Raw genomic sequence first — 111408 nt, forward strand, 5'->3', positions numbered from 1 at the left:
CCCGGCAACGCCAAAGATTGACGCAGGTCGCGATGCCGGCCTGATCTCCCCCCTCGTGGGGGAGATGTCCGGCAGGACAGAGGGGGCCAACGTAGAGCAAGAGACATCCGCTTCTGCTCGCAGCACGCAATCCTTCCCCTTCCGCGCCGCAACCTTCGGCAATGTCACCGTCGCCCTCGCCCCCGACCGTGGCCGCTCCGCCGATCGCCGAGCCGACTATCACGACCCGACGCTGCCGCCCCGCCACGCGCTGCTTGCCTTTGGGCTGTGGATGCAGAAGTCGCTTGGCATCCATGCCATCGTCCATGTCGGCGCCCATGGCACGCTCGAATGGCTGCCGGGCAAGACGGTCGCGCTGAGCCAAGCCTGTTTCCCCGAGATCGTCACCGGCTCGCTGCCGGTCATCTATCCCTTCATCGTCTCCAATCCCGGCGAGGCAGCCCAGGCCAAGCGCCGCATTTCGGCGGTCACGCTCGGCCATCTGCCGCCGCCGCTTGCTGCCGCAGGTCTCGACGAGAACCAGCACAAGCTCGAGCGTCTGGTCGACGAATACGCTCAGGCCGATGGTCTCGACCGCCGCCGACGCGACCGGCTGGCCAAGCTGATCGTCGAGACGGCGTCGCAGACTGGCCTTGCCGCCGAGGCCGGCGTCGCCAACACCGACGCGCCGGACGAAGCGTTGCGCCGCATCGACGCCTGGCTCTGCGACCTCAAGGATTTCGCTATCAAGGACGGCCTGCATATCTACGGCCGCGCGGCCGAAGACGAGCAGGATGCCGCCCGCAGGCAGAGCGCCGAGGCCGAGCGAAAAAACCTGATCGCCGCCCTCGATGGTTACCACGTCAAGGCTGGCCCTTCGGGCGCGCCGGCGCGTGGCCGTACCGATGTTCTGCCCACCGGCCGCAACCTGTTCACCTCCGACCCACGCACCATGCCGACGCCAACCGCCTTCGATCTCGGCAAGGCTGCGGCCGACGAGGTGATGCGCAGTTATCTCCAGAGCCATGGCGACTGGCCACGCGCGCTGGTCATCGACCTGTGGGGCAGCGCTTCATTGCGCACCGGCGGCGAGGAAATCGCGCAGGGCCTGGCGCTGATGGGCTGCCGACCGCAATGGGATGCGGCAACCGGCCGCGTCACCGGCATCGAGGTGTTGCCGCCAGCCGCCCTTGGCCGCCCGCGCGTCGACGTGACTTGGCGCATTTCGGGCCTGTTCCGCGACATGTTCCCGACCCAGATCGCGCTGATCGACGCCGCCGCCCGCGCGGTTGCCACCCGCGACGAGGACGATTCGGAAAACCCGCTTGCTGCCAGCACCCGCGCGGCGGGCAAGGTTGAGCCGCGCATCTTCGGTTCATCGCCGGGCACTTATGGCGCCGGCCTCGAAGACCTTCTGTCGACGGGTGACTGGGCCACGCGCGACGAACTCGGCCGCGCCTATCTCGATACCGCCTCGCACGCCTATGGCGGCAGCGACGGCGAAGGCTTCTCCGCACCCGGCGCCTTTGCCGGCCGCATCGCCGAGGCCGATCTTCTCGTCCACACCGGCGACGACCCCGGCCGCGACATTCTCGAAGGCTCCGCCGATGTCGCCTTCATCGGCGGTTTTTCGGCAGCATTAGCAATGCTCGGCAGGAACGCCGACGTCATCGTGCTCGACACATCCGACCCGCACAAGCCGCGCACGCGCTCGGTCACCGAAGCCGTCGGCCGCGTCGTCCGCGCGCGTGCCACCAACGCCCGCTTCATCGCCGGCCAGATGCGCCACGGCCCGCGCGGCGCATCGGAATTCGCCGAGACCGTCGACCGGTTGATCGGCTTTGCCGAGACCACCAACGCCATTCCGGGCGCACTGATCGAGGCCGTCCACGACGCCTATGTCGGCGACGACGCGGTTCGCGCCTTCATGCTGCGCGAGAATCCGGCGGCAGCAAAATTCATCGCCGAGCGTTTTGCCACCGCACGCCGGCGCGGCCTTTGGCATCCGTTGCGCAACTCGATCGACGACGATCTCGCCGCCCTGATCGCCGAGGCGCAGGCCCGGGAGGTCGCGGCATGACGAGTTTCTCCCGTCGCGGCGCCTGCCCCGCTTTGTCCGCGCCGATGCAGACCGGCGACGGCCTTTTGGTCCGGATCAATCCGCTCGCTGGAGAACTCGCGCCCAACACCTTGATCGGACTCTGCGAATCCGCCCAGCGCCACGGCAACGGCATCGTCGAAGTCACGGCGCGCGGCAGCATCCAGATCCGAGGGCTGACTGCGGAAAGCGCCTGCTTGCTGGCCGAGGAAGTCGATTCGCTCGGCATCGCGGTGCGTAGCGGCGTGCCGGTCGACACGAGCCCGCTCGCCGGGATTGATCCGATGGAAATTGCCAATCCCGCACCGTTGGCCGCAGCCATCCGTTTGGCCATAGCTGAGGCTGGCCTCGCCAGGCGCCTCGGCCCCAAGGTATCTGTCGTCGTTGACGGCCGTGGTCAGATCGAGCTTGGCGCCATCTTGGGCGACGTCAGGCTTGTCGCAGTGGATGGCGAACATTGGCGCCTGTCGGCGGCCGGCGATGAAACCTCAGCGCGTTTGATCGGCGAATTCGATGCAGATGCAGCCTGCGTTGCCACGCTCGGCATCCTACGCGCAATTGCGGCGCTCGGCCGGCAAGGCCGCGCGCGCGACCTCAGCCTTGAGACGGTGCGTGTCGCCACCAAAGGACCGGAAGCCTCTCATTCCTTCCCACCCCCCTCTGTCCTGCCGGACATCTCCCCCACAAGGGGGGAGATCAGGCCTGCATCGGCGCCTGCGCTCGCGGGGGAAGCGAAGCACGAAGCCTCGTCTGGGAACGTCGTACTTTCGACCACCGACACGGTTGCAGAACGAACGGAAGCGCCGAAGCTGCCAATCTCCCCCCTTGTGGGGGAGATGTCCGGCAGGGCAGAGGGGGGCGCGAAGAAACGCAACCTCTCGTCAGATGCTGTCAGCGCAAATGATTCAAATTCTGAACACTCCAGCGCAACCGATTCATCCCCAATCGGAATCCTGCCGCTCACCGATGGCCGAATCGCGCTCGGCATCGCCCTGCCCTTCGGCAGCATCGACGCCGCCACCCTGATCGACTTCTGCATTGCCGCGACCGAACACGGCGCCACCGGCATCCGCCCTGCCCCGAGCCGAACCCTCCTCATCATGGGCCTCGATCGCGCATCCGCCAAAACCCTGACCGACACTGCAAAAGCTCTATCCCTCGTCACCTCGCCCACCGATCCCCGCATCCGCATCGCCGCCTGCCCCGGCGCGCCGGCCTGCGCGTCGGGCATGATCGCCGCCCGCGACGTCGCCGCCGAGATTGCAGCAGACCTCGGCTCAGGCCTCGACACCACACTCTCGCTCCACGTCTCCGGTTGCGCCAAGGGCTGCGCCCATCCCGGCCCAGCGGCACTGACCATCGTCGGTGACGAAAAGGGCGCTGCATTTGTCGTCGGCGGAACGGCCAAGGGCCTTCCGGCCGCCTACACCGCAGGATATGAAGCCGCGCGCGGCATGGGCCGCCTCACGAAATTGCTCGCCCAAGAGCGCAAGCCGGACGAAAATGCCGCCGCTTGCCTCGCAAGGTTGGGTGCAAAGCGCCTCGCGCAAGCTCTGGCACAGGAATGAACATGGCCGCCTACGACTACATCCATGATGGCACGGCCATCTACGAGCGCTCCTTCGCCATCATCCGCTCGGAGGCCGACCTTTCGCGCTTCTCCGAGGCCGAGGCCGACGTCGCCGTGCGCATGATCCATGCCTGCGGCCTGGTCGAGGCCGCCGAGCACTTCGTCTTCTCGGAGGACTTCGTCTCCGCAGCACGCAGCGCTCTGAAGGCCGGCGCGCCGATCTTCTGCGACGCCGAGATGGTGGCGCGCGGCGTCACCCGCGCCCGCCTGCCCGCCGACAACGAAGTGATCTGCACCTTGCGCGACCCGCAGACGGCCGAGATCGCACAGAAGGTCGGCAACACCCGTTCGGCTGCGGCCATCGACCTGTGGGCCGACAAGCTTGCCGGTTCGGTCGTCGCCATCGGCAACGCGCCGACAGCACTCTTCTACCTGCTCGAAAAACTGCGCGACGGCGCGCCCAAGCCGGCCGCTATCATCGGCATGCCGGTCGGCTTCGTCGGTGCTGCCGAATCCAAGGACGCGCTGGCCGAGAATTCTTATGGCGTGCCTTATGCCATCGTGCGCGGCCGCCTCGGCGGCAGCGCCATGACGGCTGCTGCCCTCAACTCCCTGGCGAGGCCCGGCGTATGAGCGCTGCCACTGCAAAGGGCCGCCTGATCGGCGTCGGCACCGGACCCGGCGATCCCGAGCTTTTGACGCTCAAGGCTGCGCGCGCGCTGGCCGAGGCTGACGTGATCGCGCATTTCGCCAAGCGCGGCGCCAATGGCAACGCCCGCACCATCACCGATGCGCATTTCCGCGAAGGCGTGATCGAGCTGCCGCTGGTCTATCCGGTCACCACGGAGATCGACAAGGATCACGACGACTACCGCGCCGCCATATCAGGCTTCTACGAGGAGTCGGCACAGGCTGTGGCCACCCATCTCGACCAGGGCCGCACGGTTGCGATCCTGTCTGAGGGCGACCCGCTGTTCTACGGCTCGTACATGCACCTGCATGTGCGCCTGTCGCCTCTCTACCCGACCGAGGTCATCCCCGGCGTCACCGCCATGTCCGGCTGCTGGTCGCAGACGGGCGTGCCGATCGTCCAGGGCGACGACGTGCTGTCGGTGCTGCCGGGCACGATGAACGAATTCGAACTCACCCGCCGCCTCGCCGACACCGACGCCGCGGTGATCATGAAGGTCGGCCGCAACCTGCCGAAGATCCGCAAGGCGCTGGAGGCGACCGGCAAGCTTGGCCGCGCGCTTTATGTCGAGCGCGGCACCATGCCAAACACCCAGCACATGAGACTGGTCGACAAGACAGACGACAAGGCACCCTATTTCGCCATCGTGCTGGTGCCCGGCTGGGCCGGCAAGCCCGGAGCGGACGCATGAGCGGCCGCCTCGTCGTCATCGGCCTCGGCCCCGGCAATCCGGACCAGGTCACGCCGGAAGCCAGCCGCGCGGTATCACAGGCCAGCCATTTCTTCGGCTACAAGCCCTATCTCGACCGGCTCGACCTGCGCCCCGACCAGACGCGCGTCGCTTCCGACAACCGCGAGGAGATCTCCCGCTCCAACGCCGCCCTCGAAATGGCGGCAAGCGGCCACAAGGTTGCTGTTGTTTCCGGCGGCGATCCCGGCGTCTTCGCCATGGCGGCAGCGGTCTGCGAGGCGATCGAGGCCGGGCCCAGGGATTGGCGCGACATCGAGCTTTCGGTCGTTCCCGGCGTCACCGCCATGCTTGCCGTCGCAGCCCGCGTCGGCGCGCCGCTCGGCCATGATTTCTGCGCCGTCAACCTGTCGGACAATCTGAAGCCGTGGGATGTGATCGAGCGCCGCCTGGTGGCGGTCGCCCAGGCCGGCTTCGTCATTTCGCTCTATAACCCGATCAGCAAGGCTCGTCCCTGGCAGCTCGGTAGCGCGTTGGAGACGCTGCGCGCTCACCTGCCAGCCGCGACGCCCATCATCTTCGGCCGCGCCGCCGGCCGGCCCGACGAGCGCATCCAGATTTTCACGCTCGGCGAAGCCGCTGCGGAAAATGCCGACATGGCGACCTGCGTCATCATCGGCTCGCCCGAGACGCGCCTGATCGAGCGCGACGGCAAGCCACCGCTGGTCTACACACCGCGCTTTTCCGCCGGGGCTGCGAAATGATCGACCATCTCGGCCATCGCGGAGACGCTTGGAGCCGACGGCACGTCGGGCAGATGCGGCCGGCAAAACAGGATCACCTCGATGCCGAGCTGCCTGGCCGCCGCGATCTTGCCGTAGGTCGCCTGCCCGCCGCTGTTCTTGGCGACGATGACGTCGATCCCGTGCGCCTCGAGCAGCGCCCTTTCATCCGCTTCGCGAAACGGCCCGCGCGCCAGGATATAGGTCGCGTCAGGCACGCCGAGTGGCGGCTCGATCGGATCGACGCTGCGAATGACATAGGCATGCTGGGGGGCGGTCTCGAAGGCCGCGACTTCCTGCCGGCCGAGCGCCAGGAAAACCCGGCACGGCTTGTTGCCCAGCGCACCTACGGCCTCTTCGGCATCGTCCACCAGCGTCCAGCGATCGCCTTTGACGGGCTCCCAGCCCGCGCGGCGCAGGGCGAAAATCGGCACACTGGCAATCCGCGCCGCCTCCGCCGCATTGGCCGAGATGCGCGCCGCATAGGGATGCGTGGCATCGATCAGAAGGTCGGTCTTGTGCTCGGCCAGCCAGCCGGCCAGCCCCTGCGCGCCGCCAAAGCCGCCAACGCGCACGGGCACCGGCTGCTCGACCGGGTTTTCGGTCCGGCCGGCAAGCGACAGGTTGATGTCGAGATCGCCACGCATAGCCAGCTTCGCCGCCAGCTGTCGCGCTTCGGTGGTTCCGCCCAGGATCAGAATGCGGTGGGTCATCATGCCTGCTGAGTTCGACACACCGACGCAAAAATGGCTGACCGTCGTCGGCATCGGCGAGGACGGTGTAGCGGGTCTCGGCGACGAGGCCAAGCGCGCGATATCAGGCGCTGCCCACGTCTTCGGCGGCAAGCGCCACCTGGCGCTGACGGCCGAGCTGATGCGTGGCGCAGCAAGGCCTTGGCCGACGCCCTTCGACAGCGAAATGCGCGATGTCGTTGCCCTGCGCGGCCAAACAGTCTGCGTGCTGGCCTCGGGTGATCCGTTCCTCCATGGCGTCGGCGTCACGCTCTCGCGTGTCGTGCCATCAACCGAGATGCGTGTCTTGCCCGCCCCGTCGGCCTTCTCGCTGGCGGCGTCGCGGCTTGGCTGGGCGCTGCAGGACATCGAGACGGTGTCGCTGCACGGCCACGCCATCGACCTGATCCGACCACTGCTGCAACCGAGCGGGCGCGTCATCGCGCTGACCTCCGACGGCGAAGCGCCCGCACAGATCGCAGCACTCATCGCCGACAGCGGCTTCGGCGCATCGCGCCTGACAGTGCTCGAAGCGCTGGGCGGTGAAAATGAGCGCATCCGTGTCACGACCGCCGGTGGCTTCGATCTCGAAAACATCAACCCGCTCAACGTCCTGGCGCTGGAGCTTGAATCAAGTCCGCAGGCACGAACCCTGCCGTTGGCCTCGGGCCTTGCAGACGATCTGTTCGAGCATGACGGCCAGATCACCAAGCGCGATATCCGCGCCATGACGCTGTCGGCCCTCGCCCCGCGCCGTGGCGAGCTGTTGTGGGACATAGGCGCCGGCTCGGGCTCGATCTCCATCGAGTGGATGCTTTGCCATCCCTCGCTGCGCGCCATCGCCATCGAGCACAATGCCGAGCGCGCCGACCGCATCGAGCGCAACGCCAGTGCCTGCGGCGTGCCGGGCCTGAAGGTTGTCCGGGGTGCTGCACCGGACGCCTTGACCCGCCTGCCGACGCCTGACGTCATCTTCATCGGCGGCGGCGGTTCGAATGCAGGCGTCTTCGATACGGCCATCGCAGCCCTTCGTTCCGGCGGCCGCCTCGTCGCCAACGCCGTCACGCTCGAAATGGAAACGCTGCTGCTCGCCCGCCATGCCGCGCTCGGCGGTGAGCTTCTGCGCCTTCAAGTCTCCCGCGCCGCCCCTGTTGGCACGATGACCGGCTGGCGGCCGGCGATGCCGGTCACGCAGTGGAGCTGGGTCAAGCCATGATGGTCGCAGGCATCGGCTGCCGCAAAGGCACGGCGCACGAAGACATCCTTTCGGCAATCGAAACCGCGCTCGAAGCGCATGGCCTCGCGGTTACAGCACTGACTGCGCTCGCCACCGCAACACTGAAGCGCGACGAACTGGGCATTTTGGCCGCCGCCCGGCGGCTCGACCTTCCTCTGCTTGTCATCGACGACGCGGCGCTCGGCTCCGCGGCGCCACGTACGCTCAGCCATTCGCAGGCCTCGCAGCAGGCCGCAGGCACGCCGTCCGTTTCGGAAGCGTCAGCCCTCGCCGCCGCCGGTGAAGGCTCGAGCCTGCTCGGCCCGCGCATAATCGTCGGCCCCGCCACCTGCGCCATCGCTACCTCTGGAGCCCCTGCTTGACCGTCCATTTCATCGGCGCCGGCCCGGGCGCGGCAGACCTCATCACCGTGCGCGGCAGCCGCCTGCTCGGCTCCTGCCCGGTCTGCCTCTATGCCGGCTCCATCGTCTCGCCGGAGCTTTTGACTTATTGCCCCGCCGAAGCGCGGCTGGTCGACACCGCGCCGATGTCGCTCGACGAGATCGAGGCCGAATATGTCGCCGCCCACAAGGCGGGCCATGACGTGGCGCGCCTGCATTCGGGCGATCTTTCGGTATGGAGCGCAGTCGCCGAGCAGATCCGCCGGCTGGACAGAAACGGTATCCCCTACACGCTCACCCCCGGCGTTCCCTCCTTCGCCGCGGCCGCGGCAGCGCTGAAGCGCGAGCTGACCATCCCGGAAATCGCCCAGAGTCTGGTGCTGACCCGCACGTCCGGCCGCGCCTCGAAGATGCCGCCTGGCGAAACCCTCTCGGGCTTTGCTCGCACCGGCGCGACGCTGGCCGTCCATCTGTCCATCCACGCCATCGACCAGGTCGTGACGGAGCTGACACCACATTACGGTCCGGATTGCCCGGTCGCGGTCGTCTTCCGCGCCTCCTGGCCGGACGAGCGCATCGTCAGGGGCACACTGTCGACGATTGCGGCCGAACTGGCCAAGGACCCGATCGAGCGCACCGCCATCATCTTCGTCGGCCAGTCGCTGGCGGCGGAGGACTTTCGCGAAAGCTCGCTCTACGACGCCTATTATCAGCGCCGCTTCAGGGGCCGCGACGGGCTATGAGAGGCGGCGAAGGGCGCATGCCCCATCAGTTCACCCTCACGGTTGAAGACCAGGATCTCGACGGCGATATCGGGATTGTCGAATACCGCCGCTGCCGTGCGCCAGGCAGCGCTTGCCACCGCGTCACCGATGGCGATGCCCGCCTTGTTGGCCTCGATGAAGGCCTCGGCAACCGTGTTGGCCCCCTTGATGCGGGCCTCGAGCGCGGCGTCCGCCCCGGCCTCGACAGCGACCGCAGCCAACCCGTCGAGATCGGCCGAGCCACGGCTCGAATGCAGGTCGAGCAGACCTTGCGCCAGCTTGGTCATCTTGGCGACGCCCCCGGCAATGGTCACCTTCGGCACCGGATGGGCGCGGACGTATTTCAGCATGCCGCCGACGAAGTCACCCATGTCGATCAGTTGCACCTCGTGCAGGCCATGGAATTTCTGGACCGCAATCTCGGAGGCGTTGCCGGTGGAGCCCGCGACATGCTCGAAGCCCATGGCGCGCGCCACGTCGACGCCACGATGGATGGAATGGATCCAGGCCGAGCAGGAATAGGGAATGACGATCCCCGTCGTTCCCAGGATCGAGATGCCGCCGAGGATGCCGAGACGCGGATTGAGCGTCTTCAGCGCCATCTCCTCGCCGCCGGCGACGGAAATCTCGACCTCGACATCGGCGCCCTCGCCGAGAACTTCAGTCACGACGCCGGCGATCATCTTGCGCGGCACCGGGTTGATCGAGGCTTCTCCCGGCGGGATCGGCAGGCCCGGCCGCGTCACCGTGCCGACGCCCTTGCCCGCCTTGAAGACAATACCGCTGCCGACAGCGCTTGGCCGCACCGTGCTCATCACGAGCGCGCCGTGCGTGACGTCAGGGTCGTCGCCGGCGTCCTTGACGATGCCAGCCATGGCCCAGCCGTCGCCGCGCTCGCTTTTCGCGAGCGCAAAGGCCACGTTCAGGCCGCCCGGCAAGGTGATTTCCACCGGATCGGGAAACTGCCCCGTCTTCAACGCCAGGCACGCCGCCTTGGTGGCGGCGGTGGCGCAGGCGCCGGTGGTCCAGCCGCGCTTGAGCGGACGATCTTCTTCATTCATGACGCGATCTATAGGCTTGCCGAGCCTGTGCGTCATCGGCGAAAGCGACACGCATGACACTCGAAAACGCTATCGCGCGTTTGAACTACAAGCAGCACGTGCTGGAGCCCGGCCATGTCTGGCTCGCCGGCGCCGGTCCCGGCGATCCCGGCCTGCTGACGCTCGACGTATTGTCGGCGCTGGCCCAGGCCGATGCGCTGGTTCATGACGCGCTGGTGTCGCCCGAGATCGTCGCGGTTGCCGAGCAGGCCGAAAAGTTCTTCGTCGGCAAGCGCGGCGGCCGGCTGTCAATCCCGCAGGGTGATATCAACGCGTTGCTGGTGAAGCTGGCCCGGGAAGGCCGCAAGGTGGTGCGGCTCAAGGGCGGCCATCCCTTCGTCTTCGGCCGTGGTGCCGAGGAAGCGCTGGTTCTGACGCGCGAGAACATTCCCTGGCGGGTGCTGTCGGGCATCACCTCGGCCTTTGGCGGCCTGTCCTCGGCCGGCATTCCCGCGACCATGCGCGGCGTCAACGGCGCGATCATCCTCGCCACGGGCTTTGCCGCCGTCAGCGACGACCGTCCCGACTGGGCGGCTTTGGCCCGCACCGGCCAGCCCATCGTCATCTACATGGGCCTGACGCACATAACCGAGACGGTCGCCGAACTTCAGGCCGGCGGTCTGTCGGCGGAAACGCCCGCCGCCTTCGTCGAGAACGCTTCGACGCCGGAGGAGCGCACGGTCACCGCAACGCTCGGCACATTGGTTGCCGCAGCCGAGCGCGAGAATGTGGTCTCGCCGGCGCTCATCGTCGTCGGCGGCATTGTTTCGCTGCGCGCTGAACTTTTGGGGCAAAAATGACGGCGCGTGGGCTAATCATCGGCGCGCCGCGCTCCGGCTCGGGCAAGACCAGCGTCACCATCGGCCTGCTGCGCGCACTTGCCCGCCGCGGCCTGCGTGTTCGCGGCGCAAAATCCGGCCCTGATTATATCGATCCCGGCTTTCACAAGGCGGCCACCGGCCTGCCCGGCGTCAATCTCGACAGCTGGGCGATGGCCCCTTCCCTGCTCAATGCGCTTGCCGCCGATGCGGCATCCGATGCCGAGCTCATCATCCTCGAAAGCGCCATGGGCCTGTTCGACGGCATCCCTGCCGACAAGGGCCGCTCCGGATCGGCCGCCGACCTCGCCCGGCTCTATGGCCTGCCGGTGCTGCTGGTGCTCGACGTATCGGGCCAGTCGCAGACATCGGCAGCCATCGCCAAAGGCTTTGCCACCTACGACCCGGATGTCCGCATCGCGGGCGTGGTGCTGAACCGTCTCGGCAGCGACCGTCACCGGAAACTCGCCGGCGACGCCATCGAAGCGCTCGGCCTGCCCGTCGTCGGCGCTATCCTGCGCGACCCGACGCTTTCCATCCCCGAGCGCCATCTCGGCCTTGTCCAGGCCGAGGAGCACGCCGACCTGATCGCCCATATCGATAAACTTGCCGACATGGTCGAGCGCTCGCTCGATATCGAAGCCATCATCGATCTGGCGACGCCGTTGGCGCCCGGCGCGGGCGATCAATCCTTTGCCCTGCCACCGCCCGGCCAGCGCATCGCGCTCGCACAGGACGCCGCCTTCACCTTCCTCTATCCGCATGTCGCCGCCCATTGGCGCGCCATGGGGGCAGAGCTTGTGCCGTTCTCGCCGCTCGCCGACCAGGCGCCCGACACCACCTGCGATGTCTGCTGGCTGCCGGGCGGCTATCCCGAGCTGCATCCCGGCCGCCTCGCGGCTGCCGCAAACTTCCTTGCGGGCACCCGTCGTTTCGGCGAAACCAAGCCGGTCCATGGCGAGTGCGGCGGGTTCATGGTGCTCGGCCGCTCCATCGAGGACGCCGACGGCGTCACCCACGAAATGCTCGGCCTGCTCGGCCATGCCACCAGCTTCGCCAGGCGCAAGATGAACCTCGGTTACCGCCAGGCACGGCTTGCGGCTCCCTGCCCGCTTGGAGCCGAAGGCAGCGTCATCCGTGGCCACGAGTTCCACTACGCCCAGACCATCGAGCGTGGCGACGACACGCCGCTGGGCGAGATATCAGATGGCCAGGGCAATCCGCTCGGCAGCTTCGGCGGCCGACGCGGCCATGTCACCGGCACCTTCTTCCACGCCATTGCGAAGGGCTGAGCGATGAATGCGTCGAGCCGCATCTTCGACGACATACGCCTCGGCCTCGTCTTTTTCACGCGCCTGCCGCTGCCGCATTTCGAGGTCAAGGACCGGTCGCTCGCCGACGCCATCTGGACGGCGCCGCTGGTCGGGCTGGTCGTCGCCGTCATCGCTTGGCTGGCTTACGCCGTCGCCGCTTTGCTCGGCCTCGCGCCCAGCCTCGCTGCGGCCCTCGCCTTGGCGAGTGGCATGCTGGTGACCGGCGCACTGCACGAAGACGGCCTGTCCGACACATCTGATGGCTTCGGTGGCGGGCGGACCCGGGAACGCAAGCTGGAAATCATGCGCGACAGCCGCATCGGCACCTATGGCGCCTGCGCCCTGGCACTGTCGATACTCGCGCGCTGGAGCGCGATTGCCGATCTGGCTTCGCCCGGCCACGTGCTTGTCGGCCTGGTCGTCGCCCACATCGCTTCGCGAGCGCTGATCCCGGCTTTCATGCAGATGTTGCCGCAAGCGCGCATCGACGGCCTGTCGGCCGGTGTCGGCACCCTGTCCGACAACGTTGTCCTGACGGCGCTCGCCATCGGCGCTGTGGCGCTGCTGCTGCTCGGGCTCAAGGGTGCCGTCGTTGCGGCGCTCTGCCTCGTGTTGCTGTTTGTCGCATTTCGGAAACTCTGCCTCGCCCAGATCGGCGGCCAGAGCGGCGACACCATCGGCGCCCTGCAGCAACTTGCCGAGATCGCACTCCTCTTCGCCGCATCCGCCATCCTCGCATGATTCAGTTCTGGAGTATTCGCAGCCATGGCCTTCAAATCGCTTGATGAATTGCGCGCCGCCTGCCTCGATCTTCCGGTCGGCAGCGACGCCGCCGCCGACGCCGTCTCGCGTCGCCAGGACACGTTGACCAAGCCGCGCGGCAGCCTCGGCAAGCTCGAATCCATCGCCGCCTGGCTGGCGCGCTGGCAAGGCCGCGACATGCCCAGGCTCGATCGTGTCAAGGTCATCGTCTTCGCCGGCAATCACGGCGTTACCGCGCAAGGCGTGTCGGCCTACCCCTCGGAGGTTACGGTGCAGATGGTGGCAAATTTCGCCGGTGGCGGGGCTGCCATCAACCAACTCGCCCGCCTTGCCGGCGCAGAGCTTTCGGTGATCCCGCTCGACCTCAACCACCCCACCGGCGACTTCACTCGGACCGTGGCGATGAACGAAGCAGAGTTCCTCGCCGCCGTGTCCACTGGCTATGAATCAGTCGACGAGGACCTCGACCTGATCTGCTTCGGCGAGATGGGCATCGGCAACACCACCCCGGCCGCAGCCATCGCCGCGGGCTTGTTCGGCGGCACCGGGCGCGACTGGGCCGGCCGCGGCACCGGCGTCGACGATTCGGGCCTGTCGCGGAAATTTGCCGCCATCGATGCCGGCCTCGCCCGTCACGCAGCCACTCTTGCAGATCCGCTGGCCGTCGCCGCCAATCTCGGCGGCCGCGAACTCGCCGCCATCCTCGGCGCCACGCTCGCCGCAAGGCATCGCAACGTTCCGGTGCTGCTCGACGGTTTTGTCGTCACGGCCGCCGCTGCGCCATTGGTGAAACTTCACCCCGAAGGCCTCGCCCACACGCTCTCCGCCCATGTCTCTGCTGAGGCGGGCCACCGCCAGCTTCTCGAAGCGCTGAAGCTCGCACCGCTGCTCGATCTCGGCATGCGGTTGGGTGAAGGCTCCGGCGCTTGCCTTGCCGTCAACATTGTTCGCTCTGCCCTCGAATGCCATGCCCGTATGGCGAGCTTCGCCGAAGCTGGCGTCACCGACAAATAGTCGGCCATTCCCCTGGCAACGGTTCAAAAACTTGGCTTCGGAAAACGATTTCTTCGATTGAGGAAAAGATAGAAGAAATTTCCTGACACAAGAGCAAGAGCAACCAGCCTCTGCCTCCTCCTGGCACAGCCTCCCGACTATCTTGCGGCCTACTTCAGCAATTTGCCGCTTGTCTCAGGAGAATGCCCCATGAAACGTTTCCTTCTCGTCGGTGCAGCGCTGGCCGCGATCCTCGCCGGCCCGCTGCAGGCTTCCGCCGCCGACAAGCTGCTCAACGCCTCCTACGACGTCGCCCGTGAACTGTTCGCCGCCGAGAACGCTGCGTTCATCGCAAAGAATGCAGGCATCACCGTCGACCAGTCACATGCCGGCACCTCCAAGCAGGCGCGCGCCATCGTCGAGGGTCTTGAAGCCGACGTCGTCACCTTCAACCAGGTCACCGACATCGAGTTCCTGGTCAAGAACGGCTTCGTTTCCGACGACTGGAAGCAGGATTTCGCCAACCAGGCCTCACCCTTCTATTCGCTACCGTCCTTCCTCGTCCGCGCCGGCAACCCCAAGGGCATCAAGGACTGGTCCGATCTCGTCCGCGACGACGTCAAGGTGATCTTCCCCAACCCCAAGACCTCGGGCAATGCGCGCTACACCTATCTCGCGGCAACCGCCTACGCCAAGGAAGCCTTCAAGGGCGACGAGGCCAAGGTGAAGGAGTTCGTGACAAAACTGTTCGACAACGTGCCGGTGTTCGACACCGGCGGCCGCGCCGCCACCACCACCTTCGTCGAGCGCAACATCGGCGACGTACTGATCACTTTCGAGGCTGAAACCCGCTCGATCGCCAGGGAATACGGCGCAGACAAGGTCGAGAGCGTCATCCCCTCGGTCAGCCTGCTCGCCGAATTCCCGGTCGCCATCGTCGACAAGGTGGTCGACAAGCGCGGCTCGCGCGATCTCGCCAAGTCCTATCTCGATTTCCTCTACACACCGGAAGGCCAGCGCATTGCCGCCGAGCACGGCAACCGCGTCCACGAGCCGTCGGTCGCTGCCGAATTCAAGGAACAGTTCCCCGAGGTTCGCCTCGTCACCGTCGAGGACGTCTTCGGCGGCTGGGACAAGGTCCAGAAGGAACATTTCGGTTCGGGCGGCCTGCTCGAAGAGATCTACGGCGAGCGTTGACCGCAAGCCCCCATTGCTGTTGAGAATTGGAAAGCCGGTCGATGCCGGCTTTCCGCATTGACGTATCCAGGAAGGCATTTCAGTGGCGCGCCGCATTCTGCCAGGGTTCCCCCTGGCGCTGGGGATAACACTCGTCTACGTCTCGATCATCGTCGTGCTGCCGCTCGGCGCGCTGGTCTTCAAGGCGGCCAGCCTCGGTTTCGAGGACTATTGGCGCATCGTCTCCTCGCCGCGCGCCGTCGCCAGCTATCGCGTCACGGCACTTTCAGCACTTGCCGCAACCGTCTTCAACCTCGTCTTCGGCATGGCGCTGGCCTGGGTGCTGGTGCGCTACCGCTTTCCCGGCCGCCGCTTCATCGACGCACTCGTCGACCTGCCCTTTGCATTGCCGACAGCCGTCGCCGGTATCGCGCTGACCACTCTGTTTGCCGAAAACGGCTGGTTCGGCTCGGTGCTCGCCCAGGCCGGCATCAAGGTCGCCTATACGCCGCTTGGCATCATGGTCGCCATGGCCTTCACCAGCCTGCCCTTCATCGTGCGCACGGTGCAGCCGGTGCTGGAGGACCTGGACCCAGCCCTGGAGGAAGCCGCCCAGACGCTTGGCGGCAGCGACAGTTCGATCTTCCTGCGGGTCATCCTGCCGCTTCTCACGCCTGCACTGCTCGCCGGCCTGTCGTTGTCCTTCGCCCGCAGCCTTGGCGAGTTCGGCGCCATCATCTTCATTGCCGGCAACCAGCCGATGTCCACCGAGATCACCGCACTGCTCGCCTTCATCCGGCTCGAGGAATACGACTACCAGGCTGCGGCAGCCATAGCCTCGGTGCTGCTCATCGCCGCCTTCCTGATGCTGGCCGTCACCAACATCCTGCAGGCACGCGCCCTGCGCTACACGGCGAGGGGCTGAGATGAGCGTATCCGTCAAAGGCCGCCCGCCCCGCGTCGGCGACGCCCCCGCCTTCCGCCGCGCCCTGATCGGCATCGTGTTGTCGCTGGTGGCCATCGTCATCATCGCGCCATTGGCCATCATCGGCTACCAGGCCTTTTCGCAGGGACTGCAGGTCTACGCCGCAGCGATCGCCCATCCCGATACGCTGCACGCCATCGGGCTGACGGTGGTCACCGCGCTCATCGCCGTGCCGATCAACACAGCCTTCGGCGTCGCTGCCGCCTGGGCGATCACAAAATTCGACTTCTGGGGCCGCCGCTTCCTGCTCGTCGTCATCGAGATCCCGTTCTCGATCTCACCCATCGTCGCCGGCGTCGCCTATCTCTTCGTCTACGGACTGCAGGGCCTGTTCGGCCCGGCGCTGGAATCGGCCGACATCAAGATCCTGTTCGCCCTGCCCGGCATCGTGCTCGCCTCGATGTTTGTCACCGCGCCCTTCGTTGCCCGCGAACTGATCCCGCTGATGCAGGCACAGGGGCGTGACCTCGAGGAAGCCGCCACCTCGCTCGGCGCTTCGGGCTGGCGCACCTTCTTCTCGGTCACTCTGCCCAACATCCGCTGGGCGCTGCTCTACGGCGTGGTGCTGTGCAATGCCCGCGTCATGGGCGAATTCGGTGCTGTCTCGGTCGTCTCGGGCAACATCCGCGGTCAGACCAACACACTGCCACTGCACATCGAACTGCTCTACCACGATTACCAGACCGCCGGCGCCTTTGCCGCCGCCTCCATTCTGGCGCTGCTCGCCGTCGTCACGCTGGTGGCGAAGGTCCTGCTTGAGCGCCAGGGTGCCGGGCGCGCTCGCCGCAGCCCGGCCCTCGCCGCACCACGTGCCGCCCCCAAAACCGCTTCCGCTGAGGTTTCGTCATGAAAATCCGCCTCGACAATGTCATGAAGACCTTCGAGACCTTCCGTGCCGTCCACGGCGTGTCTCTGGAGATCGAAAGCGGTGAACTGGTAGCCCTGCTCGGGCCGTCCGGCTCGGGCAAGACCACCATCCTGCGCATGGTCGCCGGCCTCGAATATGCCGATGCCGGCCACATCTATTTCGGCGCGGAAGATGCCACCGACATTCCGGTGCGCGACCGTGGCGTCGGTTTCGTCTTCCAGCATTACGCGCTGTTCCCGCACATGACGGTGGCCGAAAACATCGCTTTCGGCATGAAGGTATCGAAGGTCCGCCGCGACAAGGCCGCCATCGACACGCGCGTCACCGAACTTTTGCGCCTTGTCCAGCTCGATGGCCTGGGCCAGCGCTTTCCCGGCCAGATCTCCGGCGGCCAGCGCCAGCGTGTCGCGCTTGCCCGCGCGCTTGCCGTCGACCCCAAGGTTCTGCTGCTCGACGAGCCGTTCGGCGCCCTCGATGCCAATGTCCGCCGCGACCTGCGCCGCTGGCTGCGCGAGATCCACCAGGAGCTCGGCATCACCACGCTGTTCGTCACCCACGACCAGGAAGAGGCGCTCGACCTCGCCGACCGCGTCGTCATTCTCGACAAGGGCCGTATCGTGCAACAAGGCACGCCCGAGGAGGTCTGCCGCAACCCGGCATCGGCCTTCGTCATGAACTTCCTGGGCGACACCAATCGCTTCTCCGCCGCGGTCTCCGGCGGCGTCGCCCGCCTTGGCGACGCTAGAATTCCTGCCCCGGGTTTTGCCGACGGGCCGGTTGAGATCTTCCTGCGCCCCAGCGATCTCGGCTGGAGCCAGTCGGGCGAAGGCATCGCGGCAACCGTCGCCCGTGTCATCGACAGGCCGGCCGGACGGCGCATCCTGGCACTGACGGCAACAGGCGAAGCGGTGGAGCTCGACGTCGCCCCGGAGACGGTGGTCAGTGCCCAGCAGAAGGGCGTGATCACCATCGAGCGGGCCAGGGTCTACGCTGCAGCCTGATTCTGGCCCGAAACACGCGAAACTTACGGAAAATCAACGCGTTTCGGCTTGTATATCAAGTCGCTGGAATTTATCTCTGAGGAGAGCCGGAATGCGATGGGGACGAATCGTTATCCTCGGCATGCAACCTCATGCTGCGACAGGCAGCGGAAGCCGATGACACGCGTTCGCCATGCTGACTAAAAAAGGCAAATACGGGCTCAAGGCCCTCGTCCATCTGTCCCAACTCCCCGCAGGCCAGCTCGCCTTCGTCGGCGACATCGCCACCGCCAACAAGATCCCGAAAAAGTTCCTCGACGCCATCCTGGGCGAGTTGCGCAATGCTGGCTTCGTCCAGAGCCGCAAGGGCAAGGACGGCGGCTACCGGCTCGCCAAACCGGCGTCGGAGATCAAGATCGGCCATGTCGTACGCGTGCTCGACGGGCCCCTGGCGCCTATCCCGTGCGCCAGCCGCACCCAGTACCAGCCTTGCGACGACTGCGACGAGGCGACCTGCCAGATCAGGCACATGATGCTCGAGGTACGCCAGGCCATTGCCGGCGTGCTCGACAACCGCAGCCTCGCGCAGGTCCGGGATGCCGCCAATGACGACATCCTGGCTGAGGCTATGCATCACGCCTGAGGCGTGATGCATACGACTTCACACGACCTGGCGAAGCACCACCTTCTGGTTCCGTCGCTGCGCGACCGTCGGCTCATGCCGCCTGAATGCCTTGCGCACCACGGCGATCACCTCGCGTCCGAACGCTGCGATCGCGTCGGCATCGTCCAAGCCGTGAACGATGAAGTCGGTGACGCCGAGTTCGACGAAGCCGGCCAGCGCAGCGACGGCCCTTTCCGATGCACCGCCGATTTGCCAGGCCTGTTCGCCTTCTCCAACAAGCACCGGCAGAGAAAAGCGGATGCGCTGCGTCCGGCCGAATGGCTCCGCTGCCGCCTTGACGCGTTCGATCAGCCGTCGCGTATCGTCGAAGCTGCCGACCGGCAGCTCGAACTGGTTGGCGTGCCGGCCGGCGATCTTGAGCGCAGTGCCCGACAATCCGCCGAGTTGCAGCGAAATATCGGCGCCGTCGGCGGCTTTCATCGGCACGAAACCGCCATGGATGCGATAGAACAGACCCTCATGCTCGAAGGGTTGTGCATTGCTCCAGAGCCGCTTGAGCAGCGTCAGGTACTCGTCCGTCCGCCCCAGCGTGGCGACCAGGCCGCTATCGTCGTTCGTCTCGCGCAGGTCGCGGCTCGGCGGCACGCGTAGCGCCAGTCGGCCAGCGCCAAGCTGATCGAGAGCCGCGAATTGCCGTGCTGCCACCACAGGCGCGACAATGCCCGGCCAGTGGGACACCAGGACGCCGATCGATTGCGTGCTGCGCAACGTCAGCGACGCCAGATCCATGTTGGCGAGCAGCCCGCCGGCATCGTCGATCAACACGCGGCTGAAGCTCGCCTTTTCAAGCTGCCGCAGCCGCTGTACGGCCAGTGCCGTGTCGGAAAAGAAGGAAGTGTGAAGTTCGTCCTTGTCGGCAACGCCGCCCGGGCAATGGGTGAAGTCGATCTGCATTGCAAACTCCTTCATCTTGTCAGGAACAGTCTTTGGCGCCGCCCGCGCCGGTTCACGCGCTACTCGGGAAAACCTTCATCATCTGGGTTGAAAGGAAATGGCACCGCCTGCGGGCGCCCATTTGGGAAAAGCCTAGTGGACCAGGCCGACCACAACGGCCGCGGTGAAGCCGAACGAAACCGCAAAGACGAGGTAGGAACCGAACCTGGCGAATGCTGCAGGTCGTACGGTCGAAGCCGCAGCCTGCGCAGTGCGGCCGTTCGAGAGATACTGGGTCTGTGCCATCGCAATCTCCATCATGCCCTTAGTCTATAAAACTAATAGACTTTGTCGATTGCTAATTTTGGCAAGATTGTGGAACGGCTTTGCCGACATCTCCGCCGGAGAGAGCATATTTTCCCCCTCGGAGTTCTCCGGACCGGCAATAGAAGGAGCCCGAGGACACCGATCCTTCGGGGAAAAACAAACAATTACAATTGGATAGAAGCGCCGCGCCGTTGCCCGCGCGCCCGAATGGGCCGCACGACTCCTGCAAAAAAGAATGTCCCGAGGGCGCATCAGCACCCTCAGGACATCGTATTCAAGATAGCCGGCTCAGTAATAACCGCGCGGGCACGCTGCGAGATAGGTGCGGCCATAACGGTCGCGATAGCGGCAACGATTCGGCTCATTCGCCCGGCCGATCAGGGCACCGGCGACGGCACCCACGGCACCGCCGACAAGCGCGCCTTCCGCGCGATTTCCGGGTGCGGCGACGGCACTGCCGATCGCCGCGCCGCCGAGACCGCCGATCGCGGCACCCTGTTCCGTCTGCGAGCATGCCGCCAGCGTCACCAGCAGTGCCAGACACGAGAGCAGTTTCTTCATCAACATCACTCCGAAAAAGGTTTAAACGCCCGTCCGAATCTAACAATGCGCAACGAGCAGAATCGATCCATCGCCTTCTGGACGGCGGATCGCTCGAATCCCTTCAACTCCTGAGATGCACACGCACTGCGGCAGCAATCGGGCGACGTAGCCAACCACCTGAGGCAAGACACCCAAGGCCTCGACGTCGGCCTGTTCCGGTTCATCGAACCTGCCGACCTAGGCAGCCTTGCTCTTCCGACCGGCCTGCGACGGACGGCGAACCTTTCTTTTGGCAGCCTTGAGGGGAACTGCGGGCGCATCGGTCAATGCGCCGATTGCGGCACCGGTCATGCCGAAGGCCGCGAAATCGGCATTCAGGTCGCCTGCGAGTTTCCCGGCATCCCCAGCGGCGGTGTCGGTCCACAAGACGACGCCCACCCTGAGCGATGGCCTGGCGCGCTTCAGGCGTCGCACCAGGAAACGGCCGTGGTTCAGGGAATCGGCATTCAGGAACCCCACCACGGCTGTCTGGACGCCCTCCAGTGGCAGGCTCCTGATGCTGGACGGCTCCACGTCGGCGTGGCTCGCCGTCGAGGCAGTTGCTCCCTGCACCGTCAGCACCTGCGCCAGCATCGCCGCGGCCGCATTGTCGAGGTCGCCACGACCGCCAATGCACAAAACCGTCTTGCCGGCTCCATCCGGCAGTTCCTCCTCCTGCGCGTCATCGTCCTGCGCAGCGTCTTCGGTCGCGTCGTCCTCTTCATCGGCCTCTTCGTCGGCGATCTCGTTCAAATTGGCCACCAGCGTCACGGCACTTGCCGCAACCCGTGTCCGCTGTTCGTCAGTCAGGGCACCTCGCGCCCGGTCCAGTTCGCCCAGCAGCAAAGCGGGGATTGCCACCTTGCCGTAGAAGTCGACCAGATATTCGGACTCCAGCATCTCTTCGGCATGATCGGTCGCCTCGTCCGGGTCGCCCGCCAGCAGGCGCTGGTACAGACGCTCCTTGGGATCGAGCACCGGTTCGTTGCCGAACAGCACCTCCAGGAACTCGAACTGCGGTACATGTTTGCCGAGTACCACAAGGCACACCGTCAGCGGCGTCGACAGCACCAGGCCCACCGGCCCCCACAGCCAGGTCCAGAAGATCGCGGCAACGATGATGGCGAGCGGCGAGAGTCCGGTCCGCGAGCCGTACAGCCAAGGCTCGATGACGTTGTTGATGACCAGTTCCATCGCGATGAACAGCGCTGCCGCCCACAGCACCAGCGACCAGCCGGGCGCCACGGCGAGCGCAAGGAACAACGGCAGGATCATCGCTATTGCCGGGCCGATATAGGGCACAAAGCGCAGCACGATGGCCAACAGCCCCCACAGGATCGCGTTCGGTATGCCCAGCAGCCACAGGCCCATGCCGATGGGGACGCCATAGGCGACATTCACCACCAGTTGCATCAACAGGTACTGCCCCACCCTTCGGCCGGCATCCTGCAGTGCTTCGGTCGTTCGGTGCAGGTCGCCATAGCCGACAAGGCGGATGAACCGGTCGCGCAGGTCCTCGCGCTCGAGAAGCATGAAGATGACGACCACGATCACCAGGCCAGCCGTGGCGAGTGGTCCGATCAGCGGTCCGATCAGGTTCTTCAGCGTCTCGATCGGCCTCTGCGGCGTGAAGATCTCGACCAGCAACGGGTCCGGTCGCGATGGCTGCGCCGCTGGCACTGTCACCGATTCCGGCTTGTCGAGTTCCTGGCCGACGCGCTCGATGACGCCGCTCAGCCTGTCGATGATCCCGCCCCCGCTGCCGCTTTCCTTGAGCGAGCGCACCTTTTCCAGGATGTTGGCCTGATAGGTCGGAACGTTCCGGGCAACCTCGCCGACCTGGGAAACCACCACGAAGCTGAACACGGCGACCAGCCCGAACGCGGCCAGGACGCAGGCGATCACCGAGACCAGCCTGGGAACGCCGATCCGCCTCAGCCAGGCGACGATCGGCGCCAGGGCGAATGTCAGCAGCACGGCGATCGCCAGCGGCAGGAACACGTCGCGGGCAAAGTAGAGGATTGCGACCACGGCTGCGGTGGCGGCAAAGGTCGGCAGGGCCGTCCGGGAATTGGGCTGCAGCGAAACCTGGTTTCGGGAACTCAGGCTTCGGCCCTTCGGAATTGCCTCGACCACCTGCGATCTCCTTGGCCTGAGTTGCCGCGTACCGACGACGCGCACCCCATAGTCGCGGAAGAGCGGCGGCTTTTGCAATGGGCAGCAAACCTACCCTTGGAGGTTCGCCCTTATCAGAGGCGCAGATACCCCTTAGTCGGAGGCCTCGCCGCAACAGCCAAACCGTGGGTCAGGCCGGTTTAGGCGAAAAGATCGACCAGTTCATCCTTTTGGTCAGCTGCTCCAGGGCGATCGAGCCAAGCATCGAATTGCCGCGTGCATTCAATCCCGGCGACCAGACGGCAATCGACGCCACGCCGGGTACGATCGCCAATATGCCGCCGCCGACGCCGCTCTTGCCCGGAATGCCGACGCGGAAGGCGAATTCGCCAGAACCGTCATAATGGCCGCAGGTCAGCATCAGGGCATTGATGCGCTTGGCGCGCTCGCTCGAAATGACCGTGTGCCCCGACGAGGGAATACGGCCGGCATTTGCCAGGAAACGGCCCGCATTCGCCAGTTGCTGGCAGCTCATCGCGATGGCGCAGTGGTGGAAATAGACGCCCAGGGTCAATTCCGGCGCGTGATTGAGGTTGCCAAAACCCTTGAGGTAGTTTGCCAGGGCAAAGTTGCGGTAGCCGGTGGCACGCTCGGAACTGGCGACATCGCCATCGACCACGATCGAATCGTCGTCGGCAAGCGAGCGTACGAAACTCACGATCTCGCCGATCGCCTCGCGCGGCTGATGCCCGGCCAGGAGCACGTCGGATACGACGATTGCCCCGGCATTTATGAACGGGTTGCGCGGAATGCCCTCCTCCCGCTCCAACTGGACGATGGAGTTGAAGGGCGTGCCGGAGGGCTCCCTTCCGACGCGCTTCCACAAGGTGTCGCCGACACGCCCCAGGGCCAGCGCCAGCGTGAATACCTTGGAAATGCTCTGGACAGAGAAAGGCTCGTCGGCGTCACCCGCCACCAACACTTCGCCGTCGGTCAAGGTGACGGCTATGCCGAACTTGTTCGGATCGACCTTGCCGAGTTGCGGAATGTAGGATGCGACCTCGCCGCGGTCCGGATGTCCGGCCATCTCCGCGACGATCTCGTCGAGGACCTCTCTCAAACTAGGCATCTTTTATCCCGAAATCTTCCCGGCCCGAATCGCGCTCGTGTTCGACAATCGGCGCTCCGCGAAAGCAAGACAAGCTTGCCGGCGCCAGCGGACAAGGCTGGAATTGCGTTTACGGCATTCGGGAAAGAAACAGCCTCTTGCCGGGAACCGGCATAAGGATTTCGCCTCGTCTTGCATGAAGAATTCAGCGGAAGTCTTTGAGAAGACTTGGTGGGTGCGACAGGGATCGAACCTGTGACCCGCTGATTAAGAGTCAGCTGCTCTACCAACTGAGCTACGCACCCACACGACCGGTGAACCGACCGTGGCCGGCATATAGCCAAGCCCTTTTGCGCTGTCCACCCCACCGGTCGCTTTTTCTTCAAGTCGGCAAAAATTCCTTCGCTTCAGACCAGAAGAACGCCTTCCGCGGTCCTTACGGCATGCCCGCCGATGCGCGCGGCGACAAGATTTCCACCCGATACGTCCAGTTCGAGCCTGATTCTCGACGGTCGGCCCATTTCGATTCCCTGTTCGATCCAGAATCGCTGCCCGCCGTCGGTCGGCTTGTCGAACAGCATGATCGCTCCGGCAAAGGCCGCCGCAGCCGAACCCGTAGCCGGATCCTCGTAGGACGGGCTGCCCGGCACGATCATTCGGGCATGGAAGGCGCTGGTATGGTCGATCGTCTCGCGGCAGTAGACATAGGCGCTGGCCACCGCGGATTCGCTTTTCTTCGGCGAAAACTCGAACCAGGCCTCGTTGTTGAACCGTACCCTTGATGCTGCCTTGATGTCTGCGACCGGCACGGTGATGTAGGGCACGCCAGCCGACCACAGCGAGACGCGGTGATTCTCGAAGCCGATTTCATGCGGCCCGAGCCCGAGTGCTGCACCGATCGCCTCGGCATCGGCCGACAGTGGCAGTTGTTGTGGCAGCTTGGGCAGGTCGAATTCGGCGAACAGCCCGCTGCCGACCTTGTCGACGGCGCAACGCACCAGGCCGATGTTCTCTTCAAGCACGAAAATGCCGGCCAGATCGCTGCTCTGCCCCATCTCCGACAAGGCGATGGCCGTACCGACCGTCGGATGCCCGGCAAAGGGCATCTCGTAGTCGGGCGTGAAGATGCGCACCCGCGCCTTGTGCTTGGGATTGTCGGGTGGCAGCACGAACGCCGTCTCTGACAGGTTGAATTGCCGGGCTATCGCCTGCATCGCGGCGGAATCGAGCCCCTTCGAATCGACAACGACCGCCAGCGGATTGCCTGCCAGTCTGTCCTGGGTGAAGACGTCGTAAATAAAATACTTGCGCCCGATCGTCATGTTTGCTCCTTCTGCGCCGGCAACATGAGCGAAATTTAATTTGAATTCCGGGACAACACGGCCGATCTGTGATCCTAGAGCATGACCCCGAATGGTGGGAACCGGTTTCGGAAAGGATCGTGCTCGAGCAACAGGCTCTAAGTGGGTTTTCTCGAGCCATCAAAGGGGTCTGGCTTGGACCAGTTGGTAAATCGTCAGGATCAGGCAACCGCGCCATCCATCGAGACGGCACTCGGCCTCGACGGCAAGGGCCGAACCACGCGCCGGCGCAAGGGCTGGCTTTGGCTGATTCTGGCTTTGATTGCCGCCGGCTGCGCCTATGCCGGCTACTCCTGGCTCGGCGCACCTTCCGAGCGCGTCATCTACACCAGCCAGCCGGCCGAGGTCGGCGACATCACCGTCGAGGTCTCGGCGACGGGCAATCTGCAGCCCCTGACCCAGGTCGATATCTCGAGCGAACTTTCAGGCGTCGTCCGTTCGGTCGCCGTCGTCGAGAATCAGCACGTCAAGAAAGGCGAAGTGCTGGCCGCGCTCGACACTACCCGGCTTTCCGCCCAGATCGAGCGTGCCCAGGCTTCGGCAAAGGCCGCTGCCGCCAAGGTCGAAGACACCCGCACGACACTGTCGCAGAACACGCAGGCGTTGACCCGGGCGCAGGAGCTGACACGGCGCGGCATGGCCACCACCCAGGCGCTCGAAGCCGCCACCGCCGAGCGCGACCGCGCCCAGAGCGCGCTCGATATGGCAGAGGCCAACCTTGCCATCGCCGAGGCCGACCTCAAGCTGCAGCAGGCCGACCTCGCCAAGAGCAGCATCTATGCCCCCATCGACGGCGTCGTGCTGACGCGCTCGGTCAACCCGGGCCAGACGGTCGCCTCCTCCATGCAGGCACCGGTGCTGTTCGTGCTCGCCGCCGACCTGTCCAAGATGGAGCTCAAGGCGGCCGTAGATGAGGCCGATATCGGCACGGTGGCCAAGGGCCAGCACGCGCGCTTCACAGTCGATGCCTTCCCCGACCGCAGTTTCGACGCTTCGATCCGCGACATCGCCTATGCCTCGGTCACCACCGATGGCGTGGTCACCTACAATGCGTGGCTCGATGTCGGCAACGACGAGTTGTTGCTGCGTCCAGGCATGACCGCCACCGTGTCGATCGTCACGCGCGAGGCCAAGGGTGTACTCACCGTTCCGGCGACCGCATTCCGCTACCGGCCGACCCCGACTGCGCGCAACGCCGGCTTCAGCCTGCAGAACGTGTTCCTGGGCCGGCCTTCGCGCGGGCCGACCGATCGCAGCCGCCCTGCTTCGACGCCTGCCGACGGCTCGCGCACGCTTTATGTGCTCAAGGACGGCGCCCCGGTTGCAGTCAGGGTCAAGACCGGAGCCACTGACGGCGACCGCACGGAGGTCATCTCCGGGCTCAGCGCCGGCGACAAGGTCATCACCGCCTCGACCTCATCCCGGGCGAACTGAGAACTGATATGAGCCCGGCTCCGCTCATCGTCTTCGACAAGGTCTGGAAGACCTACGGCCAGGGCGAGGCCGAGGTGCGCGCGCTTGCCGGCATCGATCTTGCCATCGGCCAGGGCGAGTTCGTCGCCATCATGGGCCCGTCCGGCTCAGGCAAGTCGACCGCGATGAACATCGTCGGCTGCCTCGATACGCCGACCTCCGGCCGCTACGGCTTCATGGGTGTCGACGCCGGCCGGCTTGACCGCAACCGCCGCGCGGAACTGCGCAATCTCTACATCGGCTTCGTTTTCCAGGGCTACAATCTGTTGCCGCGCACAACGGCGGTGGAAAATGTCGAGCTGCCGCTGATCTATCGTGGTGTGCCGGCCCAGGACCGGCGCGCTCTGGCCATGAAGGCGCTTGCCGAAGTCGGCCTCGAAGACCGCGAACACCACACCCCGGCCGAACTGTCAGGCGGCCAGCAGCAGCGCGTCGCGATCGCCCGCGCCATCGTCACGCGGCCGACGCTGCTTGTCGCCGACGAACCCACCGGCAATCTCGACACCGCCCGCAGCCACGAGATCATGCAATTGCTCACCCGCCTCAACGAGGAATACGGGCTGACCATCGTCATGGTCACCCACGAGGCCGACATCGCCGCCTATGCCGGCCGCACCATCTCCTTCCGCGACGGCCATGTCGCCTCCGACACCAAGAAGCTCGAGGCGGCATAGGCGATGATCTGGGAAACCGTCCGCCTCGCCCTTCGTTCGGTCCGCCGCAACGCGCTGCGTTCGTTCCTGACCCTGCTCGGCATCGTCATCGGCGTCGCCGCCGTCATCGCCATGCTGACCATCGGCAGCGGTACGACGCAAAAGGTCAAGGCGGACATCTCGCAACTCGGCAGCAACCTGCTCATCGTCCGCTCCGGCCGCCCCGCCGCCCCCGGCTCGGGACCGCAGCAGACAATCCGGCCGCTCGGCGAAAAAGAAGTCGCGGCCCTCGCAGCCCATCTCGAAGGCGTCCGCGCGGTCTCGCCGGCGTCGCAGAAGCAGGTGCGCGTCGTGTTCGGCACGGAGAGCCTGACCTCCTCGATCACCGGCACCGACAATGCCTATCTCGACGCACGCGACTGGAAGGTGACCTCGGGCCGATCGTTCAGCGAATCAGAGGTGCGTGGCGGCATCAATGCCTGCCTGATCGGTGAAACCGTGCGCCGCCAGTTCTTCGGTGCGGGCGATCCCGATGGCGCCAGCATCCGCATCGGCCGCATGAGTTGCAAGGTCGTCGGCCTGCTCGAACCCAAGGGTTATTCCGGGTTCGGCCAGGACCAGGACAATGTCGTATTGATGCCGCTTTCCGCCTTCCAGCGCCGCATCGCCGGCAATCGCGACATCGAAACGATCTATGTCGCCGCCGACGACGCCACGCCGACCCAGGTGGTGCAGACCCGCATCGAAGACATCATGCGCGACGTCAGGCGCGTCACCGCCGACCGGGAGGACGATTTCTCGGTCCGTGACATGACCCAGATCGCCGACGCCATGGCCAGCGCCACCGCCACCATGACCGGCATGCTGGGTGCCGTCGCCGGTGTCAGCCTGCTTGTCGGCGGCATCGGCATCATGAACATCATGCTGGTGTCGGTCACCGAGCGTACTCGCGAGATCGGCATCCGCCTCGCCATCGGCGCGCATGAAAAGCATATCCTGATCCAGTTCCTGGTCGAAGCCACGGTACTGTCGCTGCTCGGCGGGCTGATCGGCATCGCCATCGGCTTGGCTCTGGCGGGTGCTGCATCCCTGGCGCTGTCCATTCCGTTCGTGCCCAGCCTGGCTGTGGTGCTGCTCGCAGTCGGCTTCTCGGCACTGATCGGCATGGTGTTCGGCTTCTTCCCGGCACTGCGTGGCGCCCGCCTCGATCCGATCGAGGCACTGCGCCACGAATAGGGCTATTCCTTCAGCACGGTGTTTGAGGTGCCTTCCTCCACCTGGTCGATGACCAGAAGCTTGACCGGCTCCGCGCCGACATTTGCGCCCTGGTGCCACTCGCCGATCATTTCGACGATGAAGTCGCCGGCCTTGTAGCTGGTGCCTTTGCCGGTATCGACATTGGTCACCTGCAATTGCCCTTCGAGTACATAGGCGTAGCGCGCGGACGGGTGCTTGTGCACCGGCAGCGTGGCGCCCGGCGGTATCTCGAAGGAAGAGACCAGCACCTGCACGTTCTTCTGCGGCAGCACGATCGGTTGGCCGCTCGCCGTGGTGGTAACCGACGCCAAGGGCGTCACCACGACCTTTGCGGCGGCAGGACTGCTGTCGAGCGCCTCCGAACTGCTGCTTGAAAACAGCACGACCGTACAAACGGCCGCCAACAGGCCATTGCGGACAATAGATCTGATCATGAAATCTCCCCCTGAAATTGCGCCGACAGTGCGCCTGGGGCAAGCCGGCATCAAGGGGTTCTAGGCGAGACGGACTTGGCCATTGGAGAAATGCCATTCCGCCAGCGGGCGCATATGCGGCATCAGGCCTTCGGGCAGGTCGTCCATGCCACGAATGATCACCGGACCTTCGATCTCAGGATCGGGATCGTCCGCGACGAACCTCGTTATCTGAGCAGCCAGTTCGTCGGCTGTCTCGGCGGCACGGTAGCACCGCACGATCGCCGTGCCGCTTTCTACCGAAAGCGCATGGCAGCGCGCCTCGCGGCTGGCCGTGCCAAGGTCGAGTCCGGTTTCCTCGCGCACCTCGCGCGCCATGTTGTAGTCGAGGTCGACCAGACCGTCGCGAAAATCCTCCGGCTCGAAGGAACCAGCGGCGAAATAGACCTTGCCGGCATTGGCCGTGTGCGCGCCCATGCGGATCGCCACCAGCGCGTTGTCGCTCGAGATCAGCATGGCATGCGCGAAGGCGTGCTCGGCGCTCGTCACCGGCTTCAGCTTGCGCCACAGCATGAAGGTCGAGTAGCGGATGGCATGGCAGCGGCCGGTCAGCCGGTTGTCGCCATAGGCGAGTTCCGACAACAGCACCACCGTGCCGTCGAAAAGGGCTGGCCGCGCTGCCTTCTCCTCTGCCCAGTTTGCCACGATGGCTTCGGCATTGTCGCGCTCGAACGGATGAGGCTCCGGATCGAGGCGCACGTCGACCACGTCGACCGGCAGGATTTGGTTGCGCGGAATGTCGAATGCCAAGGCTTGGCCTCTCAGGTGATGTCGAGGGTCACGGCCACCGGGCAATGGTCCGAGGCCTTCGGCCTGTCCCAGCCGGCACGCGGATAGCGTTCCACCTCCTGCCCGGGCGGGAAGATGGTGCGCCAGGGCTGGCCGCGGCGGACGATGTCGGGCACGACTTGGGCGTTTGTCTTCGCCAGCGCCGGCGACAACAGGATGTAGTCGAGCTGGCACAGGTGCCGCTCCAGCGGTCCGCGCGTATGGTAGAGCGTCCAGCGCTCCATTTCGGGCCGCCTTTCGACGACGTTCTCGGCAAAACCGTCGGCCAGGAACACGTCGAGGCATGAGGCCGTCTCGTGGACCGGCGTGAAACTGTAGCCCTGATAGGCATCGCCGCCGATGACCAGCCGCTCACGATAGTCGTTCATGTCGCCGCAGATCGCCCAGCGTCGCTCGCCGACATGGTCCTTGCCGAAACGGTCCTCGATGATCCGCCGCACCGCCTTGGCCTCGGCAACGCGGATCGGCATCGTCGCATCGCGGCCGTTCAGCCCGTTCCGCGGCGAGCCCATCGACTTGAAATGCACCGAGTAGATGGTCAGCGGCTTGCCACCGATCTTGACGTCGATCTCCAGGCAGTCGCGCCGGAAGATGCGTTCGAATGGCTCCTGGCCGAGGCTTGCCAGTTCCGGCGTATGCAGCCCGAATTCCTCGAAGGTGACATGGGCATGGCTGGTCATGCGCACGAATTCGATCGGCTGGCCGTGCGCGGTCTCCGCCCGCATCATCACCGCCACGTCTATGCCGCGCGAATCATTGCCCGAGGTCGTGTATTTGTGCTGGTAGCCCTGCCCCACCATCTTGAAGAGATAGCCATACTCGAACGCCTTCAGCGCTTCGATGTTGTCGACCTCCTGCAGGCAGATGATGTCGGCGCGGGTCTCGGCGATCGCCAGCGCCGTCAGCTGGCGCATGTCGTCGGCATGCGCGATGGCCCTCGCCTGCTCCAGCAGCCGGTACTCGGCCTCGCTGCGGATTTCGAACAGCGCGAGCGTCCGATCCTCGTTGAGCTGGTTGCGGTAGCCGGAATAATCGAACCTGTTCATCAGGTTCTCGACATTGAAGGTGGCAAGGCGCAGCGACATGACCGCGAGCATTGCCTTCATGTCGGGTCAAACACAAGAGCCCAATCACAAGCCCACAGGGAAGCTGCATTGTTCATTTCCCGTTCAGGCTGAAAGGCAGAAAATGCCCTATCTCCATCGAAATTTGGGGGCATGGAGCCTTTGGGATTCGGATATCAGGAGACCACCATGAAACTCTCATCCTTCGCACGTTCAGGACTTGTGGCACTCGGGCTCGTCACCGGCCTGCCCTTGGCGGCTTCGGCCGGCCCCATCAACTTCGGCCAGGTGCGTTCGACCGCCCCGCAGGCCGTGCCGAATGTCATCCCCGCCCAGAGCCATTTCTGCCCGCCCGGCACTGGCTGTTACGCGCGCCGCGACGGCTGGCGCGGAGACAGGGGACGCCACGGCAACTGGCGCGGTGATCGTTGGCGCGACGACTGGCGCTGGCGGAATCGTCCGCACAGGCGCCATTGGCGCGGCGGCACCGGAATCTATCTGAATTTCGGCATTCCGGCCTACCGTTACTACGAGCCGCGCTACTACCAGCCACGTTATGTCCAGCCGCGCCGTGTTTATCGCGGCGGACTGTCTTCGGTGCATGTCCGGTGGTGCTACGACCGCTACCGCTCGTACCGCGCCTGGGACAACACGTTCCAGCCCTACAACGGGCCGCGCCAGCAGTGCTGGTCGCCCTATAGCTGACGCACTCGGCTGCGGCGCCAGCCTGATCGGCGCCGCGGCAAACCTCATATTTACATGTCCGTGCTACGGCATCCGCAGCGCGCGGTCGTTGACCGCACACGCATGGACCTGACGAATGAGCGACGACGCAGAAAACAACAACCGGCGCGAGCATCGCAATCGCGTGCTCAAGGGCGCCACCATCATCACAGGTGTCGCCAATTCCGAAATCAGCGTCACGGTGCGCAACATGCACCAGAACGGCGCCGAGTTGCGCGTCAGTGCCGACGCACGCGTCCCCGAGCGCTTCCTGCTCTATGTTCCGGTGGACGGCATCGGCTACCGCGCCGTCGTGCGCTGGCGCAAGAACGACCGCGTCGGCGTGCAGTTCGAGGGCACCGAGCCGAAACCGGCCTGGCACTACGGCTGAACAACCAATTCATGGGCACCAGCAATAAAAAAAGACCGGCGGATCGCTCCGCCGGCCTTTTCCTTGCAGCTGTCGCTGCAGGGCTTCTTAGTTCTTGGCCTTGTCGACCAGCTGGTTCTTGGCGATCCAGGGCATCATCGCGCGCAGCTTGGCGCCGACTTCCTCGATCTGGTGGCTGTCGTTGTTGCGGCGGATGCCCTTGAAGCGGGCAGCACCCGAACGGTATTCCTGCATCCACTCCGAGGTGAACTTGCCGGTCTGGATGTCCTTGAGGACGCGCTTCATCTCGGCCTTGGTCTCGTCGGTGATGATGCGCGGACCGGTCACGTACTCGCCCCACTCGGCGGTGTTCGAGATCGAGTAGTTCATGTTGGCGATGCCGCCTTCATAGATCAGGTCGACGATCAGCTTCACTTCGTGCAGGCACTCGAAATAGGCCATCTCGGGGGCATAGCCGCCCTCGACCAGCGTCTCGAAGCCGGCGCGGATCAGCTCGACCAGGCCGCCGCAGAGTACGACCTGCTCGCCGAACAGATCGGTCTCGCACTCTTCCTTGAAGTTGGTCTCGATGATGCCCGAGCGGCCGCCACCGACGCCGCAGGCGTAGCTCAGGCCGAGGTCGAGCGCATTGCCCGAAGCGTCCTGGTGAACGGCAACCAGGCACGGCACGCCGCCGCCCTTCTGGTATTCGCCGCGCACGGTGTGACCCGGGCCCTTCGGCGCGACCATCAGCACGTCGACGGTCTTCTTCGGCTCGATCAGGCCGAAATGCACGTTGAGCCCGTGGGCGAAAGCGATCGCAGCGCCGTCGCGGATGTTCGGAGCGATCTCGTCGCGATAGATGTCGGCCTGCAGTTCGTCAGGCGTCGCCATCATCATCAGGTCGGCCCACTTGGCGGCTTCCGCGACCGTCATCACCTTGAGGCCGTCGGCCTCGACCTTCTTGGCGGTCGCCGATCCAGCCTTGAGGCCGACGACGAGTTCCTTGGCGCCCGAATCCTTGAGGTTCAGCGCGTGCGCGCGGCCCTGGCTGCCGTAGCCGATGATGGCGACCTTCTTGCCCTTGATCAGATTGAGATCGGCATCACGATCGTAATAGACACGCATTGGTGGGTTCCTTCCCGGTTTAGATTAGAGGGCCTTGGGCCCGGTTTTCGCTCCGTGGAGAGCAAGAAACTGCTGCGTTGCGCGCGCGGCGTCGCCGTCGATCCCCGCATCAGTCAATTCCAGCCGGTCGCCGAGCAGCAGACGTATCTGCACGTCCCGCGCAACCAGCCCGAAAAAGGTCCGGAACGCCTCCTCGGCGTCGTCGAATTCGAGAAGCCCCGCCTCGCGGCCGGCTTCCAGCACTGGCTTGAGCCTGCGGCCAAGCGCAAAACGGCCGCGCTCGAGCACGATGGCGCCAAGGTCGCGCTTGTCCGAGCCCGCATGCACGACCGCAACGCGGTTGAGCGCGACCGACGTGTCGCTTGAGATCACCCTAAGCCAATCGGAGGCAAAGCGCTCCAGGCTTGCCGTCAGCGATCCCAGGTCGAGGCCCTTGCGGTCCACTGGCGGCACCCGCACCTTCGAGGCCTGCCATTGCACGGTGGCCGTCAGCAGTCCATCACGGTCGCCGAACCATTTGTAGAGCGTTTCCTTGGAGCAGCTGGCGCGCCGGGCAACCGCGGTCATGGTCAGCCGGTCGCCCTCTTCGACGAGCAGGCGCAGCACCGCATCGAGCACGTCCTGCTGACGCGCCGTCGGCCCCTCGCCTTCCATCATCTCGGTGACTGCCTGCAGCATCTTCGCCTGCCGTGGATCTCGGTCTGGCACCTCATAGAGCCGTACCGTACGTTACGGTTCGGCTTATGCCGCAAATTTCACGGCCTCGCAATGGGCAAGTTCGCCATGTCCGAATTTTGTCGTCGGCCACAAAATTTGGATACACCCGTCCGCCACCAGCAAGACGGGTGACGGCGCAATCGCACAACGCTGCGTTTACGCGCCAGCCTCTATCCGACGTTGCTCAGCAGGGCCGGAAGCTAGTTCAGCTTGACCAATGCCACGCGGCGGTTCTTGGCCCGCCCTTCGTCATTGTCGTTGCTGGCGACCGGCGCCATCATGCCGGCGCCTGCCGCCGTCAGACGTCCGCCGTCGATGCCGAATTGCGAAACAAGAGCCGCTTTCACCGCAGCGGCGCGGCGATTGGACAGGTCGATGTTGTAGTCGAACTTGCCCTGGTTGTCGGTGTGGCCGACCACGGCCACCGCAAGTGCCGGATCGTCGCCCAGCAGCTTGGCGATCTCCTTCAGCGTCGGCTCCGACTCGGGCTTGATGTCGGCCTTGTCGGTGTCGAAAAAGATGCCGTAGAGCGCAATTCCGCCGCTGGTCGACAATGAGTCCGCCATCTTGGCGGCTTCCACCAGCACCATCTTCTTGTCGCGCGCCTTGGGCTCCAGCACGTGGACAATGGCAACCGTTCGCGCATTCAGCTCCTTGCAGTAGAGGTCATCGAGCAGCTGGAAGGTCTGCACCGTGACATAAGCGTAGCCGCCGTCGCGCGGAACCTTGGCGGTGAAATAGCGCTGGTCGGCGACCCCTGACGACGCCACGCAGGCGGCGCTCGAGAACGCCTCGACGCCGAGGTCGCTGTCGTAGAAGAAGTTCATCATCAGGCTCATGTCGCCGCCGCCGCTGGAAGCCGAGCGCGAGGCGTCGCCACCGCATTCCTCCTTCTTGCATTCGAACACCACCTCGCCGCCGGCGGCCTGCACCACGTCCTGGTAGTTGCGCAGCACCTCGAGCGGCGAACGGCCGTCCGGCAGCACATAGAACAGGCGGGTGAGCGATCCCTCGACATCTTCCGCCTTCTCCGGCTTGAACACCCGGTTGTTGTTCTTGTCGCGCTTTTCCGGATCTGGATCCGCCTTCAGCGGCGCCAGCGGCACGCTGAAATCCGTATAGTCGAGCTTCTGGTGGTAGACGATGAACGAGCCTTCATAGCGTTTGGCGAGCGCATTGTCGGCGGCTCCCTCGATGTCGGCGCTGGGAACCGTCGCATCCGCCAGCACCGGCATGCAGCCCAGGGCGAGCAGAGCCATGGCCGCCACTGCCTTTCGAATTATACGCAGCATGCGTCCCGACATCACAGCCCCCTCGGTTGAGTGTGACGCAACGTAACCACAACCGCAGCGCGGCTCAAGCCGGGATCCGGACAGCTCTTTCTTCGCCGCTATTCATCCAATCCGTCTCCTTGAGGCCGGCGGGTCCAAACGGGTCGATCAGCGTGCCGGCAACGATCGAAGCCAGAAGCTGCGGCGCCGGCGGGATCCTGGCAACTGTCGCCACCAGCCGATCGCGCAGGAGTGGCAACAGCAGCAAGTCCGACTGGTAGAAAGGCGTGAAGGCCAAGGACAGCGCCTGGAACAGTCTGACGTGCCAGCGTCGCGCCCGGACATAGAACGCAAGCGCCGCATCCATGTCGCCTGCCTGCCTCAATGCATGGGCGAGTGCCGCCGCGTCGAGCAGAGCCATGTTCGCACCCTGCCCCAGTTGCGGGCTGGTCGAATGCGCGGCATCGCCAATGACGGCAAGGCCGCGTGCTGCCGGTTGTGCCAGCGTGTGGTGGCCATAGCGGGCCAGCGTCAGCTGCTCGAAATCCTCGATCTGGTCGAGATAGGCCCGGCACTCCGGCCACAGCCTTGCCACCTCGGCCTTCCAGGCAAGCAGTCCTTGGGCTTGCACGCGTTCGGCCTCGGCCGGCTTCAGGCTCCAGAAGAACGCCGCCATCTTGCGCCCGTCCGCTTCCGCGCGGCCGATGGGCAGGACACCGATCATAACGCTGGCGCGACGATAGCGCTGCGTCAGTGCATTTTTGTCGAATCCTTCGCCACACCAGTCGAGCGACGCCCAGAACGCGCCATAGGCGAGCGGTTTCGGCTCGCCCTCAATGCCCGCGCTGCGACGCAACTTGGAGCGCGAGCCGGTCGCGTCCACGACGAGGTCGAACGATCCGAGGCCACGCCCAGCCGCATCAAGCAGCCGCGGCTGTTCGCCAGGCTCCACCGCATCGAGATCGACGTCGGTAACGATCTCGATGCCGGCGCATCGAGCCGCGCGATAGAGTGTGCCGAACAGCGCCGCACGATGGACGGCGATGCCGAAACGCCCACCTGGCCGGGCGTCGTAGCGCACGTCGAGCACAGTACGCCCGCTCTTGGCATCGGTGCCGTGCAGCCGATCGATGCGGCTGCCAAGTATCGAGATTTCGTCCAGCAGGCCCAGATCATCGAGCACGGTCAGTCCTGTCGGCTGCAGGATAAGACCCGACCCAACCGGCCTCGGCTCGGCGAAGCGTTCGAAAACGGTGACGCGATGGCCGTCGCGCTGCAGGTAGAGGGCCGCAGCGAGCCCGGCGGGCCCGGCACCGGCAATTGCAATGTGAAGATTTCGACCGTTCATGCGCCACCCCATCCGCAGCAAAGGTTCACGGATGGGCCGTGCTTGGCAATGCTTCACTTCGCCGTAGCGGTGCTCAGTCCAGGCCTCAGATCGACACCTGGGTACCGACCTCGACCACACGCCCAGTCGGAATCTGGAAGTACTCGGTCGCGTCGGCTGCCGTACGAGCCAGCCCGATGAACAACCTGTCCTGCCACACCGGCATGCCGGAATTGGGCGACGCCTTGAGCGACCGCCGCGACAGGAAGAACGACGTCGTCATGATGTCGAACTTCCAGCCCTGCTTGCGGCAGATGGCCAGCGCCTTGGGGATGTTCGGCTGCTCCATGTAGCCGAATTTCAGCTTCACGCGCATGAACAGCTCGTTGACCTGCTCCATCTTCACCCGTTCGCTGTCGGGGACGATGGGCTGCTGCGCCGTCACCACCGACAGGATGACGTTCTGCTCGTGCAGCACCTTGTAGTGCTTGAGGCTGTGCATCAGCGCGGTCGGCGCGCTGTCGGGATCGCTGGTCAGGAACACCGCTGTGCCGGGCACCAGATGCGGCTTCTTCTTGATCAGGCTGCCAGCCAGGAAGTCGAGCGGGATTTCGTTCTTGCGCGTCTTGTCGAACAGATAGCGGCTGCCGCGCACCCAGGTCCACATGATCAGGATGATCGTGAAGGCGACCGCCAGCGATGCCCAGCCGCCCTCGAAGACCTTGACGATGTTGGAAGCGAAGAAGCCGATGTCGATCAGGCCGAATATCGAGATCGCCACGACGACGGCGGCGACCCGCCAGCGCCAGATGCGCAGCATCACCACCGAAAGCAACAGCGTCGTCACCAGCATGTTGCCGGTGACCGAAATGCCGTAGGCCGAGGCGAGCGCGCTCGATTCGCCGAAGCCGACGACCAGCAGCATCACCACCAAAGCCAAAAGAAGGTTGACGCGCGGCATGTAGATCTGGCCCTGCGTCGTCTCCGACGTGTGCTGGATGACCAGGCGGGGCAGCATGTTGAGTTGCACGGCCTGGCGTGTCAGCGAATAGGCGCCGGTGATTACCGCCTGGCTGGCGATGACGGTCGCGGCCGTTGCCAGCACCACCATCGGAACCAGCATCCAGCCCTCATTCATTTCGAAGAACGGATGGCCCACCGTGCCGTCATGCGAGAGCACGAAGGCGCCCTGGCCGACATAGTTGAGCAGCAGGCAGGGAAAGACGATGCACAGCCAGGCCAGCACGATCGGCCTGCGGCCGAAATGGCCGAGATCGGCATAAAGCGCTTCGGCGCCGGTCACCGCAAGGAAGATCGCGCCGATGGTGACGAACGACACCTCGGGCTGGTTGACCAGGAACTGCACGATGTAGATCGGGTTGACCGCCAGCAGGATTTCCGGATCGTCGGCTATGTGGACAATGCCGGAATAGCCGATGGCCAGGAACCAGACCAGGGTGATCGGCCCGAACACGATCGCCACGCCGCCACTGCCGAAGCGCTGGACTGAAAACAGCGCCGCCAGGATCACCAGCGTCAGCGGCACGACGTAAGGCTGGAACGCCGGCGTGACGACATTCATGCCCTCGACCGCCGACAGCACCGAAATCGCCGGCGTGATCACCGCATCGCCGTAGAACAGTGCGGCGCCGACCATGCCGAGCGCCAGGATGATGCCCGAGCGCTTGGGCAGGCTGCGCCGCGCCAGCGCCATCAGCGACAGCGTGCCGCCCTCGCCCCGGTTGTGCGCCCGAAGCACGAACATCACGTATTTGACGGTGACGATGATGGTCAGCGCCCAGATGATGAGCGACAGCACGCCGAGAATGTCTTCGCGGGAAGCGACCTCGCCGCCCGCCGACGCCACCAGGGCCTCGCGGAACGCGTAGATCGGGCTCGTGCCGATATCGCCGAAGACGACGCCGAGTGCGCCGAGCACGAGAATCCTGATGTCGTGGGAATGACCGTCCGTCTGGACCGGCTGCCCGCTCGCGTTCGCCTTGTCAGGGCCGGCATCGGTCATGGACAACTCTCCGTGAAGCCGCGGGGCTCTACGCTTGCTGCAGCGCAAAAGCAACAGCTGTTTTGCGACAGCTAATGTTCCGCCCTTGCAGTCGGCATATGCCTTCTACCACCCGCAGGCGTTCAGATATCGCTTGATCGTGCCGCTCATGCCGTATTCCAGCGCGTCTGCCGTCAGGCCATGGCCGATGGACACTTCGGCCAGCTTGGGGATGCTGCGCATCAGCTGCGGCAGGTTGTCGACGACGAGGTCGTGACCGGCATTGACCGCGAGGCCGGCAGCGATTGCCGCATCTGCGGTTTTAGCAAGCATTTCCAGTTGCTTCGCCGCCCCGACCGGGTCGTCGTGGCAAGCGCCATAGGGCCCGGTGAACAGCTCGATCCGGTCCGCGCCCGTGTCGCGGGCAGCGTTGACGCCGGAAGGGTCGGCATCGGCAAACAGGGAGACGCGGAAGCCGCCCTTCTTGAGTCGTGCCACCACCGGCTTGAGCAGACCCGCCTGGGTGGCAAAGTCCCAGCCATGGTCGGAGGTCGCCTGCGACGGATCGTCCGGCACCAGCGTCACCTGTTCCGGCTGGTGCTTCTCGACCAGTTGGAGGAAGTCTTCGCTCGGATAGCCCTCGATGTTGAACTCTGCCTTTGGAAATTCGTCGTCGATCAGCGCCCGGATCTCGGGCACGTCGGAAAAGCGGATGTGGCGCTGGTCCGGACGCGGATGCACCGTCAGCCCATGCGCACCGGCGGCAAGTGCCAGGCGGCCGAGGCCGGTGACGCTTGGCCATGGCAAGTCGCGCCGGTTGCGCAGCATGGCGATGGCATTGACGTTCACGGAGAGCTTGGCGGGCATCGGCAACTCACGGCAAATCTTGAGACGAACGCACCTAACACGCCTTGGCCGGGAACAGAGAGCGCTTTTATGTGTTCCAATGACGTTGCGGCCAAAAACCGCCAAACGGCCATCGAGGAGGACACCAATGAAATCCATGGATGCCCCACCGCCTTTCCGGCGCATCGACACCGACAACAACGAGGTCTTTGCCTTCGAGATCGTCGGCCATTTCACCCAGGCCGACATCGAAAACGCCTACGGCCTGCTGGACGCGGCCTATGAAGGCCACGACAAGATCGACGTTCTGCTGCGCGCGACAGGATATGACGGCTTCGACTGGTCGGCGCTTTTCGATCCCCTTACCTTCAAGGGCAAGATGAAGGCCCTGCATCATATCAGGCGCTATGCGCTGGTCGGCGGCCCTGCATGGATGGGACCGGTGGTCGGCCTGTTTGCGCCGCTCACCTCGATCGAAACCAGGCATTTCGCCGACGCCGACGAAACCAAGGCGTGGAAATGGCTTGGCGCAAGCCCGATCGAATAGCCTGCGGTCATACTCCAGTCACGGCCGCGCGCCAGACAGCCTCCATCATGCCCAACATCCGCATCATAGATTCGATCACTGCACCCGGCTCGATCAGCCGCCCGAACGAGGACAGCGCCGGCGGCAACGCCACATGCGCCTTCGTCATCGACGGCGCCACCGGCCTCGGCGGAGACAGCCTCGTCGGCCTGCACGGCTCGGACGCCGCCTGGCTGGCCCGGTTTGCCCAGAGCACGTTCGAAGAGCTGGCCCGCAACGGCCGCCCCATGACCGATGTCGTTCGCGAGCTCAATCAACGCGCTGCCAATGTCGTGCACGAGGCGGCCCCTGCGCTGCCGATCGAGCCATGGAACCTGCCGGTGGCAAGCTTCCAGATGGTCCGGATCGAAGGCGACGACATCGTCACCCACGGCCTGGGCGACTGCCGGCTGTTCCTGCTCGGCGCCGACGGCAGCACCCTCAGCACTAGCGCCATCAAGGGCGCCTCCGCCCAGGAGCGCGACGGCGCACGTGCGGCCATCGCTCATGCCGGCGGATTTGCCACCCATCAGGCGTTGGCCGATGCGCCGGGCGTGCGTGAGGAGCTGCGGCGCCACCGCGCCGCCTACAACCGCCCAGGCGGCTCCGTCTGGACGCTCGGTATCGAGCCGTCTGCCGCCGAGCACCTTGTCACCGAAAGGCTCGAGCCCTCGCTGCCGGCCAGGGGTCTGCTCTGCAGCGACGGCTTCGCTGCTCTCGTCGACCAATATGGCCGCTACGACATTGCAGAATTTGTCGGCGCAGCAAACACTGCAGGCCTTGCTCCGCTGCTTGCAGAATTACGCCACATCGAATTGACCGAAGACCCCGACGGCAAGCAGTTCCCCCGTTTCAAGGTCAGCGACGATGCGACTGCAGTTCTTTTCGAGATCGTTGCCTGACGGCGAGCACTACCGAACGATCGTCAGCTGTTCGGCCGCACGGGTAATCGCCGTGTAGAGCCAGCGCTGGCGCGTGTCCTTGAAGGCCCAGCTCTCGTCGAACAGCACGACATTGTTCCACTGCGAGCCCTGCGCCTTGTGCACCGTCAGCGCGTAGCCATAATCGAAGTCGTCGTAGCGCTTCTTGGTACCCCAGGGGATTTCGTCGTCCGGGCTCTCGAACACCTGCTTCAAAAGCTTGATCTTGGCCAAGCCGCGATCGGGATCGTCTTCCTCCGGCGACACTAGAAGATTGATGCCCGGCTTCACCGTTTCGCGCGACGAGGTCATGACCTTCCACAACGAGCCGTTGAGCAGGCCCTTGGCCGGGTCGTTGCGCAGGCAAACCAGCTTGTCGCCAGCTTGCGGGTAGCCGGCTGTAAACCCCTTGAGCTCGCGCAGCCGCTGATTGTAGCGCTTCCGCGTCCGGTTGGTGCCGACAAGCACCTGGTCGGCGCCCAGCACCAGATCCTGGTTCACGTCTTCCTTGCCGATCACCTGGGCAGTGCCGTAGTCGCCGCGCATGAACTCGCGGCCCTCGCGCACGTCGAGCGCCAGTCGGATGATCGGGTTGTCGCGCGCCTGGCGGTGGATTTCGGTCAACAGGAAGTCCGGCTCGTGCTCGGTGAAGAAGCCGCCGCCCGAGATCGGCGGCAGCTGCGCAGGGTCGCCCAGCACCAGCACCGGGGTGCCGAACGTCAAAAGATCGCGGCCGAGCTGCTCGTCGACCATCGAGCATTCGTCGATCACCACGAGCTTGGCCTTGGCGATCGGACTTTGGCGATTGAGCGAGAACGTCGGCGACATCGAGGTCTTGCCGGTCGCCTCGTCGGCAATCGCCTCCTCGCCCTTCGGCCGGTAGATCAGCGAGTGGATGGTGCGCGCGTTGGTGGCACCCTTCGAGCGCAGCACCTGGGCTGCCTTACCGGTGAAGGCGGCGAACTGCACCTGGCCATCGACATGCTCGGCGAAATAGCGCGCCAGCGTCGTCTTGCCGGTGCCGGCATAGCCGAACAGCCGGAAAACCTGCGGCTTTCCCGATTTGAGCCAGCGCGCCACGGCCTGCAGCGCATCGTCTTGCTGAGGAGAGAATTCCATGGGTTTGACTGACAGGATTCGGCGGCGAAGGGCAAGGGATTTGCCGGTTCAGTCGAGTCCGTTCGGGGAAAATCAACTGGCCTGCAACGCCCGGCCTGCCGCACACCCCATCAGATCAAGATTGCGATAAATGGTCTCTGGAACCCTAAAGAAAGCTATGTCCCGATAGCTCCAGATGAAGACATCGCCATCCTTGCGATAGACTGCATGAACATCGAACTGAAATTCCTCTCCAGCGATTGCAACCGAAGAAGAGAAAAATCGACTGTCGAAGCAGTCGGCATTCGCGGCGTCGACGGCGGCGCTCATCAACTGGCTTGTTCTCACCTCCGCCGATAGGACGAAGAAAAAAAGAAAAGCGAAATTCGCCACCAGCAATTTCCAGGACAGCGACTCCAAAGGCTCCGCCCGATGCACAAGAATTCCTGCAACAACCGCGCAAGAGAGGCCAGCCAGAAATGGCAGCCAAACGAAGCCCCAGTATTTGAAGTAATATCCCGGCAGCAAAAAAAGTAACGGCGGGAACGCAAAACCACCAAGAAACTGGAAGTTCCAGAGCGAGGCTGCGGCCCAAAAAAACCAAACGGTGGCAACAGCTCCAAAAAATCTACCCAATACCTGCCCCAGATGAACGCAATGCAGACCGCTGAATATTCCAAAACTATGACAGCATCTTACCGAAAAATCGCCGAATACAAGGAGGGATTGAGGCGAGCCTATCAAATTCAGGTATCCGGCAGGAAGCTCAGCGTTTTGCCGGATCGTTCTCCAGCAGGATCGGCTGGCCATGCGGCGTGGCGTGCGCGGCACGTTCCCAGGCCGCGGCAACCGCATCGACCTCTTCGTGCCCTGCAAAGCCCTTCTCGGCCGTCAGGCACTCCAGGGCGGCCAGCCAACGCGCGTAGTAGTCGCTGCCATCAGCGGCGGCATCGGGCTTTTTAACCTCCGCCGAAAGCCGTTCGGCCCATTCCTTCCATGTGAATAGGCCGCGCTCATGCAACGCCACCACCATTGCGAAAGCCTCGGCCTGCCACGGCTCGGCAAAGACCGGTGCATCGAGCCCCTCGGTCCCAACCGCTAGCCGCACCTCATGCTGGTTCAAGATAGCTCTCCCAGGCGTCTATGCTGACCTCAAGCGTCGGATCAGCCCCCTCGCCCCACAATTCGCCTGCGGTGAAAGCCACCGTATAGAGCCATTGCGGGTTCTCGCCGCGGCCATGCGCGTTGGTATCGGGAAAGACAAAACCTTCGCGCACCGCGTCGATCACCCCCTCCTTGCCGCGGGCATAACGCGGCAGGCGGGTATGGCCGGTGGGGTGAAAGTTCCTGGTCCGCACGCGTTGCCCGACCGCAAACCGCACCGGTACGGCGACCGGTCGATCGCAAGGCCCGCCTTTCGCCAAAACGGCCGGTACATTCTCCGCTTTCAGCACCCGCTTGGGTTTCGCTGCCGGATCGACGGCATCACTCGCCGCGAGGTCGTTGGCTGTCACGAAGTTGTGCCGTTTGACCAGTTGTTCCAGCGCCTTGATCCAGATTTCGTAGTAGCTCGACGCATAATAATCGGCCGGATGCAGGCATTCCCGCGCATGCCGGCTTTCGTCGATGTTCCACGCACCCATGGCGCCTGCCGTCAGCGTCACGCCCAGCGCCCGCTTTTCCCATTCGGAATGGAAATAGGGTTCGTCCTTTTCAGGCGCCACCGGGCCAAAACCCATCTGCCCGCCGAGATCGTGGGGGCCGTTCATGCCGCCTCCCGCGCGACGCCGGTGCCGATCATCGAATCCCGCGTCACTAGGTGGGCCAGCCGCTCTTCGCTCCAGCCTTCGGTGCCAGCCGGCCGCTGGGGCACGACGAGATAGCGCAGCTCGGCGGTCGAATCCCAGACGCGGATCTTTTTGTCCTTGGGCAGCGAAAGTCCGAATTCTTCCAGCACGCCGCGCGGATCGATGACCGCTCTGCTGCGATATGGCGGCGCCTTGTACCAGACCGGCGGCAGGCCGAGCACCGACCAAGGGTAGCAGGAGCACAGCGTGCAGACGACGAGATTGTGGGTCTCGTCGGTGTTAAACACCGCCTGCATGTGCTCGCCCTGGCGGCCGGTGAAGCCGAGCGAGGCGATCGCCGCTGTCGCGTCGCGCTTCAACCATTCGGCGAAATCCGGCTCGCTCCAGGCCTTCGCCACCACGGCGGCACCGTTGCGTGGTCCCACCTTGGTCTCGTAGGTATCGACGATGACGTCGATCGCCGCCGGATCGATCAGCCCCTTGCGGGTCAGGATCGTCTCCAGCGCCCGGACCCGTGCCGTCATCGGGTCGAGTTCGTTGTCGTGATGGAGATGGTCATGGTGGTGATCGTGCGACATGGCGAAAATCTAGGCCCGCCCGCTTCGCCGTGCAAGCCGCCAGCCTTGGGCCAGGACGGATTTGCGCCACAGCCCACGCGCCCGCTATCGTTGCTCAATGCGGGTTCTGATTCTGGGCGGTAACGGCTTTGTCGGTGCGGCGGTGGCAAGGTCGCTTGCGGCCCGCGGATTTTCCATCGTTGCCCTGGCGCGCGACACAAAGGTCGCTTCCCGCCGATATCCCGATTTCGGCTGGGTCCAGGCCGATATCGCCAGCCTGTCGCGGCCCGAGGACTGGCGCTTTCTTCTGTCCGGCATCGACGCCGTGGTCAATTGCGCCGGTGCACTCCAGGATGGTCCGCGCGACAATGTCGCCGCCCTGCAATATGTCGCGATGAAAGCGCTTTATCAGGCCGCCGCCCCCTCGCTACGCATGTTCGTCCAGATATCGGCGCGCACCGATGGTGTTGCATCCGAAAACCCATTCCTCGCAAGCAAGCGTCAGGCCGATGCGGCGCTTGAGGCATCCGGCCTGCCCTTCGTCATCCTCCGCCCGGCGGTGATCGTCGGCCGCGCGGCCTATGGCGGTTCCGCACTGCTGCGCGCCCTGGCCGCGTTTCCACTCGCAACACCGCTGGTCCTTGGCCAAAGCCCGATGCAGTTCGTCTCGCTCGACGACGTCGCCGAGACGGTGTTCGACGCTCTGTCCGGCAATATCCCGATCGGCAGCGACCTCGATCTCGCCGCACCGCAAACCCTGTCGCTCGCCGATGCCGTTGCCATCCACCGCAGGTGGCTTGGCCTGGCGCCAGCGCGCACGCTCGACTTGCCAGGCGTCTTTGCCCGCCTCACCGCCCACGCCGCCGATATGCTCGGCCGGCTCGGCTGGCGATCGCCGCTGCGCTCGACGGCACTTGAAGTCGCAGCCGGCGGTGTGATCGGCCATGCCGTTGATCTCGGCCGGCGCTTCGGCTCGCTCGACGAGACGCTGTCCGCAAATCCCGCCGGCGTTCAAGATCTCTGGTTCGCCCGGCTCTACCTGCTCAAGCCGCTGACGTTCGCTGCGCTTTGCCTGTTTTGGCTGCTATCGGGCATTGTGGCGCTGCTGCGCTTCGACGCGTCGTCGGCGCATTTGGTGTCAGCCGGTGCGCCAGCCGCGATCGCTCCCGCCATCACGCTTGTAACCAGCCTGGCCGACATCGCCCTCGGGCTCGGCGTTGCCTATCGTCGATACGCCGGATTGGCGTTGAAAGGCATGATTGCCCTGTCCCTGGCCTATCTCGCGACAGCAACCGTTCTTTCCTCACATCTCTGGACGGATCCGCTCGGCCCGTTGGTCAAGGTGCTGCCGTCGATCGTACTTGCGCTGGTCGCGCTTGCGATCCTGGACGAGCGTTGAGCCATGGAAGAATTGCTGCGCCTCGTCCACGTCCTTGGAGCCGCAGTGTTGTTCGGCACAGGGGCCGGCATCGCCTTCTTCATGGTGATGGCCCATCGCACCCGCGACGCTGCGACAATTGCCCATGTCGCCGGAATCGTCGTCATCGCCGACACCGTCTTCACGGCGACCGCTGTCGTCCTCCAGCCGATCACGGGCGCCTTACTGGCGTATGAAGCCGGCTGGTCGTTGAGTGAAAGCTGGATTGTGCTGTCGCTCGCGCTCTATGTGCTGACCGGCCTGTTCTGGCTGCCGGTCGTGATCATTCAGATCGAGCTGCGCAATCTCGCTCGTTCGTCCGCCACCACGGGCGGGGCATTGCCGGCGCGCTATCTCCGCCTCTATCGCGTCTGGTTCGCCTGCGGGTTCCCCGCCTTTTTCAGCGTCATCGCCATCTTCTGGCTGATGCTGACGAGGCCGGCGATCGAATTTTTCTGATCACTTCAGCATCGGCCACAACGTCGCCGCGAGAAGCAGTCCCATGGCGATGTTGAACCATTTCAGCCGCACCGGATCGGCAAGGAAGCCGCGCAACACCATGCCGAATCCGGCCCAGCTCGAAACGCTCGGCAGGTTGACCAGGGCGAAGGCTCCGGAGATCAACAACACAGACAGGAATGGCGATTCCGGGCTGGTATAGACGGCCATGGCAGTCACCGCCATCACCCACGCCTTGGGATTGACCCACTGGAATGCCGCCGCCTCGAGAAACGTCATCGGCCGCGCTTTGGCCTCGCCGTCCTTGCCGAGCGAGCGCGACATGCCGATGCGCCATGCGAGATAGAGCAGATAGGCGCCGCCGGCGATCTTCAGGCCGCCATGCAGCATCGGAAAGGCCGACAGCACGGCCCCGAGGCCGAAACCGACGCCGAGCAGCAGCGTCAGGAAACCGATGCCGATGCCCAGCATGTGCGGAATGGTGCGCACGAAGCCGAAATTCACGCCCGAGGCCAGCAGCATGAAATTGTTAGGCCCCGGCGTGATCGAGGTCACGAAGGCATAGACGAGCAGTGCCAGGAATGCGTCGTACGACATTCGTTTCCTCTCTTTTAAGTCAGCATTATTGACCTTATTGGTCGCTTACAAAAAATCCAGATCGGCCTGATGACTGGGCCAGCGCTCGTGCGTTGCGCCGGCTGGCTTTGACTCACAGCTCGAAACCGTTGTTTTGACGCTAGATAGAACGTCCGCGAAAAAGCTTGCCGACTAACACTTCCTGGTTTCAATTCTCGAAGTCGTCGAGCAAGCAGCGACTCACGGAGTAGTCTTAGGGGGAAGAAATGTCAGCAGTTTCTAAAATTGAGACGAGCGGTCTGACCCAGGAGCTTGTTCGCCACGCTGTTGCAAGCATCGAGGCGGCCGACCGCTTCTCTCTGCCCTTCCCGCATATCTTCTTCCGCGACTTCTTTCCCAAGGATTTCTATGCCGACCTGATCAGATCCGTCCCCACGGACGGTTACGATCCGATCACAAGTAACGGCACGCGCATGGCACTGCGGCTTTATGGCGACAATGTCGGCAAGGTCGATGCCGAGTTTCGCGAGATGTGGGCAGCCGTGTCGGAGACACTGACCTCCAGGTAGGTCGAGGATGTCATCCGTCGCCAGCTGCACGAGGGCCTCGAAATCCGCGCCCGCGGCGACAATGTCGCCAGCGTCGACGACCTCAGGCTGGTGGCAAAGCCGGTCCTCTACAGCGACAAGGACGGCTACCAGATCAAGCCGCATCCCGACGCGCGCAAAAAGGTCGTCACCATGCAGCTTTATTGCCCGGCCGACGAAAGCCAGCGTGAACTCGGCACGACACTTTACCAGGCGTCGCTGAAGGGCCTGCTCAACGTCGGCTCCTACGGGCTGGAGCCGGTCAAGACGCTGCCATTCTTGCCCAATGTCGGCTACGCCTTTGTGGTGCTGAAGGCCTATCATTCACTGATGAAGATGAGCTGGCACGGCCGTCCGAAGATCAAGACGACGATCGAGCAACCCCGCGCCTCGCTGCTCAACACCTTCTACATCAACGAGAATGTCGGCTTCTGATCCAACAAGCCTCGGGTCCGGAAAAGTCAAAGGCCGCCGGTGTAGCGCACCGGCGGCCTCTGTTTTTGGCTTCGCGCCTGCGGCAGTTACATTCCCTGCCGGCCACGGTTCATCGCGGCCACGCCGGTGCGGCAGACCTCGACCAGGCCCAGCGGCTTCATGATGGCGATGAACTGCTCGATCTTCGACACCTTGCCGGTCAGCTCGAAGATGAAATGTTCGGTATTGGCGTCGATCACCTTGGCACGGAAGGCATCGGCCAGCCTGAGCGCCTCGACACGGGCGTCTCCAGTGCCGGAAACCTTGACCAGCGCCAGTTCGCGCTCAAGCGCGCCGCCGGTGCCCAGTTCCTGAGCCATGACGGTCAGGTCGACGACGCGATGCACCGGCACGATGCGTTCGAGCTGGTGCTTGATCTGCTCGAGCACATGCGGGGTGCCGCGCGTCACGATGGTGATGCGCGACAAATGCTTCTCGTGTTCCGTCTCCGAGACGGTCAGGCTCTCGATGTTGTAGCCACGACCGGAAAACAGGCCGATGACACGGGCAAGCACGCCCGGTTCGTTGTCGACCAGCACCGATAGCGTGTGGTTTTCCGGCTTCTCGGTTTCCTTGGCGATGAAATAGGCCGAACCGGTGGGTTGTAGCTGTGCGTTCATAAGATGATTCTCGATCTCAGGCGGTTGCGCCAACTCGTTGATTGTGCGGCCTTCCCTGGAAGGCCGCACGTGATCCGTCACACCAGTTCGCGGCCCTTGGCATCGATGGCGTTGGCCACTGCCTCGTCGGTCGCCTCGTCGGGCAGCAGCATCTCGTTATGCGCCTTGCCCGATGGGATCATCGGGAAGCAGTTGGCGAGAGTGGCCACGCGGCAGTCGAAGATCACCGGCTTCTTCACCGAAATCATCTCCTTGATCGCATCGTCCAGTTCGTCCGGCTTGTCGCAGCGGATGCCGTGGCCGCCATAGGCTTCGGCCAGCTTGACGAAGTCGGGCATCGCCTCGGTGTAGGAATGCGACAGCCGGTTGCCGTGCAGCAGCTGCTGCCACTGGCGCACCATGCCCATGTAGGAGTTGTTGAGGATGAAGACCTTGATCGGCGCATTGTACTGGAGCGCCGCGCTCATCTCCTGGATGCACATCTGGACCGAGGCGTCGCCGGCGATGTCGATGACAAGCGATTCCGGATGCGCGATCTGCACGCCAAGTGCTGCCGGCAGGCCGTAGCCCATCGTGCCCAGGCCGCCGGAGGTCATCCAGCGGTTCGGCTTCTCGAAGCCGTAATGCTGGGCCGCCCACATCTGGTGCTGGCCTACCTCGGTCGTGATGTAGGTGTCGAGGTGCTTGGTCAGCTCATACAGCCGCTGGATCGCGTATTGCGGCATGATCACGTCGCTGTTGGGCTTGTAGGCGTAGCTGTCGCGCGCGCGCCACTTGGCGATCTGCTCCCACCACGGATACAGCGTCTTCTTGTCCGCCTTGGCGGTCGCCCGCCACAGCCGGACCATGTCTTCCAGCACGCGGCCGACATCGCCCAGGATCGGCACGTCGGCGCGCACGGTCTTGTTGATCGACGACGGGTCGATGTCGATGTGAATCTTCTTCGAGTTCGGCGAGAACGCGTTGAGGCGGCCGGTGATACGGTCGTCGAAGCGGGCGCCGACGCAGATCATCACATCGCAGTCGTGCATCGCCATATTTGCTTCGTAGCTGCCGTGCATGCCCAGCATGCCGAGCCAGTTCTTGCCCGATGCGGGGTACGCACCGAGGCCCATCAGCGTCGAGGTGATAGGGAAGCCGGTGAGGTCGACCAGTTCGCGCAGCAGATGGCTCGCCTCGGGACCGGAGTTCACCACGCCGCCGCCGGAATAGATGATTGGCCGCTTGGCATCCGCCATCATAGCAACGGCTTCCTTGATCTTTTCCAGGTCGCCCTGGACCTTGGGCTGATAGGAGGTGCGCGGTGCGGTCTGCGGCGGCGTGTAGATGCCCTTGGCGAACTGCACGTCCTTCGGAATGTCGACCACGACCGGGCCGGGCCGGCCGGTGGTGGCGACATGGAAGGCCTCGTGCAGGATGCCGGCCAGATCGTTGACGTCCTTCACCAGCCAGTTGTGCTTGGTGCACGGCCTGGTGATGCCGACGGTGTCGCACTCCTGGAAGGCGTCGGAGCCGATCAGCGAGGTCGGAACCTGGCCGGTGATGCACACCAGCGGGATCGAATCCATCAACGCGTCCTGCAGCGGCGTCACCGCATTGGTGGCGCCGGGACCCGAGGTCACCAGCATCACGCCGGCCTTGCCGGTCGAGCGCGCATAGCCCTCGGCAGCATGGCCCGCGCCCTGCTCGTGGCGCACCAGGATGTGCTGGACATCGTCCTGCTGGAACAGCTCGTCATAGATCGGAAGGACGGCGCCTCCGGGATAGCCGAAGAGGTGCTGGACGCCGTTGTCCTTCAGCGCCTGCACCACCATCTCGGCGCCGGTCATTTCGCGTCGTCCGCTGTCACTATGTCCGCTCATCGGTCCGTCCCGTCTTCCTTTTCGCCGTTCTCGGCGGTTGCTGCTCGTTTAGTCCTGTTTCGGGCAATAAAAAAGGCCCCCGAGGGAGCCTTCACATTTGCGCATGGGGGATTTCGCCCGGCGGTTACACCGCCTTGCCCATGCGCAATCCTACTACGAGAATGAGTGTCGTATTCATGGCGCGGACGTTAATGCGCAGGAAGGCGAACTGTCAACCTGACCCGCGCAAATTTTCCGCAACGTCAGTTTGCCCGCACAACGTTCGAATTGGAGCGTTCCGGTTAACCCGGGCTACACCATCCGCCATCACCCGGCCTTAACCGCCCTGCGCTAGCCTTGCGGCTTGGGGAATAAGGGACGTGGCATCAATGTACATCGAACGTCAGGCGGCGGGTGGTGAAACCACCTCGCAGGAGCGGCGCGACCCGAAGCAGGACGACGCCCGCATCCTCGGCAACGTCGTGCAGTGCGACGGTGCTCGTGCGGTCATCAGCGCCTATGCCGAGACCGGCAGCGCAAGCACGGTTGGCCTCTGGACGGTCGGGCGCATGATCTGCATCAATCTCGGCGAGACCCGGACGATCGGACTGGTCTATTCCATCGCCAAGTCGGACCGTTCCTGGAGCAGCGAAGGCGACAACCCCATCGAGGTCAATGTCGAGCTGATCGGAGAAGTCCGTGACGTGGGCGCGGACAAGAAGCCTGTCTTCGACCGCGGCATCACCGCCTATCCCTATATCGGTGCCATCGCCCACCGCATCCGCAGCCGCGACCTTCAGGCCGTCTACGACCTTGCCGGCCGCCACACCGTGACCATCGGGCAATTGTCTCAGGACGACAGCATCGACGCCTGCATCGCCATCGATGAAACATTGGCCCGACATTTCGCCGTCGTCGGCACCACCGGCGTCGGCAAATCGACCGCCGTCTCGCTCTTGCTGCGCAAGGCCATTGCCGCGCGGCCCGACCTGCGCGTGTTGATCATGGACCCGCACAACGAGTTCGCGGGCTCGCTGCCCGAATATTGCGTCAAGGTCGACAGCAACACGCTCGACCTGCCGTTCTGGCTGTTCCGCCTCGAGGAATTCGCCGAAGTGCTGTTTCGCGGGCGCGAGACCGACGCCGATGAGATCGACGTGCTGCGCGACCTCATCCCGGTGGCCAAGAACCTCTACCGCAGCCCGCAGGGCGGCGCGTTCCTGCGGCGCGGCGTCGATGCGCTGACCGCCGACACGCCGGTCCCCTACCGCATGGCCGATCTCATCAAGCAGATCGACGAGCGCATGGGCCTGCTCGAATCCAAGAACGAACGGCCGATCCTGAAATCGCTCAGGACGCGCATCGAATCCGCGCTCGCCGACCCGCGCTACCGCTTCATGTTCCACTCCAGGCTGATCGAAGACACCATCCACGAAACGATCGGCAACATCTTCCGCGTCCCCACCCATGGCCGCCCGGTCACCTGCTTCGAAATGGCAGGCATGCCTTCGGAGGTGGTAAATTCGGTTTGTTCGGTGCTGGCCCGCCTCGCCTTCGACCTCGCTTTGTGGAGCGAAGGGCGGCTCAAGCTGCTGCTGCTGTGCGAGGAAGCCCACCGCTACATGCCCGCCGACCACCGCCTTGGCTTCGCCCCGACCCGGCACGCGCTGTCGCGCATCGCCAAGGAAGGCCGCAAATATGGCTGCTATCTTGGCGTCGTGACCCAGCGCCCGGGCGAACTCGACCCGACGATCCTGTCGCAGTGCTCAACCGTATTCGCCATGCGGCTCGCCAACGAGCAGGACCAGGCGATCATCCGCTCGGCCATTGCCGATTCGTCGGCCTCCAGCCTCTCCTTCCTGTCCTCGATGGGCCAGCGCGAGGCCATAGCCTTCGGCGAAGGCGTCGCCACCACCATGCGGCTGAAATTCGAAAAACTTTCGCCCGAACTCATCCCAGGCACCGGCAAGCGGGCCGCGGAGGCCCCATCCGGCAGCGGCGACGACGTCGATCTCGTCGCTGTGGTCGAACGCCTGCGCAACGTGCCCAAGCCGCAAGCCGCAGCACTGGGTTTCACCGAAGTTGTCGACAGCCAGCGCCAGGCTGGCGACACCGATTACCAAAAGCCTCCGGCCAAGCAGCAGCCCGACGACGATTTCGACACCCGCTTCGGCTTGCGTCCGTCGACGTTTGGCGGACGCCCGCCGAACAGCTGAGATCCTCGGAAGCCTGCGCCCCACTCGATGGCAGCAGGCCAAGCCGGGCCTGGAACCTCAGATCCCCGAGCCGTCCAGTTGCTCCTCGTCCTCGCCCTCCCAGGGCGTTGGCATCTCCGGCGAATTCTTGCTCAGATTGGCTTTCGGCAGCGGCATCCAGCACTTCAGTTCCGGGTCGGCATAGCCGATCACGCACCCGGGATAGGAGTCGGCAGCGCGCCAGCCTTCGATGCCGAATGCGTCGGGCCTTGCCCAATAGGCGACATCGACCTCCGCCGGCCCCTGTTCCGACGAACGTACCGTCACCAGGACCCGGCTGCCGTCCTTTGGCGCGCTCGCCATGTTTCGCCACCGGTCGGGTTCGTCCATCGCATTCCTCCTCTGCACGCAAGCACCCGCAGCCTTCACGGCAACGGACAAGCCAGTGTTGCTGGCTTGAAGAAGGACGTCCAGTGGCAAGTTCAAGACACACTGGGTTTCGAACTGTGCTCGGGAACAACCCTCAAGCCATCCCAGGATCACGCGGGGGCAGGATCGCCGAGAAGCGCGGATCATCGCGAATGACATCGAAGTCGGCATCGTTCCGGAGCATGTCTATCGTGTTCTGAGGGACGTCCCGTGCGGCCTTTTTGAGGTGTTGCAGCGCTCCTTCCACGTCCCCCAGATGGGCGTAGAGGGCCGCCGCATTGACGTTTGCAATGAAATCGTCCGGATCGATCGCTAGCGCACGGGCCAACCAGGAACGCGCCTTCTCCTTGTCGTCGAGATAGCCAAGCGCGACGGCACCGCGATGCAGCGGTGCAGCGTTCTCAGGGTGAATGCCGGACGCGCGTTCCGAGCGTTCGACGCAAATTCTCGCCCAATCCAGCCTTTCCGGATCGTTCCTGGCAAGAAAGGCGGCGATCATCATCGGCGAGAGATAGTCGTCGGGTCGCAAGCGCGAGGCTTGCTTGAACATCGAGATCATCTTCGCCCGGTCGTTCAGGAAGCGCGCCATCGTCGAGGCAAAGAAGAAATTTGCCTCGTACGAATTGGGATCGATGGCGAGAGCCTTCTGGTATGAAACGCCGGCCTCCTCGTATCTTTCATTGCAGAACAGGGCAAAGCCGCGTGCGACATGAGCTTCCGGCAGGGTGGGATCGAGATGCAGTGCCTTGTCTGCGATAGCCAGGATCTCATCCGGCGCGCTGTCCTTCCCATGCCAGTCGCGCAGGTAGCAGTCGCAGATCACCATGCCGGCATAGGCACGTGCATAGCCGGGATCGAGCTCAACCGCCTTGCCAAACAGGCGCCGGGCCAGGACGAGATATGACTTGGTCAATTCCAGCGCCAGCTGCCGGCCTTGCAGTTCGTAGTGATAAGCTTCGATGTTGCCGGTTCGAGCCTGCTGGATGGCATGCTTCTCCTCGGGTAGCAGTTCGAGTTCCAGGTGCTTGACGACAGCTTCGGTGATCTCGTCCTGGATTGCGAAAATGTCCGCAAGGTCCCGGTCGAACCGCTCGGCCCAAAACAACTCTCCTGTTGCGCCTTCCAGCAATCGAGTGGAAACACGGACGCGTTGTCCCGACAGGCGCACGCTGCCCTCCAGGAGATACTGAACACGGAGTTCGCGGGCGATGTCGTTTCCACGGACAGCGCGTCCCTTGAAGGCGAAACTGTAGTTTTCGAGACGACCAGCAGCCTCCGGCTCTTCGTCAGCGCTGTCGTGATGTCTTCGGCAATGCCGTCGGAAAACCATTCCTGGTCAGCTTCGGCGGTTTCAAATGGGAGGACGGCAATCGATGGCCTGTCAGCCGTGGATTGCCATTTTCGCGGCGGAGGCCGGTCGGAACCCTCGTCATAAGATCGCAAACGTTGCTCGTCGAGGATGTAACCGCGCCGCGGTACTGTCCGGATAAAACCCTCCGCCTGGGGGCCGAGGACAACCCGAATGTCTTTCAGGCACTGGCTAAGCGAGTCGTCCGAAACCACGACATCCGGCCACACAGCCTCGATCAGTTCATGCTTGTCGATCACCCGGCCAGGATTCTTGACCAGATAAGTAAGCAAGGCCAGCGATTTCGGGCGCAACGTGACGTCGCCGGCTCCATTCCGCAACCTGCCTTGCTTGAGATCCAGCGTGTGACCTGCGAACTCGAAAACTGACATGGGCTGTTTGCTTTGCTCATCGCGGCACTGGCGATCATGCCCAACAATGGCCAGCATTTCTACTGGCGACGCCGCCGGCACTTCATGCGGGAACTGCCACTAAATTGTGTGCGCCAGAGATCCCGTTCGGTCTCATTCGATTGCGATTTACTTCAGAAACTGTTTGTCCCCGTCGGCCGCCGCAGGGGAATGCAGAGGGGTAGAGTATTCGAAGTCGAAGGGGAGTGACGTTTCGAGGTCATCAATCCACCGCCCTCTCTGCGCAAAACGCCTGATGCCGATATCTTCCAATTGTCCTTCGCCGAGATCGTCCAGCGCTGTCTCTCTCCGCACCTCGGCGATCATGGCGCCCAGCCATGCGATAAGCGAAAGCCCCCTGTTGCCGGCGTGATCCACACCAGGGTTTCGCGTCGGCGATTTAACGTAGGAAATGCCCACGACTTGCTCCTCTTTGCAACTTGGCAACTGTCGGGAGCATTGCGTCGTACAGACGGTAAGTCAGGAACCTCGGACGAAATTGCAGTGAAATTGCGTTGAGAAAGGATGCGCATTCGGCCACGGCAATCGCTCAGCTGCCACCACATGGTGCCGATGCGACCGAACGTAAATCGGACACAGTCCGGCCACTCGACACCGTTCGGACTTAGCACGGACCGGAGCGCCCGCGCTGCGATACGCCTCCGGTAAGTTCAGGCGCAGACGCGGTTGCGGCCTTGCCGCTTTGCCTCGTAGAGCTGCTTGTCGGCGCGGCGGTAGAATTCCTCGGCGGTCTCTGCCTTGTCCCACAGGGCCAGGCCGACGCTGGACGTCACGTTGAGCTGGGCACCGCCTGTCTCGATGGCAAGCGAAGCGATCGCCTTACGCATGCGCTCGGCAACCCGCTGCAACAGCTCGAGATCCATGTTGGGCGCGACGATGGCGAATTCCTCGCCGCCGAGCCGTGCCACCACGTCGTGGTAGCGCGTCATGCTCTGCAGGCACTTGGCGACGGACCGCAGCACCTCGTCGCCGGCGTCGTGGCCGTAGGTGTCGTTGACCTGCTTGAAATGGTCGAGGTCGAGGATCATCAGCCCGACCGGCTTGTCGATGCGGCCGAACTCGCCGAGATATTCCCTGAGTGCGTCGTCGAAATAGCGCCTGTTCTGCATGCCGGTGAGACCGTCGGTCAGGGCCGCCTGCTCCAGATTGCGCGAGCGCGCGCTCAGCGAAGCCGTCATCTCGCGCAGCTTGCCGCCTTCCTTCACCTGGGTCCGTATCTGGGGAAAGATGAAGAACAGCCCATAGACCAGTGTCCCGGCCAAAAGCACGGCGATTGCCAAAAGCAATTTCTGGAGGATTTCGATGCTCTCGACGCGCCCGGGCATGTACAGCGCGTCGGCCGGCCCCTCGACAAGTGTCCAGGCATAGAAGGTCGCCAGCGCTGCGGTCAAAATCAGCGCGATGAAAACGAAAAACGCGGTTTCAGCCTTGTGAAAGCGCATGGCTACCCTGATTGATCCCCAAGGCCTTATGCCATGCCGCGACTTACGGAGGGTTAATCCGCCCAGCGCAAATGGCTATGTCGCTGTGGTTTCGTTCTTTTCGCCGGTCTCGCCGCCGATCCTTTGCCATTCCGGTCCGAACTGGTTGCGGAACCATGTCGACTGCCGCTTGGCATATTGCCGCGTGGCGATCTTGGCCCGTTCTATGGCCTCTTCGAAGCTCGTTTCGCCGGCGATTGCAGCTGCCAGTTCGCGCAGGCCGATCGCCTTCATCGCCGGCAGCTCAGGCGCAAGCCTCATCGCTGTGACCGCCTTCACCTCTTCCAGTGCACCAAGCTCCAGCATCTTGTCGAACCGCAGGTCGATACGCTTGATGAGCAGTTCGCGCTCCGGCTCGATGACGAGGAAGCGTGTGCTGGCGAGGTCGATCATCGGATGGCCGCGATCAGCCTGCCATTTCAGGATCGAACGTCCCGAAGCTTCGAGCACTTCCAGCGCGCGCACGATGCGCTGGCCGTCGCTGGCCTTGAGCTTCATCGCGACCTCGCTGTCGACCCGCATCAGCAACCGGTGCAGTCTCGGCGCGCCTTCCTCGTTGAGCCGCCAGCGCCAGCGGTCGCGGATTTCCGTCGGAATGTCGGGCATCTCCGAGATGCCCTCGGCCAGAGCCCGGAAATAGAGCCCGGTCCCGCCGACGAAGATCGGCGGCTTGTCGTCGAACAGGCCGCTGTCTGCCAGCACCGCCACGTCGCGCAGCCAAGTACCGGTGGAATAGGCCGTCGCCGGCGACACGTGGCCATAGAGGAAATGCCGCGCGCGGCGGAGGTCTTCGGCGCCCGGCCGGGCCGTCAGCACGCTGAGCACGTCGTAGACCTGCATCGAATCGGCATTGACGATCACGCCGCCGTCGCGCTCGGCAAGCTTAAGCGCCAGCGCCGACTTGCCGCTGGCGGTCGGCCCGGCTATCAGGGTCGCGTTCTTGATGCGCCCCTCGCCTATATCGGAATTTTCGATGCCGCTCGTCGCCACGCTGATTTCCCATCCGGACCGCGCTCTGCTGCTGCCGTCTCTTGCCGATAAGGCCTCTCGCGCCCTTGGTGCAAGCGCCATTGTGTGGCTCGACGCCAACATCGCCTGCGACATCGCCTTGCCATCAGAGCTTTCGGTCGACGATGGGAATGCAGCCCTTGCTCCCTTGCTCGCCGGCGAAGCCATCGATTTCGCCGTTCAGGACAACGCAACGCGTAGGAAAAAGATCCTCATCGCCGACATGGATTCGACCATGATCGACCAGGAGTGCATCGACGAACTCGCCGACGAGATCCGCGTCAAGGATCGCGTCGCCGACATCACCGCGCGCTCGATGAATGGCGAAATCGCCTTCGAGCCAGCCTTGCGCGAACGCGTCGCACTGCTCGCCGGCCTCGACGCTTCGGTCATCAACCGCATCATCGACACCCGCCTCACCCTCGCCTCGGGTGGCAAGGCGCTCGTCGCCACCATGAAGGCGCATGGCGCCTACACCGCACTTGTCTCCGGCGGCTTCGACGTCTTCACCTCCCGCATCGCGGCCAAGCTCGGCTTCGACGAAGACCGCGCCAATCACCTGATCGAAGCCGACGGCCGCCTCACCGGCAAGGTTTCCGAGCCTATCCTCGGCCGCGCCGCCAAGGCCGACGCGCTGAACGAGATTTCCGCGCGCCTCGGCCTCACCGTGGACGATGCCATCGCCGTCGGCGACGGCGCCAACGACCTCGACATGATCCGCCTGGCAGGCAGCGGTGTCGCTCTCCACGCCAAGCCTTCCGTCGCCGCGGAGGCCAGGATCCGCATCGACCATTCCGACCTCACCGCCCTGCTCTATCTCCAGGGCTACAGCCGCAGCGACTTCGCCTGATGGAACCGCTCCGCACCCAGCGCCTGATCCTGCGCAACTGGGAAGATCGCGACCGCGAGCTGTTTCATCGCATCAACGCCGATGAAACGGTGATGGAATTCTTCCCGATGCGCCGCAATAGGGCAGAGAGCGACGAGTTGCTCGATCGCCTGGCCGCCGGCATCGACCGCGACGGCTTCGGCTTTGCCGCCGCCGAGATTGCCGACACCGGCGAATGCATCGGCTTCGTCGGCATCGTACGCACGGACCTCGAGCCCTTCATTCCCAAAGGCACCATGGAAATCGGCTGGCGCCTCGCACCGGAATATTGGGGCAAGGGCTACGTCACTGAAGCCGCCGAGGCCTGGCTCGCTTTTGCCTTCGACGTGGTTGGCGACGACGAGGTCGTTTCCTTTGCCGTGTGGAACAATCTTCGCTCCACAGCCGTCATGCAGCGGCTCGGTATGCGCCACGACCCGTCCGGCGATTTCGACCACCCGCGCGTTCCCGACACGCACCCGGAACTGAAGCGGCACCTGCTCTACAGGCTGTCCCGCAGCCAGTGGCAGGAACGGAAAAAGGCGGCCAACTAGCCGCCTTTTTCAATCTTCTTGTTCCCATCCGGATATTCGTCGCCCTCATCTGCCGGCGCATTGGGCACTTTATCCAGTATCGCGGAGAAGTCGTCGGCCGAGGCCTCGCCTGCACGACGGCGGAGGAAATCAGCCGCCGTCTCGACAACGCCAACTTTCTGCGCCACTGCAGATGCTATCCATTGATTGAGTGATACACCGTCAGCCTTTGCCAGACGTGTAGCCGCTTCTTTCACCGACAGCGGCAGCTTGAGTGGGTAGGTTGCCTTGCTCATCGCCTTAATCCTTGGAGCAATTCTGCTGGTCTGATTACCTTCAGTTCGAAACGCTCCGAGACTTTTTGAAAATCCCTGACGTTGTGTGTCACGAGGGCTTCCGCACGGCCGTTCACGGCGGCCTCAAGCACCATCTCGTCTTTTGGATCCGACAGTTGCGGCCGCCAGCGAAAATGGACTTCAACCGCTTCAGCCAAACCAGCAAGACCTGCCAGGAAGCGATCGATCTCCGCGTTCGACAAGCCATGCGCCGTACGATGTTCCGGCCGACGCAACACGGCCTCGTATTCCAAGAACAATGCCGTCGTCACCAGCGGGCGGAGGTGCATCTCAGCGACATGTCCAAGGACCGCAAAAGATGCGCCATTCCGGCTGCGCAAGCCAGCAGCGAGTACGTTGGTATCCAGTACGACACGCATCCGGAGAAAACATAGCACATCCCATAGGATGTCGCCAGTTACTCCGACAAAGCCGGATTCCCGGCCTCAATCCATGCGGATCGTCACGAACCTCAGCTCACCGGTCTTGGAAGCCAGCATCAGCAGCGCGTTCTTGCGGCCCTGTTCCTTCAGCGCGGAGATGCGGTCCATCACTTCCTTCGGCGTCGATACCGATTCCTGGGCGATCTCGGTGATCACCTCGCCGGCGGCGATGCCACGCTCGGAAGCTGCCGAATCCTTGGCAACCGCCGTCACCACCACGCCCGACACATCGGCCGCGATGCCGAATTTGGCGCGCGTGTCGTCGTTGAGCTCGCCGATGGTCATGCCGAGCATGCTCGCTGTTGCGACTTCGGCCCCTTTTTCAGCGCCCTCTTCCGGCTTGGCAGCTTCGCCTTCGGCCAGTTTCTCGCCGTCCTCGAGCCTTCCGAGCGTTACCTTCACCGTCTGCTCGACGCCCTTGCGCACGATCACCACATCGACCGCCTTGCCCACCGGGCTCTCGGCAACAACGCGCGGCAGATCGCGCATTTCGACGACATCCTTGCCGTCGAACTTGATGACCACGTCGCCCGGCTGGATGATGCCGTTGTCGACAGGCCCGCCCTTGATGATGCCGGCCACCAGCGCGCCCTTGGCAGTTGCCATGCCCAGGCTCTCGGCGATGTCGTCCGTCACCGGCTGGATGCGGACGCCTAGCCAGCCGCGACGGGTTTCGCCGAACTGCGTCAGTTGCTCGACCACGCCGGTTGCTATCTCGGCCGGTATGGAGAAGCCGATGCCGATCGAGCCGCCCGACGGCGAAATGATCGCCGTGTTGATGCCGATGACCTCGCCTTCCATGTTGAACAGCGGTCCGCCCGAGTTGCCACGGTTGATCGCGGCGTCGGTCTGGATGAAGTCGTCATAGGGGCCGGAATTGATGTCGCGGTTACGCGCCGAGATGATGCCCACCGTCACCGTGCCGCCGAGGCCGAACGGATTACCGATCGCCATCACCCAGTCGCCGATCCGCATCTTGTTGGAATCGCCGAACTTCACCGCCGTCAGCTTCTTGGCCTTGGGATCGATCTTGAGCACGGCGATGTCGGTCTTGGTGTCGGTTCCGACCAGTTCGGCCTTCAGCTTCGAGCCGTCGGAGAAATTCACCTCGATCTCGTCGGCGTCGGCAATCACGTGGTTGTTGGTCACCACGATGCCTTGCTCGGCATCGACGACAAAACCCGAACCCAGCGACTGCACCTTCTGCGAGCCGCCATTGTTCTGGCCTTCGCGGTCCTTGAAGAAGTCGTCGAAGAAGTCCTGGAACGGCGATCCCTCGGGCAATTGCGGCATCGGGACGGCGTTCTCGCCTTCCCCGCCTTTCACCGTCTGCGAGGTCGAGATGTTGACCACCGCGCCCAGCAGGCCTTCGGCAAGATTGGCGACCGATTCCGGCCCTTGCGCGAAAGCAGGTGTCACGAAGGACGGAGCGACGCTCGCACCGATCATCAGCGCCGTCGTGGCGGCCAGAGAGGCCTTTCGCATGGCGCGCAAAAGGGGCGTGGAAATCATCAGGGAAGCCTCCCGAGGCTGTCAGAGCATTGATCGCGGCGGGCCGTCCGAACGCGAAGCGTCATGATGAAAACAAATAAGGCCTGTTTGCGGCCATTGCTACCGGTACGGAATAAATCGTCCGTTATCCCCGGATGAGCCAGACGACGCCCACGCCGATGACGATGGCGGCAAGACCGACTGTCCTGAGCACTGCATCGGGCATTTCGGTCACCTGTGCGGCCAACTTCTTGGCCGCAGAAGGAAAGCCGCCATAGACCAGGCCCTCGAAAACGAGGACCAAGCCCATGGCGACGATAAAGTCCCGCACTGCTTAGTTGCTGGCGGCGGGAGCAGCAGCGCCGGCGGCTGGCGCCGGCGTTGCCTTGTTGCTGTCGGGGCTGCGGAAATAGCGGAAGAACTCCGATTCCGGCGACAGCACCATTGTCGTGCCGTCGGCATTCAGCGCGGTACCATAGGCGCTCATCGACCGATAGAAGTCGAAGAACTCAGGATCGCGGTTGAAGGCGTTGGCGAACACCGCGGAGCGCTGGGCTTCGCCTTCACCGCGCAGGATTTCCGATTCCTTTTGCGCTTCGGCGACGGTCTCGACCACTTCGCGGTCGGCACGGGCGCGGATGCGCTGTGCTGCTTCGCGGCCGCGTGCCCTCAGCCTTTCGGCCTCGGCCAAACGCTCGGCCTTCATCCGGTCGAAGGTCTGCTGCGACACTTCCTGGGTGAGATCGGTGCGGCGAATGCGAACATCCTGGATCTCGAGGCCCAGCGACGTCGCGTCGGGCTGCAGCTGGTCGCGAACCTCGCGCATCATGGCCGCGCGCTCTTCCGAGAGCGCCGCTTCGAAGCCACGCACGCCGTAGACGCGGCGCAGGGCCGCGTCGAAGCGAGTGCGCAGGCGCTGTTCGGCCAGTTCCACGCTACCCGAAACGGTCGAGCGGAACTTGCGGGCATCGTTGATGCGATAGGCGATGAAGGCGTCGACGTCATAGAACTTGCCGCCCGAGACCTGGACGCGGATGTCGTCGAGATCCAGACGCAGCACGCGGTCCTCGATGACCTGCACGTTGTCGGCCTCGAACATCGAGAACGGCGCCTTGAAATAGATGCCGGGCTCGGTCTTGACGTCGACGATCTCGCCGAAGCGCAGCACGATGACTTGCTGGCGCTCGTTGACCACGAAGATCGACGACCAGATCAGGAACAGAATGATCGCGGCGAAGACGCCGATGATGGGAAGACGATTGGACATCAGTTGCCTCCCGCCGCCGGAGCGCGCTTCTGCAGTTCAGGCAACGGCAGATAGGGCACCACGCCCTGTCCATTGCCTTGCTCGACGATCACCTTGCCGGAGCCTTGAAGCACCTTTTCCATCGTTTCGAGATAGAGACGCTTGCGGGTCACGTCTGGCGCCTTGGCATATTCGTCATAGACAGAGATGAAGCGCTGCGCCTCACCCTCGGCTTCCTGCACGACACGGTTCTTGTAGGCAGCGGCGTCTTCGCGGATCTGGGCCGCCTCGCCTCGCGCCTGGCCGAGCTTCTGGTTGGAATACTGGTTGGATTCCTCGACGAAGCGATCTTCGTCCTGTTCGGCACGCTGCACCTCGTCGAATGCGTCGGCCACTTCGCGCGGCGGTGCTGCATCCTCGATCGAGATCGCGTTGACGGCCAGACCTGCACCGTACTGGTCGAGCGTATCCTGGATGATGTCGCGCACGCCTGTGGCAATGCCCTGGCGGTCGTCGCGGAAGATGTCCTGTGCCGGACGCCGCCCGACCACTTCGCGCATCGCGCTTTCGGCGATCTGGCGAACCATCACGTCGGGTTCGGAAACCTTGAACAGATAGGCTTGCGGGTCGGATACCTGGTAGGCGACGGAGAATTTCACGTCGACGATGTTCTGGTCGCCCGAAAGCATCAGGCCGGATGACGTGCTGCCGCGCACTTCGCCGATATTGACCAACTTTTCAGCCGTGTTGACCTTCTCGACGGTTTCGACAGGCCACCAATGGAAATGCAGACCTGGCTGCGACAGCTCCTGCTTCGGCTTGCCGAAGCGCAGTTCGACTGCCAGTTCGTCAGGCTGCACGGTGTAGATCGCCTGGAACGCCCAGAGCGCCAGCAAGCCCGCACCGAGCAGGCCAAGCACCATGGCGCTCGAACCGCCGCCGCCCGGAAGCGCGCGTTTCAGCTTGTCCTGGCCCCGGCGAATGATGTCTTCGAGATCAGGAGGCGAGCCCTGTGGCCCACTAGGCCGCGGTCCCTGCCCCCAGGGGCCACCGCCGCCGCCGCTGCCGCCGCCGCCCCATGGGCCGCCGCCGCCTCCATTTTGATTGTTCCAGGGCATGAAAGTCCTTTCACTAGGTATTATTGGCGGCCGCGCCTGAAACGGCCGAAGATTTCCTACCACCATCTATAGGCATGCGATCAAGCGCTTTCAACGAAATGGCCCGTAAGCGCTTCTGATTTCACTACATATGTATGAAACCACCGTCTCAATGCACCCCGCGACGCCTCTCGTAAACTGTATAGCGTGTCGCATGGCTGTCTTTTTCGCCGGCAGGCAAGTCTTCGGAGCGAACAGCCAACCAGAGGGCCGGATCGATCGTCGGGAAGCGCGTGTCGCCGTCGGGGCTCGCCAGAACATGCGTGACATGCAGCCGGTCGGCCAGTGGCAGCGCCTGGCGATAGATCTCGCCACCGCCGATCACGCAGATTTCGCTGACGCCTGGCGTGCAACGGCCCTTGGCCGTGGCGAGCGTAATGGCGTCTTCGACCGATTGTACCGTTTCGGCGCCGTCGACCCGGTAGGCCGGATCGCGGCTTACAACGATGTTAAGCCGGCCCGGCAGGGGCTTGCCGATGCTCTCATAGGTCTTCCGGCCCATGATGATCGGCTTGCCCATCGTGTCGGCCTTGAAGCGCTTAAGGTCGCTCGACAGCTTCCACGGCAGGCCGTTGTCGCGCCCGATCACCCCGTTTTCGGCAATCGCCACAAAAATCGCTACGTCCATCAGCCGCCGCTCCCTTGCCTGCGGCCTCAGCCATGGCACGTTCGAACCCGCGTCAGGGCGATTTTCGCCGCTCCGCCTCAATATGGAAGGCGGTTCGCCATGACGGGCAAACTGTATGTCGCCCTCCGGCCGTAGTCCAGATTCAGCCAAGGTTGTCCGCACCTTGATTGTGCAAATACCAGGCCGTCAGCGTGCGTAGATGGCCGATGCTACTACGAGTAGAGGTATCCCACGCCGCGTATCGTCTTGATCACTTCCGGCTTTGAGGGATCGTTCTCGATCTTCTTTCGCAACCGGGAAATCCGGATGTCGATGCTGCGGTCGAAGGGATCCCAGCCGCGATCGTGGGCAAGCTCCAGCAACTGGTCGCGATTGAGCGTCTTGCCACGATTGTCGGCAAACACTTTCAGCAGCCGGAATTCCATCGGCGTGATGGCGATGTCGGCGCCCTCGGGATCGAAAAGCTTGTGCGTTTCCAGGTCGAGCCGGCAATTGCCGAACCTGACGACATGCGGGCCGAGATGATCGCCTTGTCCAATGACTTGGTCATGCCCGGACGTGCGGCGCAGCACAGCCTTGACCCGGGCAAGCAACTCCCTGAGGTCGACGGGCTTGGCGATGTAGTCGTCGGCGCCGATCTCCAGGCCGACCACCCGGTCGATGATCTCGGCAGAGCCGGTCAGCATGATGATGGCGACCTTCGAATGCTCCCGCATGTAGCGAGCCAGTGACAGGCCATCCTCGCCCGGCATCCGGATATCGAGAATGACGACATCAACGGGCTGGGTGTCGACGATCTCGCGCAGGGCCGGGCCGGCATCGGCTGTCGTGACGGCGTAGCCATTCCGTTCCAGATACTCCGCGACCGTGTCGCGTAGATCCGGCTCGTCGTCGCAGACAACGATATGCGGGTTAGCGGTCAACGCTTCCTCACCTTTGCTGAAATTAACCCTGTTCGCGGTGGCAGGCAAATACAGCCTTTCAAGCATCGCGGTTGACCAGCCTGGAGACGAAGGTCCGCAGTTCGAACGGCTTGACCGGCTTCTCCAGGTAAGGCCGCTTCGTCGCGCGCAAGAACACCTGTGCGTCCGGACTGATCGTGTCTCCGGTTAGAAAGGCCAGTCTGTCAGCCTCCGCCGGATGCAAATCGCAGACATGATTGTAGAATCTGCGGCCATCCATTTCAGGCATTTTCAGATCGCTCAGAATAACATCGAATGTTCGCGATTTCAGCTGTTTCAACGCCTCCTTGCCGGACCCGGCAACGATCACCGTGAAGCCGTCCTGGGTGAGGATCTCGGCGATAAGATCGCCGACGTCCTTTTCATCGTCCACCACCAGGCAGACGCGTCCCGTCGACTTCGGCAGTTCAATGGCCTCGGTCTCGGACCGCTCGGCAAGTCGGTCGGAAGCGGGTAGCGAGACCACGAAGGTCGATCCTCCACCCTCCTTCGTCTCGACCTGGATAGTCCCCTGGTGGGATTGAATGATGCGATAGCAGAAAGACAGGCCGATCCCGGTGCCGGCCCCGACCTCCTTGGTCGTGAAGAAGGGCTCGAAGATGCGCGGCAGGATCTCGTTCGGGATACCCGGACCGGTGTCCGCCACCTTGACGAGAATGTTGCCGCTCTCCGGCTGCAGTTCCGTCGATATCACGATGTCTCTTGGGCCGTCCCAGCCATGCACCGCGTGTTCGGCGTTGACCAGTAGGTTGATCAGAACCTGGGTCAGCTGGTCAGGATCGGCCCATATCGCGGGCAGATCAGGTGCACGCTGAACCGAAAGCGATATGTCGGACGACTTGATCGAATAGCCAACGACCTCGACCGCTGCCGTTACAATGTCGTCGATTGCGACATTCGAGGTCCTTGTCGGTTGCTGCCTTGCCATCGCCAGGAAGGTCCTGACGATGCGCGCGCAGCGCTCCGCGGCCCTGCTGATCTTGTCGGCCCGTTCGACGGTCTTGGGGTCGGACGCCGTCTCCTTCAGCGTCAATGACATGCCGAGCACCACCGAAAGCGGATTGTTCAACTCGTGCGCGACGCCTGCCAGCAGGCCGCCGAGTGCGGAAAGCTTCTCGTTCTGGTGCAGCGTTTCGCGCTGGCGCTCCAGTTGCTGCTGCATCTCGATGCGGTCGGAGAGGTCATAGGTGTGGGAAACAATGACCTTGTCGCCGTGGAAGTCGATCAGCCTTGCCGAGAGCGAACACCAGCATGCTTCTCCATTCTTGCGCTTCAGTTGCGTTTCGAAATCGTCGACTTCGCCCATCAGCAACAGGCGTTCGACAAACTGCTTCCGATGCGCAGGATGGACGTAGCTGTCGAAGGCGTTGTCGACGCCGCCGAGCAGTTCATCCGAAGCCGGGCTCCGGTAGAGCAGTTTTCCATCCTCCGCCCTCGTCATCTGGATGCTGGCCGGGCAGGCCTCCAGGACCTTGCGGACCAGTTCGTCGGCCTCCTTCGCAGCCAGTTCGGCGCGCTTGCGTTCCGTGATGTCGACACGAGTGACCACGAACCCGCCCTCGCGGGTCGGACAGTTTGAAACGAAGAACCAGCCTCCATCGGTATGCTGGAATTCCTGCTGCCGGAACTCCCGCCTGTCCTTGGCCCGTTCGTCCAGCCAGTCGTCGATCCTGTCCTGTGAAACCGGGAACTGGTTGCGCTGGGCGGTCACGCGCAGGAAGTCGAACCAATTGACACCGGGAACCAGCACGTCCGCACTGAGGGCATGCATCTTGCGGTACTGGCTGTTGGCCAGGACCAGGCGGTCGTCCTTGTCGTAAAGCGCAAAACCTTCGGCCAGGGACTCGATGGCGTCGATCAACCGCTCGCTTGCCTGTCGGGTCTGGTTCTGGGCGTCGATGATGTCGGTGATGTTGGTCGCATTGGAAACGATCACCGGCCGCCCCTGAAAATCGATCAGCCGCGCCGAGATCGAACCCCAGAAGATGTTGTCGTTGGCATCGTACTGCCGCACCCGGAAATCATCGATGCAGCCCTTGTCCATAAGGACGCCGACCAGCGTCTTGCGATCATCGGGATTGACGTAATAGCTCCCGATATGCGCGCGGTCGCCATAGAGCTCCCTGCTGGCCGGGTTGCGGTAGAGTGTTTCTCCCTCGATCGTCGACATCCGCGTAGGGACCGGGCAGGCGTCGAGCACCATTTGCATCAGTGCGGTTGCTTCACGCTCAATTGCCTCTGCCTTCTTGCGTTCGGTGATGTCGAGCACGCCGATGACGAGCGACGGCCGGCCGCGATAGTGGCTCCGGCGGCAATTCGTCGAACACCAGACGTTGGACCCATTCGGTCGCCTGAGCTCGATTTCATGGTCGCGCAGGATGTCGTCGTGGCCGACCCGTTCCCTGATCTTCTCGAAATCATCGGGGTCGACGAAATGGTCGATGATGAACTGCGGCTCGTTCGGCCGCCACTTGCGGCCCAGGAGGCGCGAACCGTCGAGGCTCTCGTAGACGATCTGCTTGCTTTCTTCGTCGACGACCCAGACCGGAAGCGGATGGCTGTCGGTGATGCAGCGGAAGATTTCGGCGCTGTCGAGATGCGCGATCTGGACACGCTTCATCTCGGTGATGTCGGTGCTGATCAGCGCGACACCGCCATTGGGCCTGGGGTGGCTGGTCAGGAGCCTCCAGCCGCCATCGACCGTCTGCGCTTCGAACGGGGGCACATTGTCCTGGCGCCAGCGTGTTGCGGCGTGTCGCGCGAAATCGTCCGTCGGCTCAACCTCGATGCCGTCGAAGCTCTTCAAGTTCCGGAGAACCTTGCCGACGACGCTGCCGACATCGGCCGGCCCGTCATCGCCGGCAATGCTGGCGCTGCTGTCGCCGTAGATCGCGGCATTGGCGTCCTCGAGCACGTCGTCGATGTCGAACAGCGCGTAGCCAGTTCGCGCATCCGAAACTCGGCAGTCAGCTTGCATAGGTCGTCTCCTCGACGGAAAGCCCGGCATCGTCTTCACGGCGGCGTGATCGCCGATCGCTGAATAGTCGCGCTTTGTTTCGGCTTGAGGTCGAACCAAACCGTTTTGTTTCAGTCTTTCCGGGCTCCGGGTCGTCTGAACGAACAAACGAAACTTTTTTCTCCCGACGCCGAGAACGAACTGAAACACGCGCGCGCTACGCTCAATTGCATCGACTTCGCTGGAAATGGTCTGCGCAGCGGACCCCAACAGCCTACCAAAAAACCGGCAGGCTGTTGATGCCGTCGGCCGCAGGGCTCGAACGAAGTCAATCGAACATCATCCCAAGAGGAGAATTGAGATGAGACGGACCCTACTGGCGTTGTCTGTCGTTCTGCCGGCATGCGGCGCAGCCGATGCCACCGACCTCGCATCGATCATGCAGTTTCCCAGCTTTCAGGGGATCGCATCGCATCAGCCCCAACAAGCACCACGCTCGAAAGGCACGGAGCCAGCCTCCTCGGCGATGGCCTCGCTCGGGGCTCCGTTCGTGCCGGGTCGGTTGCGTTACATGTTCAAGAGCGCACCGATGCGCTCCACCATCCATGGAGCACCCGGTCTGTCGCCTGACGTCATGGCACCCCGAGGCGCCAATCGGCTCATTCCATGCCCAGCGTTGCATCCGCCTGTCGACTGAGCGGGACAGCCGTGGTGCGCCTGGAAGCGGCCAGATTGAAACAAACGAAACACTTCCATCGCCTCCCTGAAAACGAGCTGAAATGAAAATGAACTAAACCTGAAGTGTCGCCGATCCTTGGCGTCGCCAATTGACGGAGTCCTCCCAAATGTCTGCCCTTGCCATTCGGTCCCCCGCTGTTGCTTTCGTCCTCTCCCAGGGGACAAGAATTCGCCTTACCATCGAGGCCTATCTCGCGCGGCGGGCACATTACCGCGCCGTTCGGAACCTGTCCGAGCTGGACGACTACCTGCTCAAGGACATTGGCGTTCCGCGCTGCGAAATCGACTCGCTTGCCTACGGTTCTTCCGATCGAAAGCGTGGCCATGAACACGACATGGGCTGAGTTGAGCAGTCGAGACTTCACCGAGGTGGAGTTTCGACTGCCAGTGCTTGCGTTGCATGGCTCAGCCAGCAGCGGCCAGCAATGGCAGGGCCTGGCGGACTATCTCCGGGGCAGCTATCGGGTGGTCGCGCCAGATCTTTGCAGATACGCCAGTTCCGATTCCGCAAAGGCCGCAATCGAGGCGATCATCGACGAGCCGATGCACGTCGTCGGCCATCTGCAGGGCGCCGCGCTCGCGCTCGAGATCGCCATGGCGCGGCCTGAACTGGTGCGCAGCCTGACGCTCATCGAGCCGACGGCTTTTCATCTGCTGCGCGACGGAGCACCATCCGATCGGGCATTGTTCGCCGAGCTTGTCGGGCTGGCCGACAGGATGAAGGCGGCGCTCCCAGCACATGACCCGGCAGGCGGCATGAGCGCCTATGTCGACTTCTGGTATGCCCGCGGCGCCTGGCAGAGAACCAGCCCGGGGCTGCGGCAGACGCTCGCCTCTCACCTCACCCGGGCCACCGCGGATCTTACCGCTTCCCTTGTCGCCTCCTGGCCGGCCGGCGGCTGTGCCCAAATTCGATGCCCGACACTTGTGGCGATGGCGCTCGAAAGCCCAAGCGTCAGCCTGCGCACCACCGAGATTGTCGCCGAAATGATCCCCGGTGCGCGCCTTGCCATGATTGCGGATGCAGGACATATGGCACCGCTGACCGATCCCCACATCGTCGACCCGATGATTGCCGCGCATTTGAAGGCAGTGGATCGTTCAAGAGCCAAACGGCGACCTTGGCACAGAGCCAGCCCACGCAGCCCGGCGACCAGCTTGCCGGCGATCTGACTTTTCCAGCCTTTTGACACGTTCAATCCCCACCTGTTGCCTAGCAGGTGGGGATTTGCTTTTCGGCACAGCCAAGCTGCCCCAGGAATCGGCTGCCCAATTCCCCGCTTCTCGCCCCCTGCCCGCTGAAGCCAGCGCGTGTGCCCCAATTCCCTGCTGTTCATCAGTCGCTTGCTGCGTGCCGTTCCAGGCATGGCCAGGCGAACCTCTTGCGTGGCCGATGCCAAAGGCGGTCCCTGTGACGGCCGATCCCTCCATATTTCGGCAGTCGTCGCAGATCTGAAACAAACGAAACACTTCTCTCCGGCGGCAGAAAACGCCCCGCAACAGGCGACCGCTAGAACTGGGACGTCGCCGATATTGGCGTCACTCCCAAGAAAGGAATACTCGATGAAGACTCTGGTTCTCGCCGCCGCCTCACTCGCCATGATGTCCGGCGCCGCACTCGCCTCCTCGCAGAATGGCATGATCGCCAAGTTCAATTCGTCCGCTCGCGTCATCACCCTCGAGAGCGGCAAGAGCTTCACCATCCCGCGCGACGTTGCCCTTCCGCCCGTCCAGGTCGGCGAGCAGGTCTCGATCCAGCTCAACGACGAAGGCGACAAGGTCACCACCGTCCTGCGCTAGTTCGGATCTCGGAACAGACTGCCGCAGGCGGCCGGATAAAGCCGCCACCAAAGCCATGGACGCTCACGCGATCCATGGCTTCTTTGTTCAGGCGACGTATCGCCGGGCGCGCATGCCCAGCCTTGGGTTGCCGTCAGACGGCCACGTCCGCGGCGATCGGAGGGTATGGATCGTAACCGCTCACCTCGAAGTCTTCGATCCTGTAACCATCGATGCTGTCCGGCTTCCGCAGCAACCGCAGGGTCGGGAACGGCCGCGGCTCCCTGGACACTTGCTCGCGCGCCTGGTCGAGGTGGTTGAGGTAGAGGTGGATGTCGCCGCCCATCCAGACCAGGTCTCCAAGTTCCAGCCCCACCTGCTGCGCGACCATCGCCTGGAGCGCCGCTCCGCCGATGCAATTGAACGGGGCGCCGAGCAGCAGGTCGCAGGAGCGCTGGAAAATCAACATGTTCAGCCGCCCCGCACTGGTGACATGGAACTGGTAGACCATGTGGCAGGGCGGCAGCGCCATCTGCCCGATCTCGGGCACGTTCCATCCGTGGAAGAGCATTCGCCGGCTCGACGGGTTCGTCTTCAACGTTTCGATGACACTGGCGATCTGGTCATGCTCGACCCCGTTGGCGTCTTGCCAGCGGCGCCACTGCTTGCCGTAGACCGGGCCGAGGTCGCCCCATTGCAGGGCGAACGCCTCGTCATCGACGATCCGCCGTTCGAACTCCTGCTGGGAGACGCCCTCACCTGTCTCCTTGCGGTATTTGGCCAGCGGCCAGTCCGTCCAGATGCGAACTTTCTCCTGCAGCAGCGGCCGGATGTTGGTTTCCCCGGTCAGGAACCAGAGCATCTCCTTCACCGCCAGCTTCCAGTAGACCTTTTTGGTGGTGAGGATCGGCACCGTCCCATCCGACAGGTCGAAGCGCAGCATCGCGCCGAACGTCGACAAGGTGCCGACGCCCGTTCGGTCGATCCGCTTGTCCCCTTTTTCGAGGATGTGGGACATCAGGTCGAGATACTGGAATTCCGGGTGGCGCAAGTTCGCCCCTTTGGACGGAGTTAGGCCCGCGTGCTCGGGCAGGAAGCGGCTAAGGCATTCGGCGGAGAGCCTGAAGCCTTGTAGGCGGAATTACTGTCTGCCGTCCGCGGCGCTATGTTCGGGAAAGTCGGGACTGGGGCGCATCGGTCGGGCTCGATTCGGAGAGTGTCCGATCATAGCGGACCTGCCCGGCCTGAGGCAACGAACACTCGATTTGGGGCGCAGCCCCTCCTGCGCAAGGATGCTGCCGCCGGCACGCGTCAAACAGCCGACGCCGGGCTGCGAGGCCCGGCGCAGGAAATAACCGAACTGGAAGCAGCACGGCTTAGAGCGCGCCGAGCTTTCCGAGTTCCTTGGCGACCAGATAGTAGAAGGTGACGCGATTCTTGGTGTTGTCGGCCGACATCGCCTTGCAGACCTTCTCGATCGCGCCGTCAGCCTTCTTGGCGTCCTCGACGCCGAGCTTCTTGGCGATCCAGCCGGCCTTGACCCTGTCGAGTTCCTTGGGATCGGTGCACGAAACCAGCGAGGAATCGCGGTTCCGGAGCGCGATGCCCAGGTGCTTGACGATCTTGCTCACCACCTCTTCCTTGGCGCCGGCATCGTATTTCTTCACGTCTGCAAGATAGTCGGCCATTTGGATTCCCCTCATCGACGAATTGGCTCATTTGCCGTGGGAAAGGCCGGCCTTGACCGGTAAACGCAACGCAGGCCCCCCAGCGCCGGAAGCTTCGGTTCGCGCAACGCGCGAGTCAACCCTGCGTCTTCGCGTGGTCTGATAAAACTGTTGCATATGGCCCGCTCGACTTGCCGTTCGACCTTTCCTTTTTCGCCGAGCCTCCCTATATTCGATCCGTCAGCTTGACTGACTATGGCGATAAACTGCCGATGTAATAAGCCATTCGGACCCGGGGGCGGTACCCGGCGCCTCCACCAAAAGCCGCCGCGCAGTGAGCGACGGCTTTTGTTGGGGGCGAAATAGGATCGACGAGGGTGTAAAGATCGGACTTTTGCTCGGCATTGTACCACCGTTATCGGGCTAAACTTGTAGTTGCAAACGACAACTATGCGGAAGCACGTCTCGCAGCGTAAGCTGTGCGATAGCTTCAAATTAAGCCCTAGAGGTTCGCACTTCTAGGCGGGGTTCGGAGGTACCTGGCAACAGAAACCTCCACTTCTCTCCCCAAATCTGCTTTCCCCAAATATGAGCTGCCGGCCTTGGCTGGTTTCGGCGTTGCGTGGTTGATCCCGCAATGTCAGCCTGCCTGTGCATGGCCGGTCCCGCTTGTCCGGAGACCTTTCAATGACAAACCCAAATTCCGATCGTTTCTTCGTGCTCACCGGCGGCCCGGGCTCGGGCAAGACCACGCTGATTTCAGCACTCGCCGAGGCCGGCCATGCCACATCGGTCGAGGCGGGCCGCGGCATCATCAGGGATCAGGCCGCGATCGGCGGAACCGCCCTTCCCTGGCACGATACCTCGCTCTTTGCCGAACTCATGTTGTCATGGGAAATGCGTTCGCACGCCATCGCCATGGCCGCATCCGGGCCGGTCTGGTTCGACCGCGGCGTACCTGACGTCATTGGTTATGCCAGCCTTGTCGGCCTGCCGGTACCGCTACATTTCGAGAGCGCGGCACAGAAGTTCCGCTACAACAGCCGCGTTTTCATCCTGCCGCACTGGCCCGAAATATTCACCCAGGACAGCGAGCGCAAGCAGGATGAGGACGAGGCCCGGCGCACCCATGCCGCAATGGTCGAAAGCTATACGGATTGCGGATATGATCTCGTCGAGGTGCCGAGGGCACCGGTTGAGGAACGGCTGGCCTTCGTCCGGGAACGCTCGCGCCTACCCTGAACCGGCTTACGCCGCGCTCGGCAATTGCAACCCCTCCGCGAATGTCCGGTTGCGTCCGGCGCGCTTGGCGGCATAGAGGATCTTGTCGGCGCGGCCGATCGCATCCCATAGCCCTTCGCCGGGATGAAACTCGGCGATGCCGAAGCTGCAGGTGACGGCAAAATCCGCAGGCAGCCCGGCAAAATGGGCGCTTGCGATCTCGCGGCGCAACTTCTCGGTCAGGCTGTATGCCTGGTCCAGGGGACAATTCAGCACCATGATGAATTCTTCGCCGCCCGTCCGCGCAGCTATGTCGCCGGCCCGCAGTTTCTTCCTCATGATCCCGGCGAATGTCGCCAGCACCACGTCGCCAGCGGCATGGCCGAATCGATCGTTGATCGTCTTGAAGCAATCGATGTCGCAGGCAACGATGCCAAGCGGCTTGCCCCGGGCGACAGACAGCAGGCGCGCCTCCCGTCCCTGCAGGCCGCGGCGGTTCAGCAATCCGGTAAGCGGATCGGTGTCGCGCTCTGCCTTCAGCCCCAGAACGATGTCGGCACAGGCGACGACCAGCAGCCCAAGTCCCAGGGTAGCGCCAAGCAGGGACATACTGAACTGCGCCCAGATCCAGAATGCGGATTCGAAGAATGCGTCGACGTCGTCGGGCGGAACCGAACTGCCGTCGAGCAGCACGCGCACGAAGAAGGTCAGGCCAAGACCAAGCAGGAGCCAGACCATGGCGCGGTCGATGACGTTGCCGCGCACAAGGTCCCGCAGCTTCCACGCACCGCTCAAGATGATGCAGCCCATGCCGATATTGAGCACATAGACGCGGACCTGGAGGTTGTTGTCGACGTAGTAGAAATAGCACAGCAGGCCGACAATGGCCGCGAACCAGGCCGCGTGCAGTCCCAGTGGCATCGACCTGCGTGAGCGCGCGAGCACACCTTCGACCAACAGCAGCGGCCCTGCGGCATAGAGCATGGCGGAAACGATCGTGTTGTAGCCGATATCAGGGGGCCACAAGGCGAACTGCACGATGGTGGCGCTGCCGACAGCCGCAAATGCAAGCGAGAAAAACAGCAGATGCCGCCGGCGGCGCTCAAGCAACCACACGCACAAGAACGTTGCTGCGAACAACAGCAGCAAAGCGGAGGGAATGAATTTCAAGATTTTCGATGGCCTCGGGCGTCGTCGCTCTACTTCCGGTGGTCTTGGCGGTGACTTACCGGCTCATAGGTAAATAAGACGATATCAAGGCTGCACGAAGATGGCCGCGACATTTCGGCTCGCTCCCGAAGTCATCGTAAGGCCATCGGCACTGACAACTATGGGGCCGGACGACAATCGCCGGCCCCACCTAATTCATTCGGCCGGCGCTTCCGCCGCCACGCCGCGGCTGCGGCCGAGCGTCAGTTGGGCGAGCGCGAAGGCGATGACCGCCGACATGGTGATACCCACCACCATTGGCAGGGGCGTGCCATCGAAGAACAGGCCCGCTACCGCCATGGCGACCGCGCCGGTGGCAAAATGCAACGTCCCCATCAGGGCGGACGCAGTCCCGGCAATTTCGCCATGCTCTTCCATCGCCAGCACCGAGGTCGTCGGGATGACCAGGCCAAGGAAGCCGTAGCCGACGAACAGCAGGACAGCCAGGACATCAAGCCGGTCGACGCCCGAGGCGAATACGGCAAGCAGCACCACCATCATCGTCGCATAACCGACCACCGCGACCCGCACCACGCGCCGCAACCCGAATCGTTCGGTCAGGTAGCCCGTCAGTTGCGACATGCCGATGAAGGCCACCGCATTGATCGAGAAGAACACGCTGTAGACCGATGGCGACAGGCCGTAATGGTCGATCAGGATGAACGACGAGTTGGCGAGATAGACGAAGAAGCTGGCAATGCCGAAGCCACCGATGAACGTCAGACCAAGGAAGTTGCGCTCGCCGAGCAGGAAGCGATAGCCGCTCAGCGCGCTGCGCACCGAGCTTTCAGCACGATGCGCGGCAGGGCGCGTTTCCTTGAGCGAGGTCGACAAGAGCACGATGGCCAGTACGGCCGCACCGGTGACGACCCAGAAAACGGCGCGCCAGCCAAAGCCCTCGATCACCAACGAACCGGTCAGCGGCGCCAGAATCGGCGACACGGAAAAGACCAGCATCAGCAGCGACATCAGCCGTGCCGCCTCAGTGCCGGTGTGCAGATCGCGCACGATTGCGCGCGGCACCACCATGCCGGCCGAGGCGCCGAGGCCCTGGACCACGCGGAAGGCGATCAGCCACTCGATATTGGGCGCGAGTGCAGCCCCCACACCGCCGATGGCAAACAGCACCAGCCCGATATAGAGCGGCGCCTTGCGACCGATCATGTCGGAGATCGGCCCGACAACGATCTGGGCCAGGCCCATGGCGAGGAAGAACACGAGCAAGCTCATCTGCACAGCGGCAGTGCCCGCATTGAGGTCGGCGCCGATCGTCGGCAGCGCCGGTAGGTACATGTCGATTGCAAACGGACCGATGGCCGACAAAAGGCCGAGCACGACCGCTACGCGGAGGAATTGGGGTGTCATGGCGTGATTCTTTCGGATCTGGTTTCCGCCGCGAGAAGACGGCGACGTGTAATCCAAGGACGTTCCGCAATCCGAAATTCCGACTCTTCCCGAACCGGTCATCTAGAAGCGAGTACATATTTTTAGACACACTTGTCCAAATCGTCAATCACCTGTATATAAAAATTCCATGACACCTGCCAACGCTCCTGACATTGCGGTCGCCCGCAGCCACAGCGCCAAGCGCCTCTCCATCATCGATGCAGCCGCTTGCGTCTTTTGCCGCGAGGGCTTTGCCGGCGCCAATATCGACCTCATCGCAGCCGAGGCTGGCGTCTCGCGCCAGACGGTCTACAACCATCACGGCGATAAGGAGAATTTGCTGGTCGCAGTAGTCCGAGAAATCACTGACCGGATCAATGTCGGCGTTTTCGACACGCTGGCCACCTTCCCCGACAAGCCGGTCGATCTCGAAGCTGACCTCGTGGCCTTCGCGGTACGGCTCAACCAGAACTGCATCTGCAATCGCGACGGCAAGTTCCTGCGCAAGCTCCTGCATACGGAGGGCGAGCGCTACCCAGCACTTTTCGCCGGTTGGCGCGAGGATGGTCCGGCAAAGACCTGGGCCGCCCTTGCCGCGCGTTTTGCCCGTCTGGCGCATGCCGGGTGGCTCGAAATCGACGATCCCGACGTCGCCGCCCGCCAGTTCCTGGCCCTCGTCAACGCCGATCTGCAGATGGCGATGATCTTCGGCGACACAGTCTCGGAGCAGCAACTCAGAACGGCCGCGACCAACGCCGTGCGCTGCTTTCTGCGCGCTTATGGCAAGCCTCGCCCGGCTGCAATCTGATCATCTTCAATACCGCGCTATATCCGGTTTACGCCGGGCTCAAGCTTGATTACAGGTAAGGGAACGATTCAATCGGACCCGCATCGACATATGGCCGAAGACCAGATCCGCTACGACATTCTCGCCCAGGAGGCACTGCGCGGCGTCATGCGCAAGGTCCTGGCGGAAGTCGCGCGCACAGGCCTGCCGGGCAACCACCATTTCTTCATCACCTTCATGACCGGCGCGCCCGGCGTGCGCATTTCCAGCCGTCTGCACGAGCGTTACCCCGAGCAGATGACCATCGTCATCCAGTTCCAGTATTGGGACCTGAAGGTCACCGATACCGGCTTCGAGGTTGGTCTGTCCTTCTCGGATGTGCCTGAAAAGCTCGAAATCCCCTTCTCAGCAGTGCGGGGCTTCTACGATCCCTCGGTCAACTTCGAGCTCGAATTCGAGGTCAAGGCAGAGCCCGCCGCCGCACCTGAAGAAGATGCGGCCAAGCCGGAGCCGATCGCGGTGGTAAAGCCAGCCGAGCGCAAGGCTGCGCCGAAGAAAAAGGCCGGAGCGGCCGAGAAGGAAACACCGGAAGAGCCGGCCCACGGCAAGGGCGCCGACGTCGTCTCGCTCGACGCTTTCCGCAAGAAGTAAAACAGGACGAGGTCGTCCATGGCCGACGTCGTCAATCTCCGCCAGTTCAGGAAGCACAAGGCGCGGGCCGAGCGCGAGACCGTTGCCGACCAGAACCGCGCCTTGCATGGCCGCACCAAGGCGGAAAAGGCACGGGACCGGCTGACCGCCGACCGCGCCGAGAAATTCGTCGACGGCCATCGCCGCGACAGCGACCCGGAAAAATCCGGCCAGTGAGCCTTGTCGAAAAACGCTCGGTGACGATTCGTGGTCACCGCACCAGCTATTCGCTGGAAAAACCCTTCTACGACGACCTTGTCGCCATCTCGGCCGTACGCGGCATGACCCTCGCCGGCCTTGTTGCCGAAGTCGACGCCCAGCGCCCGCGCGAGGCAAACCTCTCCTCCGCACTCCGTCTGTTCGTACTGGAACAGGCAAAGCTTGGCGCGGCCGAGCGGTCCGGCCGCTAGCCATCAGGCTGCAGGGATACTATCCTTGCCAGATACATTTTTCGTAATACGTTTATTCTTGACCTCAGCGATTAAAAGTAATACTTTTATTGAAGATCGTCTGGGACGAACCAAAGCATCTGGCCAATCTCGAAAAGCACGGCTTCGACTTCGCTGACGTCGTGTTTTTCGGCTGGGAGTCTGCTGTCATCAAACCTGCCCGGCCAGACAACGCCGGTCGTCGACGAATGAAGGCAATCGGCTACTTCGACAATCGGGTCGCCGTGGTGATCTTCACCACACTGGGCACGGAAGCGATGTCCGTCATCAGCTTCAGGCCAGCAAGCGCTCAGGAAAGGAAGGTTCTGTCATGACCGGAAAGACACTGAAAAAGGCGTTCGAACCTGGACACGGCTACACCAAGGAAGATTGGGATGCCGTGGACAGCCCGGAACTGACTGAGGAAGAACTGGCCCAATTTCGCCCTGCTCAGGAAGTCTTGCCGCCAGAATTCTTCCAAGGCATCGAAGAAGCACGCCGCGCTCGCGGCCGCCCCTCAGTCGAGGCGCCCAAGCAGGTCGTCTCGATTCGCCTCGATCCCGACGTCATCGCCAAGTTCAAGGCCACGGGCAAAGGCTGGCAGAGCCGTATCAACGACGTCCTGAAAAAGGCCAAGGTCGGCTGAAACCGCCACTGGGGAGCTGCCCGACTGCCTATTGGCTCTGCAACGACTTGAAGAAGTCGTCGAGACTGAGCGGTTCGAGCTTCTTCTTGACGGGTGCTTCGGCGGGCGGCGGGGGCGCAGGCTCTGCCGGGATCGCCAGATCCGGCATTGCCATTGGCCGGGCATCGGGCAGCGGCGCCCGTTCGATTTCCGAAACCGGCGCAGGCTTGGCCGCTTCGGCCTCGCGCCTGGCTTTTTCCTCAGCTTCTAGTTTTGCCTTCTGCTCGGCCGCCAGCCGCGCCTTTTCTTCCGCCGCCCGACGAGCCTTGCCGGCATCCTCGAGCGCCTTTTGCCTGACGGCCTCGGCCTGCGCCTTGGCGGCGGCCTCCGCCGCGCGGACTTCCTCTTCGGCCTTGAGCCGGGCTTCCTCGGCTCTGGCCTTCGCTTCTTGCTCGGCGCGAATGCGGGCTTCCTCGGCCAGCCGCGCTTCTTCCGCAATACGTTCGCGCTCGGCCTGGAGACCGGCGAAATAGCGCACCTCGCGCCGCAGCCGTTGCTTTTCCAGCAACACCGCCTGCATCGCCTCGACGCGCGCCTGTTCCTTTTCCAGCGCACGCTGGGTCAGGAATTGCGCCATCGGCTCGCTGTCGAACAACAGCGCGGTCGCCCCCGGCTCGCCTTCGATGCGGAAGCCAAGCACCGGTTCCGAGCCCACCAGGGCCTCCTTGCCCGGCGCGTAGGTGATGTTGCCATTCGCCGCAACGACGCCGTCGTTGAGATCGGCACGCAGGTCTGCGGCAAGTGTCGCCGACGGGTTCTTCAGCGTCAGCGGTGGCGCGCGCAGGATGCCGCCAGCGATGGTGAAGGCGACGTCTGCCTTTTCCGCGGCAAAGCTGCCGGCGCCAGCGATCCCGGGAGCGAACTCGGCGACACGCGCGCCGTTGATGTCGCGGCCCAGCGCGTCGGCCTTGGCGATCAGCGGAGCGAACGCATCCGGGTTCAATCCGGGCACGGTCAGCCCGTCGACAACAGCGGTGCCGGAGCCCGACAACGAAGCGACCAAGCCCTCGATAGACTTGCCGCTGCCAGAAAAGGTCGCCGAAAAATCACCCTTGCCGCCCAGCGAACCCGCGCCCGGAATCCCGCCAACTTCCGCGGAGCCGAGTTTCAGCTGGCTGCTCAGCAGGGCCGTGCCGTCATTGTTCTTGAGTTCGATCAGCCCCTCCAGGGCGCCACCGAACAGCTTGGCCCTGAGGTTGGACAGCCTGAGCGACTGGCCATCGAGTTTCAGGGCCAGCACCGCGTCATTGGCGGTCGCCAGCGGCTCGGCGGCTAGTGTACCGGCGACGATCTCGAGGTCGGCAGTGAACGGCGCGACCGGTTTCTGCTCGAATGGCGCTGCCGGCCAGGCCCCGTCGCCGCTCTCCAGCGCCCTAGCGCCAAGCATCATCTCGGCAAAAGGCGCGAGGTCGAGTTCGTCGAGCGTCAGCGAACCGCCGAGATGCGGCACGCCGCCGACCAGCTCCACCCTGAGATTGCCGACCACCGCACCCTCGTTCACGGTACCGTCCAGCCTGTCGAGCAATAACGGCCCGCCGGCATAGCTCGCGTCCGCAGCAAGTTCGACCGCCTTGCCCGTGCCCATGCCCGGCAGGGCCACGCCCACCGTCATCAGCCACGGCTCGACATCGGCGGCGCGCAACGTCGCCCTGCCTTTCAGGCTCGGGCCCTCGTCGCGCAGCGCGACCGTCCCAGCAAAACCTCCGGAGGCGTCGTCGCCCTTCAGACTTGCGATGACCTCGAGTCCGTTCTGCGCAGCACCTTTCGCTGCCACCTCCATTTCGCCCGGCCCGATCACGCCAAGCGGCAGCGCCGGCAGGCCGGCGAGCGCCATCAGGCTGGTCGCGTCCTCGTTGCGGGCGGAAAAATTGAGCGCGATCTGTGCGCCCTGCAACGACCCTTCAAAGGCCGGCGCCGAAAGGGTCGCCAGCAGGTCGGAGCCACCGGCCTTGCCCTGTGCGCTCAGCGCGACGCCGGTCGAACCGTTGCCGTTCTCCACGGCACTGGCGACGAAATCGATGCGGGCATCGGCGAGCAGGCCCGGATATGCCGCCGCGCGCGCGGCAAGGCCCGCAAGCAGCCTGTTGTCTGGCGACTGTGCGGCCGCCAGCGCGACCAGCGGTGCGAGATCCACCGCCACCACGGACGCATCGAGGTTGCCGGTTGGCGTGGCAGGAAAATCCTTGATACGGCCGGTTGCGCTCAACGAAGCGCCAGCCAGCTCGCCTATCGACAGCCTGTCGATCTCCAGCACGCCCTCGCGCAGGCGCAGGGCCGTATCCAGGCTTTCGGCGCTCAGGCCGGCAAGGTTCACCGGTCCAGCCTTCACTGCAAGATCGAGATCGCTGTCGGCAAAGCGATTGGCGCCCTGGTCGGTGACGAACAGCGAAGCGAAGGCACGTAGACCTTCGAGGTCGAGTTCGCCGCCGTCGAGCTTCATGGTCACCGAAGCCCGCGCATCGCCTGGCTGCAGGCTGTCCAGTTCACCGGTGAACTTGGCCTTGCCCAGGATCAGCTCGATGTCGTCGAGCTTCTGCTGTTCGCGCGTCAGCGCCACCTTGGCCTTGAACCCCGCGGCCGGCAGCCGGCGCACCGCCTCATCGACATCCCGCGCCACCCAGGCGGCAAAGCCCGAGGGCTGTCCGACCGCCAGCAGCAACTGGCCATCGAAGCCCAGACTGTCTTCCGTTTTCAGGAAACCGTCGGCCTCCAGCCGCGTGCGCCCGGGCAGCGTCGCAGCCACCGAATTCAGCTTCCAGCCGCCCTCGCCCGGCTCGGCCGACAGTTTGACATCCCGCACCGTGGTGTCTCCGGCGACGATCGCCGGCAGGTCGACGTCTATGTTACCTGGTATCGTCGGCCGCGGCAGGTCGACCAGCACGCTCTCCAGCGCCGTCAGGCGCTGCGAGATCGAAAACCCGGCTCCCGCGGCTTCCCCGCCCACCGCCTCGTCGAAGCGCACCTGCGCACCGTTGGCGGCAATCGAGAAATGCGGCGTGGTTCCAAGGTCGATCTCCGCCGTGCCGTCGGCGGTGTAGGGATTGTCGAGCGGCCCGCTTTCGAAGCGGAACTCCTCGACCGCGAGCCTGGCGTGGTCGAGCGCGAACTTGCCCTTCAGCCTGAAGCCGGGTCCCGCAGATTTGGCTGGCGCCTTGGGTTTGTCGCCCTTGGCGGCCGGCGGCTCGGCTTGGGCCTCGATGACGCTGAAATTGCCGGCATAAAGCCCGCGCCCCTTGTCCATGCTCGCATTGCCGTCGCTTTCCAGCACGAAGCCACGGCGTTCGGGTGTGGCCCGCAGCCGTAGCCGCATCTGGCCGGTCGGGTCGACCGAGCCGGTCGAAGCCGACAGTTGCGTCTTCATCCCGTTGATGCGGAGCGAGCCGTCCATCCGCCATGGGCCGGCAAGCGACTTGGCCGAAATCTCGGTGTTGATTTCCGACAGAAGCTGGTCGCGCCCGCTGGTTCCATGCCGCACCCTCACCTGCCCCTCGGTGACGGTCAGCTTCTCGATGGAGATCTGCTTGGCATCGAAGGGCGCCGAAGGCCGCATCGCCCAGTCGACGGTGCCGTCGGCAGCCACATCGATCGTCGCCTTCGGCCGCACCAGCCGCATGTCGTAGATCAGGAACTCGCCGCGCAGCAGCGGCGCCAGTTCCGCATCCATCGAGAACGTCTCGACGGTCATGGCATCTTTGCCGTCGGCGCCGCCGCCCACCGTCACATCGGAAAACGTCACCGACGGAAACGGCAGGATCTGCGCGCGCACGTCGCCCTGCACGGCCACCTTGCGGCCGAGAATGGCGCTCGCCTCGCGCTCGAACTCGGCCTTGTAGCCGGACCAGTCGATAAAATACGGCCCCACCAGTGCCGCAAGCAGCGCCAGTACAAACAGTCCACCAAATATTACGAACAGGCGAGCGAGCATTGCCTCGGGGCAAATCTTTTCATGCGTCCCAAGCGTCTAAGCGCAGGAGCGTGGTCATTTGGTGGCATGTTGGGCTGTACGCCGCGGCGCGTCAACGCCGCGGCGTAGCCTCTCCCGCAAAAAGCGACGGCTGGTCGCTATGCCGCCCGCCTCATGCGGATCACCTCGAGCGGCCTGCCTTCGTCGTCATGGGCGTGCCGCAGCAGTTCGACGAAACCCATGCGCTGGTAGAAGGCAACGGCCGACAAATTGTCGGCATAGACCTCGACCTCGAGCGCGCCTTTCAGCTTTGCTGCATGCAGCACCAGCGCCTTGCCCAGCCCATGGCCATGAGCGGCCGGGTCGACGAACAACCCGCCTATGAAGTTGTCGATCAGGCCGATGAAGCCTGCCGGCTTGCCGTCTATCTCGGCCACCCAGTTTTCCGCCTGCGGCAGGTAGACGTCCCGCACCTTGGCCTGTTGGGCGAGAAGATCCTCCTCCGTCAGGAACGGATGGCCGATGCGCGAAGCGTCCAGCCAGATTTCGGCCAGTTGCATGCGATCAGCCGTGTCGGAATAGGCGCGAACCGTCGCGCCGTGAGCGTGTTTCATGGAATTATCCTTGGAATTTACGTGTCAGAGAAAGGCGCAAGCGCCCGTTCAGCCTCTCGGCTGTCATCGGCCCGCTGGCCGACGCTTCAACGATTGAAGTCTCTGCGCATAAAATTCCTTGTTGGACGGCGGCGCAGTAGCAAGCCGGCGACCTCAGGTCAACGTTTGTCTAGTCCGCCACTGGCAGCATCTTGCCGGGATTCAGGATGTTCTGTGGGTCGAGTGCCTGCTTGATCGCCCGCATCACGGCCACGCCGTGGCCGTGCTCGCGCTCCATCAGACCCATCTTGCCTTGGCCGATGCCGTGTTCGCCGGTCGAAGTGCCGTCCATGGCGATCGCCCGCTCGGCCAGCCGCTTCACGAATTCCTCGGCCCGGCCGATGTCGGCGGGATCGTTCGGGTCCATCAGCACCAGCGTGTGGAAATTGCCGTCGCCGACATGTCCGACGATCGGCGCGATCAGCCCCAGCCGCTCGATGTCGGCCTCAGTCTCGGCAATGCATTCGGCCAGCCGCGAAATCGGCACGCAGGCATCGGTCGACAGCGCGCGTGCGCCGGGGCGCAGCGTCTGCGACGCCCAATAGGCGTCATGTCGCGCCTTCCACAGCTTCGCCCGCTCCTCGGCAACCGTGGTCCACAGGAACGGCCCGCCGCCATATTCGGCAGCGATCTCGCCAAAGCTTTCTGCCTGCTCCGCCACACCGGCGTCCGAGCCGTGAAACTCCAGGAACAGGCATGGACTCTCGGGATAATCGAGCTCGGAATAATTTTTCATCGCCCGCATCTGCAGCGCGTTGACCAGTTCGATCCGCGCCACCGGAATGCCCATCTGGATGGTCGCGATCACCGCCTGGCATGCAGCCTCGACGCTCGGGAACGGACAGACCCCGCCCGAGATCGCCTGCGGGATGCCCTGCAGCTTGAGCGTCACCTCGGTGATGATGCCGAGAGTGCCTTCCGACCCGACCAGAAGCCGCGTCAGGTCGTAGCCGGCCGAGCTTTTCCTGGCGCGATGCGAGGTCACCACCTCGCTGCCGTCGGCCATCACGGCGCGCAGCGCAAGCACGTTCTCGCGCATCGTGCCGTAGCGCACCGCATTAGTGCCCGAGGCGCGGGTCGCCGCCATGCCGCCGAGGCTGGCGTTGGCGCCGGGATCGATCGGGAAAAACAGGCCGGTGTCGCGCAAGTAGATGTTCAGCGCTTCGCGCGTCACACCCGCCTCGACCGTGCAGTCGAGGTCGTCGGCATTGACGGAGACGACCTTGTCCATGCGCGAGGTGTCGACCGAGATGCCGCCTGCCGGCGCGTTGACATGGCCTTCCAGCGACGTGCCCGTGCCGAAGGCGATGACCGGCACGCGATGTTCCGCACAGACCCGCACGACGTCCTGCACGTCTGCCGTGCTTTCGGCGAACACCACGCCGTCGGGCGCCTGGTTGGGCAGATAGGTCGTTGTATGGCCATGCTGCTCACGGATCGCCTTGCCGGCCTGGAAGCGCTCGCCAAATTTCTGCTTGAGGATGCCGAGAGCGGTGGCGATCCCTTCCTCGTTCCGCGCCATCGCCTTCAGGTCGCTCAAAGCCATGTTTTCCTCCGCGATTGGAACAGCATGCCGCCTTGCCGGCACCCTATGCTCGGGTAATCTGCCACCCTGTCCGGTTTGTCCAGCGCAACAGAAGACCAAAGGATTACGCCATGCCAGCCCCGTTCGTGTCACGCGTCATGGAGATTGAGAAAGGCTGGATCGACTATAATGGCCACCTCAACATGGCCTATTACAACGTCCTGTTCGATCGCTGCAGCGACGAGGCGCTCGATCTGCTCGGAATGGGGGCTGCTTACGTCCGCGACCGAAAGCTCACCATCTACACGGCGGAAGTCCACGTCTGCTATGTGCGGGAACTGCATCTCGAACACCGTGTCACCGCGAGCTTCCAGCTGCTCGACCATGACGACAAGCGACTGCGTGTCTACCAGGAGCTGCGCCACGTCGACGGCTGGCTGGCGGCGACCTCGGAATATCTCGCTTTGCATGTCGACATGACCGGCCCGAAGGTCGCGCCCTTCCCGGAGGACATCATGGCGAACCTTCAGGCAATGGGCGCCGCCCATGCCGCATTGCCGATGCCGGAACGCGCCGGCCGCTCGATCGGCATCAGGCGCAAGCCGGCATAGTGGCTGAAGGGCCACAGGCGATTAACCTTACCTGTTCATAACCTGCATCACAGCCACCGGTTCGTTGATCGGCTGCACCCTCACCCCGACAATCCCACGCAGCGAAGTTGAGTCGCGGCGGGCACCGGACGGCTTGAGGCAAGGCATGCAAACAGACATCGAAACGACAGCCAGCAAGCTTGCCTGCGACCCGCGCATCAGCGACTACGATTTCTGGCGTTCGCTGCGCAACATCAACAACGAAATCTTCGAGATCGCCAACAACAACGGGCCGATCCCGATCGAGATGCTGCGCTGGCGCGTCATCCTGCGCCAGGCCCGCTCCAAGCGCGGCGTGGCCTGAACCAGGCAGGCGCGCGTGAACGGCTCACGCCTGCCACAAGGCAGATCAGGCCAGCTTCTCCTTGAAGAAGGCAATTGTCCGGCCCCAGGCCAGGTCCGCCGCCTCCTTGTTGTAGCGCGCCTCGGACGTGTCGTTGTTGAAGGCGTGCTGGGCGCCGTCATAGACGTGAACCTCAAAATCCTTGCCAGCCTTCGTCAGCGCCGCCTTGTAGGCGTCGATGCCGGCGTTGATGCGCTCGTCCATCCCGGCATAATGCAAGAGCAGTGCCGCCTTGATGTTGGCGATTGCCGCCTCGTCCTTGGGCTGCGCGCCATAATAGGCGACGCCAGCGCCGAGGTCCGGCGCGTTGACGGCAAGCAGATTGACAGTGCCACCGCCCCAGCAAAAGCCGACCGCGCCGACCTTGCCGTTCCCGCTTTCGTGACCCTTCAGGAAAGCCACCGTCGCGACGCCGTTGGCCACCGTCTGCGCAGCATCCAATTGGCCGAACATCTCGCGCGCCTTTTCCTCGTCAGGCGGCGTGCCGCCGAGCGGCGACAGATAGTCGGGCGCCAGCGCGACGAAGCCTTCGAGCGCGATGTGCCGCGCCACGTCGCGGATATGCGGATTGAGGCCCCGGTTTTCGTGGATGACGATGATCGTCGGCAGCTTGCCCGCATTTTCCGCCGGTTGGACGAGATAGCCCTTCATCTCGCCGGCACCGCCGGGATAGGTGATCTCCTCGGCCTTGAGCCGCGTGTCGTCCTCGGCAACGATGGCCGCCCGCGCCTGGTTGGCCGAAAGCATCGGCGCAATCACCGCCGCCGCGGCAGCCGATCCGGTGAGCCTTGTCAGCGTCTCCATGAAATGGCGCCGGTCGAGCGTCAGATGGGTGTATTCGTCGTAGGCGTCGATCATCGCCTGGGTGATGGCAGGTCTGGTCATGGCTCGCTCCCTGTCTTCGACATCAGGCGGCGAGTTTAGCGTATGCAAATGTAGGTGGTGTCACGGTTGCGTGAATGGGCACCGCCGTGCAGTGGAGGTGCCCGGGCCTCGGGCGCAGCTAAGGCGCTGATCAATCCTGGCTTTCCATGAAGCGGATGCGGTTGCCGAACGGGTCGATCACCTCGCACTCCAGCCCCCAGTCCTGATGCTGCAGGCCCGGACGATTGTATTTGTAGTCCTTGGCGATCAGCCCCTTCTGGAATGCTTCTACACCCTGCATGTAGCAGACAGCGGTCGCACCGGGGCTGGCGTCGCCGGAATGCTCCGACAGGTGCAGCCTCAAGCCACCGCGCGACACCTGGCAGTAGAGCGGCGCGCCGGGATGGAAGCGATGCTCCCAGTCGACCTTGCAGTCGAGAAAGCCCTCGTAGAAGCCCCTCGCCTTATCCTCGTCGAAGATGCGGAAGATCGGCACCGGCTGGGTGAAGCTCACCGCACCGGTGGCAGGCTCTTCCACCTTCTCCAGCTTGCTCGACAGGATATTCCAATTGTCGACACCGAACTGCCGGGCGACGATTTCGAGCGCCTCGCTGTGGCTGACATCGAGGTTCTTTTGGGCAAGCGCCTCGCGCATGGCCTTCGCCATCGCCTTTGCATCACGATAGGTTCGCATGATCTTCCGATCCTCGGGTTCCGGTGAGCATGTCCATCAGTGCCCGCATTGCCGATGCTCTCACCATCCCTTGGGATCAGGTGACGGAAGCGTCCGATGTGTTCGCCATACCCCTTGTCGGGGCGCGGGCTGCCGGCCACATCCAGCCGTGTGGCAAGCTAGCCATGCCAGAGCATTCAGGTCAAGGCCGCCACTTTCCCCGCCTAAACCAGAACAAAACAGAGACGCGGCTGGCCTTTCCGCCCCGAATCACTACATTCGGGGCAAATGTCAGACTTTCCGGACGACATGCCGTTTTTCGACGAGCCCGGCGGAATGCCGCCCCGGCCCGGCAGCACACCTGCGCCGAGCGGTATTGCCGCGCGCGCCATGGCCGCCCGCCAGGCGCCCGCCGCAGCCGACTATCTCAAGGGCCTGAACCCCGAGCAGCGCCAAGCTGTCGAGACCACCGAAGGCCCGGTCCTGGTGCTCGCCGGCGCCGGCACTGGCAAGACGCGCGTGCTCACCACCCGCATCGCCCATATCGTCAGCCAGGGCCGCGCCTACCCCAGCCAGATCCTCGCCGTCACCTTCACCAACAAGGCCGCGCGCGAGATGAAGCAGCGCATCGGCCTGCTTGTCGGCGAAGCCGTCGAGGGCATGCCCTGGCTCGGCACCTTCCACTCCATCGGCGTCAAGATGCTGCGCCGCCATGCCGAACTGGCCGGCCTGCGCTCCGACTTCACCATCCTCGATACCGACGACGTCATCCGCCTCATCAAGCAGTTGATCCAGGCCGAAGGCCTCGACGACAAGCGCTGGCCGGCGCGCCAGTTCGCCATGATGATCGACGGCTGGAAGAACAAGGGGCTCGGCCCGGCCGAGATCCCCGAGGGCGATGCGCGCGCCTTCGCCAACGGCAAGGGCCGCGAACTCTACAAGGCCTATCAGGACCGGCTCCAGACGCTGAACGCCTGTGATTTCGGCGACCTTTTGTGCCACCCGATCCGCATCTTCCGCGCCTATCCTGACGTGTTGAAGGAATACCACAAGCGCTTCAAATACATCCTCGTCGACGAGTATCAGGACACCAACACCGCGCAATATATGTGGCTGCGCCTGCTCGCGCAGGAGACCGGCGCGCCGGGCCAGAAGAACGTCTGCTGCGTCGGCGACGACGACCAGTCGATCTATGGCTGGCGCGGGGCCGAGGTCGACAACATCCTGCGCTTCGACAAGGATTTTCCGGGTGCCGTCGTCATCCGGCTCGAGCGCAACTACCGCTCCACCGCCCATATCCTCGGTGCCGCTTCCCATCTCATCGCCCATAATGAGGGCCGCTTCGGCAAGACGCTGTTCACCGATCGCAACGATCCCGAAGACGGCAAGGTCAATGTCCACGCCGCCTGGGACTCCGAGGAGGAAGCCCGCGCCGTCGGCGAAACGATCGAGCAACTGCAGCGCCAGAAGCACAACCTCAACGACATGGCGATTCTCGTCCGCGCCTCGTTCCAGATGCGCGAGTTCGAAGACCGCTTCGTCACCCTTGGCGTCAACTACCGGGTCGTCGGCGGCCCGCGCTTTTACGAGCGCCAGGAAATCCGCGACGCCATGGCCTATTTCCGCGTCGTCGCCCAGGGCGCCGACGACCTCGCCTTCGAGCGTATCGTCAACATCCCCAAGCGCGGCCTTGGCGAAGCCGCCATCCGCCAGGTCCACGACACCGCCCGCGCCCTTGGCGTGCCGATGCTCGAAGCGGCGCGCAATCTGGCCGAAAGCGACGAGCTCAAGCCCAAGCCGCGTGCCGCCTTGCGCGAGGTCGCGGCCAATTTCGAGCGCTGGCAAAAGGCGCTCGACAACACGCCGCACAACGAACTCGCCGAGACCATCCTCGAAGAGAGCGGCTACACCGACATGTGGAAGAACGACCGCTCGGCCGAAGCGCCGGGACGGCTCGAAAACCTCAAAGAACTCATCCGCTCGATGGAGGAATACGAATCGCTGCGCTCGTTCCTCGAACATGTCGCGCTCGTCATGGATGCCGACAAGAACGAGGACCTCGACGCCGTCAACATCATGACGCTGCACTCGGCCAAGGGCCTGGAGTTCGAGACCGTGTTCCTGCCCGGCTGGGAGGAAGGCCTGTTCCCGCACCAGCGCGCGCTCGACGAGGGCGGCCGCTCGGGCTTGGAGGAAGAACGCCGCCTCGCTTATGTCGGCCTCACCCGCGCCAAGAAGAACCTGCATCTGTGGTTCGTCTCCAACCGCCGCATCCACGGCCTGTGGCAATCGACAATCCCCTCGCGGTTCCTCGACGAACTGCCCGAGGCGCATGTCGAGGTCGCCGACGCCGGCAATTCATACGGCGGCTACGGTGGCGGCGGCCGCAACCCCTACGGCGCCTCGCGGTTCGACGACGTCGGCCAGAAATCCTTCTCCAACACCTATGCCACGCCGGGTTGGCAGCGCGCGCAGCAGAACCGCACCGAAGCCACCGACCGTAACTGGGGCTCGCGCTCCGGTCATTCGGTCGAGCGCATCGGCTATGGCGAAACCGATTCAGGCTTTGGCGCCGGCCGCGGCTCGGTCAAGGGCCGTACCATCGAGGGCGAGCTGGTGGCCAAGTCCGTCGCGTCAGAACCGTCGCGCTTCAAGGTAGGGGACCGCGTGTTCCACCAAAAATTCGGCAACGGCAACATCTCGGCCATCGACGGCAACAAGCTGACCATCGACTTCGACAAGGCCGGACAGAAGAAGGTGCTGGACGGGTTTGTGAACGCGGTATGAGGCCTTCACCCCTCCACATACTTATGCAGGATCGAGTTGATCAGCGTCTGGTAGGGCATCCCCTCCTCCGCAGCCCGAGCCTTTAGCCGCGCGAGATCGCGCTCGGCCACCCGCCTACATCGTGGCCCCGGCCCGAACCGCTTGGCGGGCCCACATATCGGTTGCCGCTTGGTCGTCCTAGGCATAAAATTAGCAAGCGCTAACTTTTATCGCAGGGAGGCGAAGACGATGCGCCAATATATCGATTGCCGTGAATTCCCGAGCGAAATGAAGTGCACGGTGGCGATCGCCGCCGATACCGAGGACGAGCTGATCAACGCCGCCGTCCAGCACGCGGTAGCGGTCCATGGCGAAAAGGACACTCCGGGATTCCGTGCAGAAATCAAGAAGGTCATTCACAGCGGCACGGCACCGGCCTGAACATCGCCCGCACGTTCGCGCAAGGCGCACCCGGCTTGCTTCTCAGGCAGGAGGAACCTTACTGCCGGCGGGTCGGCGCGCTGCCGCCGCGCATCGCCTTCAGCCGCTCGGCAACGGATGCCGCCAGTTCGGCATAGCGGTCTTCCAGCTTTTCGGCGGCGACCAGCACTTCGGGCTCGAAATCATTGGCCTCGAGCACCTGCCGCAGCTTCTCGACGAATTCGGCCTGCTGCTCAAGCGCGGCAAACAGCTTCTTCACCTGGTCGCGGCTGATGTCGGGGTTGGCAAGCGTCGCGGGCACCTCACGCGCCATCTCCGCGCCGGTTTTGGCCTGCTCTTTCAGGATGTCCAACCAATCAGTCACGCCACAAAACCCAACCCGCTTCGATTTTGTTCCCCAGGCCGCCCAGCGTCAACCTTCCAGAAGCTGGACCGCGGCGCCACTTACGCTTTTGCCCTCGCTTTCGCGTCGTGCCGCTTGGCCGCTTCTTCGCATTTGCGTCTGATTTCCTCGACCTCGGTCTCGGTCAGGTGCTCGATACCGATGAAATAGTTCTGCGCCTTCCCGACGCGGATAAGCTCGTCGAGCTTGGCCTGCATCGCCGCGCCATCGCGGTTCTGCGTATTCTGGATCAGGAACACCATCAGGAACGTGATGATGGTCGTGCCGGTATTGATGACCAGCTGCCAGGTGTCGGAAAAGCCGAACACAGGCCCGGAGACCGCCCATGCGAGCACGATCAGGCAGCAGCCGAGAAAGGTCAGCGGCAGCCCGGCGGCATAAGCAACCCTGTTGGCAATCCTGGTGAACACCCTCTCGAACATCGCAGATCCCTTCGTCCGGCGAAGGAAAACACGCGACATCCACTCCCGGTTCCGTGCCGCTGTGACAGCGACGCCTCGGCATCAGCCCGTGGCCGCCTCCCAGCGGTCGAGAAACGCCTCGATGGGCAGGCTCTGCATGTCGGGAATGGCCTCGAACAGCCGCTCGGCCGGCCAGTCCCACCAGGCCAATGCTTCGATGCGGGCGGCGATTTCGGCGGGAAACCGCATCTTCAGCCGCCTGGCCGGCACGCCGACGAAGATCTCGAACGGCGCCACATCCTTCGTCACCACCGCATTCGCCCCCATCACCGCACCATTGCCGATCGTCACCCCGGGCATGATGACCGCGCCATGGCCGATCCACACGTCATGGCCGATGCTCACCGGCTTTGCCCTGCGGCGCTCGCGAAAATCGCCGTCGACGCCGAGATAGCGGAAATACTCGTTGGGGCGGTAGCTCACCTTGTGGGTGGTCAGCCGCTCCATCGGATGTTCGAGCGCGTTGATGCGGGTGTTGGCCGCGATCGAGCAGAACTTGCCGATGGTGGTGTAGATCGCCTCGGCGTGGCGCTCGAAATAGGAGTAGTCGCCGACGACGACCTCGCGCAGCACGACACGTTCGCCGACAGCGACATGACGGCCGAGCCGGCAGCCTTTCAGCTCTGATGTCGGGTGGATGCGCGGTTCGTCGTCTTTGAAGCGAAGGTCTGCTGGTGTGTCCATGACGCGGATTTACGCCCGCGCCACCTCGCCCGCAAGTTATTGCGGCTTGCCCTTGGTCCAGACGACCTCCTGGCCGTAAAGCGGCACCGTCGTCATCGACATCTTGGCCGAGCCGTCCTGCACCTGGCGCGAATGCGCGAGATAGATCAGCGTCTCGTTCCTCTTGTCGTAGATGCGGTTCACCACCTGCTCCTTCCAGATCAGGCTGATGCCCTGCTTGAACACCTCTTCGCCTTCCTCGCCCAGATCGATCTCGCCGATGGTGATCGGCCCGGTCTGGCGGCAGGAAATCGCCGAATCGGAGGGGTTCTCAAACCAGTTGCCCTTCTGCAGCCGGTCGATCACGCCGCGGTCGAAATAGGAGACGTGGCAGGTGATGCCCTCTACCTCGGGGTCTTTGATCGCCTCGACGATGATGTCGTTGCCGAGCCAGTCGACGCCGACTTCGCCCACCTGCTGGGCAAAGGCTGGAGCCGCGGCCCCGAGCGTGAGGGCAAGGACGGAAAAGGCAAGCCGCATCGAAACCTCCTGGAATGGTGTCCGCCCACACTTGGGTCGGCGGCCAGCGCGTTGCAAGCCGCATCATGATGCATCCTGCTCTCGAAATGGTGTCTCGTGGACGAATGAGGGCGTCAACATGTCCCTTTTGGCAAAGCGCGCGGCGCGCTATGTAGGGTTGATGAAACAGGCCCTGCCCATATCGCTCAAGACCGTCGCGTGGATCGCGCTCGGCCTGGCGGCGTTTGCGGCGTCCAGCGGCCTCGCCTTTGCCTCCTGGCTGGACAAGGACGCCGGCATCTTCATGTCACTGGTCGAAGCAGGCATGTCCTGGTGCTTCTGAAGCCGTTACCAATCACACCATGGAATCACATTCGATGATGCGCACGATCCTTGCCGGCATTCTGATCCTGATGGCCGCCGGCGTCGGCTGGCTGACCTTCGACTGGTACAGCAGCAAAAACAGCGCCCAGGCCTTCGGCGCGCCTTTCGTGCTCGTCGACCAGAAGGGCGCCGAGATCACCGAAGCCGCCTTCCGCGGCCAGCCGAGCGCCGTCTTCTTCGGCTTCACCCACTGCCCGGAGGTCTGCCCGACGACGCTGTTCGAGCTCGACGGCCTGCTCAAGCAGATGGGCGACGAAGGCAAGAACATCCGAGCCTATTTCGTCTCGGTCGATCCCGAGCGTGACACGCCCGAAGTGATGAACAGCTACGTCACCAACGTCTCCGACCGCATCACCGGCATCACCGGCGACCCGGCCAAGATCGCGGCCATGTCCAAGTCCTTCGGCATCTATTCCAAGAAGGTCGAGACCGAGGGCGGCGACTACACCATGGACCACACCGCGTCGGTCCTGCTGCTCGACAGCAAGGGTGATTTCTTCGGCACCATCGCCTATGAGGAGAACCCAGAGACTGCGCTCGCCAAGCTCAAGCGGCTGGCGAACGAAGGCTGACCCTCCTCGACCGGACCCGACATGACCCAGACACGGCTCTATTTCACCACCGGCCGCGAAGCGGCAAACCGCATCTTCGCCTCGCTCGACACAATTTTCGAGGAGGATGGATGGCCAATCGCGGTGATCGAGGTCGATGAAGACCGTGATATCCACGAAGTGTCGCTCTATACGGACGGCGACGTTGCAGACATCGAGCGCCGCATGGCCGCAGCCCTCACTGATGCCGGCCACACCGGTCCGATCGCCCGCGAGATCCTGCCCGATATCGACTGGGTGGCAAAGTCGCTCGAAGGCCTGAAGCCGGTCCAGGCCGGCCGCTTCATCGTCCATGGCGGCCACGACCGCGACGACGTGCGCCCCGGCCAGATCGCCATCGAGATCGAAGCCGGCCTCGCTTTCGGCACCGGCCATCACGGCACGACGGCCGGCTGCCTCGAAATGATCGAAAAGGTCATTGCCGAGGAGAACCCGGCCAACGCGCTCGACCTCGGCACCGGCAGCGCGGTTCTCGCCATTGCGGTTGCCAAGCTGGCGCCCATCCCGGTGCTCGCCACCGACATCGACCCGGTCGCAACCGAAGTCGCCGCGGCCAATGTCCGCCTCAACGGCACCGGCGAACACGTCGAGACAGCAACGGCGGCAGGCTTCGACGATCCGATCTTCGCCGCACGCGGCCCGTTCGACTTGATCGTCGCCAACATCCTGGCGCAGCCGCTGATGCAGCTTGCGCCTGAAATGGCAGCGCATCTCGGCCCACGCGGCTCGCTGGTTCTCTCGGGCATCCTCGACCGCCAGCACGACGCGGTGGTCGAAGCCTATGTCGCAGCGAAGTTCCGCCATGTCGAAACCTTCCACCGCGAAGGCTGGGTGACGATCCACCTCAAGAACTGACATCGTGGCCCAAGCTGGCGGCGTTGCCACCGGTGGCGCACAAAGATAGGTTCGCCGGAAATCCAGATTCCGGGAAACCATCATGTTCCAGTCCTTCGATTCAGCCGGCGATCCCTCCGTCGGCAAGCCGCGCACGGCGCTCCTCAGGCAGTGGCTCAAGGAGAACGGGCTCGATGGCTTCATCGTGCCGCGCGCCGACGAGCACCAGGGCGAGTATGTTGCCCCGCGCTCGAACAGGCTGCGCTGGCTGACCGGCTTCAGCGGCTCGGCCGGCGTGACCATCGTGCTCGGCAAGAGCGCTTATGTCTTCGTCGACGGCCGCTACACGCTGCAGGTGCGCGACGAGGTCGATCTCGGCATCTTTTCGATCGAGAACCTGATCGACAACCCGCCGGCCGCTTGGATCAGGGAAAACCTGCCCACGGGTGCGCGACTGGGCTTCGACCCGTGGCTGCACACCATGGGCGACGTCAAGGCGCTTTCCGCCTCGGCGGAGAAGGTCGGCGCGGTGCTGGTCCCGCTTGCCCGCAATCCCATCGACGCGATCTGGGAAGATCAGCCCGACGCGCCGCTGGCCCCCGTCGAGATCCATCCCGAGGCGTTGGCCGGCGAACTCGCCAAGGACAAGCTCAAGCGGCTTGCAGCGGCAATCGAAGACGAAGGCGCAACCCATGCGATCCTGACCGACCCGTCTTCGCTCGCCTGGGCCTTCAACATCCGTGGCGGCGACGTGCCGCATACTCCGCTGGCACTGGGCTTTGCCGTTCTGGCCGCCGATGGTTCGCATGCCGTCTTCATGGACAAGCGCAAGCTCGGCCGCACCGAAGAGGCCTATCTCACCCAACTCGCCGACATCAAGGCGCCGGGCAAGCTCGAGGACGCAGTCGCGGCGCTTGCCAAATCAGGTGCGCGAATCGCGCTCGATCCGGTGCTTGCCGCCGACAGGCTGCGTGCCCTGATCGAGGACAATGGCGGCACGGTGGTTTCTGCACCCGACCCTGCTCGCCTGCCGCGCGCAACCAAGAACAGCGCCGAGATCTCGGGCTCACGCGCCGCCCATCGCCGCGACGGTGCAGCGGTCGCCAAACTGCTCTGCTGGCTCGACCGGCAGGAACCGGGCAAGCTCGACGAGATCGCCGTCGTCACCCGTCTCGAAGAATGCCGCCGCCGGACCGGCGAAGAGACCCAGATGCCGCTGCGCGACGTCTCCTTCGACACCATTTCGGGAGCCGGCGCCAACGGCGCCATCATGCATTACCGCGTCTCGCGCGCCACCAGCCGCGTGCTCGGCGACGGCGAACTTTTCCTGCTCGATTCGGGCGCGCAGTATCAGGACGGCACCACCGACATCACCCGCACGATGCCGGTCGGCAAGCCGACCGAGGAGATGCGCGAGCGCTTCACCCTGGTGCTCAAGGGCATGATCGGAATTTCCATCGCCAGGTTCCCGGCCGGCACGCGCGGTGCCGACATCGATGCCATGGCACGCATCGCCTTGTGGAAGCATGGGCTGGACTACGCCCACGGCACCGGCCACGGCGTCGGCTCCTACCTCGCCGTGCACGAAGGACCGCAGCGCATCGCCAAGACAGGCATGGAGAAGCTGCTGCCGGGCATGATCCTGTCCAACGAGCCCGGCTACTACAAGGAAGGCCACTACGGCATCCGTCTCGAAAACCTGATCCTGGTGACACAGGCCGCGGCGATCACGGGCGGCGACATTGCCATGCACGGCTTCGAGACGTTGACGCTGGCCCCCTTCGACCAGCGCCTTCTACGCGCCGATCTCCTGACTCGCGAAGAGCTTGATTGGCTGAACGCCTACCACGCGCGCGTGCTTGCAGAAATTGGGCCGATGCTCGACGGGGAAACGCTGGCCTGGCTCGAACAGGCGACGGCACCGATCGTCTGATCGGGCCAATGAAGACACCGGCCGCCACGGCGGCCGGCTTTTTGCTCAGCCGATGAAATGCCGCATGGCGATCAGCACGGCAGCTCCCGCCAGGAACATCGACATCAATCCGCCGCGCAGCGAAACAACGGCTGCCACCGCAAGTGCTGTGAGTTCAGCCGGACCGGCAGAAAGTGCGGCAGGCGCCACCAGCGTGGTCAGCACCGCCGCCGGCACTGCGTTCAGGCCCGCCTCGACACGCGGATGGATACGCTCGAAGCGCGAAATGACGAGATGGCCACCGATACGGGTCAGATAGGTGGCGACCGCACCGGCAATGATGATCCACAGCGTCGTGCTCACGACACCACCTCCGCCGTTTCATCGACTGTGGCCGCCTCGCCGGGGCGCACCGGCATTGCCGCAGCAAACAGCACACCCGCGAGCGCACCGATCGAGACATGCCAGGGCGAACCGACCGTCTTGTAGGCGATCATCGAAGCCACGGCACTCGCGACCACGATGGGCAGCCAGCGCGGGCGCTTGCGGAAACTCATCACCAGCCCAAGGAAATAGATCGGCAGCAGGAAGTCGAGGCCTATGGCATGCGGATCAGGGATCAGCCGGCCGAACAGCGCGCCGATGCAGCTTTCGACTACCCAGCAAACATACAGCGTCAGCGCCATGCCCATGTACCAGGCGAAGCCGACCTTTTCGCCCTGCTCGCGGATGCGCTCGGCCTCGGCATATTGTGGATCGGTCAGGAAGAAATAGCCGATGGCCTGCTGGACCCAGGGCCAGTGCGCGATGTGCGGGCCAATCGCCGCCGAATAGAGCACGTGGCGGAAATTAACCGCGAAGATCGACAGCACGATGAGCCAGGGGGCGACATGCTGGCCGAACAGCTCGATGCCGACGAGCTGGCTCGCGCCGCCGAAGATGGTGGCGCTCATCAGGGTTGCTTCAGCGACGCTGAAGCCGTTGTCGACGGCGAGCGCGCCGAACAGGATCGCGAATGGCGCGGACGCGACCACGACCGGCACGCTCAGACGCGCACCTTGCCAGAATTCGGTTTGACGATCAGACATTCGGCCTCCGTGGCGCATCGGCCCGAGAATCGATCTTTGATATTCGGAATGCACGATGCGCAGGTCAAATAGCCACCGCAGGCAGCGGACCGACGCGCACCGCTCTGCGCGGATGTCTGAATAAGTCAGCCGGCTTTGCCTGTCACATCAATTCGGTTGAGCCAACGATCAGCGAAACTATCGCGCCGGTTTGGCTCGCTTCACCGAGCAAGGCGAGTAACCGCTGGCGTGGAGACGGCCCGTCGTCATCTCGAGCCTGGTCGGCAGGTCGCGCATCGCAGAGACATTGAGCTTGCGCGCAACCGCCAATGCCACCTCGCCGCAGGCATGCGCGTCCTCCGCCGCATTGTGGTGCTTGAACGAGAAATCGATGTGGCGCGACACCTCGTTGAGCCGGTGCGAGGCAAGGTCCTGCCACACCATCCTTGCCATCTTCAGCGTACAGGCATAGTCGATATCAGGACAGGCGATGCCATACAGCGCATAGGTCGCCCGCATGACGCTCATGTCGAAAGCGGCGTTGTGGGCAATGACCAGCGCATCGCCGAGATCGTCTTCGAACTCCTCCATCACCTCGGGAAACTCCGCCGCATCCTCGACATGCTCGGGGCGAATGCCGTGGACAGCGATGTTGAAACGCGAAAAACGCATGTCCTTCGGACGAATGAGCCTCTCTTCCACGCGGATGACTGCGCCGTCCTCTATCCAGGCCAGGCCCACCGAGCACGGGCTGCTGCGCTGCTCGTTGGCAGTTTCGAAGTCGATGGCAAGTGCACGCATGAAGTCTGTCAGCCCGCCTGCCCGACGCGCTCGAACCACTGATCCTCTGTGATGACCTCGATGCCGAGGTCGGTCGCGGCCTTGAGCTTCGACCCCGCACCCGGCCCGGCCACCACCAGGTCGGTCTTCTTCGACACCGAGCCCGCCACCTTGGCGCCGAGCTTCTCGGCCATCGCCTTGGCTTCGTCGCGCGACATCTTTTCCAGCGAACCGGTGAAGACGACGGTCTTGCCCGATACCGGCGAGGACACGTCGCCGATACGCTCCTCGTCGAGCGGGGTGACTTCCGCCAGCAGCGCGTCGAGCACCTGCCGGTTGTGCTCCTCGGCAAAGAATTCGACGACCGCTTCGGCGACGATGCCGCCGATACCGTTGACCCCGGTCAGTTCCTGCCACGCGGCGTTGCCCTTGTCGCCCTTCCCCTCTGGCATCACCGCAGTGGTGCCGGCAGCGCGGAATGCGTCGAAACTGACGTAGTGGCGGGCCAGCCGCTTGGCATTGGTCTCCCCGATGTGGCGTATGCCGAGCGCGAACAGGAAGCGCGAGAACTCGACCTGGCGGCGATCGTCGATGGCCGCAAACAGCTTGCGCGCCGAGGTCGCGCCGAAACCGTCGATGTTCTCGAGCTTGGTGAGCGAGCCCTCCTGCCGACGCTTGAGCGTGAAGATGTCGGCGGGCGAGCCGATATGCAGCGCCGGATCCTGCGATTGGAAGAAGAACTCGATCTGCTTTTCGCCGAGGCCCTCGATGTCGAAGGCGTTGCGCGAGACGAAGTGGCGAAGCCGTTCCACCGCCTGTGCCGGGCAGATCAGGCCGCCGGTGCAGCGCCGCACCACCTCGCCCTCCTCGCGCACCGCGTGGCTGTCGCAGGCCGGGCAGCGAGCCGGGAACTGGTAGGGCTGCGCCTCCGCCGGCCGCTTTTCCATGACCACATCGAGGATCTGCGGAATGACGTCGCCCGCGCGCTGCACGATCACCGTGTCGCCGACACGGATGTCGCGGCCTTCGCGGATCGGTTGGCCGCTGTTGCCGATGCCCTTGATGTAATCCTCGTTGTGCAGCGTGGCGTTGGTCACCACGACGCCGCCGACTGTCACCGGCTGCAGCCGCGCCACCGGCGTCAGCGAGCCGGTGCGGCCGACCTGGATGTCGATGCCGAGCAGAGTCGTCGTCGCCTTCTCCGCCGGGAACTTGTGCGCGATCGCCCAGCGCGGCGAGCGCGAGACGAAGCCAAGCCGCTGCTGCAGGTCGAGGCGGTCGACCTTGTAGACCACGCCGTCGATGTCGTAGCCGAGCGTCGCACGATTGGCCTCGATCGTCCGGTATTGCGACAGCAGGCCTTCGACGCTGTCGAACACCTTCATCAGCGGATTGGTCTTGAAGCCATAACGGCCGAAGGCTGCAACCATGCCCATCTGGGTGTCGGCCGGCATCTCGCTCACCTCGCCCCAGGCATAGGCAAAGAAGCGAAGCGGCCGGCTGGCCGTGATCGAGGTGTCGAGCTGGCGCAGCGAGCCTGCCGCCGCATTGCGCGGATTGGCGAAAATCTGCTTGCCCGCCTCGCCGTTGCGGCGGTTGAGCTCGGCGAAATCGGCGTGGCTCATATAGACTTCGCCGCGCACCTCCAGCACCTCGGGGAAATCGCCCTTCAACACGTTGGGAATGTCGGCGATAGTGCGGGCATTGGCCGTCACATTCTCGCCGACCTGGCCATCGCCGCGTGTCGCCGCCGTCACCAGCCGGCCGTTCTCGTAGCGAATCGACAGCGACAGGCCGTCGATCTTCGGCTCGGCTGTGATGATCACCGGCTCGTCCGCGCCAAGCCTGAGAAAGCGCCTGATGCGGCCGACGAACTCGCTCACATCCTCGTCGGCAAAAGCGTTGTCGAGCGACAGCATCGGCACGACATGGGCAACCTTGCCGAATTTCTCCGACACTGCCGCGCCAACCGACTTCGACGGCGAATCCTCGCGTACCAGTTGGGGGAAGCGCTGCTCGATCGCGAGGTTGCGCCGGCGCAACGCATCATAGTCGGCGTCCGAAATCGTCGGCGCATCGTCGGCGTGATAGCGCAGGTCATGGCCGGCAATCTCTTCGGCCAGCCGCGCAAGCTCGGCCGCGGCTTCTGCCTCGCTTAGCGAATCGACTGATTTCTCGGACATGTTGCGGCTCCGGCCAAATTGCGGCGCCACCATAAATCAGGAAGCATGTGCAGGGGAGCCGGTTTCACCAAAAGCCCACGCAAATCAGCAGGATCGCAAAGGCTCCTGACATGTTCCCGTCGCTACCATCCCTCAGGAAGCGGCGGCAACATTCTCGCGTAGCAACCGCTCCGCGGCGGCGCGCGCCTCTTCGGTGATCGTCGCACCCGAGAGCATACGGGCAATCTCCTCCTGGCGCGCCGGACGGTCCATCTCGTGGATGCCGGTGGCCACCTTGTCGGTGTTGCCCTTCTTGGAGATCAGGAAGTGCGTTGCCGCGCGCGCGGCGACCTGCGGCGCATGCGTGACCGAAAGCACCTGCACACGGTTGGCAAGTCGCGCCAGTCGCTGGCCGATGGCATCGGCCACCGCACCACCCACGCCGGTATCGATCTCGTCGAAGACCAGCGTCGGTGCCGAGCCGCGGTCGGCAAGCGCCACCTTGAGCGCGAGCAGGAAGCGCGAAAGCTCGCCGCCGGACGCCACCTTCATCATCGGTCCGGGCCGCGTGCCGGGATTGGTGCGCACCCAGAATTCGACCTGGTCGATGCCTTCCTGCATGCGGTTGTCGGCTTCGCTGGCCATCTCGACGATGAATTCGGCCCGCTCGAGCTTGAGCGCCGGCAGTTCGGCCATGACGGTCTTGCGCAATCCTTCGGCTGCCGCCGTGCGCAGTTCCGACAGGCTGGCAGCGATGCGGTCATAGGCATCTCGCGTGGCCTTCGCCTGCTGCTCCAGCAAGTGCAGCCGCCCCTCGCCCGCATCGAGGTCGGCGAGGTCGGCGACCATCGTGTCGCGCAGCTGCGCCAGGTTGTCGACGGCGACATTGTGCTTGCGGGCCGCGGCGCGCAGCGCAAACAGGCGCTCTTCAGCCTTTTCCAGCCGCTGCGGATCGTACTCGGTGGCCCGAAGTGCGGCATCGACACCCGATTGCGCCGCATCCAGCGAGATCATCGCCTCGTCGAGAGATTTCACCACCTCGTCGAGCAGGCCGGGCACCTCGGCCGACTTGCGCTGCAGGCGGCGCAACAGGCTTGCCAGTTGCGGCAGCGGCGACGACGAGCCGGACAAAACGTCCTGGGCGTCCTGGATTTCGGAAGCGATCTTTTCGACGCGCATCATCGAGGCACGCAGTTCGGCGAGTTCACTTTCCTCGCCCGGTTGCGGGTCGAGCTTCGCCAATTCGGTCACCGAGGCGCGCAGATATTCCGCTTCGCGCGCGGCAGCCTCGACGCGGGCGCGATGGCGCGACAGTTCCTGCTCGGCCGCACGCCAGAGTTTCCAGGCCTCGGCGGTCGCCCTCGCCTCGCCGACATGGCCGCCGAACGAATCGAGCACTTCGCGGTGTGCGCCGCCATCGACCAGCGCGCGGTCGTCGTGCTGGCCGTGGATCTCGACCAGGGCGCGGCCAATGTCGCGCATCAAGGTCACGCTGGAAGGCTGGTCGTTGACGAAGACACGGGTGCGGCCATCGGCGGTCTGCACCCGGCGCAGGATGATGTCACCGTCGTCGTCGATGGCATTGTCGGCGAGCAGCGTCCGCGCCGGATGGTTGCGCGCAACGTCGAAAACGGCCGTCACCTGCCCCTGGGTTGCCCCATGGCGAACGAGCGAGGCATCGCCGCGCGCACCGAGCGCGAGCGACAATGCGTCGAGCAGGATGGATTTGCCGGCGCCGGTTTCACCTGTCAGCACCGACAAGCCCGGCATGAAATCGATGTCCAGCCGTTCGATCAGGACGATATCGCGGATCGACAGGCGCGAGAGCATCTATTGCTGGTCAGGCGCCGGAGAACATCTTCCCGGCCTTGGATATCCATGAGCCGGCATTTTCTCGCGGCTCAAGGCCGCTGGTCTGCAGCAGCTTGTACGGATCCTTGTACCACTGGCTGTCAGGATAGTTCTGGCCGAGCACGGCGGCTGCCGTCTGCGCTTCCGAAGTCAGGCCCATCGCGTAATAGGTCTCGACAAGACGGGCGAGCGCTTCTTCGATGTGGCGCGTGTTCGAGTAGTTCTCGATGACGTTGCGGAAGCGCTTTGCCGAGGCGATGTACTCGCGGCGCTCGAGATAATAACGGCCGATCTGCATTTCCTTGCCGGCGAGCTGGTCGCGGGCGAAACGGATCTTGGCATTGGCATCGTCGACATATTCCGACGCCGGCCAGCGCTGCACGACCTCGGTCATCGCCTCGATGGTGCGGCGGGCTTCCTTCTGATCCTGCGTCACGTCGCGAATCTGGCGGAAGTAGCTGAGGCCGATGATGTATTGCGCATAGGCTGCGTCGTCGGTCGAGGGATAGAGCGCGAGGTAGCGCTTGGCCGAGTTGATGGCCTCTTCATAGGAGCCCTGACGATAGCTGGCGAAAGCGCCCATCACCATCGACTTGCGCGCCCACTCGGAATACGGGTGCTGGCGATCGACCGCCTCGAACTTGCGGCTGGCCTCCTTGAGGCGGCCTGCATTGAGGTTGGCGAGGCCCTGATTGTAGAGAACGTCGGCCGGTTCGGTCTGCTCGACATAGGTCGCCAGATCGACATCGGCTTCGCCCGACATGCAGCCGGACAGCGCAAGCGTCGGAGCGATGAGCGAAAGCGCCACAACCAGAGGCTTCACGCGCAATTTCGATCGATCGGCTCGTATCAATGACATCACAGAGTTTCGCCCCTTTGGCGCTGTTTCGCTTTTAGGCAATGGCCATAGATCACAACTGGCCGTGCCGGGCAACGCTATCGGCCGTCAATCGCGCAATTTTGTGGCAGGTCAAGGCGCATGCCATTTCGCCGGGCGAGTGGTGCAGCCAGGCCACACCACCAATCCGGCGCATTGCCTCCGTCAAAGCGTCCAGGGCGCGTGGACTGCGGCGCTGACGGCAATCAGTTCGGCCGAACGGCCGCGCTCGCGGCGCGACGTCTCGACGACCTCGAAGGCGGACCGGTCCGAAAGCAGACGGCGCAGAGCAGCCGCGTTCAGCCGGTGGCCGCCGCGATAGGAACGGAAGCAGCCGATGAAACGCGCGCCTGCAAGGGCAAGGTCGCCCATCGCGTCGAGCGTCTTGTGCCGCACGAATTCGTTGGAGAAACGCAGGCCTTCGATGTTGATGATCTGGTTGTCGTCGCCGATGACCACGGAATTCTCGAGCGACGAACCGAGCGCGTACCCGGCTGCCCACAGGCGCTCGACGTCCTTCATGAAGCCGAAAGTGCGAGCGCGCGAAATCTCGCGGCGGAAAATGTCGTCGTTGATGTCGGATGCGAAGGACTGGCGGCCGATCGCCGGGCTTTCGAAATCGATCTCGACCTCGAATCGCGTGCCGCCATAGGGGCGGAACTCGGCCCACGAGGCGCCGCTTTCGATCCGCACCGGCTTGAGAACGCGGATGTAGCGGCGCTTGACGCCCTGCACTTCGATGCCGACCTGGTCGATGGCCTCGACGAACTGCGCGGCACTGCCGTCCAGAATGGGAATTTCGGCGCCTTCGACCTCGATCAGCAGATTGTCGATACCGAGGCCGAACAGGGCGGCCATCAGGTGTTCGATCGTGGCGACGTGCTGGCCGGCTGGGTCGCCGAGCAAGGTGCAAAGATCGGTCGCACCCACTTCTGACACAATTGCGCGGAATTCTCGGTCTACAACCTGAAACACCACGCCCGTATCCGCGTCTGCCGGCGCGAAATGGATGGCTACCGGCTTGCCGCTATGAACGCCAATGCCCGACAGCGTGACACGCGATTTGAGTGTTGTCTGATAATCCTGCAAGTCGATCCCCATATGCCCGTACTCACCACGTCCGCTTCGCCACACCACGGCGCACGGCTCTTATCTTCGCCAGACGGGACCTCATCCCCACGATACCCGCCCAAGCGACCTTAGTCGGCGCGAAGATAGTCTTCCGGATGATAGACTCCAAATCACGGTTTCTTACTCTGTGTAACTGCGGGGACGCCTCGACTCACCCCGTCAAGTCAATGATTTGACTGATCTTTTCAGATCAAAAGGCGGGCGTCGAGACGCCCGCCTTTCAAACAGTGTTACTGCTCGTTCACAGTTCAGTTGGCTTGCCGGCGAAGGAACGCGGGAATCTCCAGCTGATCGTCTTCCTGAGTCCGTGCCTGCGGCGCCAGGCGGCCATGTTCGTCGAGCTGTCCGCGGCGCGGCGCGTAGAGCTGCGATTCCTGGCCGGTCACGCGGCGCTGCTCGGGGGCTGGCTGGCGCAGCTTCGGCTCGCGCGGCTGCGCGGGCTGCAGGCGTGCCGGCTCTTCCTCGCGGCGGGTCAGGCCGCTCGTCAGGCGCTTGAGCAGGCCCATCGGACCGCGGTCCTCGTGGTCTGCCGGCTGGGCCTTGGCTTCCACCTCGGCCTTCACCATCGGCGGGAAGTCCTCGACGCGCGGCATGCGCGGCTGGACCGGTGCCGGCTGCATCATCTGGGGCGCAGCCTGTGGCTGTGCCACCTGCTGCGGAGCCGGCTGATGGAACTGCTGCGGCTGCGGCTGATACTGCTGGGCCTGGGGCTGGGCCGGCGGAGCCTGGAACAGCTTGCTCTGCGGGCGGAACTCTTCACCCTGCGGTGCCGCCGTGCGCGGCTGGGCCATGGCTGCGGCGTTAGTCTCGGCAAGACGGATGGCCTCGGCAACCGGGTCGTTGGTGCGCACTTCCATGCGCGGCTGTTCGACCGGTGCCGCCTGCAGTGCAGGACGGGCAGCCTCGACCGGACGCTGGGCCGGCTTGGGCGCCTGGCGGATGGTCAGGGGTGCCGCTGCCATGTCGGCGGCCGACTTGTCGATGCCGGTGGCAACGACCGACACGCGGATGACGCCTTCCAGGTCCTCGTCGAAGGTTGCGCCCAGGATGATGTTGGCGTCCTGGTCGACTTCTTCGCGGATACGGGTCGCGGCTTCGTCGACTTCGAACAGGGTCAGGTCGCGGCCGCCGGTGATCGAGATCAGCAGGCCCTTCGCACCCTTCATCGAGGTCTCGTCGAGCAGCGGGTTGGCGATCGCAGCTTCGGCAGCGGCCATTGCACGGCCCTCGCCCGAGGCTTCGCCCGTACCCATCATGGCCTTGCCCATCTCGCGCATCACCGAACGGACGTCGGCGAAGTCGAGGTTGATCAGGCCTTCCTTGACCATCAGGTCGGTGATGCAGGCGACACCCGAATAGAGCACCTGGTCGGCCATCGCGAAGGCGTCCGCGAAGGTCGTCTTGTCATTGGCGAGACGGAACAGGTTCTGGTTCGGGATGACGATCAGCGTGTCGACGCACTTCTGCAGCTCTTCGATGCCGTAGTCCGCCGTCTTCATGCGGCGCTGGCCCTCGAAGTGGAACGGCTTGGTGACGACGCCGACGGTCAGGATGCCCTTTTCGCGCGCGGCGCGGGCAACGACGGGTGCTGCACCGGTACCGGTGCCGCCGCCCATGCCCGCGGTGACGAAGCACATGTGAGTGTTCGACAGATGGTCGATGATCTCGTCGATGCACTCCTCAGCGGCCGCGCGGCCGACTTCCGGCTGCGAACCGGCGCCAAGGCCCTCGGTGACGTGCGCGCCCAGCTGGATGAGGCGCTCGGCCTTCGACATGGTCAGCGCCTGAGCATCGGTGTTGGCCACCACGAACTCGACGCCGCGCAGGCCGGCGGTGATCATGTTGTTGACGGCATTGCCGCCGCCGCCGCCGACACCGAACACGGTGATGCGGGGCTTGAGCTCGGTGATGTCCGGCTTCTGCAGATTGATCGTCATAGTCCTCGTCCTTTTTGCCTTTCAAGCCGCTTCGCCGTGCGGCCGCCAATGGGGCTGTCCCCGTCAATTCCTAAAAACTGTCTCTCAACCACTGACTCATGCGATGCAGTTTTCCGCCAGTTCCCGTTGCCCTGTAACGGGAAATCCCTTTCGCCGAATGGCTCTCGATGCCAGCCATCTGCGGGTAGATCAAAAGCCCGACGGCGGTCGCGAAAGCCGGCCCCTTGGCGGCCTCCGGCAGACCTGCCACGCCGAGCGGGCGGCCGATGCGGACATTGCGGCCGAGAATGCGACGCGCTGCCTCGGGCAGCCCGACGAGCTGGCTGGCGCCGCCGGTCAGAACGACACGCTTGCCGACGGCATTGCCGTAGCCGGACTTGTTGAGCCGGTCGCGCAGCAGTTCCAGCGTCTCGTCGATGCGGGCGCGGATGATCCGCGTCATCACCGAGCGCGGGATCTGCAGCGGCACTTCGTTGTCGTCGACGCCGATCGGCTGGATGCTGATCAGGTCGCGGTCGTCGGTGCTGCCGGGCAAAGCCGAGCCATGCATGACCTTGAGACGCTCGGCATCGTCGAGCCGGGTGGAAAGCCCCTTGGCCATGTCCATGGTGACGTGGTTGCCACCGATCGGAATGGCGTCAGCGTGAACGAAGCGGCCTTCGGAGAAGACAGACAAGGTGGTGGTTCCGCCGCCCATGTCGATGCAGGCAGCACCCATTTCGAGCTCGTCGTCGACCAGTGCGGCCAGGCCGCTGGCATAGGGCGTTGCAACCATGTGCTCGACCGACAGGTGCGAGCGGTTGATGCAAAGCTCGAGATTGCGCATCGGCGCCGAATCGCCGGTCAGCACATGCATGTCGACGCCAAGCGTGTCCCCGACCATGCCGCGCGGATCGCGCACGCCGCGTTCGGCATCGAGCGAAAAGGCGACGGGCAGCGAGTGGATGACATCGCGCTCGGCCTTCAGCGCCTGCTTGGCGCCGGCTCCCAGCACGCGCCGAACATCGGCTTCCTCGACTTCGTGTCCGCCGAGATTGATCGTCGCGGTGAACGCCTCGCTCTTGATGCGTCCGGCCGAGAGATTGACGATCAGGGAATCGGCCGTAAGCCCGGCCATGCGCTCGGCAGCATCGACGGCAAGGCGGATGGCGTGCTCGGCGCGATCGAGATCGACGACCACGCCCGATTTCACCCCTTGCGATTTCTGGTGGCCGATGCCGATCACCTGGGCCTGATGGGTACGCCCCTTGAGCAGTTGACTGCCTTCAGCTGGCTTCAGCTTGGCTACGACGCAACACACCTTGTTTGAACCGACATCGAGCACCGTGAGGATGCCCGAGCGACGCGAAACCGGATCTTTTTGACCGCCAAGCCAGCTCATGTTCTGCTCCCCGCCTTCGCCTTGACGACCTTCGGTTTGGTCTTCAGCGCGTCGGCACGACGCTCGACCGCTTCCGGCGTGAGCTGCACCACCAACCTGTCACCGAAACGCATGTCGACTGCCGAGATGTCACGCGTCAGGATCGCATCGTCGCGATCAAGCGCAGCGAGATCGGCGAGCGCCGCATCGACCTTGTTCTCCGGCAGCTTGACGGTGATGCCGTTGTCGAGGCGCAGGTCCCAGCGTCGTTCGCCGATACGGATATAGCCTCTCACGCGCGACGCCAGCTCCGGAAAGGCCTGGACCTTGGCGACAAAGTCAGCCCCGCGCTCGGCGGCACCGAAACCGATGACCAGCGGCAATGCGACCTGACGGCCACCGGTGAAGGGAGCGATGACCTTGCCGTCCTTTTCGACGACGCTGAGCTGGCTGCCATGCTGCCAGATGGCAAAGGCGTCGCGCTCGTCGACGCGAACTTCGATGGTGTCGGGATAGACCTTGCGGACCGCAGCATCGCGAACCCAAGGCAGGCTGACGATGCGCTCGCGCGCCTTTTCCGGGTTGAAGCCGACCAGCGACGTCCAGCCGTCAAGCTCGAGCTTGTCGAGAATATCGATTTCGGAGGTTTCGCGATTGCCGGAGACCTTGATCTGGTCGACGGCAAAACCGCTGCGGGCGGTGACGCCCTGGACCAGTGCCGGAAAATGGCCGCCGACATAGGCGCCATAGAGCGAGCTCGCGGCAAGAAACGCTGCCGTCAGCATCGACGCAGCATAGGGCGGAGGAGTGAACTCCCCGCGCCCGAAGCGCGACAGCATGCGAACCGGCTTGCGCAGCAACCGCGGCAGCACGAAATGCTCCGCGGACAGGGACAGCCCGAAGACGCGCGGCGTTGCGCCGTTCACCCTCCCGCTATCTCCCGATCTCAACGCAAACACGAAGCGTCCTCCACCATCCAACTCAACAACTCACCAAACGTATGCCCGGCGTGGGCAGCAATCTCAGGCACCAGCGACGTCGGCGTCATGCCGGGTTGCGTGTTGACCTCCAGCCAGACGACCTCTCCATTTTCGGAATGGCGGTCGTCGTACCGGAAGTCAGACCGGGAGACGCCCCGGCACCCGATCGCTTGGTGAGCCTTGAGCGCCAGTGTTTGTATTTTTTGGTAAATATTCGGTGAAACTTTCGCGGGGCATTCGTGCTTTGATCCCCCGGCAACATATTTTGAATCATAATCGTAGAAGGCGTGGCCGGTCGGGATGATCTCGCAGACGCCGAGCGCGACATCGCCCATGACGGCGCAGGTCAGCTCCCGTCCATGGACGTAGCGCTCGACCATCACCGTATCGCCGTAGCGCCACTCCGAAGACGAGATCACCTGCGGCGGATGCGACTGGTCTTCCTTGACGATGACCACGCCGAAGCTTGAGCCCTCCGCCACCGGCTTGACCACGTAGGGCGGCTTCATCGGATGCTGGTTGCCGATAGCGAAACGATCGAGAACGCGGGATTCGGCAATCGGAATGCCGGCAGCCTTGGCAACCTTCTTCGACTGCTCCTTGTTCATGGCAAGCGCCGACGCCAGCACGCCGGAATGGGTATAGGGAATGCCGAGATATTCGAGGATACCCTGAATCGTGCCGTCCTCGCCGAAGGGGCCATGAAGCGCGTTGAACGCAACATCCGGCCTGAGCTCGGCAAGCACCGCACCGACATCGCGGCCGACATCGACCCGGGTGACCTGATAACCCACCTGCTCGAGCGCATCGGCACAGGCATTTCCAGACGACAGGGATACAGGCCGCTCGGACGAAAACCCGCCCATCAGGACAGCGACATGCTTCGACTTCATCCCCGACAATCCCCTCTCAACTCCGAACACAACGCCTTGTTTCCAAAGACCGAATCACACCTGTCCGGAAGTTGACCTTCCGGATGAAAACGCGGTTTACGCGTCACGCGACTCAAATCAGGAAACGCTTTAGGTCAGAGAATCAGAGACTTGATTCCGTGGCAAGTGCCGATTGAAAGTCATTGCGATTTCGTGACCTCGGGCGAATCCCGAGAACACTTGGATGGCAGCGGCGGAAGGCGAAAATCGGGCAGTAAAAAGCCCTCGATGCACGGCGCAGCGAGGGCTGAAATGATCGTCGTGGCCGGCCCCTGGACCTGCTCCTCTAGAGCATTTGCCCAAGAAACTCCTGCACTTCGCGGCCGGACTTGAACTGACCGATGCGCTTGATTTCCCAGTGCAGGCGGATGCCCGCATTCTCGAGCACGCGGCTGCGCACCGTCTCGCCGAGATATTCGAGGTCGTAACCGGTCGCATTGCCCGTATTGATCATGAAGTTGCAGTGCATCGGCGACATCTGCGCGCCGCCGATCATCAGGCCGCGGCAGCCGGCATTGTCGATTTCCTTCCAGGCCGAGGTACCCTCGGGATTCTTGAAGGTCGAGCCGCCGGTCTTTTCGCGGATCGGCTGCACCGTCTCGCGATGATGCTGGACCGCGTCCATGGCCGACTTGATGGCGTCCTTGTCTTCCACATACCCCTCGAAGGTCGCCGAAGTGAAGATCAGGTCGGCAGCCGCAGACGAGTGGCGGTAGCTGTAGCCCATGTCGGCATTGGACAGCACATGCAGATTGCCCTGGCGGTCGAGTGCGCGCACGTCGACGACCCGCTCCCGCGTCTCGACGCCGTTGGCGCCCGCGTTCATGCGCAAGGCGCCGCCGATGGCACCGGGGATGCCGTGGTAGAAATGGAAGCCGCCAATGCCGTTGTCATGCGCAAGGGCTGCGACGCGCTTGTCGGGCGTTGCCGTCCCTGCCCTGATTCCGGTCGGCGAGATCGCCTCGGCCTCGCCGAACCCCTTGGCCGAAAGCCGCACGACGAAACCGGGAATGCCACCTTCGCGCACCAGAAGGTTGGAGCCGATGCCGACGACCATCACCGGGATCTCTTCCGGCACCGCCTTCAGGAAGGCGGCGAGATCTTCCTCGTCGGCCGGCTGGAACAGCGCCTGGGCCAGGCCGCCGGCGCGAAACCAGGTGATCTTTTCCATTTCGGCGCTGGGCGTGATGCGTCCGCGCAACCCGGAAAGGCGATCGCCAAGCTTTTCGATCAGCGCTTCGCCACCCGTCACGACCCGCCTCCGGCGAGTTCGCTCGGCAGCGCATAGGCCCATTGCGTGATGTTGCCGGCGCCGAGATAGACGACGAAATCGCCCGGCTTGGCCAGTTCGCGCACGACAGGCGCCACGGCAGCGGCGCCTTCGATATGACGGGCGTCGCGATGGCCGCCGGCGCGGATGCGCGCGGTCAGCGTCTCGGAGTTGACGCCCTCGATAGGATCTTCCCCAGCCGCATAGACAGGTGCCACCATCACGGTGTCGGCGTCGTTGAAGCAGGCCGAGAAATCGTCGAACAGGTCGCGCAGGCGGGTGAAGCGGTGCGGTTGGGCAATGGCGATGACGCGGCCCTTGGTAGCTTCGCGCGCCGCGCTGAGCACGGCCTTGATCTCGACCGGATGGTGGCCGTAGTCGTCGAACACCTCGACGCCGTTCCAGGTGCCGGTATGGGTGAAGCGGCGCTTGACGCCACCGAAGGACGACAGCCCGCTCTTCACTGCCTCGGCGGAGATTCCCAGTTCGGTAGCGACCGCGATGGCAGCCGTGGCGTTGGAGACGTTGTGGCGTCCCGGCATCGGCAGGCGCAGGCCCTCGATGGTGGTCGACGACGCCGACTTGCGGTTGCGGATGACCACGTCGAAGACCGACACCGCACCGTCCATGTGGTGATTGGTGAAGCGCACGTCGGCCTGGGCGTTTTCGCCATAGGTGATGACGCGGCGGTCCTCGATATGGCTGACCAGCGCCTGCACTTCCGGATGATCGGTGCACATCACGCCAAAACCGTAGAACGGCACGTTCTCGACGAACTGGCGGAACGCTTCACGTACCCTGTCGAAGGTGCCGTAGTGGTCAAGATGCTCGGGATCGATGTTGGTGACGACGGCGACGTCAGCCGGCAGCTTGAGGAAGGTGCCGTCGCTCTCGTCGGCTTCGACAACCATCCACTCGCCCTCGCCCATGCGGGCGTTGGTGCCATAGGCATTGATGATGCCGCCATTGATGACCGTCGGGTCGAGCCCGCCGGCGTCGAGCAGCGTCGCCACCATCGACGTGGTGGTGGTCTTGCCATGCGTGCCGCCGATGGCGACCGCATTGCGGAAGCGCATCAGTTCGGCCAGCATCTCGGCGCGCCGCACGACAGGCAACAGCTTCTCGCGCGCCGCCATCAGTTCCGGATTGGTTTTCTTGATCGCCGTCGAAACGACAATCACCTCGGCGTCGCCAAGGTTCTCGGCCTTATGACCGACGAAGCATTCGATGCCCTTTTCGCGCAGGCGCTGCACGTTGGCGCTCTCGGACTGGTCCGAGCCCTGCACCTTGTAGCCGAGATTGTGCAGCACCTCGGCGATGCCGCTCATGCCGATGCCGCCAATGCCGATGAAATGCACGAGGCCGATCGTCTG

At 63.9% G+C, this 111408-nt stretch carries 114 protein-coding genes, 1 tRNA gene, 1 other RNA gene and 1 pseudogene (2 of these 117 running past the window's edge); 50 read left to right on the forward strand and 67 right to left on the reverse strand.

The window, feature by feature from the left end; all coding sequences use genetic code 11:
* The 5 genes in view from WHT83_RS19280 to WHT83_RS19300 are tightly spaced (at most 44 nt apart) and all read left to right on the forward strand, a layout consistent with a single transcriptional unit that may run on beyond the window.
* Nucleotides 1-2059, forward strand: partial view of a cobaltochelatase subunit CobN gene (locus tag WHT83_RS19280; RefSeq protein ID WP_406872090.1) — the 3' portion only. The gene continues 1709 nt to the left of window position 1, outside the view; only the last 2059 of its 3768 coding nucleotides appear in the window; its start codon lies off the left edge, out of view; it ends in the stop codon at nt 2057-2059.
* Between the two features lie 44 nt (nt 2060-2103).
* Nucleotides 2104-3645, forward strand: a complete 1542-nt coding sequence (gene cobG / locus WHT83_RS19285; protein WP_406872091.1) for a precorrin-3B synthase — start codon at nt 2104-2106, stop codon at nt 3643-3645.
* 2 nt (nt 3646-3647) lie between these two features.
* Nucleotides 3648-4280 (forward strand): precorrin-8X methylmutase, encoded by a 633-nt coding sequence (locus tag WHT83_RS19290; RefSeq protein ID WP_406872092.1) that lies wholly within the window; start codon nt 3648-3650, stop codon nt 4278-4280.
* Nucleotides 4277-5029, forward strand: coding sequence for a precorrin-2 C(20)-methyltransferase (locus WHT83_RS19295; RefSeq protein WP_406872093.1), 753 nt, complete (start codon nt 4277-4279; stop codon nt 5027-5029). Before WHT83_RS19290 ends, WHT83_RS19295 begins: the two co-directional genes overlap by 4 nt.
* Entirely contained in the window at nt 5026-5790 is a 765-nt protein-coding gene (locus tag WHT83_RS19300) for a precorrin-3B C(17)-methyltransferase (RefSeq protein WP_406872094.1), read from the forward strand. The genes WHT83_RS19295 and WHT83_RS19300 overlap by 4 nt, the downstream gene beginning before the upstream one ends.
* On the opposite strand, the gene WHT83_RS19305 is transcribed toward WHT83_RS19300, so the two are convergent.
* Nucleotides 5754-6521: a cobalt-precorrin-6A reductase gene (locus WHT83_RS19305; RefSeq protein ID WP_406872095.1), complete on the reverse strand. Its 768-nt coding sequence runs from the start codon at nt 6519-6521 to the stop codon at nt 5754-5756. The genes WHT83_RS19300 and WHT83_RS19305 overlap by 37 nt on opposite strands.
* Nucleotide 6522: 1 nt before the next feature.
* Between WHT83_RS19305 and cbiE the strand changes: the two genes are divergently transcribed.
* From cbiE to cobM, 3 genes are read left to right on the forward strand one after another with little or no spacing between them, the layout of a single operon-like run.
* The gene (gene cbiE / locus WHT83_RS19310) at nt 6523-7755 is read left to right on the forward strand and encodes a precorrin-6y C5,15-methyltransferase (decarboxylating) subunit CbiE (protein ID WP_406872096.1); all 1233 of its coding nucleotides are present in this window, start codon (nt 6523-6525) and stop codon (nt 7753-7755) included.
* The gene (locus WHT83_RS19315; protein ID WP_406872097.1) at nt 7752-8138 is read left to right on the forward strand and encodes a cobalamin biosynthesis protein; all 387 of its coding nucleotides are present in this window, start codon (nt 7752-7754) and stop codon (nt 8136-8138) included. Before cbiE ends, WHT83_RS19315 begins: the two co-directional genes overlap by 4 nt.
* Nucleotides 8135-8899, forward strand: coding sequence for a precorrin-4 C(11)-methyltransferase (cobM, locus tag WHT83_RS19320; RefSeq protein WP_108607717.1), 765 nt, complete (start codon nt 8135-8137; stop codon nt 8897-8899). Before WHT83_RS19315 ends, cobM begins: the two co-directional genes overlap by 4 nt.
* Here cobM and WHT83_RS19325 read toward each other — a convergent pair.
* Nucleotides 8866-9981 carry a cobalt-precorrin-5B (C(1))-methyltransferase gene (locus tag WHT83_RS19325; protein ID WP_406872098.1) on the reverse strand — a complete coding sequence of 372 codons (1116 nt, stop codon included), beginning with the start codon at nt 9979-9981 and terminating at the stop codon, nt 8866-8868. The genes cobM and WHT83_RS19325 overlap by 34 nt on opposite strands.
* A 53-nt stretch (nt 9982-10034) precedes the next feature.
* On the opposite strand from WHT83_RS19325, the gene cobA reads away from it, so the two are divergent.
* From cobA to WHT83_RS19370, 9 genes are all read left to right on the forward strand, one after another.
* On the forward strand, nt 10035-10820 hold the full coding sequence (gene cobA / locus WHT83_RS19330; RefSeq protein ID WP_406872099.1) for a uroporphyrinogen-III C-methyltransferase: 786 nt from the start codon (nt 10035-10037) through the stop codon (nt 10818-10820).
* Entirely contained in the window at nt 10817-12130 is a 1314-nt protein-coding gene (locus WHT83_RS19335) for a cobyrinate a,c-diamide synthase (RefSeq protein ID WP_406872100.1), read from the forward strand. The genes cobA and WHT83_RS19335 overlap by 4 nt, the downstream gene beginning before the upstream one ends.
* Nucleotides 12131-12133: 3 nt before the next feature.
* Nucleotides 12134-12892: an adenosylcobinamide-GDP ribazoletransferase gene (gene cobS, locus WHT83_RS19340; RefSeq protein ID WP_406872101.1), complete on the forward strand. Its 759-nt coding sequence runs from the start codon at nt 12134-12136 to the stop codon at nt 12890-12892.
* A gap of 24 nt (nt 12893-12916) precedes the next feature.
* A complete protein-coding gene (gene cobT, locus WHT83_RS19345) occupies nt 12917-13927 on the forward strand; it encodes a nicotinate-nucleotide--dimethylbenzimidazole phosphoribosyltransferase (RefSeq protein WP_406872102.1) in 1011 nt (336 codons plus the stop codon).
* Nucleotides 13928-14116: 189 nt separating this feature from the next.
* Nucleotides 14117-15103, forward strand: coding sequence for a thiosulfate ABC transporter substrate-binding protein CysP (gene cysP / locus WHT83_RS19350; protein ID WP_406872103.1), 987 nt, complete (start codon nt 14117-14119; stop codon nt 15101-15103).
* Nucleotides 15104-15185: 82 nt separating this feature from the next.
* Nucleotides 15186-16007, forward strand: a complete 822-nt coding sequence (cysT, locus tag WHT83_RS19355) for a sulfate ABC transporter permease subunit CysT (protein WP_406872104.1) — start codon at nt 15186-15188, stop codon at nt 16005-16007.
* Between the two features lies 1 nt (nt 16008).
* Nucleotides 16009-16917, forward strand: a complete 909-nt coding sequence (gene cysW, locus WHT83_RS19360) for a sulfate ABC transporter permease subunit CysW (RefSeq protein ID WP_406872105.1) — start codon at nt 16009-16011, stop codon at nt 16915-16917.
* Nucleotides 16914-17936, forward strand: coding sequence for a sulfate/molybdate ABC transporter ATP-binding protein (locus WHT83_RS19365; RefSeq protein ID WP_406872106.1), 1023 nt, complete (start codon nt 16914-16916; stop codon nt 17934-17936). The genes cysW and WHT83_RS19365 overlap by 4 nt, the downstream gene beginning before the upstream one ends.
* A 172-nt stretch (nt 17937-18108) precedes the next feature.
* Nucleotides 18109-18558, forward strand: a complete 450-nt coding sequence (locus WHT83_RS19370) for an Rrf2 family transcriptional regulator (protein ID WP_108607708.1) — start codon at nt 18109-18111, stop codon at nt 18556-18558.
* An 18-nt stretch (nt 18559-18576) separates the two neighbouring features.
* Here the strand turns inward: WHT83_RS19370 and WHT83_RS19375 are convergent, their stop codons facing one another.
* The 7 genes from WHT83_RS19375 to WHT83_RS19405 all read right to left on the reverse strand — a co-directional run bounded on the left by WHT83_RS19375 (nt 18577) and on the right by WHT83_RS19405 (nt 24927).
* A complete protein-coding gene (locus WHT83_RS19375) occupies nt 18577-19494 on the reverse strand; it encodes an LLM class flavin-dependent oxidoreductase (protein ID WP_406872107.1) in 918 nt (305 codons plus the stop codon).
* A gap of 132 nt (nt 19495-19626) precedes the next feature.
* Nucleotides 19627-19779, reverse strand: coding sequence for a hypothetical protein (locus WHT83_RS19380; protein WP_318761299.1), 153 nt, complete (start codon nt 19777-19779; stop codon nt 19627-19629).
* A gap of 309 nt (nt 19780-20088) precedes the next feature.
* A complete protein-coding gene (locus tag WHT83_RS19385) occupies nt 20089-20361 on the reverse strand; it encodes a glycine zipper domain-containing protein (RefSeq protein WP_108609844.1) in 273 nt (90 codons plus the stop codon).
* Nucleotides 20362-20580: 219 nt separating this feature from the next.
* Nucleotides 20581-22518, reverse strand: a complete 1938-nt coding sequence (locus WHT83_RS19390) for an AI-2E family transporter (RefSeq protein ID WP_343061663.1) — start codon at nt 22516-22518, stop codon at nt 20581-20583.
* Between the two features lie 169 nt (nt 22519-22687).
* Nucleotides 22688-23626, reverse strand: a complete 939-nt coding sequence (locus tag WHT83_RS19395) for a glutaminase (RefSeq protein WP_183260480.1) — start codon at nt 23624-23626, stop codon at nt 22688-22690.
* Between the two features lie 208 nt (nt 23627-23834).
* A tRNA-Lys gene (locus WHT83_RS19400) sits at nt 23835-23910 on the reverse strand.
* Nucleotides 23911-24012: 102 nt separating this feature from the next.
* Entirely contained in the window at nt 24013-24927 is a 915-nt protein-coding gene (locus tag WHT83_RS19405) for a PhzF family phenazine biosynthesis protein (RefSeq protein WP_183260478.1), read from the reverse strand.
* 174 nt (nt 24928-25101) lie between these two features.
* Between WHT83_RS19405 and WHT83_RS19410 the strand changes: the two genes are divergently transcribed.
* The 3 genes from WHT83_RS19410 to WHT83_RS19420 are packed head-to-tail and all read left to right on the forward strand — an operon-like array spanning nt 25102 to nt 28328.
* Nucleotides 25102-26400: an efflux RND transporter periplasmic adaptor subunit gene (locus tag WHT83_RS19410; protein WP_406872108.1), complete on the forward strand. Its 1299-nt coding sequence runs from the start codon at nt 25102-25104 to the stop codon at nt 26398-26400.
* Nucleotides 26401-26408: 8 nt separating this feature from the next.
* A complete protein-coding gene (locus WHT83_RS19415) occupies nt 26409-27113 on the forward strand; it encodes an ABC transporter ATP-binding protein (RefSeq protein ID WP_108607702.1) in 705 nt (234 codons plus the stop codon).
* Nucleotides 27114-27116: 3 nt separating this feature from the next.
* Nucleotides 27117-28328, forward strand: coding sequence for an ABC transporter permease (locus WHT83_RS19420; RefSeq protein ID WP_183260474.1), 1212 nt, complete (start codon nt 27117-27119; stop codon nt 28326-28328).
* Nucleotides 28329-28330: 2 nt separating this feature from the next.
* Here WHT83_RS19420 and WHT83_RS19425 read toward each other — a convergent pair whose 3' ends face one another.
* The 3 genes from WHT83_RS19425 to WHT83_RS19435 are packed head-to-tail and all read right to left on the reverse strand — an operon-like array spanning nt 28331 to nt 30696.
* A complete protein-coding gene (locus tag WHT83_RS19425; RefSeq protein ID WP_183260472.1) occupies nt 28331-28783 on the reverse strand; it encodes a cupin domain-containing protein in 453 nt (150 codons plus the stop codon).
* Nucleotides 28784-28843: 60 nt separating this feature from the next.
* The gene (locus WHT83_RS19430; RefSeq protein ID WP_406872109.1) at nt 28844-29572 is read right to left on the reverse strand and encodes a hypothetical protein; all 729 of its coding nucleotides are present in this window, start codon (nt 29570-29572) and stop codon (nt 28844-28846) included.
* Nucleotides 29573-29583: 11 nt separating this feature from the next.
* Nucleotides 29584-30696 carry an endonuclease/exonuclease/phosphatase family protein gene (locus WHT83_RS19435; RefSeq protein WP_406874017.1) on the reverse strand — a complete coding sequence of 371 codons (1113 nt, stop codon included), beginning with the start codon at nt 30694-30696 and terminating at the stop codon, nt 29584-29586.
* 168 nt (nt 30697-30864) lie between these two features.
* Here WHT83_RS19435 and WHT83_RS19440 point away from each other — a divergent pair, with 168 nt between their 5' ends.
* Entirely contained in the window at nt 30865-31380 is a 516-nt protein-coding gene (locus WHT83_RS19440) for a BA14K family protein (protein ID WP_406872110.1), read from the forward strand.
* Between the two features lie 115 nt (nt 31381-31495).
* Nucleotides 31496-31789, forward strand: coding sequence for a PilZ domain-containing protein (locus tag WHT83_RS19445; protein ID WP_318761294.1), 294 nt, complete (start codon nt 31496-31498; stop codon nt 31787-31789).
* An 87-nt stretch (nt 31790-31876) separates the two neighbouring features.
* On the opposite strand, the gene ilvC is transcribed toward WHT83_RS19445, so the two are convergent.
* The 6 genes from ilvC to WHT83_RS19475 form a co-directional block, all read right to left on the reverse strand.
* A complete protein-coding gene (ilvC, locus tag WHT83_RS19450; protein ID WP_108607697.1) occupies nt 31877-32896 on the reverse strand; it encodes a ketol-acid reductoisomerase in 1020 nt (339 codons plus the stop codon).
* 24 nt (nt 32897-32920) lie between these two features.
* Nucleotides 32921-33574 carry a TetR/AcrR family transcriptional regulator gene (locus WHT83_RS19455; protein WP_406872111.1) on the reverse strand — a complete coding sequence of 218 codons (654 nt, stop codon included), beginning with the start codon at nt 33572-33574 and terminating at the stop codon, nt 32921-32923.
* A 239-nt stretch (nt 33575-33813) separates the two neighbouring features.
* Nucleotides 33814-34872, reverse strand: coding sequence for an OmpA family protein (locus WHT83_RS19460; RefSeq protein WP_406872112.1), 1059 nt, complete (start codon nt 34870-34872; stop codon nt 33814-33816).
* Between the two features lie 97 nt (nt 34873-34969).
* Nucleotides 34970-36232 carry an FAD-dependent oxidoreductase gene (locus WHT83_RS19465; protein WP_406872113.1) on the reverse strand — a complete coding sequence of 421 codons (1263 nt, stop codon included), beginning with the start codon at nt 36230-36232 and terminating at the stop codon, nt 34970-34972.
* An 85-nt stretch (nt 36233-36317) separates the two neighbouring features.
* The gene (locus WHT83_RS19470) at nt 36318-38234 is read right to left on the reverse strand and encodes a potassium transporter Kup (RefSeq protein ID WP_108607695.1); all 1917 of its coding nucleotides are present in this window, start codon (nt 38232-38234) and stop codon (nt 36318-36320) included.
* Nucleotides 38235-38339: 105 nt separating this feature from the next.
* On the reverse strand, nt 38340-39080 hold the full coding sequence (locus WHT83_RS19475; protein ID WP_406872114.1) for a pyridoxine 5'-phosphate synthase: 741 nt from the start codon (nt 39078-39080) through the stop codon (nt 38340-38342).
* A 127-nt stretch (nt 39081-39207) separates the two neighbouring features.
* Here WHT83_RS19475 and WHT83_RS19480 point away from each other — a divergent pair, with 127 nt between their 5' ends.
* A complete protein-coding gene (locus WHT83_RS19480; protein WP_406872115.1) occupies nt 39208-39606 on the forward strand; it encodes an STAS/SEC14 domain-containing protein in 399 nt (132 codons plus the stop codon).
* A gap of 47 nt (nt 39607-39653) precedes the next feature.
* The gene (locus tag WHT83_RS19485) at nt 39654-40526 is read left to right on the forward strand and encodes a hypothetical protein (RefSeq protein WP_406872116.1); all 873 of its coding nucleotides are present in this window, start codon (nt 39654-39656) and stop codon (nt 40524-40526) included.
* A 9-nt stretch (nt 40527-40535) separates the two neighbouring features.
* On the opposite strand, the gene WHT83_RS19490 is transcribed toward WHT83_RS19485, so the two are convergent.
* From WHT83_RS19490 to nthA, 5 genes are all read right to left on the reverse strand, one after another.
* Nucleotides 40536-41663: an ATP-dependent RecD-like DNA helicase gene (locus tag WHT83_RS19490; protein ID WP_406872117.1), complete on the reverse strand. Its 1128-nt coding sequence runs from the start codon at nt 41661-41663 to the stop codon at nt 40536-40538.
* A 72-nt stretch (nt 41664-41735) separates the two neighbouring features.
* Complete coding sequence (locus WHT83_RS19495) at nt 41736-42278, reverse strand: hypothetical protein (RefSeq protein ID WP_406872118.1); 543 nt, start codon at nt 42276-42278, stop codon at nt 41736-41738.
* Nucleotides 42279-42408: 130 nt separating this feature from the next.
* Nucleotides 42409-42765, reverse strand: a complete 357-nt coding sequence (locus tag WHT83_RS19500; RefSeq protein ID WP_406872119.1) for a nitrile hydratase accessory protein — start codon at nt 42763-42765, stop codon at nt 42409-42411.
* A complete protein-coding gene (gene nthB, locus WHT83_RS19505; RefSeq protein ID WP_406872120.1) occupies nt 42752-43411 on the reverse strand; it encodes a nitrile hydratase subunit beta in 660 nt (219 codons plus the stop codon). Before nthB ends, WHT83_RS19500 begins: the two co-directional genes overlap by 14 nt.
* Nucleotides 43408-44028 (reverse strand): nitrile hydratase subunit alpha, encoded by a 621-nt coding sequence (nthA, locus tag WHT83_RS19510; RefSeq protein ID WP_406872121.1) that lies wholly within the window; start codon nt 44026-44028, stop codon nt 43408-43410. Before nthA ends, nthB begins: the two co-directional genes overlap by 4 nt.
* Before the next feature lie 97 nt (nt 44029-44125).
* Between nthA and WHT83_RS19515 the strand changes: the two genes are divergently transcribed.
* Nucleotides 44126-45406: an SDR family oxidoreductase gene (locus tag WHT83_RS19515; protein ID WP_406872122.1), complete on the forward strand. Its 1281-nt coding sequence runs from the start codon at nt 44126-44128 to the stop codon at nt 45404-45406.
* A 3-nt stretch (nt 45407-45409) separates the two neighbouring features.
* On the forward strand, nt 45410-45883 hold the full coding sequence (locus WHT83_RS19520; protein WP_406872123.1) for a DUF2269 family protein: 474 nt from the start codon (nt 45410-45412) through the stop codon (nt 45881-45883).
* On the opposite strand, the gene WHT83_RS19525 is transcribed toward WHT83_RS19520, so the two are convergent.
* Nucleotides 45884-46480, reverse strand: coding sequence for a LysE family translocator (locus WHT83_RS19525; protein ID WP_108607684.1), 597 nt, complete (start codon nt 46478-46480; stop codon nt 45884-45886).
* A gap of 245 nt (nt 46481-46725) precedes the next feature.
* Here WHT83_RS19525 and WHT83_RS19530 point away from each other — a divergent pair, with 245 nt between their 5' ends.
* Nucleotides 46726-47028, forward strand: coding sequence for a hypothetical protein (locus WHT83_RS19530; RefSeq protein ID WP_406872124.1), 303 nt, complete (start codon nt 46726-46728; stop codon nt 47026-47028).
* Nucleotides 47029-47118: 90 nt separating this feature from the next.
* Nucleotides 47119-47481, forward strand: a complete 363-nt coding sequence (locus WHT83_RS19535) for a hypothetical protein (RefSeq protein WP_406872125.1) — start codon at nt 47119-47121, stop codon at nt 47479-47481.
* A gap of 86 nt (nt 47482-47567) precedes the next feature.
* Here WHT83_RS19535 and ilvN read toward each other — a convergent pair whose 3' ends face one another.
* Nucleotides 47568-48140 carry an acetolactate synthase small subunit gene (gene ilvN, locus WHT83_RS19540; RefSeq protein ID WP_108609840.1) on the reverse strand — a complete coding sequence of 191 codons (573 nt, stop codon included), beginning with the start codon at nt 48138-48140 and terminating at the stop codon, nt 47568-47570.
* 77 nt (nt 48141-48217) lie between these two features.
* A complete protein-coding gene (locus tag WHT83_RS19545; RefSeq protein WP_406872126.1) occupies nt 48218-50002 on the reverse strand; it encodes an acetolactate synthase 3 large subunit in 1785 nt (594 codons plus the stop codon).
* Nucleotides 50003-50370: 368 nt separating this feature from the next.
* Here WHT83_RS19545 and WHT83_RS19550 point away from each other — a divergent pair, with 368 nt between their 5' ends.
* Entirely contained in the window at nt 50371-52197 is a 1827-nt protein-coding gene (locus tag WHT83_RS19550; RefSeq protein WP_406872127.1) for an ATP-binding protein, read from the forward strand.
* Nucleotides 52198-52254: 57 nt separating this feature from the next.
* Here WHT83_RS19550 and WHT83_RS19555 read toward each other — a convergent pair whose 3' ends face one another.
* The 6 genes and pseudogenes from WHT83_RS19555 to miaA all read right to left on the reverse strand — a co-directional run bounded on the left by WHT83_RS19555 (nt 52255) and on the right by miaA (nt 56855).
* Nucleotides 52255-52566, reverse strand: coding sequence for a hypothetical protein (locus tag WHT83_RS19555; protein ID WP_108607681.1), 312 nt, complete (start codon nt 52564-52566; stop codon nt 52255-52257).
* Nucleotides 52567-52699: 133 nt separating this feature from the next.
* Nucleotides 52700-53773: a TPR end-of-group domain-containing protein gene (locus tag WHT83_RS19560; RefSeq protein WP_406872128.1), complete on the reverse strand. Its 1074-nt coding sequence runs from the start codon at nt 53771-53773 to the stop codon at nt 52700-52702.
* A gap of 347 nt (nt 53774-54120) precedes the next feature.
* Nucleotides 54121-54402: pseudogene (locus tag WHT83_RS19565) on the reverse strand (transcriptional regulator); the annotation flags it as partial.
* 90 nt (nt 54403-54492) lie between these two features.
* Nucleotides 54493-54783 (reverse strand): hypothetical protein, encoded by a 291-nt coding sequence (locus WHT83_RS19570; RefSeq protein ID WP_406872129.1) that lies wholly within the window; start codon nt 54781-54783, stop codon nt 54493-54495.
* A gap of 251 nt (nt 54784-55034) precedes the next feature.
* Entirely contained in the window at nt 55035-55826 is a 792-nt protein-coding gene (locus WHT83_RS19575) for a GGDEF domain-containing protein (protein WP_108607678.1), read from the reverse strand.
* A gap of 75 nt (nt 55827-55901) precedes the next feature.
* Complete coding sequence (gene miaA / locus WHT83_RS19580; protein WP_406872130.1) at nt 55902-56855, reverse strand: tRNA (adenosine(37)-N6)-dimethylallyltransferase MiaA; 954 nt, start codon at nt 56853-56855, stop codon at nt 55902-55904.
* Here miaA and serB point away from each other — a divergent pair.
* Both serB and WHT83_RS19590 read left to right on the forward strand, forming a co-directional pair.
* Entirely contained in the window at nt 56839-57723 is an 885-nt protein-coding gene (serB, locus tag WHT83_RS19585; protein ID WP_406872131.1) for a phosphoserine phosphatase SerB, read from the forward strand. The genes miaA and serB overlap by 17 nt on opposite strands.
* Nucleotides 57723-58295: a GNAT family N-acetyltransferase gene (locus WHT83_RS19590; protein ID WP_406872132.1), complete on the forward strand. Its 573-nt coding sequence runs from the start codon at nt 57723-57725 to the stop codon at nt 58293-58295. Before serB ends, WHT83_RS19590 begins: the two co-directional genes overlap by 1 nt.
* Here the strand turns inward: WHT83_RS19590 and WHT83_RS19595 are convergent.
* The 9 genes from WHT83_RS19595 to WHT83_RS19635 form a co-directional block, all read right to left on the reverse strand.
* Nucleotides 58292-58570 (reverse strand): pilus assembly protein HicB, encoded by a 279-nt coding sequence (locus tag WHT83_RS19595; RefSeq protein ID WP_406872133.1) that lies wholly within the window; start codon nt 58568-58570, stop codon nt 58292-58294. The two genes, WHT83_RS19590 and WHT83_RS19595, sit on opposite strands and share 4 nt — an antisense overlap.
* Nucleotides 58567-58989, reverse strand: a complete 423-nt coding sequence (locus WHT83_RS19600; RefSeq protein WP_318761276.1) for a putative toxin-antitoxin system toxin component, PIN family — start codon at nt 58987-58989, stop codon at nt 58567-58569. Before WHT83_RS19600 ends, WHT83_RS19595 begins: the two co-directional genes overlap by 4 nt.
* Nucleotides 58990-59055: 66 nt before the next feature.
* Nucleotides 59056-60564, reverse strand: coding sequence for a DegQ family serine endoprotease (locus WHT83_RS19605; protein WP_108607674.1), 1509 nt, complete (start codon nt 60562-60564; stop codon nt 59056-59058).
* A 124-nt stretch (nt 60565-60688) separates the two neighbouring features.
* Complete coding sequence (locus tag WHT83_RS19610) at nt 60689-60874, reverse strand: DUF2065 domain-containing protein (protein WP_183260429.1); 186 nt, start codon at nt 60872-60874, stop codon at nt 60689-60691.
* Between the two features lie 3 nt (nt 60875-60877).
* Nucleotides 60878-61810: a protease modulator HflC gene (gene hflC / locus WHT83_RS19615; RefSeq protein WP_108607672.1), complete on the reverse strand. Its 933-nt coding sequence runs from the start codon at nt 61808-61810 to the stop codon at nt 60878-60880.
* A complete protein-coding gene (gene hflK / locus WHT83_RS19620) occupies nt 61810-62907 on the reverse strand; it encodes an FtsH protease activity modulator HflK (protein WP_108607671.1) in 1098 nt (365 codons plus the stop codon). The genes hflC and hflK overlap by 1 nt, the downstream gene beginning before the upstream one ends.
* Before the next feature lie 148 nt (nt 62908-63055).
* Nucleotides 63056-63574 carry a dihydrofolate reductase gene (locus WHT83_RS19625; protein WP_108607670.1) on the reverse strand — a complete coding sequence of 173 codons (519 nt, stop codon included), beginning with the start codon at nt 63572-63574 and terminating at the stop codon, nt 63056-63058.
* Between the two features lie 212 nt (nt 63575-63786).
* The gene (locus WHT83_RS19630; protein ID WP_406872134.1) at nt 63787-64497 is read right to left on the reverse strand and encodes a response regulator; all 711 of its coding nucleotides are present in this window, start codon (nt 64495-64497) and stop codon (nt 63787-63789) included.
* 58 nt (nt 64498-64555) lie between these two features.
* Nucleotides 64556-67513: a PAS-domain containing protein gene (locus WHT83_RS19635; protein ID WP_406872135.1), complete on the reverse strand. Its 2958-nt coding sequence runs from the start codon at nt 67511-67513 to the stop codon at nt 64556-64558.
* Nucleotides 67514-68337: 824 nt separating this feature from the next.
* Here WHT83_RS19635 and WHT83_RS19640 point away from each other — a divergent pair.
* The 3 genes from WHT83_RS19640 (at nt 68338) to WHT83_RS19650 (ending at nt 70030) form a co-directional block, all read left to right on the forward strand.
* The gene (locus WHT83_RS19640) at nt 68338-68574 is read left to right on the forward strand and encodes a DUF1127 domain-containing protein (RefSeq protein ID WP_183260424.1); all 237 of its coding nucleotides are present in this window, start codon (nt 68338-68340) and stop codon (nt 68572-68574) included.
* Nucleotides 68555-69403 carry an alpha/beta fold hydrolase gene (locus tag WHT83_RS19645; protein WP_406872136.1) on the forward strand — a complete coding sequence of 283 codons (849 nt, stop codon included), beginning with the start codon at nt 68555-68557 and terminating at the stop codon, nt 69401-69403. Before WHT83_RS19640 ends, WHT83_RS19645 begins: the two co-directional genes overlap by 20 nt.
* A gap of 390 nt (nt 69404-69793) precedes the next feature.
* The gene (locus WHT83_RS19650) at nt 69794-70030 is read left to right on the forward strand and encodes a DUF1344 domain-containing protein (protein WP_108607666.1); all 237 of its coding nucleotides are present in this window, start codon (nt 69794-69796) and stop codon (nt 70028-70030) included.
* A gap of 133 nt (nt 70031-70163) precedes the next feature.
* On the opposite strand, the gene thyA is transcribed toward WHT83_RS19650, so the two are convergent.
* Together thyA and WHT83_RS19660 are read right to left on the reverse strand one after the other, a co-directional pair.
* On the reverse strand, nt 70164-71060 hold the full coding sequence (gene thyA / locus WHT83_RS19655; RefSeq protein ID WP_406872137.1) for a thymidylate synthase: 897 nt from the start codon (nt 71058-71060) through the stop codon (nt 70164-70166).
* A 325-nt stretch (nt 71061-71385) separates the two neighbouring features.
* Nucleotides 71386-71697, reverse strand: a complete 312-nt coding sequence (locus WHT83_RS19660; RefSeq protein ID WP_108607664.1) for a DUF2853 family protein — start codon at nt 71695-71697, stop codon at nt 71386-71388.
* A gap of 179 nt (nt 71698-71876) precedes the next feature.
* Here WHT83_RS19660 and ssrA point away from each other — a divergent pair.
* Both ssrA and WHT83_RS19670 read left to right on the forward strand, forming a co-directional pair.
* Nucleotides 71877-72236: a transfer-messenger RNA gene (gene ssrA, locus WHT83_RS19665) on the forward strand.
* A gap of 127 nt (nt 72237-72363) precedes the next feature.
* Nucleotides 72364-72918 carry an AAA family ATPase gene (locus tag WHT83_RS19670; protein WP_406872138.1) on the forward strand — a complete coding sequence of 185 codons (555 nt, stop codon included), beginning with the start codon at nt 72364-72366 and terminating at the stop codon, nt 72916-72918.
* A gap of 6 nt (nt 72919-72924) precedes the next feature.
* Here the strand turns inward: WHT83_RS19670 and WHT83_RS19675 are convergent, their stop codons facing one another.
* Nucleotides 72925-74013 carry a diguanylate cyclase domain-containing protein gene (locus tag WHT83_RS19675; protein WP_406872139.1) on the reverse strand — a complete coding sequence of 363 codons (1089 nt, stop codon included), beginning with the start codon at nt 74011-74013 and terminating at the stop codon, nt 72925-72927.
* 249 nt (nt 74014-74262) lie between these two features.
* Entirely contained in the window at nt 74263-75471 is a 1209-nt protein-coding gene (locus WHT83_RS19680; RefSeq protein ID WP_406872140.1) for a multidrug effflux MFS transporter, read from the reverse strand.
* A gap of 169 nt (nt 75472-75640) precedes the next feature.
* Between WHT83_RS19680 and WHT83_RS19685 the strand changes: the two genes are divergently transcribed.
* The 6 genes from WHT83_RS19685 to WHT83_RS19710 all read left to right on the forward strand — a co-directional run bounded on the left by WHT83_RS19685 (nt 75641) and on the right by WHT83_RS19710 (nt 78043).
* Complete coding sequence (locus WHT83_RS19685; RefSeq protein WP_318761267.1) at nt 75641-76300, forward strand: TetR/AcrR family transcriptional regulator; 660 nt, start codon at nt 75641-75643, stop codon at nt 76298-76300.
* A gap of 90 nt (nt 76301-76390) precedes the next feature.
* Nucleotides 76391-76930: an SspB family protein gene (locus WHT83_RS19690; RefSeq protein WP_108607659.1), complete on the forward strand. Its 540-nt coding sequence runs from the start codon at nt 76391-76393 to the stop codon at nt 76928-76930.
* Nucleotides 76931-76948: 18 nt separating this feature from the next.
* Nucleotides 76949-77146, forward strand: coding sequence for a DUF4169 family protein (locus WHT83_RS19695; RefSeq protein WP_108607658.1), 198 nt, complete (start codon nt 76949-76951; stop codon nt 77144-77146).
* Nucleotides 77143-77379 carry a ribbon-helix-helix domain-containing protein gene (locus WHT83_RS19700; RefSeq protein WP_406872141.1) on the forward strand — a complete coding sequence of 79 codons (237 nt, stop codon included), beginning with the start codon at nt 77143-77145 and terminating at the stop codon, nt 77377-77379. The genes WHT83_RS19695 and WHT83_RS19700 overlap by 4 nt, the downstream gene beginning before the upstream one ends.
* 89 nt (nt 77380-77468) lie before the next feature.
* Nucleotides 77469-77732, forward strand: coding sequence for a BrnT family toxin (locus WHT83_RS19705; protein ID WP_406872142.1), 264 nt, complete (start codon nt 77469-77471; stop codon nt 77730-77732).
* Nucleotides 77729-78043, forward strand: a complete 315-nt coding sequence (locus WHT83_RS19710) for a BrnA antitoxin family protein (protein WP_108607655.1) — start codon at nt 77729-77731, stop codon at nt 78041-78043. The genes WHT83_RS19705 and WHT83_RS19710 overlap by 4 nt, the downstream gene beginning before the upstream one ends.
* A gap of 28 nt (nt 78044-78071) precedes the next feature.
* On the opposite strand, the gene WHT83_RS19715 is transcribed toward WHT83_RS19710, so the two are convergent.
* From WHT83_RS19715 to WHT83_RS19725, 3 genes are all read right to left on the reverse strand, one after another.
* Entirely contained in the window at nt 78072-82007 is a 3936-nt protein-coding gene (locus WHT83_RS19715) for an AsmA family protein (RefSeq protein WP_406872143.1), read from the reverse strand.
* A gap of 137 nt (nt 82008-82144) precedes the next feature.
* Nucleotides 82145-82600: a GNAT family N-acetyltransferase gene (locus tag WHT83_RS19720; RefSeq protein WP_406872144.1), complete on the reverse strand. Its 456-nt coding sequence runs from the start codon at nt 82598-82600 to the stop codon at nt 82145-82147.
* 169 nt (nt 82601-82769) lie between these two features.
* Nucleotides 82770-84185 (reverse strand): FAD-binding oxidoreductase, encoded by a 1416-nt coding sequence (locus WHT83_RS19725; protein ID WP_406872145.1) that lies wholly within the window; start codon nt 84183-84185, stop codon nt 82770-82772.
* A 110-nt stretch (nt 84186-84295) separates the two neighbouring features.
* Here WHT83_RS19725 and WHT83_RS19730 point away from each other — a divergent pair, with 110 nt between their 5' ends.
* Together WHT83_RS19730 and WHT83_RS19735 are read left to right on the forward strand one after the other, a co-directional pair.
* Nucleotides 84296-84775: a thioesterase family protein gene (locus WHT83_RS19730; RefSeq protein WP_406872146.1), complete on the forward strand. Its 480-nt coding sequence runs from the start codon at nt 84296-84298 to the stop codon at nt 84773-84775.
* A gap of 145 nt (nt 84776-84920) precedes the next feature.
* Nucleotides 84921-85118, forward strand: a complete 198-nt coding sequence (locus WHT83_RS19735) for a hypothetical protein (protein WP_108607650.1) — start codon at nt 84921-84923, stop codon at nt 85116-85118.
* 45 nt (nt 85119-85163) lie between these two features.
* Here the strand turns inward: WHT83_RS19735 and WHT83_RS19740 are convergent, their stop codons facing one another.
* Both WHT83_RS19740 and WHT83_RS19745 read right to left on the reverse strand, forming a co-directional pair.
* Nucleotides 85164-86042 (reverse strand): dienelactone hydrolase family protein, encoded by an 879-nt coding sequence (locus tag WHT83_RS19740; RefSeq protein WP_406872147.1) that lies wholly within the window; start codon nt 86040-86042, stop codon nt 85164-85166.
* A 130-nt stretch (nt 86043-86172) separates the two neighbouring features.
* Nucleotides 86173-86715 carry a glyoxalase superfamily protein gene (locus WHT83_RS19745; protein WP_406872148.1) on the reverse strand — a complete coding sequence of 181 codons (543 nt, stop codon included), beginning with the start codon at nt 86713-86715 and terminating at the stop codon, nt 86173-86175.
* Nucleotides 86716-86982: 267 nt separating this feature from the next.
* On the opposite strand from WHT83_RS19745, the gene WHT83_RS19750 reads away from it, so the two are divergent.
* Both WHT83_RS19750 and WHT83_RS19755 read left to right on the forward strand, forming a co-directional pair.
* Nucleotides 86983-89481, forward strand: a complete 2499-nt coding sequence (locus WHT83_RS19750) for an ATP-dependent helicase (RefSeq protein WP_406872149.1) — start codon at nt 86983-86985, stop codon at nt 89479-89481.
* 228 nt (nt 89482-89709) lie between these two features.
* The gene (locus WHT83_RS19755) at nt 89710-89901 is read left to right on the forward strand and encodes a DUF1059 domain-containing protein (RefSeq protein WP_108607646.1); all 192 of its coding nucleotides are present in this window, start codon (nt 89710-89712) and stop codon (nt 89899-89901) included.
* A gap of 58 nt (nt 89902-89959) precedes the next feature.
* Here the strand turns inward: WHT83_RS19755 and WHT83_RS19760 are convergent, their stop codons facing one another.
* The 4 genes from WHT83_RS19760 to WHT83_RS19775 all read right to left on the reverse strand — a co-directional run bounded on the left by WHT83_RS19760 (nt 89960) and on the right by WHT83_RS19775 (nt 91968).
* Nucleotides 89960-90265 (reverse strand): hypothetical protein, encoded by a 306-nt coding sequence (locus WHT83_RS19760; protein ID WP_108607645.1) that lies wholly within the window; start codon nt 90263-90265, stop codon nt 89960-89962.
* An 80-nt stretch (nt 90266-90345) separates the two neighbouring features.
* Entirely contained in the window at nt 90346-90726 is a 381-nt protein-coding gene (locus tag WHT83_RS19765) for a low affinity iron permease family protein (RefSeq protein WP_406872150.1), read from the reverse strand.
* Between the two features lie 81 nt (nt 90727-90807).
* Nucleotides 90808-91449 carry a DapH/DapD/GlmU-related protein gene (locus WHT83_RS19770; protein ID WP_406872151.1) on the reverse strand — a complete coding sequence of 214 codons (642 nt, stop codon included), beginning with the start codon at nt 91447-91449 and terminating at the stop codon, nt 90808-90810.
* Nucleotides 91450-91485: 36 nt separating this feature from the next.
* Nucleotides 91486-91968, reverse strand: coding sequence for a CreA family protein (locus WHT83_RS19775; protein ID WP_406872152.1), 483 nt, complete (start codon nt 91966-91968; stop codon nt 91486-91488).
* Nucleotides 91969-92086: 118 nt separating this feature from the next.
* Between WHT83_RS19775 and WHT83_RS19780 the strand changes: the two genes are divergently transcribed.
* The 4 genes from WHT83_RS19780 (at nt 92087) to WHT83_RS19795 (ending at nt 95709) form a co-directional block, all read left to right on the forward strand.
* Nucleotides 92087-92290: a hypothetical protein gene (locus WHT83_RS19780; protein WP_406872153.1), complete on the forward strand. Its 204-nt coding sequence runs from the start codon at nt 92087-92089 to the stop codon at nt 92288-92290.
* Nucleotides 92291-92324: 34 nt separating this feature from the next.
* Nucleotides 92325-92903, forward strand: a complete 579-nt coding sequence (locus WHT83_RS19785) for an SCO family protein (RefSeq protein ID WP_406872154.1) — start codon at nt 92325-92327, stop codon at nt 92901-92903.
* A 21-nt stretch (nt 92904-92924) separates the two neighbouring features.
* Entirely contained in the window at nt 92925-93797 is an 873-nt protein-coding gene (locus WHT83_RS19790) for a 50S ribosomal protein L11 methyltransferase (protein ID WP_406872155.1), read from the forward strand.
* 82 nt (nt 93798-93879) lie between these two features.
* Nucleotides 93880-95709: an aminopeptidase P family protein gene (locus WHT83_RS19795; protein WP_406872156.1), complete on the forward strand. Its 1830-nt coding sequence runs from the start codon at nt 93880-93882 to the stop codon at nt 95707-95709.
* A 45-nt stretch (nt 95710-95754) separates the two neighbouring features.
* Here the strand turns inward: WHT83_RS19795 and WHT83_RS19800 are convergent, their stop codons facing one another.
* The 13 genes from WHT83_RS19800 to murC all read right to left on the reverse strand — a co-directional run.
* Nucleotides 95755-96051, reverse strand: coding sequence for an AzlD family protein (locus tag WHT83_RS19800; protein ID WP_406872157.1), 297 nt, complete (start codon nt 96049-96051; stop codon nt 95755-95757).
* Entirely contained in the window at nt 96048-96776 is a 729-nt protein-coding gene (locus tag WHT83_RS19805) for an AzlC family ABC transporter permease (protein ID WP_245439346.1), read from the reverse strand. The genes WHT83_RS19800 and WHT83_RS19805 overlap by 4 nt, the downstream gene beginning before the upstream one ends.
* 177 nt (nt 96777-96953) lie before the next feature.
* The gene (locus WHT83_RS19810; RefSeq protein ID WP_406872158.1) at nt 96954-97556 is read right to left on the reverse strand and encodes a 3'-5' exonuclease; all 603 of its coding nucleotides are present in this window, start codon (nt 97554-97556) and stop codon (nt 96954-96956) included.
* 8 nt (nt 97557-97564) lie between these two features.
* Complete coding sequence (gene ligA / locus WHT83_RS19815; RefSeq protein WP_406872159.1) at nt 97565-99718, reverse strand: NAD-dependent DNA ligase LigA; 2154 nt, start codon at nt 99716-99718, stop codon at nt 97565-97567.
* Nucleotides 99719-99850: 132 nt separating this feature from the next.
* Complete coding sequence (recN, locus tag WHT83_RS19820; protein WP_406872160.1) at nt 99851-101527, reverse strand: DNA repair protein RecN; 1677 nt, start codon at nt 101525-101527, stop codon at nt 99851-99853.
* Nucleotides 101528-101537: 10 nt separating this feature from the next.
* Entirely contained in the window at nt 101538-102407 is an 870-nt protein-coding gene (locus WHT83_RS19825; protein WP_406872161.1) for an outer membrane protein assembly factor BamD, read from the reverse strand.
* 183 nt (nt 102408-102590) lie between these two features.
* The gene (gene lpxC / locus WHT83_RS19830) at nt 102591-103526 is read right to left on the reverse strand and encodes a UDP-3-O-acyl-N-acetylglucosamine deacetylase (RefSeq protein ID WP_183260371.1); all 936 of its coding nucleotides are present in this window, start codon (nt 103524-103526) and stop codon (nt 102591-102593) included.
* A 278-nt stretch (nt 103527-103804) separates the two neighbouring features.
* Complete coding sequence (ftsZ, locus tag WHT83_RS19835) at nt 103805-105493, reverse strand: cell division protein FtsZ (protein WP_108607633.1); 1689 nt, start codon at nt 105491-105493, stop codon at nt 103805-103807.
* A gap of 70 nt (nt 105494-105563) precedes the next feature.
* Entirely contained in the window at nt 105564-106874 is a 1311-nt protein-coding gene (gene ftsA, locus WHT83_RS19840; protein WP_406872162.1) for a cell division protein FtsA, read from the reverse strand.
* A complete protein-coding gene (locus WHT83_RS19845; protein ID WP_406872163.1) occupies nt 106871-107812 on the reverse strand; it encodes a cell division protein FtsQ/DivIB in 942 nt (313 codons plus the stop codon). Before WHT83_RS19845 ends, ftsA begins: the two co-directional genes overlap by 4 nt.
* Nucleotides 107800-108726, reverse strand: a complete 927-nt coding sequence (locus WHT83_RS19850; protein ID WP_108607630.1) for a D-alanine--D-alanine ligase — start codon at nt 108724-108726, stop codon at nt 107800-107802. Before WHT83_RS19850 ends, WHT83_RS19845 begins: the two co-directional genes overlap by 13 nt.
* A 325-nt stretch (nt 108727-109051) precedes the next feature.
* A complete protein-coding gene (murB, locus tag WHT83_RS19855; protein WP_406872164.1) occupies nt 109052-110017 on the reverse strand; it encodes a UDP-N-acetylmuramate dehydrogenase in 966 nt (321 codons plus the stop codon).
* Nucleotides 110014-111408, reverse strand: the 3' portion of a protein-coding gene (gene murC / locus WHT83_RS19860) for a UDP-N-acetylmuramate--L-alanine ligase (protein WP_406872165.1). The gene runs 12 nt beyond the window's last position; 1395 of the gene's 1407 nt are visible here — the last part of the coding sequence; the start codon falls outside the window, past its right edge — the gene reads right to left on this strand; its stop codon occupies nt 110014-110016. Before murC ends, murB begins: the two co-directional genes overlap by 4 nt.

This window comes from Aminobacter sp. P9b (genome assembly GCF_045345995.1).
GTDB classification, from domain to species: Bacteria; Pseudomonadota; Alphaproteobacteria; order Rhizobiales; family Rhizobiaceae; genus Aminobacter; species Aminobacter niigataensis.

What these genes read in the sequence shown, in the direction of transcription:
- WHT83_RS19590 (WP_406872132.1), top strand. Translation starts at nt 57,723, where the DNA reads ATGGAACCGCTCCGCACCCAGCGCCTGATCCTGCGCAACTGGGAAGAT.
- WHT83_RS19710 (WP_108607655.1), top strand. Translation starts at nt 77,729, where the DNA reads ATGACCGGAAAGACACTGAAAAAGGCGTTCGAACCTGGACACGGCTAC.
- WHT83_RS19420 (WP_183260474.1), top strand. Translation starts at nt 27,117, where the DNA reads ATGATCTGGGAAACCGTCCGCCTCGCCCTTCGTTCGGTCCGCCGCAAC.
- WHT83_RS19695 (WP_108607658.1), top strand. Translation starts at nt 76,949, where the DNA reads ATGGCCGACGTCGTCAATCTCCGCCAGTTCAGGAAGCACAAGGCGCGG.
- WHT83_RS19730 (WP_406872146.1), top strand. Translation starts at nt 84,296, where the DNA reads ATGCCAGCCCCGTTCGTGTCACGCGTCATGGAGATTGAGAAAGGCTGG.
- WHT83_RS19850 (WP_108607630.1), bottom strand. Translation starts at nt 108,726, where the DNA reads ATGAAGTCGAAGCATGTCGCTGTCCTGATGGGCGGGTTTTCGTCCGAG.
- WHT83_RS19485 (WP_406872116.1), top strand. Translation starts at nt 39,654, where the DNA reads ATGCCCAACATCCGCATCATAGATTCGATCACTGCACCCGGCTCGATC.
- WHT83_RS19755 (WP_108607646.1), top strand. Translation starts at nt 89,710, where the DNA reads ATGCGCCAATATATCGATTGCCGTGAATTCCCGAGCGAAATGAAGTGC.
- ligA (WP_406872159.1), bottom strand. Translation starts at nt 99,718, where the DNA reads ATGTCCGAGAAATCAGTCGATTCGCTAAGCGAGGCAGAAGCCGCGGCC.
- WHT83_RS19670 (WP_406872138.1), top strand. Translation starts at nt 72,364, where the DNA reads ATGACAAACCCAAATTCCGATCGTTTCTTCGTGCTCACCGGCGGCCCG.
- WHT83_RS19385 (WP_108609844.1), bottom strand. Translation starts at nt 20,361, where the DNA reads ATGAAGAAACTGCTCTCGTGTCTGGCACTGCTGGTGACGCTGGCGGCA.
- WHT83_RS19605 (WP_108607674.1), bottom strand. Translation starts at nt 60,564, where the DNA reads ATGATTTCCACGCCCCTTTTGCGCGCCATGCGAAAGGCCTCTCTGGCC.
- lpxC (WP_183260371.1), bottom strand. Translation starts at nt 103,526, where the DNA reads ATGGGGATCGACTTGCAGGATTATCAGACAACACTCAAATCGCGTGTC.
- WHT83_RS19465 (WP_406872113.1), bottom strand. Translation starts at nt 36,232, where the DNA reads ATGAACGGTCGAAATCTTCACATTGCAATTGCCGGTGCCGGGCCCGCC.
- WHT83_RS19445 (WP_318761294.1), top strand. Translation starts at nt 31,496, where the DNA reads ATGAGCGACGACGCAGAAAACAACAACCGGCGCGAGCATCGCAATCGC.
- WHT83_RS19415 (WP_108607702.1), top strand. Translation starts at nt 26,409, where the DNA reads ATGAGCCCGGCTCCGCTCATCGTCTTCGACAAGGTCTGGAAGACCTAC.
- WHT83_RS19725 (WP_406872145.1), bottom strand. Translation starts at nt 84,185, where the DNA reads ATGGCTTTGAGCGACCTGAAGGCGATGGCGCGGAACGAGGAAGGGATC.
- nthA (WP_406872121.1), bottom strand. Translation starts at nt 44,028, where the DNA reads ATGTCGCACGATCACCACCATGACCATCTCCATCACGACAACGAACTC.
- WHT83_RS19805 (WP_245439346.1), bottom strand. Translation starts at nt 96,776, where the DNA reads ATGTCTGATCGTCAAACCGAATTCTGGCAAGGTGCGCGTCTGAGCGTG.
- WHT83_RS19640 (WP_183260424.1), top strand. Translation starts at nt 68,338, where the DNA reads ATGTCTGCCCTTGCCATTCGGTCCCCCGCTGTTGCTTTCGTCCTCTCC.
- WHT83_RS19660 (WP_108607664.1), bottom strand. Translation starts at nt 71,697, where the DNA reads ATGGCCGACTATCTTGCAGACGTGAAGAAATACGATGCCGGCGCCAAG.
- WHT83_RS19440 (WP_406872110.1), top strand. Translation starts at nt 30,865, where the DNA reads ATGAAACTCTCATCCTTCGCACGTTCAGGACTTGTGGCACTCGGGCTC.
- WHT83_RS19635 (WP_406872135.1), bottom strand. Translation starts at nt 67,513, where the DNA reads ATGCAAGCTGACTGCCGAGTTTCGGATGCGCGAACTGGCTACGCGCTG.
- cobG (WP_406872091.1), top strand. Translation starts at nt 2,104, where the DNA reads ATGCAGACCGGCGACGGCCTTTTGGTCCGGATCAATCCGCTCGCTGGA.
- WHT83_RS19550 (WP_406872127.1), top strand. Translation starts at nt 50,371, where the DNA reads ATGTACATCGAACGTCAGGCGGCGGGTGGTGAAACCACCTCGCAGGAG.
- WHT83_RS19460 (WP_406872112.1), bottom strand. Translation starts at nt 34,872, where the DNA reads ATGGCTCTGCTCGCCCTGGGCTGCATGCCGGTGCTGGCGGATGCGACG.
- WHT83_RS19470 (WP_108607695.1), bottom strand. Translation starts at nt 38,234, where the DNA reads ATGACCGATGCCGGCCCTGACAAGGCGAACGCGAGCGGGCAGCCGGTC.
- ilvC (WP_108607697.1), bottom strand. Translation starts at nt 32,896, where the DNA reads ATGCGTGTCTATTACGATCGTGATGCCGATCTCAATCTGATCAAGGGC.
- WHT83_RS19720 (WP_406872144.1), bottom strand. Translation starts at nt 82,600, where the DNA reads ATGAAACACGCTCACGGCGCGACGGTTCGCGCCTATTCCGACACGGCT.
- cbiE (WP_406872096.1), top strand. Translation starts at nt 6,523, where the DNA reads ATGCCTGCTGAGTTCGACACACCGACGCAAAAATGGCTGACCGTCGTC.
- serB (WP_406872131.1), top strand. Translation starts at nt 56,839, where the DNA reads ATGCCGCTCGTCGCCACGCTGATTTCCCATCCGGACCGCGCTCTGCTG.
- WHT83_RS19790 (WP_406872155.1), top strand. Translation starts at nt 92,925, where the DNA reads ATGACCCAGACACGGCTCTATTTCACCACCGGCCGCGAAGCGGCAAAC.
- cobS (WP_406872101.1), top strand. Translation starts at nt 12,134, where the DNA reads ATGAATGCGTCGAGCCGCATCTTCGACGACATACGCCTCGGCCTCGTC.
- nthB (WP_406872120.1), bottom strand. Translation starts at nt 43,411, where the DNA reads ATGAACGGCCCCCACGATCTCGGCGGGCAGATGGGTTTTGGCCCGGTG.
- WHT83_RS19365 (WP_406872106.1), top strand. Translation starts at nt 16,914, where the DNA reads ATGAAAATCCGCCTCGACAATGTCATGAAGACCTTCGAGACCTTCCGT.
- WHT83_RS19795 (WP_406872156.1), top strand. Translation starts at nt 93,880, where the DNA reads ATGTTCCAGTCCTTCGATTCAGCCGGCGATCCCTCCGTCGGCAAGCCG.
- WHT83_RS19780 (WP_406872153.1), top strand. Translation starts at nt 92,087, where the DNA reads ATGTCCCTTTTGGCAAAGCGCGCGGCGCGCTATGTAGGGTTGATGAAA.
- WHT83_RS19475 (WP_406872114.1), bottom strand. Translation starts at nt 39,080, where the DNA reads ATGCCCGCCAAGCTCTCCGTGAACGTCAATGCCATCGCCATGCTGCGC.
- WHT83_RS19425 (WP_183260472.1), bottom strand. Translation starts at nt 28,783, where the DNA reads ATGATCAGATCTATTGTCCGCAATGGCCTGTTGGCGGCCGTTTGTACG.
- WHT83_RS19690 (WP_108607659.1), top strand. Translation starts at nt 76,391, where the DNA reads ATGGCCGAAGACCAGATCCGCTACGACATTCTCGCCCAGGAGGCACTG.
- WHT83_RS19370 (WP_108607708.1), top strand. Translation starts at nt 18,109, where the DNA reads ATGCTGACTAAAAAAGGCAAATACGGGCTCAAGGCCCTCGTCCATCTG.
- WHT83_RS19295 (WP_406872093.1), top strand. Translation starts at nt 4,277, where the DNA reads ATGAGCGCTGCCACTGCAAAGGGCCGCCTGATCGGCGTCGGCACCGGA.
- WHT83_RS19375 (WP_406872107.1), bottom strand. Translation starts at nt 19,494, where the DNA reads ATGCAGATCGACTTCACCCATTGCCCGGGCGGCGTTGCCGACAAGGAC.
- WHT83_RS19520 (WP_406872123.1), top strand. Translation starts at nt 45,410, where the DNA reads ATGGAAGAATTGCTGCGCCTCGTCCACGTCCTTGGAGCCGCAGTGTTG.
- hflC (WP_108607672.1), bottom strand. Translation starts at nt 61,810, where the DNA reads ATGTCCAATCGTCTTCCCATCATCGGCGTCTTCGCCGCGATCATTCTG.
- WHT83_RS19750 (WP_406872149.1), top strand. Translation starts at nt 86,983, where the DNA reads ATGTCAGACTTTCCGGACGACATGCCGTTTTTCGACGAGCCCGGCGGA.
- WHT83_RS19490 (WP_406872117.1), bottom strand. Translation starts at nt 41,663, where the DNA reads ATGGAATTCTCTCCTCAGCAAGACGATGCGCTGCAGGCCGTGGCGCGC.
- ftsA (WP_406872162.1), bottom strand. Translation starts at nt 106,874, where the DNA reads ATGAGCTGGCTTGGCGGTCAAAAAGATCCGGTTTCGCGTCGCTCGGGC.
- WHT83_RS19770 (WP_406872151.1), bottom strand. Translation starts at nt 91,449, where the DNA reads ATGGACACACCAGCAGACCTTCGCTTCAAAGACGACGAACCGCGCATC.
- WHT83_RS19300 (WP_406872094.1), top strand. Translation starts at nt 5,026, where the DNA reads ATGAGCGGCCGCCTCGTCGTCATCGGCCTCGGCCCCGGCAATCCGGAC.
- WHT83_RS19555 (WP_108607681.1), bottom strand. Translation starts at nt 52,566, where the DNA reads ATGGACGAACCCGACCGGTGGCGAAACATGGCGAGCGCGCCAAAGGAC.
- WHT83_RS19405 (WP_183260478.1), bottom strand. Translation starts at nt 24,927, where the DNA reads ATGACGATCGGGCGCAAGTATTTTATTTACGACGTCTTCACCCAGGAC.
- WHT83_RS19735 (WP_108607650.1), top strand. Translation starts at nt 84,921, where the DNA reads ATGCAAACAGACATCGAAACGACAGCCAGCAAGCTTGCCTGCGACCCG.
- WHT83_RS19595 (WP_406872133.1), bottom strand. Translation starts at nt 58,570, where the DNA reads ATGAGCAAGGCAACCTACCCACTCAAGCTGCCGCTGTCGGTGAAAGAA.
- WHT83_RS19435 (WP_406874017.1), bottom strand. Translation starts at nt 30,696, where the DNA reads ATGTCGCTGCGCCTTGCCACCTTCAATGTCGAGAACCTGATGAACAGG.
- WHT83_RS19745 (WP_406872148.1), bottom strand. Translation starts at nt 86,715, where the DNA reads ATGCGAACCTATCGTGATGCAAAGGCGATGGCGAAGGCCATGCGCGAG.
- WHT83_RS19525 (WP_108607684.1), bottom strand. Translation starts at nt 46,480, where the DNA reads ATGTCGTACGACGCATTCCTGGCACTGCTCGTCTATGCCTTCGTGACC.
- recN (WP_406872160.1), bottom strand. Translation starts at nt 101,527, where the DNA reads ATGCTCTCGCGCCTGTCGATCCGCGATATCGTCCTGATCGAACGGCTG.
- WHT83_RS19740 (WP_406872147.1), bottom strand. Translation starts at nt 86,042, where the DNA reads ATGACCAGACCTGCCATCACCCAGGCGATGATCGACGCCTACGACGAA.
- WHT83_RS19650 (WP_108607666.1), top strand. Translation starts at nt 69,794, where the DNA reads ATGAAGACTCTGGTTCTCGCCGCCGCCTCACTCGCCATGATGTCCGGC.
- cobT (WP_406872102.1), top strand. Translation starts at nt 12,917, where the DNA reads ATGGCCTTCAAATCGCTTGATGAATTGCGCGCCGCCTGCCTCGATCTT.
- ilvN (WP_108609840.1), bottom strand. Translation starts at nt 48,140, where the DNA reads ATGAACGCACAGCTACAACCCACCGGTTCGGCCTATTTCATCGCCAAG.
- cobA (WP_406872099.1), top strand. Translation starts at nt 10,035, where the DNA reads ATGACACTCGAAAACGCTATCGCGCGTTTGAACTACAAGCAGCACGTG.
- WHT83_RS19290 (WP_406872092.1), top strand. Translation starts at nt 3,648, where the DNA reads ATGGCCGCCTACGACTACATCCATGATGGCACGGCCATCTACGAGCGC.
- WHT83_RS19325 (WP_406872098.1), bottom strand. Translation starts at nt 9,981, where the DNA reads ATGAATGAAGAAGATCGTCCGCTCAAGCGCGGCTGGACCACCGGCGCC.
- WHT83_RS19305 (WP_406872095.1), bottom strand. Translation starts at nt 6,521, where the DNA reads ATGACCCACCGCATTCTGATCCTGGGCGGAACCACCGAAGCGCGACAG.
- WHT83_RS19575 (WP_108607678.1), bottom strand. Translation starts at nt 55,826, where the DNA reads ATGCGCTTTCACAAGGCTGAAACCGCGTTTTTCGTTTTCATCGCGCTG.
- WHT83_RS19315 (WP_406872097.1), top strand. Translation starts at nt 7,752, where the DNA reads ATGATGGTCGCAGGCATCGGCTGCCGCAAAGGCACGGCGCACGAAGAC.
- WHT83_RS19775 (WP_406872152.1), bottom strand. Translation starts at nt 91,968, where the DNA reads ATGCGGCTTGCCTTTTCCGTCCTTGCCCTCACGCTCGGGGCCGCGGCT.
- WHT83_RS19825 (WP_406872161.1), bottom strand. Translation starts at nt 102,407, where the DNA reads ATGTCATTGATACGAGCCGATCGATCGAAATTGCGCGTGAAGCCTCTG.
- WHT83_RS19600 (WP_318761276.1), bottom strand. Translation starts at nt 58,989, where the DNA reads ATGCGTGTCGTACTGGATACCAACGTACTCGCTGCTGGCTTGCGCAGC.
- hflK (WP_108607671.1), bottom strand. Translation starts at nt 62,907, where the DNA reads ATGCCCTGGAACAATCAAAATGGAGGCGGCGGCGGCCCATGGGGCGGC.
- WHT83_RS19530 (WP_406872124.1), top strand. Translation starts at nt 46,726, where the DNA reads ATGTCAGCAGTTTCTAAAATTGAGACGAGCGGTCTGACCCAGGAGCTT.
- WHT83_RS19335 (WP_406872100.1), top strand. Translation starts at nt 10,817, where the DNA reads ATGACGGCGCGTGGGCTAATCATCGGCGCGCCGCGCTCCGGCTCGGGC.
- WHT83_RS19645 (WP_406872136.1), top strand. Translation starts at nt 68,555, where the DNA reads ATGAACACGACATGGGCTGAGTTGAGCAGTCGAGACTTCACCGAGGTG.
- WHT83_RS19515 (WP_406872122.1), top strand. Translation starts at nt 44,126, where the DNA reads ATGCGGGTTCTGATTCTGGGCGGTAACGGCTTTGTCGGTGCGGCGGTG.
- WHT83_RS19625 (WP_108607670.1), bottom strand. Translation starts at nt 63,574, where the DNA reads ATGGACGTAGCGATTTTTGTGGCGATTGCCGAAAACGGGGTGATCGGG.
- WHT83_RS19380 (WP_318761299.1), bottom strand. Translation starts at nt 19,779, where the DNA reads ATGGCACAGACCCAGTATCTCTCGAACGGCCGCACTGCGCAGGCTGCG.
- WHT83_RS19480 (WP_406872115.1), top strand. Translation starts at nt 39,208, where the DNA reads ATGAAATCCATGGATGCCCCACCGCCTTTCCGGCGCATCGACACCGAC.
- WHT83_RS19765 (WP_406872150.1), bottom strand. Translation starts at nt 90,726, where the DNA reads ATGTTCGAGAGGGTGTTCACCAGGATTGCCAACAGGGTTGCTTATGCC.
- WHT83_RS19395 (WP_183260480.1), bottom strand. Translation starts at nt 23,626, where the DNA reads ATGCCTAGTTTGAGAGAGGTCCTCGACGAGATCGTCGCGGAGATGGCC.
- cysW (WP_406872105.1), top strand. Translation starts at nt 16,009, where the DNA reads ATGAGCGTATCCGTCAAAGGCCGCCCGCCCCGCGTCGGCGACGCCCCC.
- WHT83_RS19680 (WP_406872140.1), bottom strand. Translation starts at nt 75,471, where the DNA reads ATGACACCCCAATTCCTCCGCGTAGCGGTCGTGCTCGGCCTTTTGTCG.
- WHT83_RS19785 (WP_406872154.1), top strand. Translation starts at nt 92,325, where the DNA reads ATGATGCGCACGATCCTTGCCGGCATTCTGATCCTGATGGCCGCCGGC.
- WHT83_RS19810 (WP_406872158.1), bottom strand. Translation starts at nt 97,556, where the DNA reads ATGCGTGCACTTGCCATCGACTTCGAAACTGCCAACGAGCAGCGCAGC.
- WHT83_RS19455 (WP_406872111.1), bottom strand. Translation starts at nt 33,574, where the DNA reads ATGCTGCAGGCAGTCACCGAGATGATGGAAGGCGAGGGGCCGACGGCG.
- WHT83_RS19545 (WP_406872126.1), bottom strand. Translation starts at nt 50,002, where the DNA reads ATGAGCGGACATAGTGACAGCGGACGACGCGAAATGACCGGCGCCGAG.
- WHT83_RS19685 (WP_318761267.1), top strand. Translation starts at nt 75,641, where the DNA reads ATGACACCTGCCAACGCTCCTGACATTGCGGTCGCCCGCAGCCACAGC.
- ftsZ (WP_108607633.1), bottom strand. Translation starts at nt 105,493, where the DNA reads ATGACGATCAATCTGCAGAAGCCGGACATCACCGAGCTCAAGCCCCGC.
- cysP (WP_406872103.1), top strand. Translation starts at nt 14,117, where the DNA reads ATGAAACGTTTCCTTCTCGTCGGTGCAGCGCTGGCCGCGATCCTCGCC.
- WHT83_RS19715 (WP_406872143.1), bottom strand. Translation starts at nt 82,007, where the DNA reads ATGCTCGCTCGCCTGTTCGTAATATTTGGTGGACTGTTTGTACTGGCG.